The organism is Pseudomonas sp. MB-090624, assembly GCF_003205245.1.
Lineage (GTDB): Bacteria > Pseudomonadota > Gammaproteobacteria > Pseudomonadales > Pseudomonadaceae > Aquipseudomonas > Aquipseudomonas juntendi.
Map to the genome: position 1 here is coordinate 111600 of NZ_QJRK01000002.1, position 96672 is coordinate 208271.

Genomic DNA, 96672 nt, shown 5'->3' on the forward strand with positions numbered 1-96672 from the left:
GATCAAGGGTTATCTCGACAGCCTGGAACCGGTCGAGCAAGCACCGCGCGAAAACCACATCGGCTTCCCGTTCAATCAGCGCTGGGGCATGGTTTTCTGGAATTTGCTGTTCCTTAACGATGAGCCATTTCAGGCGGACAGCCAGCGCTCTGCTGAGTGGAATCGCGGCAAATACCTCGTCGAAGGGCCGGGTCACTGCGGCGAATGCCATTCACCGCGCAACCTGTTCCAGGCTGTCAGCAGCGAGCGCTCGCTGGCCGGTAATCTGATCCGGGGTTGGAACGCCTACAACATCAGTGCCGACCCCGTGCACGGCATTGGTGCCTGGCCCACGGACGTGCTAGCTGGCTATTTGAAGGATGGCGCAGCGCCAGGCCTGGGTTCGTCTTCAGGGCCCATGGCGGAGGTGGTGGAAAGCAGCTTGCTCCACCTGACCGACGCTGACCGTCAGGCGATTGCAGTGTTCCTCAAGGACTCGCCACCGCCCAGTGAAGGCGTGCCTCGCCCGCAGCAGGTCACGCTTGCAGAACCGGGCAGCGGCAATGCACTCGGCAACAAGCTGTTCGCCGAAGCCTGCGCCAGTTGCCACCGCTGGGACGGCACGGGCAACCAGAGCCAGACGGCCATGCTGCTGGCCTTGAAGACGGTCAACGATCCGGCCGCCAGCAACTTGCTCGGCATTCTGTTGAGTGGCCACGGTGCCGCCGAGGCCACAGTGAATCGGCGTATGCCATCGTTCGGCAGCATTTATACCGATCAAGAGTTGGCCGCGTTGAGCAGCTTTATGTTGCAGCGTTTCGGCGAGAGTGGTGCGCAGGTTTCGGTGCCGGCTGTGGCTAAGCGCCGGACCGAGCCCCTGCATTGAGCGGAGGTTCTGCAGGTCGGGCCTGAACACATTGCTGGATGCGCTCCTGGCCGAGCGCGAGGCTGGCCGCGAAGCGGTGCTTGCGACTGTTGTCAAGGTCGAAGGTTCGGCGTATCGGCGGCCCGGTGCGCGCATGCTGGTGTCGCGCTTCGGCCGGCCCGAGGGCACCATCAGTGGCGGCTGCCTGGAGGCGGAAGTGGCGAAAAAGGCTTGGTAGCTGACCGAAGCCGGGCCGGCGCTGCGCAGTTACAGCATCGCAGAGGCGGATGACGCCAGCGAGGAAGCGCTGAGCTTCGGCCTGGGCTGTAACGGCAAGGTTCACGTGCTGTTCGAGCGCCTGCCGGCCGGCCCTTGCGCCTTGGTCGATGCTTTGGTCAGCGTGCGCGACCGCCAGCAGCCTGCGGCCATCGCCACGGTAATCGCAAGCTCGGGCGCGGCTGCGCCACGCTCAGGCGAGCGTTTGTGCTTGATGCCTGGGCAGGAGGCCGCGGGCGAGTTGCTGCGCTCGGTGCTGGTGGAGCAAATCAGCGCCAACCTGCAGCAGACCTTGCTGCGCGGCAAGTCATCCCGTGGTCTCTACCCGAATGGTCTCGGCGAAGTGGAAGTGCTTCTGGAGTACCTGCCGCCGGTGCGGCGTCTGGTGATATTCGGCGCGGGCCATGATGCCCAGCCGCTGGTGCGCATGGCCAAGCTGTTGGGTTGGCATGTGACGGTGATCGACGGCCGGGCGCACTTTGCCCGGGCCGAGCGTTTTGCCGAGGCTGACCAGGTGCTGGTCGGCGATGTTGAGCAGCCTTTCGATTACCACGAGCTGGTGCGCGGGGCTGCGGTAGCGGTGATGACCCACAGCCTGGTGCAAGACGCGCATTGGCTACAGGGTGTGTTGTACAGTGAACCCTGCTATGTCGGTCAGTTGGGACCGCGTGAGCGCACCGAGCGCTTGTTGGCCGGCATCCACGAACAATTGGCTAAACCGCAGGACGAGCTGCCGGGGCTGGAATGTTTGCATTATCCGATCGGCCTGGACCTGGGTGGCGACACCCCGGAAAGCGTGGCCATGGCGGTGCTGGCGGAAATTCAGGCAGTGCTCAACGGCCGCAATGACGGCAGCCTGCGCTTCAGATCTGCGAGCATCCATGACAGCGACCCTGTACTGATGGCTGGCCGGGATCAAACGGATGTTGCGGCAGAAGGTTGTCGGCTGGTGGCCGTGCAGCGGTAACAATTTATCAACCGAGGAACCCATCAGCATGAGTCAAGCCATACGCGTTGTAGCGATACTGATAGCCAAAGCTGGCAAAGAGTCGCAGGTCGAGCAGATTCTGCGCGCCTGTGTGCAACCATCGCGCGCCGAAGACGACTGCCTGTCTTACGTCCTGAATCGCTGTATTGAACAGGCCGGGCGTTTTTTCTTCGTCGAGCGCTGGGCCAGCCATGAGGCGATAGCGCGCCATCGGCAGATGCCACATTACACGGCCATGGCCAATGCCTTGGGCGAGCTGCTAAGCGATCGTCAGGTTTATGTGCTTGAAGCGCTGGCGGAGGATATCGAACCCGTCATTGATCCCCGTACGGGCGTTGTCGGGTGATAGTTGATCGACATGGTCGGCGTTTTCGCAAACTTCGTCTGAGCCTGACTGCCGCATGCAATTACGCCTGCACCTACTGTGTGTCCGATGGCCGTCGCTTGGTGGCCGCACGCGATGAGCTGACGGCCGCGTCGATGCTGCGTGCCGTCGAGTTGCTCAGGGATGTTGCCGGGGTTGAGGAACTGCGCATTACCGGCGGCGAGCCGCTGCTGAGTGACCGGCTGGAGCCCTTTCTGCAGGGCATAGGTAAGCTGGCGTTGCAGGACATTAGCGTGACCACCAATGGCCAGTTGCTGGCCAGCAAACTGCCGTTATTGCGCAGCGCCGGCATCCAGCGGCTCAATGTGTCCCTCGATACGCTCGACCCGAGTGCCTTCCGCACGATCGCCAAGGGCGGCGACCTGCAGACGGTGCTCAACGGCATTGAGCAGGCGCGCCGAGCCGGCATGAGCATCAAGATCAACATGGTGCCGATGCGTGGTAGCAACCTCGATCAAGTTTTGCCCATGTTGGCGTTCTGCCTTCAGCAGGGCTACGAATTGCGTTTTATCGAACTTATGCGCATGGGCCATCTGGCCCAGAATGCAGAGGCTTTTCGTACCCAGTTCGTCGGCCAGCGCGAGCTGCTGGAGCTTATCGGCGAGCGTTATGCCTTCACCCAGGCTGAGGCGCCGGTAGACTCCACTGCGCTGCGTTATAGCGTTGGCGAGCGCGGGGCGTTCGGCATCATTGCCAACGAAAGCGCGCCCTTTTGCCGGAGCTGCAGCCGTCTGCGCCTGTCGTCTACCGGCAGTTTATACGGATGTCTGTCATCCAATCGCGGGCACTTTATGGGCACGCTGTTGGATCTGCCGACTGAGCAGGCACAGCCGCAGCTCACCGCGTTGCTCGGCCGTGCGCTGGCGGACAAGCAGGACGCTACGTTTACCGGCAGCGCGCTGATTATGAAATCGGTGGGTGGCTGAGGTCGTCCGGCCTATCGACGTCCCGCAGAATGCCGTGGTCATCGAGCGTCACGGCAATCACCTGTTGCGCATGGCTGGCGATCAAGCCCCTGGCCCCATTGTCGCCTTGCAGTTGCATCAGCTCCGGCCAGAAGCGCCGGCCGAACAACACCGGGTGGCCGCGCTGACCCTCGCAGTAAGCCACGACGATATGTTCTGCGTCGGCCTGCGCTCGCAGTTGCCGCAGGGTGGCGGCAGAAATCCACGGCATATCTCCAAGCAGCACCGCCGCCGCAGTGGCCTGCGAGTGTGCCAGGCTCTGGATGCCGGCAGCCAGGCTTGAGCCCATGCCCTGTTTGGCGTGGGCCGCACGTACCAGCTGAACGCCAGGCGGTATAGCCAGGGCCTGGGCATCGTCCTCGGCTTTTAGCACGACTCGAACATCACTGAAGGCTTCTTGCGTGCGCAGCACTGTTGCGCGTAGCAGGCTGTTGCCGTCGGCCAGCTTGGCGCAGCGTTTGTCGCTGCCGAAGCGCTGCCCGGTGCCGGCGGCGAGTACCAGGCCAATACACTCAGGGTTGCGGCGCGGTTCTGTCATGTTGAAAATCTATGTTGCCCCCTAAAGAAGGTTGGCCGTAGAAGAGCACTTGAAGGGCTTCGCGTCCCTCTCTGGACTGTGCTGTCTTTTGCGTGTATGGCCCCTGATTTCAGCGTTGTCAAGTGGCAGTTTTGCTATAGGAGCGTTTTTTCCGCGCACCGCATCACTGGTAATGCTGTTCGATCACTCGAAGCTTCGGATGATCTGATCGTTATTTGGTCAGATTGCTGTTTTTGACATCGGCAAAGACTGAAATCAGTCAGAAATACAAGGGTGTGCAGCCCTAGATTCTTTCTTGCAGCGCCTTGAAGAAGGCATCGATATTCTCATCGTGGCGTTTGTAGTAGGTCCAGGGGCCGATCCGCTGCGATGTCACCAATTGCGCGCGCTGTAGAGCTGCGAGATAAAGCGATGTCGTTGACTGCGAGAGGCCCGTGCGCTCTTGGATGATACTGACGCACACGCCTACCGTTTCTGGGTCGACCTCCTGCTCAGGAAAGACTGTCCTGGGATCCTTGAGCCAATTGAGGATGGCAAGACGCATCGGGTTCGCCAATGCTTTCAGGGCTTCGTTGACGTCAATAGTCATAAATTTTGTGATACCTGTTTTTTACGATATCTAGATATTTTCCTGGTTCGCGCATCAAATTGGAAGGCTTCGCCGTGTTCTCTGCGCGCCTGCCCGTCGCAATGACTGGCTGGTTTGGACTGGAACCCTATTGTCCTGTCAGGTAGAACTATCGGGCACCTGTGCGCCGAATTGCGGGACGATATGCTTGCCAATTTCCTCGATAACCTCTGCTGTGGGGCGTTTACCATACTTGAGGTTCAGGATGACGTGATCTACACCTATTTCCTGAAGTGTATCCAGCAAGGCCCGGAGGTGGTTACGTCCTAGTCGGAATCCTAGATGGATATGCGAGGGCGGCGTGGATGGATGTTTGTCCAGGTCGATATAAAGCGATTGCAAGAACGGCTTGTAGATAGTGCCACACTGTTTAATTATTTCCTGTCGCCAATCCTCCACGATCAGTCGCTGTATTTTTGGCGGACGTGGATAGTTAATCCATCCATGGCTTTCACGTGCGATCCAATCGAGCGGCTGGCGGCTGTGTCCGGTTACGAACAGCGGTATTTCCCGAGTCGTAGGTTTGGGAACGAGGTCGGCCCCCAGTAACTCGCCGTGACTCCAGCGAATCGGCTCGAAGTGTGTTCGATGGGCTTGGCGTATCACATTGAAGTTTTCTTGAAAGGTCTCGCCACGCTTTTCTGGATCAATGCTGAATGCGGGAAACTCCACGGGACGATCGCCAGAGGCTACTCCCAGGAGCAAGCGACCTCCGCTCAACTGATCAATGCTCGCTGCGGCCTTTGCCGTGTGCAAGGGATTACGCAAAGTAAGGGCGATGGAGGCGGTACCTAGTGCTATTTTTTTTGTATGGGCTGCCATGTAGCCCAGATACACCCAAGGGTCGAAAACCTGGCCGACATCGCCGAAGTTTGGGTCCCTGAGTGGGACGTCGCGAAACCAGAGCGCCGAAAAACCAAGTTCCTCTGCACGTTTGGCCAGCGCGACCTGACCTAGCATGCTCGGTGTATCACCTTCGAAAGCCTCTAGGGGAAAGAACAGCCCCAGGCTTAGATGACCCTGCCTGAAGGTTCGTTTGAATCCCCTATGCTCTTGGTAGGGGATCGTGCTCGGTTGGTACATGTTTAACTTCCTCGGTCAGCAAATGCTGAGCCACGCCCCTGAGTTATGGGGCGTGGCATTGAGCGTTTAGAATTTGTAAATCGGGTAGTCGGTGTAGCCCTTATCGGTACCGCCGTACATGCTGCTTGGATCCACTGGGTTAAGCGGCCAGTTGTGGGCGATACGAGCCGGCAGGTCGGGGTTCGCAATGAAGGGGCGACCAAAAGCGATCAGGTCGCCCCAGCCAGCTTTTATCACGCGATTTCCTCGTTCAGCGGTGTACTTGCCGGCATAGAGAATCTTGCCGCTGAAGGTCTTACGAACATCTTCCCGGAACGTCTCAGGCAACTCGGGTGCGTTTTCCCAATCGGCTTCGGCGAGCGACAGGTAGGCAATGCCCACTTCCTCGAGGATCTTCACTGCCTCGATGTAGGTTTGGTGAGGATCTTCTTCGACCAGGCCAAGGTATACGCGGTCTTCGTCTGTGGTCGCGAACAGCGGGGCGAAGCGAACGCCCATGCGCTCCTTGCCGACGACACCAGCAACGGCGACGGTGATTTCGCGCAGGAAGCGAAGACGGTTCTGCAGCGAACCGCCATATTCATCATCACGCTGGTTGGTATGGGCCGAAATGAACTGGTTTACCAGGTACCCGTTCGCGCAGTGAAGCTCCACCCCGTCAAAACCTGCGTCCAACGCATTTCGGGCTGCTTGGGCGTAGAGCTCAACCAGTTCCTTTACCTCCTTGGTGGACAGGGCTCGTGGGGTCGATGGGTCGGCCAGTACACCCGTGCCGGGGCCAGTTTCGATGAACACCTTGACGTTGTCCGCGCGGATGGCTGATGGCGCGACGGGCGCTTCACCACCGGGTTGCAGCGATGTGTGCGACACGCGGCCTACATGCCAAAGTTGAGCAAAGATCACCCCCCCTTCGGCGTGAACAGCGTCGGTGACCTTACGCCAGCCTTGTATCTGTTCTGGGCTATGAATGCCGGGCGTCCAGGCATAACCCTGTCCTCGGGGTTCGATCTGTGTGCCCTCGGTCACCATGAAGCCAGCACAGCTGCGCTGACGGTAATATGTGGCCATTAGGTCGTTCGCAATATTGCCGGGTTGGGAGCTGCGCGAACGCGTCAGTGGCGGCAGAACGATACGGTTTTTGAGGGTGTATGGGCCCAGCTGAGTGGTTTTGAAAAGTTCTGATTGTGTCATTTCGTTTACCTGCATATCTAAAATATTCGATGTTATAGATCAAAAAAACATGCCTCAACGAGGTCAGAAGAGCCCAAGCGGTGCTTCGTTGAGGTTGACGTAGATGTTCTTCTTCTGGCTGTAGGCTTCCAGCATTGACTTGTGAGTTTCCCGTCCTAGGCCAGATTTCTTATATCCACCAAAGGGAGCATGGGCAGGGATCTCATGGTAGGTATTTACCCACATACGTCCGGTTTCCACCGCGCGAGCCACACGTAACGCCCGGTTGATGTCTTGGGTCCAGACTGCACCGGCTAGGCCGTACTCGGAGTCGTTTGCCATGGCGATGACCTCCGCTTCATCCTTGAAAGCAATGACGCACAGAACAGGGCCGAAAATTTCCTGGTAGGCGACGCGCATATCGTTGCGAACACCGACCAGAATCGTTGGCTGGATGAAGAAGCCGGCATCGTAATTGGCACCTGTGAGACGACTGCCGCCGATCAGTACCTCAGCACCTTCCTGTTTGGCGATATCGACGTAGCCGAGGATCCGTTCCATCTGGGACTTGCTGACCTGTGCACCCATCATGGTGTCCGGGTTCAGTGGGTCACCCACACGCACAGCTTCGAACTTATGCTTGAGCTCAGCTAGGAATCGTTCGTAGATGGATTCGTGAACGAACAGCCGTGCGCCGGATTCGCAGACTTGGCCTTGGTTCCACAGGATGGCGAGGACTTCGCCTTCCACGGCCTTGTCCCAGTTCGCATCGGGGAAAACGATGTTGGCCGACTTGCCGCCCAGTTCAAGGGTGGCGGGAATGATTTTCTTCGCTGCCGCATTGGCGACGAGTTCGCCGACACGCGTCGAGCCGGTGAAGGCAAGCTTGCGCAGGTCCGGATGATCCAGTAACGCCTGTCCAACTGTGGTGCCTAAGCCTGTGACGATGTTGACCACGCCGGCTGGAAGTACCTTAGCGAAGATCTTCGCCAGTTCGAGGATGGTTACCGGGGTCAGCTCGGAGGGTTTGATGACTACGGTGTTACCCGCTGCGATGGCCGGAGCGATCTTCCAGGCGGCCATAAGCAGCGGGAAGTTCCACGGAATCACTTGGCCCACAACGCCGAGGGGTTCACTGAGGGCGATGCTGAGTGTTTGCTCATCCAGCATGACCGCCTCATCTGATTGGCTGCGGATTACGCCGGCGAAGTAACGGAAGTGATCAATTGCCAGCGGGATGTCGACGGAGCGACTTTCACGAATGGGTTTACCTACATCAAGTGTTTCCAGAACGGCGAACCGATCGGCATCGGCTTCCAGCAGGTCGGCGATCTTCAACAACGCATTGGCGCGTTCCGCAGGTGAGGTGGTACGCCAGGTCACGAAGGCGCGCTGTGCGGCCTGCACAGCGCGGTCAACGTCGGCAGCTGTGGCGTTTGGGGTGTTGGTGAGAATTTCTCCGTTAGCGGGGTTGATAATGTCGAGGGTTTCACCGTATTCGTCCGAAACCCACTGGTTGTCAATAAACAGGCCGTATCTGCTGTCGGGAAGGTGATTCGGATGGGTATCGCTGGAATCTTTCATGGGAGGGCTCCTGAGGTTTCTAGCGCGGGTTACGAGTTCAGGCTATTCGCAATATTCATATATGTCAATATTGCGGTATTGGTTCTGGCGCGTATGCATATTTCCACGCCCTTGCAGCTCACCTCTGGATCAGCGGGGAATACGCCGTGCTTTGCGCCAGGGTTGCCTATGCAGCCAGCTCCCTTGATTTTTTGAGTGCGATCCATGAACCCCACCTTCCGTCAGATGGGGCTTCGACTTACCGTGGCATCTCTGGCGAGCAGTTCCACGGCAGCAGCGCCTCGTAGTCCTCTACCGATGAGGTATGCGGCAACCGCTCCTATACGTGGCGCAGCCACGTATAGGGCTCTTGGCCGTTGACCTTCGCGGTCTCGACCAAGCTGTAGATCTGCGCACTGGCCGTCGCACCCTTGGGGGTGTCGCTGAACAACCAGGCCTTGCGCCCGATGACAAATGGCTTTATCGCACGCTCTGCCAGGTTATTGTCGATCGGCAAATGGCCTGCCTCGACGTAGCGCTCCAGCCGGCTCCAGTTGTTCGCCAGATAGTGCACCGCCTTGCCCAGCACGCTTTGCGGCGTGACCTAGGACTCCGTTTTATCCAGCCAGCTGTTCAACTGCCCGAGAATCGGCAGGCTTCGTTCCTGGCGCCCGATGAATGGCTGTTCATCGCTGGCATCCTTGAGATCGTGTTCGATGCCATACAGCTTGTTGATCATCGCCAGCGCCACGTCGGCACGTCCCGTCTTGCCCTTGGGCTGCACTTTCTGCGTTTCGACGAACTTACGCCGGGCATGCGCCATGCACGCCAGCCGTTCAACGCCTGGCTGTAACGCCAGGGCGTGTAATCAGCGTAATCATCGGTCACGACATAACCGCGATAGCCCTCCAGCAGGCGCAGCGGCACCTCCTGCGCGCGGCTGGTGATGTAATCGAACAGCACGACTTGTCGGTCAGGCGGGCCGCTGGCCTGCACCCACATCCAGGATTGACTGGTCGGATCACGATCCGGCTCTTTGAGTACGAACACGCGTGTTTGATCACACGGATCTGCATCGGCACGATGTCGAGTTGTTCGCTGGTTTGCTCGCCAATCACGTGTTTGCGGCAACCACAGGCGCAAGTCAGTTCGTGCTCGGGTAAGTCATGAATGACTTCAATGCGTGGCAGGTCAGCCGACAGTGGTTTACGTTTGCCGCGCTGCTTGGTTGGCGCAACAACTTCTTCATCCGCATCATCAGCGGCAGCTACCCACTGGCTTTCGGGTTCGATGAACAACGCCAGTTGGGGCGTATTGGACTCGACGGTTTGCTCCGACTTACGATTGAACAGGCGGTCGCGCAGCAGCTTGACCTGTTCTTTAAGATCAACGATCTGGTCTTTGTCGACCGTGCGCTCGGCCAACAACTGCGCAAGCAGTTGTTTGAGCGCGGCAGGGTCGTCAGGAGGGTTATCGGGCACTGAAATCATGGCCCGGATTATACCGGGTCAGGCGACGAAACGGGGTGTCAGAACCTGATGCGGACGGTTGCACCAGAGATCGAAACCGTCGAATAGCCAATTCAGTTCCTGGACGGTCAGAACGATGGCTTCGTCGGTGACGTCGGGCGTGGTTTGAAACGCTCGGCCTCGAGGCGCTTGAGCCAAAGGCAGAATCCGTTGCGCTCCCAGTACAACACCTTGATGCGGTTACGGGCTTTATTGAGGAAGACGAAAAGTACCGGGTCGAACACGGCGACCTTGATATCCAGTTCGACCAGGGCAGTGAGGCCGTCGATGGATTTTCGAAAGTCCATGGGCTTGGGGTAAAGGTAGACTAATGAGATGGTCACCCTCACACCCTGCGAAGGCTACACTTTCGTAGGGTGTTTTGTTCTTGGGGACCATCATCATGAGCGAGTTAGCGCTGATCGGGATCGATCTCGGTAAACACAGTTTCCACCTGCACGGTCAAGACAAATTAGGTCGTGAGATATTTCGCAAGAAGCTGTCGCGAGCGCAAATAATGCAGTTTTTCGGCAACTTGCCGGCCTGTACCGTGGTGATGGAAGCCTGCGTCGGTGCGCATTTCTTTGCGCGCAAGCTGAACGCCATGGGACACCAGACTAAACTGATTTCCCCGCAGTTCGTCCGGCCCTTCGTCAAGGGTAACAAGAACGACTTCATCGATGCCGAAGCCATTTGCGAGGCCGCATCACGCCCTTCGATGCGCTTCGTTTCACCGAAGGCTGAGGCGCAACAGACGCTTTCTGTTCTCCACCGCATGCGGGAGTCGCTGGCTCACGACCGCACCAAGACGGCTAACCAGATGCACGCATTTCTCTTGGAATTCGGTATCAGCCTGCCCAAAGGCCTGTCGGTCATGAAACGCTTGGCGAGCGTTCTCGGAGAACACGAGCTGCCCGTCCAGCTCACTAATTATTTGCAACGACTGCATGATCACTTCGTTTATCTGGACGAGCATATCAAGAAGCTGGACAAAGACCTGGTTGGCCAGCTAGCTGCCGATGATCTCGGTAGTCGTTTGCTGAGCATGCCCTGCGTCGGGCCGATCACCGCCAGCCTGCTAGCTGTAGAGATGGATGATGGCCAGCAGTTCAAACGAGGGTGAGACTTCGCAGCTTCCGTGGGGCTGATGCCAAGGCAATACAGTACTGGCGGTAAAGTGAGCCTGCTGGGCATCAGCAAGCGCGGTGACAAGCATCTGCGACAACTGCTGGTGCAATGCGCTCGGGTTTATTTACTACGACTTGAACATCAGAAAGGAGCCTTGGCTGACTGGGTGCGCGCTCTGCTAATACGGCGCCATTCGAACGTAGTGGCCTGCGCCTTGGCTAACAAGCTGGCGCGGATCGCGTGGGCGCTGGCGGCCCACCACACGCAATATGAAACAGGGTCAAGCGCTTTGAACGCCTGACCCTGCGTTTGTAGCAGTACCACGTATCACCCTTCTGGTTTTGCGATCGCTGACAATGGATGACGTGAACGGCCCACTGGCCTGGCAAAGAACCTGTGTCGAAAACCGGCTTTTGAAGCCGATAGACTTTTAAGGTTTGTCAGGCGCGACTCTCATCGTGGCGCGGGGCGTGCCCCAAACAGACGCCGGATAGATTTAAGCAAGCCAACCACTTTCACCCAGTAATCAGTATTGCAAAAATGGGGGTGACCATAGATTTTCGACTTTGCTGTCGGGGTGCATCATGGCAGGCTGGCTCCAGGAAAAAATCGGGAGCACAGCATCGAGAATCAGGTGGACGGTTGGAATGTGGGGATGATGGATCACTTACGATTTTTTCATCAAGGAGGCGGGCTGCAGCAGGTATTGATGTTTGCGTTGATGTGCAGATGAAGTTAGAACTAATCAGCTTGTGATTGCCGAATTCCTTGATGCCCAATCCGATTAGCTCGCGCCCGTAGCCGGAGCGTTTGATACCACCGAAGGGTAGGTTGGCCCTCGAGGTGCTGGGATGGTTGATGAACACCATACAAGTGGAGATGCGTTTGGCCACCTCGGCGCCATGTTTCGCATCGGCGGTGAATACCGAGCCGCCCAGACCGAACGGCGAATCGTTGGCAATACGCACCGCGTCCTCCTCGTCCCTGGCACGGAAGATGATCGATACTGGGATGAACTCATAGTAAAAGAGGTGTTCCGGGCCTTATGTCTTTATTGTAGATATTAATATTTAGGGAATCACGTCAATCGAATTAGTGTGACTCCTACACTGATGGAGCTAAACTCGACTCTGAATCGCTATCAGTCCTGAAAGTTTCCCGAAATCAGCGGTTGGGCGCCTTTAGGGGTTTGATAAAAATCAATCATGCGCAAAATTCATCGCTTCCCCCCCCCCCTAGCTCTTTGTGATCTGACTTCTTCAGTGAGTTCGCTAATTGGCAATGCCTTACTGAATACCCACCCTTGAATAAGTGCATCAGGACAAAAATCAAGAATTGCTTTTTTCTGCGCTTCCGTCTCCACGCCTTCAAAGATTATTTTTGAGTTTAAAACGTTTGCTATTTCATGAATTTTTCGCAGCACTACTGCTGCCGGAGAATCTGTGCCTGCAGCTTGCGAGAACGATTTATCAATTTTTATAATATCGACATTCAGCCTGGCCAGATAAGATAGACTTGAATATCCTGAGCCGAAATCGTCAATTAACACTTTGTAGCCGTACGCTCGAATGGACTCGATCTTGCTTTCAATCTGGCTGATTTCAGCCGTTGTCCCTTCGAGAATTTCAATTGCTATCTGACTCGCTGATATGCCGTGATTTTTCGCCGTCTCTGATATGTGTTGAACTAGGTCGCCATCCAGCAGGTCCTTGGTATTAACGTTAAGGCTCAAATATATATCTGGGTTGCAAGCTAGGCCCCTCGAACACTCATCCAAAGCCCTGCTAACAATCAGCTTGCTCAGCTTATCTTGCAAGCCAAGATCCACCGCTTTTTGGATGAAAATATTTGGAGGGACTGATCCGTATTTCTTATCGTGCCACCGAGCCAAAACCTCGAATCCGGCAGCCTTGCCGGTCTTTCCATAAACAATCGGCTGGTAATAAGTTGATATTAGCTTGCTCTTAATGGCGTATTTCAAACGGTAAGAAAGTGAGTTTCTAACCCTGCGGTATTGGTGGGCAGCATTGAGTGCCAATAAACCCAAAGAACAGCCAATTAATGCGATAAGCAAGAGAAGGATGGGTTTTCTGGTTGTGAATATATTTGCTTGAATGCTAGAGTCAACACAAATGTCGTATTTGTCAGAGCAAACTTTTGCAAGTGCGCTGGTTAGTATATTCCCCTGATGGGGGCGCCGAATGTGCGCATGATTGTGTTGCCATCACGAGACACAACAGATGCACTTAACTCTGCTGGCGGAGATTCAAAAGGTGCGAATGCGGTGGGTGATGTAACCACAAATGATCTGTGTTTTGCTGAAACATCAATTTTTATCGCGCTGGGGAAATAGCTTGGAACTCCGCCCCACAGCTTGACATTGTTTTTCGTAAGTCTGCTATCACCAATCATCCTGAAAGCCGGGATTAAGCCCCACATAGCAGAGCAAGTAATAGTGTTATTTTCTATTCGTCCAGCATCTTTTACAAAACGATACTCATAAGTAACTTTTTTTAGTGTGTCTAGGTCATGTGGTCCGCAAGGCTCGCCAGATGTATTGTTAAGCTCATCAAGTGCAGCTGTAAGGTTTCCTGCGACCGTTTCGGCATGATTCAAAAAAACGTTAGCGTAGGATTCTATCCTGTTGTTGGCACTAGCCAACCATAGAGCCTGTGACACGCCAAACGACAACAGTACTCCAACCGTCATGCATCCAGTTAAATAACACAGGGTGTCTTCTTCGAGTTTATTCATGCCCACGACCCAAGATCTCTACTTCCGTCTTGTGCCATATCTCTGAGGGCTTGCATAGAGCCTTTACAGACTGTGTGAAAGCCTAGCAATCTGCCCGGCCCTTTAAGAGAATGCTCCGTATCGAAAGGTACGGAGCATTTTTCGTTATGGCCTATATACAAGGAGAGTCCCGCAGCCAGACCAGCCTGTTCCCGGTCGCTTTGGAGGAATTGATCCCTGAAGATCACCTCGTACGGGGCATCGACCTATATGCCGCCAAGCTGGATCTGGGCCTGATCGGCTTCGAAAAAGCCCAGCCGAAGGCCGCTGGACGCCCAGCCTATGACCCCGCCGATCACCTGAAACTCTACCTCTATGGTTATTTTCAGCGCATCCGTTCATCGCGGCGCCTGGAAGCCGAGTGCCAGCGCAACATCGAAGTGATGTGGCTGATCAACTGGCTTAAACCTGACTTCAAGACCATCGCCGACTTCCGCAAGAACAGCAAAGCTGCATTCGTCACGAAATGCCGGGCTTTTGTGCAGTTCTGCCGAACTGCCGGTTTGGTTGCCGGTGACCTGGTTGCGATCGACGGCAGTAAGTTTCAGGCAATCGCGTCCCCGGGCGTCATTTGAATCTGACTCAAGCGTCAGGACGAGAAGCTAGATAAGCGGATCGCCCAATATCTGGCTGATCTGGATGCCGCTGACGAGTCTGAGGGCGAGCAACTTGTAGATCGCACTGCGATCAAAGCGGCCCTGGCGAGGCTTGTGGCAAGCAGCAAGCCAACCGCACTTGCCAGGCCTTGATGAAATCGATGGGGCTGGAGCAATTCAACACGCACGAAAGCGATGCCCGAATGATGCGTACCCCAAAAGGAGCGCGTGTCGCCTATAACGTGCAGGCCGCTGTCGATGCAGAATACTGCCCCATCTTGCATCACGAAGTGACGCAAGATGGTGATGACCGCAAGCGGCTTGAACCCTTTGCTAAAGCTACCAAGGCTGAACTGGGGCAGGAAGCGCTGACAGTGACAGCCGACATGGGTTACTCGAATGGCCAGCAGTTCCAAGCATGTGAGGAAGCCTCCATTACCGCGACGTGCCGCCAAACCGAACCTCGAACCCAGGCGGAGAGACATTATTCGAGCGCAAGGACTTTACCTACGAGGCTGAACAGGATCGGTACGATGTGTTTGCTCTTGTTTAGGTAGCGCGTCTTGCTGACCATGTAACGCCAATCGGCGCTGATCAGAGCGACATCCTCCCAGCGCATTTTCACCAGTTCGCCTGGGCTAGCAGCATCACCCGCAGGCGCATTGCGGTGGTCACGGTGCTCACGTCGCGTTCATCCAGACGCAACAAGAACTGCCCCAAATCAGCCGGTCGTTCGATCGCGGGATTGCTGGTGACCACGTAGCGGATTTTGAGATCCTCGGTGTTGCTCAGCGCCACGTTGCGCTCCACCCAGCTCCTGCCCTCAGCGAGGCCGAGTACTGCGCGAATGATGGTGCGAACCCGCTTGGCCATGGCCATCGTTCGAGCACGGCGCAGCGTGCTGATGATCGAAGTGATGTGTTCAAGTCTGATTTCGGTGACAGGTTTTTCGCCTATGACCGGTAAGATGTGGTTGCGCAGTGCACCGCGAAATCCTGCAATGGATTTGTTGACCAAATCCGGAAATTTGAAGTTCATCCACTCTTCGGCCACGTAGGCGAACGTACGCGTCTCGTTGAGCAATTGCGCCTCGATCTTGGCTTTTTTGGCTTTGAATCGGTCGATGTAATTGGTCGCACTATTGCGCGCTGTCCGAGCGAGCTCACGGGCTTCCTTCAAGCCCACATACGGCTACCTGCCGATCACGAACACGTTTTCCTTACCGCGAAGGCGGTAGCTCAGTCGCCAATCCCGGGAGGGTGATCTGCCAGGCTTGAGCGACGCACGCACCTAGAGATAGAGACCCGGTACGTCGCCATCGGCGTACTTGCCTGATATGGTCAGCGAATGTATGAAGGCGTCACTGAGCTTTGGACGGAAAGCAGGCGGTTTTTCGGGCGTCATGGTGTGGTAGCGCAGGCTGGAGCCGCCGCGCTGGCGCGCATCGGCCAGGCCCATGGCCCAGCTCTCGTCGCACATGAAGAACAGTGCGCCGAGGATCTTTTTCAGCGGCAGGTGGCGCAGGTAAGGTGCCAGCGTCGCGCCCATCAGCAGGTGGCGGCTGTTGACCAGCAGGGTCATGGCGACGATCACCAGCACCGCTGGCGGCGAGGTCCACAGCTCGATGGCGGCGAACTCCGAGCCACCGCCGAAGTTGAGCCCGGTCATCAGCGCGACCGCGCCAGCGTTCAGGTCATGCTGGGACGCCTGAGCGCCCAGTACCAGGGCAAAGGGAATGAAACCCAGCAGCACCGGCAGGGCGGCCACGGCACCGCGGCGCAGTTCGCCGGGCGGCGAAAGGGTGGGGGGATTGTTCAGTACGGGTTCAAGGGCAGTCATGGTCACCTCCAGTGGAAGCGAATTATTCCAAGGGTTGGCTGGAATAGGCTTGCGTAGTTGCTAATGAGAACCCATGATTTGGCATCTGCTGCCAATATTTTCCGACCCGGAGCTCTCCATGTCCATCAAGCTCGACGCCATCGACCGCCGTATCCTGCGGGCACTGCAACGGGACGGCCGTTTGCAGAACCAGGAGCTGGCCAAGCAGGTGGGACTGTCGCCGTCCCCCTGCCTGCGGCGGGTGCGGTTGCTGGAGGAGGCGGGGGTGATCGAGCGTTATGTCGCTCTGGTCGACCCAGCCAAGGTGGCGCTGGGTCTGACCCTGTTCGTGCGCGTGTGGCTCAAGCGCCAGGACCAGGACACCACCGATGAATTCGTCGAGGCCGTGCGCCTGCTGCCCGAAGTGGTGGAGTGCCATGTGATGGCCGGTGACTGTGATTTGCTGTTGAGGGTGGTGGCGGCGGACCTGGAAGCCTACCGGCGTTTCCAGATCGCCCACCTGACCAGCCTGAGCGTGGTGCAGAACGTTAAGACCGAAGTTCCGATGGAGAAGATCAAGCTGACGACTGAGCTACCCGTATGAATGGCTGTTAGGCGCACTTGTCGTGCTGACGAACTTTGTCGGCACAATTGTTCATTTCTCGCGTCAGTTGGATTCGCACAACGACCGCTGAAACTCATCTATCAGACCATCTCTACTCCGTTGGGCCATCATGGGCTGCATTCCCCCGTAATTGCTCAAGATAGTCAGCCCATAATTATCGCGACCTCTCGTCGTTGACTCAAAAGCTGGACGCGGGCTTATCGGCGCCGAGGGCACCTGGCATCCGATGTGATAGCGAGAGTTCCAGGACATCGATGCTCAGGTGCTTGTGGGCAATGGTTCAGTAGGTGGCACGAAAGCCGTGGGCCGTGATGTTGTATCCCGGCCAGATGCGTTGGAGGGCCCTGAGCATCGAGGTCGGATTGTTTGGGCGCCCTGGGTATACTGGTGATAGGATCTGTACTTTCCCGACAACTATTCTGCTATTGCATGTTTGGAATTTTTTCGGAGCCGATCGAGGTAGTCCGCCCAATGCTGCGCCGCTTCTCGTCGCTGCGGCAGCAACTGCGCGCGCGCATACACTGCGCCCAGAGCGCCTGGCATACGGTGGGAAAGTGACAACTCCAGCACAATCGGATCGATGCCCAAATGCTCGTGAGCGATAGTACGGTAGGTGGCGCGGAAACCGTGCGCAGTGATGCGGTATTCCGGCCAGATCCGCTGGTAGGCCTTGGCCAGGGATGTGGCGTCAACTGGATAGCCTGGGTAGACCGGCGATACAAAGACCCAGCCATTCCGCGCTTCATCCACCACCCGCCGTTCATGTAGTTCACGCAACAGCACAAGGGCTTGCTCCGGCAGTGGCACGATGTGTTTGCTCTTATCCAGATGGCGGGTTTTCCCTACTACATAGCGCCAGTCGGCGCTGACCAGGTCGACGTCTTCCCAACGCATTTTTACCAGCTCGCCGGGGCGAACCGGCAGCATGACCAGCAAGCGCATCGCAGTGCTCACGCTGCTCGGGCTGAGCTCATCCAGACGAAGCAAAAGGTGACCCAAATCGGCTGGTCGTTCGATCGCTGGATTACTGGTCACCACATGGCGAACCTTGAGCTCTTCGGTGTTGCTCAGGGCCACGTTACGTTCCACCCAGCCACGACCCTCAGCGAAACCGAGCACGGCACGGATGATGGTACGCACGCGCTTGGCCATGGCCAGTGTGCGTGCTCGGCGCAGGTTAGCGATGATCTCGATGATGTGGTCCAGTTTGATCTCGCTGACGGGAATGTTGCCGATCGTGGGCAGGATGTGATTGTTCAAAGCGCCGCGAAAGCCCGCGAGGGATTTGCTCACGAGATCGTGCGACTTGAAGGCCAGCCACTGTTCGGCGACGTAACTGAATGTGCGTTCCTCATTAAGTAGCTGATCGGCGATTTTCTTGCGTTTGGCCTTTAGTGGGGCGACGTGATGAGCTACGTTCTGGCGCGCGGCTCGGGCCAAGTCGCGGGCGTCTTTCAAGCCAATGTCGGGATAACGGCCGATCGCGTACACGTTCTCCTTGCCGTTCAGGCGATACCTCATCCGCCAGTATTTTGCGGCAGGCTTGTTCGACTTCTGCGAGGCCTGAACATGCAGGTAAAGACCGGGTACCTCGCCGTCGGCGTACTTGCCAGGTTCAGCAATGGCACGCAAGAAGGCATCGCTGAGTTTACGCCGCAATGCAGGCGTGGAGAGGGAAGTCGTCATGTGCGGGTACTTTTTTTCGAAACGGAAAAAGTACCCAAAAATATACCCGCAGGTGTATTGGATATGAGCGGAATGCGACGGACGGCCTTGGACGCAGAATCAGGTTAAGATACTGATTTTGTTGGTGTTTGCGGATCTTGATGGAAGTCAGTCACAAGCTATCGGGATCCCCAAAAAACATCTGTATCCGTGACCGCAGCCAGCGCTCCGCCGGGTCGTTATCCTGCGCGCCACGCCAGGCCATGTGCAGCTCGAAACTACGTACCGGTATCGGCAAGTCCTCCGCCCGCAAGCCACCGGCAGCCGTCAGCGCATCGGCGGTGTAGTCCGGTACGGTTGCCACGATATCGGTCCCCGCCAGCAAGCTCCCCAACCCGTTGAATTGCGGTACCGCCAGCACGACGTGGCGCTTGCGACCCAGCTCGTCCAGCGCCTCGTCGATAAAGCCCGACAAGTCCCCGGCAAACGACACCAATGCATGTGGCCGCGCGCAGAAGTCGTCCAGGGTGATGCTGCCAGGCACGCTGTCGGCGCGCAGCAGTTTCGGCGCGCTGCGGCGCAGCACCTTGCGCTTGGCGTTGGCGGGCAGTTCGCTGGTGTAGCTGACGCCCACCGAGATTTCCCCTGAGGCCAGCAGGGTCGGCATCAGCAGGTAGTTCACCCGGCGCACCACCAGCACGATGCCAGGGGCCTCGGCGCGAATGCGCTTGAGCAGTTGCGGCAGCAGGGCGAATTCGGCGTCGTCCGACAGGCCGATGCGGAATACGGCATTGCTGGTGGCAGGGTCGAACTCGGCTGCGCGGCTGACCGCGGTGGAAATCGAATCCAGCGCGGGCGACAACAGCGCGAAGATCTCGTGAGCCCGTGCCGAGGGCTCCATGCTGCGGCCAGTGCGCACGAACAACGGGTCGTCGAACAGGTTGCGCAGGCGCGACAAGGCCGCGCTGATGGCCGGCTGGCCCAGGAACAGTTTTTCCGCTGCTCGGGTCACGCTGCGCTCGTGCATCAGCGTTTCGAACACAATCAGCAAGTTGAGGTCTACACGACGCAGGTCGTTTCGATTCATCGGTGCGCTTCGCCTGAAGGGGGGCAGGGGTGAATATTAAGGCCAAAGGCTGTTACCCTGCACGGCTTTACGGGAGCCAATTGCACGGAAAGCCAGGTGCCCAATCGATGACAGGCATGTCGACTATTAATGACCACTGGTGGTCTAACTGCAAAAGCCCGGATAGAGTCAGTGGTAATTAGAGGTTCACAAAGGCGAGGTTTGCGATGTCCCGCATGATCCGTTTCCACAAGTTCGGCGCTGCCGATGTGCTCCGTTGCGAGGAGCAGGCCGAACCGTCTCCCGCTGCCGACGAAGTGCAAATTCGCGTCGAGGCGGTTGGCGTCAGCTGGTATGACGTGCTCTGGCGGCAGAACCTGGCGCCCTCGCAGGCACGCTTGCCGGCCGGTATCGGCCATGAGATGGCCGGTGTGGTGACGGCGGTCGGTGAAGGGATCGAAGACATTGCCGTGGGTGACCGGGTTGCCAGTTTTCCCGCTACCAGCGCCAATGACCACCCGGTATACGGGGATGTCATCGTCCTGCCACGGACCGCGATCACACGCTATCCGCAGGTGCTTACCCCGATCGAGGCCAGCGTGCACTATACGCCGCTGCTGATTGCCTATTTCGCCTACGTGGACCTGGCACGGGCCAAGGCCGGGCAGACTGCCCTGGTCACCGACGCCAGCCACTGTGCTGGCCCCGCTTTCGTGCAGTTGGGCAAGGCGCTGGGGCTTAAAGTGTTCGCCGCCACCAAGGATGCCGAGCAGCGTGACTACCTGCTGGGCCTGGGCGCCGACAAGGTGATCGTCACCGAAGAGCAGGACCTGTTGATGCAGGTTGGCAAGTACACTGACGGGCGCGGCGTGGACATGGTTCTGGACGGCATGGGCGGGCCGCAGATGTCGTTGCTGGGCGATGTGCTGGCACCGCGGGGCAGCCTGGTACTGTATGGCCTGCAAGGCGGCAACCAGACGCCGTTCCCAGCCTGCGCGGCCTTCCAGAAAAACATCCAGTTCTACGTGCACTGCATCGGTAACTTCACTGGCAAGCCGGAACTGGGTATCAGCCAGGACCAGGTAGCGCTGCAGCGTGCCTTGCGTGACATCAACCAGTTCACCGCCGACCAGTTGCTGACCCCGCAGATCATCAAGGTGTACCCGTTCGAGCAGGTGGTGGAGGCGCATCGCTACATGGACCAGTGCCCCTGCGGTGGGCGCGTGGTGTTGGATATGGCGCAGCATTGACCACTGCAGTTCACGGTGAACCCGGGCCAGCCCCGGGTTTTTTGTGCGCGGAATAAAGTAACGTCATCGTTAAAGTGGGAATATTCCTACAATAAAAGACGAAGCGGACTACATATAATTCATTAATTAAATGCCAATGGAAACATGCCGCCAATCATTTGCGGTTGCATGTGCGTGCTTAGAGGGTCAAGGTGAATTTGGCGCTTTGCTGAATGGTTTTTTTACCGTGATCTGTATCTTCAATTCGCTTCGCATCACTCGATAATGGCGCAATGATACTTTGTGCAAGGAGTAAGGGATGCGTACGGCTAGGCCTGAATCAGAGCATTGCAGGGGTGAATTCTTCTCCATGGCCTGGCGACAGTGAAGGCTCACGTCACTTTATTCAATTGTAGGAAGTTTCTTCTGTAAAAGCCTGGCGCAGTGTAAGCCTGAACAACTTGCTTGGGCGTGCGCCGGCGACTTGAAGTGGTGAGGTGATCCGTGACTGCTATTCACGACCAGGCAATGCATTATATCTACCAGCAAGTACTCGAACGCTTGCTCGCCCACATGTCACAGGCGCAACGGGCCTCCTTGCAGTTGTTGATACAACGTTTATTGGTAGCCGCAGGCGGGCCTGAATATATCGGCACCTTTCGCCTGCAGGTATTGCAAGGCAGTGACCGCCAGGGTGCGCGGCTGCTGGCGATGTTGCGTGCTGCGCAGTTGAGCATCGCCATGCGTGCACCGGTTACTTTTCAACTGCGCGTGCTGGTGGTGAGCTTGCCGGTGGCCGGCAGCCCTACGCTGCAAGGGCTCGATCGAGGCTTCAGTGCGCTGTTCATGCAGGATGACCCGCGGGTGCAACTGCAAATGATCGAGGGGCGCGAAGTGGTGCCGTTCAGTTGCCGCCCCCGTGTGGCGTCCGAGCGCTGGTTGCCGACCAGGGAAGCGCTGCTGATGTTTGGCCACCTGATCGATGCCAGGCCAGAAGCGTTGCTGGGTAGCCGCCTGCACCTGGAACTGGCGGCGGCCGTAAGCTTCGCGCTGCAGGCTCAGGCGCCCGCCGACGCAATGGTCACCGCCTTGCCCGCAGGGCAGCGCCGCCGCTACCTGGCGTGGGCGCTGCGTAGCCAGCGCCTGGCGGGGCAACGTGGCCCTTACCTGGCGCACCATTGCCTGTCGACGCTGGCCGAGGGCCTGGCGCGCTTGCAAGGGGCCACGGGGCTGGCGCCCGGCAACCCGGCGGATCAGCCTGCGGGGGCCGCGCTCAAGGGAGGGCCGGTGCGGCTGATAGCCATTGATGACCTGCTGCCGCCGTTGCTGGGCGGGCAGCAGTTGGATGCCATGCTGGGCTGGCACTTCGCGGCGGCCGAGACGGCCTGCTCGCCGTTGGCCGCGTTCGTCGACCCACTGGCCTTGGCCCAGTTGCAGGAACTGCGGGCGCGCAGCCTGGAGCCTCAGGCCACCCGGCCGCCCTTGAGGCTGGCGGGGGCGCCGGGCGACAGCAAGCCTGCCGACGAACCTGTGCTGCAGTTTGGCAAGGCCTATGGCCTCAGCCAGGCCCAACTGGACTGCCTGCTGTGCAAACCGTTCGCCAGGCAGGGCAAGAACCTCGAGCGTTTTCTGCGCGCTCGCCATGCCGACATGCTGGTGGCGCTGCCTTACCTGCACCGGGCCATGCAAGGCAAACCTTGCCCCGCGGCGGTCAAAGCCTGGCTGGTGAACACCAGTGGGCTATCACTGGCGCAACTGCGGGCAGTCTACGGCGGTAAGATGCCGCTACCTGCGTGGCGCCTGCTCAGTGCGTTGGCGCGCCGCGACGCGCACTTGCGGCTGTTGCCGCGCCAGGCCGCTGAACGGCGGCACAGCCCCATGAGGCAACCTTGATGGCGCGAACAGCGGCCGGCGAGTTCGCCTATCGGCGGGTCTACCGCTACCTGGAAGCGTTGATTGGCCAGGCGACGGCTGGTGGTCCGAACCGGCTGCCGTCCTTGCGTGAGCTGTCGCGGCGGCTGCGGGTATCGCTGGCAACGGTGCAGAGCGCCTACAGCCTGCTGGAGGAGGAGGGTCGCGTGCACTGCCTGCCACGCTCGGGCTATTTCGTTCGCCTGGCTGACCTGCCGCAAGGTGGCATGCCCCGGCAGGCGCCCCTGCCCGCACAACCGTTGCTGGAGCGCGCCTTGTTCACCCACGAGCGGCGCCTGGCCCGCCAGCGCGAGCGCGGCGCTGGCCCTTGGGAAGTGCAGGGCAGTGCGCGCCTGCGCGACGCGCTGGCGGAGCGTTACACCCGTTGCTCGCGCCAGTACTGGCGGGCCGATGACGTTCAGTTGGCCCCGGATGTGCCGGCGTTGCTGGAAACGCTGCTTGCAGCGCTGGCCCTGCAAAGGGGCACCACGGTGCTGGTACAGTCGCCCTGTTGCGGGCACGTGCTGCGTGCCTTGGCGCGCGCTGGCATGCGGGTGTTGGAGGTGCCACCCGATTCACGTGGCAACCCGGACCTGCAGGCCGTGGCCAGGCTGTTGGGCTGCGAGCCGGTCCGCCTGCTGGTGATGCCGTCCTGCCTTGGCCTGCCGCAAGGGCGGCTGGTCTCCCTGCATTACCAGCAGCAGCTTGGCCTGCTGTTGAGCCAGCACAGCGTGTGGCTACTGGAGAACGACCTGGACAGCGAGCTTTGCTACAGCGGCCCACCCGCGACCCGCCTGCGCGATTGGGTCGATCCGCGCCGGTTGATGATCATGGGGGCGTTCGAGGCTGCAGTAGGGCCCGAAGCGCCGTATGCCTACGTACTGAGCCTGGATACTGCCCTGGCCAAGGCGTTCTGCGAGCGGGCGTTCCGCCTTGCGCCGCTGCGGCTGCTGGCGCTGGCCCACCTGTTGGCCAAGGGCGATATCGAAGCGCAACTGGTGGCGTTGCGCAGCAACCTGCAGCAGCGCACGCAAAACCTCGCCTGCGCGCTGACCGCCCAGTTTGCCCAGCGGGTGGTGCTGGAGCCCCCGCAAGGCGGGCGCATGCTGTGGGTGCGCTTCGAGCAGCCGCTGGCCTGGGATGCCATTGCCACGGCCTTGGCAGGTTGCGCATTGCATGCATTGCCGGGGGAACAGTTCAGCTTGCACGGCCGCTACCGGCAGCACCTGGCGCTGATGTGGCTGGGCGACTGCCCAGGCGACCTGCAACAAGCCGTGCAGCGCCTGGCCCAGGCGCTGGAACTTCGCCGCAGGCGGGTACGGCGGTTCCCCGCTGAATCATAGGGCACTGCATGCCCAAGGGCGCGATCGCGGCCGTTCTTGCAGGGGCGAGCTGACCCACGGCACTTGCCAGGCTCCTGGGTCTGTATGTATAACCAGTGCCTTGTTTCCGCTACCTGACCCAGCCCGTGATTGCCCATTCCGTCGACGACCCGTTCTATTACCTGCACAACTTCCGCCAGGTACTGCTGTGGGTCGAACAGCGCTACCAGGACCTGCTCGATGAACAGGAACTGGCGTTCATCCATGCCTTCGGCCAACTGAGCGCGCCAGCCCAGGCCTTGATGGTGCGCATGGTGATGCGCAAGGGCGAACTGTTTCGCAGCGACCGCCTCGTCTATGAGGAAATAGGCGACACCGAACTCGCCCTGCAGCCACTCAAGGCCCTGGGCTGGGTCCGCGAGCCCGAGCAACTGCACTTGGAGCAACTGTTCGCCTTGCTGCGCAAAGACGAGCTGGCGTGCTGTTTCGCCGCCCAATTGAGCCGCCCGCGTGCCGCCAAGCATGACTTGCTGGCCCAGCTGCAGCCACTGCAACTGGCCGCCCGGTCTCTGGCCGAGTGGTACCCGGGCAGTGAGTTGCGCATCTTGCAGTGGTGCCTGCAACCGCTCTGCGACCGCATGCGGCTGCTGTTCTTCGGCAACCTCTACCAGGACTGGTCAGAGTTCGTGCTTGCCGACCTGGGGCTGCTGCGCTACGAGCAGGTGCCCTTCAGCGCCGATTCGCGTGCCCTGCAGCAACGCGCCGATATCGACCTGGCCATGGTGCTGCATGAGTGTGCCGAGCGCCTGGAGCAGGGCGAACACCCTCAGTCGGTAATCACGGCAATACAGCACCTGCACTGCGACAACCCTTGGCTGGCCCGGCGCCGTGCGCGGTTGCAGTTCGCCCTGGGCCAGCAATGCGAGCGCCTGGGTGACTGGGACCAGGCCATGGCGGTTTATGCGCAGTGCAGCCATGCCCAGGCGCGTATTCGCCAGGTGCGGGTGCTGGAGCGCAGCGAACGTTGGCCGCAGGCCCATGCCCTGGCGTTGCAACTGGCAGCGGCACCGGCCAATGCACTGGAGGTCCAGGCGCTGGAGCGTATGTTGCCACGCCTGGCGCGCAAGCTCGGTGGCCCGCCACAGCGCCGCCAGCGCGTGGCGCCGCTGGCACTGATCGAACTGGAATTGCCCCGTGAGCACGCCGCGCTAGGCGTTGAAGAGGCCGTGCGCCAGCACCTGGCCGCCGAGGGCGGGCAAGCCCATTATGTGGAGAACACGCTGTTCAACAGCCTGTTTGGCCTGCTGTGCTGGGAGGCGATCTTCGCCCCTGTGCCTGGCGCGTTCTTCAACCCGTTCCAGGCCGCGCCGCAGGACCTGCACGACAGCGACTTCCAGCAGCGCCGTAGTGCCCTGTTCGAGCAATGCCTGGCGCGGCTCGACGATGGTAGCCACCAGCAGGCGATCCTGGATTGCTATGCAGCCAAACACGGGCTGCAGTCACCGTTCGTGTTCTGGTCGATGCTCAGCGAGGCGCTGCTGCAGCAGGCCCTGGCCTGCCTGCCGGCTGCGCAGTTGAAGCACTGCTTCGTGCGCCTGCTGCAGGACATTCGCAGCAACCGTGCGGGCATGCCCGACCTTATCCAGTTCTGGCCCGAGCAGGGGCGTTATCGCATGGTCGAGGTCAAAGGCCCCGGTGACCGCCTGCAGGACAACCAGTTGCGCTGGCTGGCATTCTGCCAGGAGCACGGCCTGCCCGTCGCGGTCTGCCATGTGCGTTGGAGTGACGCCGCTTGAGCTACAGCGTGGCGGTGCGTGCCTTGTGCGAGTTCAGTGCCAAGGTCGGCGACCTCGACCTGCGCTTCACGCCGTCGCCCACCGCCCAGGAGGGCATCGAGGGCCACCAGCGGGTAGTGGCCCGGCGTGCGGCCGGCTACGAGTCGGAAATTACCCTGGAGGGCCAGTTTGAAGGCCTTCGGGTGCGGGGGCGTGCCGACGGTTACGACCCTGCCTGCAACCGGCTGGAAGAGATCAAGACCCACCGTGGCGACCTGGCCCGGCAACCGGCCAACCACCGCCAGCTGCACTGGGCGCAGGCCAAGGTGTACGGCTGGCTGATGTGCCAGGCCCGGCAACTGGCGAGCATCGAGGTGGCTTTGGTGTACCTGGACGTCGACAGCGATAGCCAGACCCTGTTCAGTGAGCACTGCACGGCCGCTGAGTTGCAGGCATTCTTCCAGGTCCAGTGCCAGCGCTTTCTGGGCTGGGCCCAGTTCCAGCAGCAGCGCCTTTGCGAACGTGACCACGGCCTTCAGGCGCTGCGCTTTCCCTACCCAGCGTTCCGCCAAGGCCAACGGCAACTGGCAGAAACCCTGTACAAGGCGGTGAGCACGGGCCGTTGCCTGATGGCCCAGGCCAGCACCGGCATCGGCAAGACCTTGGGTACCTTGTTTCCGTTGCTCAAAGCCATGGTGCCCCAGCAACTGGACAAACTGTTCTTTCTAACGGCCAAGACCCCGGGCCGGGCGCTGGCCCTGGATGCCATGCGCCAGATCACCACGGGCGATACCCAGCCTGGGTTACGCACCCTGGAACTGATCGCTCGCGACAAAGCCTGCGAGTACCCGGACAAAGCCTGCCATGGCGAGTCCTGCCCGCTGGCGGCCGGCTTCTACGACCGCTTGCCGGCCGCGCGCACGGCCGCTGCGGCCGTGCCGATGCTGGACCGTACCCAGCTGCGCGAAGTGGCCTTGGCGCATCAGGTGTGCCCGTACTACCTGGGCCAGGAGATGGCCCGCTGGGCCGACGTTCTGGTTGCCGATTACAACTATTACTTCGACGCCCACGCCTTGCTGTTCGGGCTGACACAGCTCAACCAGTGGCGGGTCGCGGTGCTGGTCGACGAGGCTCACAACCTGGTCGAGCGCGGGCGGGGCATGTACAGCGCCAGCCTCGATCAGGGGCAGTTGCTGGCGTTGCGCCAAAGCAAACCCCATGGGCTGGGCAGTGCGCTGGACCGCCTGAACCGCCAGTGGAACGCCCTGTACAAAGAGCAACGGGCACCGTACCAGGCCAGCGAAGCGCTGCCGCATGACCTTTTGCGCGCCCTGCAGCAGTGTATCGGGCTGATCCAGGAGCAGATGAACCAGGCGCCCACGCACATCGACCCGCAGGTGCTGCAGTTCTTCTACCAGGCCTTGCAGTTCAGCCGGGTAGCCGAACTGTTCGACGAGCATTTCCTGTTCGATATCAGCCAGCGCCAAGGGCCGCGCAAGCGCCGGCTGGCGACCTTGTGCCTGCGCAATGTCACCCCGGCACGGCTGCTGGCACCGCGCATGCGCGCGGCGCGCAGTGTCACCCTGTTCTCTGCCACGCTGAGCCCGCGGCAGTTCTACAGCGACCTGCTGGGCATGCCGGCCGATACGGCGTGGCTGGAAGTGGCAGCGCCGTTTCGTGCCGAACAACTGCAGGTGCGCATTGCCAGCCAGGTGTCTACCCGGTACCAGCAGCGCCAGGCTTCGCTGGCGCCGATCGTCGAGTTGATTGCCCGGCAGTATGAGCGCCAGCCGGGTAATTACCTGGCGTTCTTCAGCAGTTTCGAGTACCTGCAGCAGGTCGCCGGGCTGCTGGCCGAGCGCTACGCGCAGATCCCATTGTGGGCCCAGGCCCCGGGCATGGACGAAGCGGCGCGGCAGGCGTTCCTCGACCGCTTTGTCGCCGACGGCCAAGGCATCGGCTTTGCCGTGCTGGGTGGTGCGTTCGGTGAAGGGGTGGACTTGCCGGGCACCCGCCTGATCGGCGCCTTCGTCGCCACGCTCGGGCTGCCCCAGGTCAACCCGGTCAACGAGCAGTTCAAGCAGCGCCTGGGACGGCAATTTGGCGCGGGTTTCGATTATGCCTATCTCTACCCCGGGGTGCGCAAAGTGATCCAGGCAGCGGGGAGGGTGATCCGGGGGGACCAGGACCGTGGCGTACTGGTATTGATCGATGAGCGTTTCGCCGAGCCGAGGGTGCAGCAGATGTTCCCGGGCTGGTGGCCGCAAGGCGAGCAGTGTACCTGACCGCTGCGTTCAGCACCTGGCACTGCGCAGGCATGCCCAAGGTCGTTCAGGGGGCTCGATTGGGGTAAGATCACCTCCATGCCTGATGCAAAGTCCTTGTATATCAAGGTGATGGCACTGTCTTGGGCCAGAATGGCCTGACCGTTAGTTTGTCATGCAGACTCGCTGGCATGCCGTTTTGATCTGCTCCAGCGTCGGCCCGCTGTGCTGCCGGCCAACGCCCCGCTACAGGATTCACGTTTTGTCCGACCTCTCGAAAAATCCGCTGCTGCAGTACATGGCCCGCCTGGCCCCATCCAGCCAGCAAACCATGCGCTACATCCTTCAGGACGCCGCCGACCGCTTGGGGTTCGTCGACTGCAATATCGTCGACGTTCCCTGGCATCGGCTCGAGCCCGGCCATGTGATCGCTCTGGTGGCTGCCCTGCGGGCCGATGGTTACGCGCCCAACAGCTCTTCGCTGTACGTCAACGCCATCCGGGGGGTGATGAACGAGGCCTGGCGCCAGGGCCTGATCGACCACGAGCGGTTGTTACGCATCCGCGAGGTCAAGCCGGCAACCGGCACCCGCCTGCCGCCCGGGCGCAACTTGCGGCGTAGCCTGATTCGCGAACTGATGGACGTGTGCGCTGCCGACCCGCGGCCGCAAGGGGTGCGCGATGCGGCGATCATTGCCTTGCTGTATGGCACAGGCATGCGCAAGTCGGAATCGGTCGACATCGACCTTGCCCAGGTTGATTTCGCCGCGCGCAGCCTGCAAGTGGTTGGCAAGGGCAACCACCAGTTGATCAAGTACGCGCCGCCCTGGGCGTTCGAGAAGCTGCAGGCGTGGCTCGACCTGCGCCGCCAGGACCTGCCGGCCGGTGTCGAAGACGACCCGTTCCTGTTCAACCGCATCCGCCGCGGCAACCACATCACCCGGGCGCGTATCACCAAGCATGCCATCTACTACATCGCCCGCCAGCGCGGGGCGCAGGTGGGGGTCAAGATCATGCCGCACGACTTCCGCCGCGCGTTCATCACCCGGGTGATCGAGGAGCACGACCTGTCGATTGCGCAAAAGCTGGCACACCATGCCAACATCCAGACCACGGCGATCTACGACCGGCGTGACGACAACGAACGCCGCCGTGCGGTAGACCGTTTCGACTACTGAGTGCCGGCCAGCGTGCGCAATGGCAGCACCGAAACAGGGCCTTGGTGCGCCCCTGCTTTGTGCGGCCCCCGCGGCGGTGCCCGATGGCGGAGCGAGCGGTAAAAATAATTCATCTGCCTTCACCTGCGGAGTTGGCCCGCAACCTGCTATATCCAGCCTGCGAATTTGATCGAGTGGTCAGGCCGTGCGCACTAACCGGCGCCCGCCGCTGACCCTCTTACCGGCCAGCAGGCCACGAATTTCAGGGGCCGCAGGATGTCGCTCGCGGAGCAGATCGAACACCACCAAGACGATGCAGGCTGGAGCGCCCACCTGCAATTGCGCTTTGTCCAGCGTGCGGGCATGACCCGCCTTGGTGCATGGAAACATTTCGGACCTCTTTTGGTGCAGCGCCCGTTCTATCCGGAAGGTGCACCCTGCCATGTGTATGTTCTGCACCCGCCGGGTGGCATCGTTGCCGGCGATCGCCTGGAGCTCGACATTCAGCTGGAAGCTGGCAGCCACGCCTTGCTGACCATGCCCGGTGCCAGCAAGTTTTACCGCAGCATCGGCCCGACCGCACGGCTGACCCAGCGCTTCCACCTGGCCGCTGGCAGCACCCTGGAATGGTTGCCCCAGGACAGCATTTTCTTCTCCGGTGCCCGTGCCCGGCTCGCCAGCCACTTCACCCTTGAGCCCGGCGCCCGGTTGCTGGCCTGGGAAACGCTGTGCCTGGGCCGCCCGGTGATGCTCGAACGGTTCGACCAGGGTGCCCTCGACAGCCTGTTGCACATCACCCTGGCCGGCGAAACGGGCCTGCATGAGCGCCTGCGTATAGAAGGCGGCCAGCTTGGCAAGCTCGGTGGCCACCCACTGCTAGCCACCTTCTGTGCCGCGCCGGCCGATCAGGCATTGCTGGAGCAGGTAAGGCCCATGCTCGATGAGCTGGGCACCCCTGCCGGCGCGACGCTGCTCGGTTCGCTGCTGGTGATCCGCCTGCTCGACCATGACAACCAACAATTGCAACGCACCCTGCAACGCCTGTGGCATGTGCTGCGCCCGGCCGTTCTCGGCCTGCCAGCCTGCCCGCCACGTATCTGGGCCACCTGAGAGAGCGCCATGGAGCTGACCCCAAGAGAGAAAGACAAACTGCTGCTGTTCACTGCCGCCTTGTTGGCAGAACGGCGCCTGGCCCGTGGCCTGAAACTCAACTACCCGGAGGCCGTAGCGCTGATCAGCGCCGCCGTGCTGGAAGGGGCCCGTGATGGGCGCACCGTCGCTGAGCTGATGAGCATGGGCCGCGAGGTGTTGAGCCGTGACCAGGTCATGCCTGGCATCGCCGAGATGCTTCACGACGTACAGGTCGAAGCGACCTTTCCGGATGGCACCAAGTTGGTGACCGTGCATGACCCGATCGTCTGAACCTGCCGAGGAACGCCGCATGATCCCAGGTGAAATCCAGGTCGCCGCTGGCGACATCGAATTGAACAGTGGCCGCGCCACGGTCAGTGTCAGCGTAGCCAACCATGGCGACCGCCCGGTGCAGGTCGGCTCGCATTACCACTTCTACGAAGTCAACGAGGCGCTGGTGTTCGAGCGCGGGCCAACCCTGGGCTTTCGCCTGGATATCCCGGCCGGCACTGCCGTGCGCTTTGAGCCGGGCCAGGCCCGTACCGTGCAACTGGTGGCCTACGCTGGCAAGCGCGAAGTCTACGGCTTTCAGGGCAAGGTGATGGGCGCACTGGAGGGCAGGGCATGAGCCGAATTTCCCGCCAGGCCTATGCCGACATGTTCGGCCCTACCGTGGGTGACCGTTTGCGCTTGGCCGACACGGCATTGTGGGTCGAAGTAGAGAAGGACTACACCGTTTACGGCGAAGAAGTGAAGTTCGGCGGCGGCAAGGTCATCCGCGATGGCATGGGGCAGGGCCAGATGCTGGCCGCCGAGGCCATGGACCTGGTGTTGACCAACGCGTTGATCATCGACCACTGGGGTATCGTCAAGGCCGATATCGGCATCAAGCACGGGCGTATTGCCGTGATCGGCAAGGCCGGCAACCCCGACGTGCAACCAGGCGTCAACATACCCGTAGGGCCAGGCACCGAAGTGATCGCCGCCGAGGGCAAGATCGTCACTGCCGGGGGGGTCGACTCGCACATCCATTTCATCTGCCCGCAGCAGGTGGACGAGGCGCTCAACAGCGGTGTAACCACCTTCATCGGTGGCGGCACTGGCCCGGCTACCGGAACCAACGCCACCACCTGCACCCCGGGCCCGTGGTACCTGGCGCGCATGCTGCAGGCTGCCGACAGCCTGCCGATCAACATCGGTTTGCTGGGCAAGGGCAACGCCTCGCGCCCTGAAGCGTTGCGCGAGCAGATCGCTGCCGGGGCGGTCGGGCTCAAGCTGCACGAGGACTGGGGCTCGACACCGGCGGCCATCGACTGTTGCCTGGGCGTAGCCGAAGAAATGGATATCCAGGTGGCGATCCATACCGACACACTCAACGAATCGGGCTGTATCGAAGACACGCTGGCGGCGATCGGTGACCGTACCATCCACACCTTCCACACCGAAGGTGCCGGTGGCGGCCATGCCCCCGACATCATCCGTGCGGCCGGGCAGGCCAACGTGCTGCCGTCCTCGACCAACCCGACACTGCCGTACACCATCAACACGGTGGACGAGCACCTGGACATGCTCATGGTCTGCCACCACCTGGACCCAAGCATTGCCGAGGACGTGGCGTTTGCCGAGTCGCGCATCCGCCGTGAAACCATCGCTGCCGAGGACATCCTCCACGACATGGGCGCTTTCGCCATGACCTCGTCCGACTCCCAGGCCATGGGCCGGGTGGGCGAGGTGGTGCTGCGCACCTGGCAAGTGGCGCACCAGATGAAGCTGCGCCGTGGCCCACTGGCACCGGATACCCACTACAGCGACAACTTCCGGGTCAAGCGCTACATCGCCAAATACACCATCAACCCGGCGCTCACCCATGGCATCGGCCACGAGGTGGGCTCGGTCGAAGTGGGCAAGCTGGCAGACCTGGTGCTGTGGTCGCCGGCATTTTTCGCGGTCAAGCCCGCCTTGGTACTGAAGGGCGGCATGATCGTCACCGCGCCCATGGGCGATATCAACGGGTCCATCCCTACGCCCCAGCCGGTGCATTACCGCCCGATGTTCGGCGCGTTGGGCGCAGCCCGCCATGCCACGCGCATGACCTTCCTGCCCAAGGCCGCCATGGACCGTGGCCTGGTCGAGCAATTGAACCTGCGCAGCCTGATCGGCGTGGTGGACGGGTGCCGCCGGGTGCGCAAGCCGGACATGGTCCACAACACCCTGCAACCGCTGATCGAGGTCGACGCGCAAACCTACCAGGTGCGTGCCGATGGCGAGCTGCTGGTCTGCGAACCGGCCAGTGAACTGCCGCTGGCCCAGCGCTATTTCCTGTTCTGAAGGAGCACCGATGATTGTCTTGACCCAGCGGATTACCGAACCCGGCGCACGTGCTGTCACGGGTACCGTCACCCTCGATGTGGACAGCCGCATCAAGAGCCGCCTGCGGGTGACGCTGGACGATGGTCGCGAAGCCGGCCTGATGCTGGAGCGTGGCCACCTGCTGCGTGGCGGCGAGCTGTTGGCCGATGCCGAGGGCACCCAGCTGATCCGCGTGCTGGCAGCGCCCGAGGCGGTGTCCACCGTGCGCTGTGTCGACCCGCACCTGCTGGCGCGCGCGGCCTACCACCTGGGCAACCGCCATGTCCCGCTGCAGATCGAGCCCGGCCTGTTGCGCTTCCAGCACGACCATGTGCTGGACGAGATGCTGCGTGGCCTGGGCCTGACTGTCGAGGCCGAGCAGGCCCCGTTCGAGCCCGAAGCGGGTGCCTACCAAAGTGCGCCACACAGCCACAGCCACGCTCACGGCCACGATCACCCGTTCGTGCGCTTGCCTGCCCATTCCTGAACTGCCCTGGAGCAACCGATGAAAAAGACTTTCGCCCTGTTTCTGCTGATGCTGGCCGTGCCGGCTTTCGCCCACCCCGGGCATGACAGCAACCCCTTGCATGACGGCCTTCTGCACCCGCTGACCGGGCTCGACCACCTGCTGATGCTGCTGGGCACCGGCGTACTGGCGGCGCTGACCCGGCGTAACCTGACCTTGCCACTGGCGACCCTGGCCGCGATGTTCGGCGGGGCGGTATGTGGGCATCTGTTCGGGGACGTGCTGGGCATGGAAACGCTGATCGCTGTGTCGCTGCTGGTGGCCGCGGGTGCCGTGCTGCTGCCTGGCCGGCAACAGCTGCTGGCCTTGGCGATGCCGGTGTTCGCGCTGTTCCATGGCTGGGCGCATGGCGTCGAGGCCACGCCAAGCGCGTTCTGGCAGTTCAGCGCCGGCTTTGTCACGGTCAGCGGGCTGTTGCTGGCCGCCGGCTTTGCGGTCGGTTGCCTGCTGCGCCGCCATGCTGGCCTGCAAAAAGCTTTCGGCGGTGGCCTGCTGGCCGGCGCCGCGCTGGTACTGGCCGGCTGATGAACAGCGATCTGGCGTTGCTGCGCCTGCTGCAACTGGCCAGCCCAGGGCTGCCGGTAGGTGGCTTCACCTATTCGCAGGGCCTGGAGTGGGCCGTGGAGGCGGGCTGGGTAAGGGATGTGCACGGGTTCACTGCGTGGCAGCGTGAGCAGTTGCACGACACCCTGGTCGGCCTGGACTGGCCGGTGCTCGCCCGCTTGTACCAGGCCTGCCAGGCCGAGGATGCGCAGGCCTTCGCTCATTGGAGCCGCTTTTTGCTGGCCAACCGTGAAACCGCCGAGCTGCGCCTGGAAGAACAACAGCGCGGGGCGGCCCTGGCACGGCTACTCGACGGCTGGCAGCTGGGCCAGGCGTCGGCGTGGCGTACCAGCCTCGAGCTGACCCAGTTGGGCGGCATGGCCTGGTTGGCTGTGCACTGGGCCATCCCCTTGCGCCAATTGGCCCTGGGGCATGGCTTTGCCTGGCTGGAGGGCGCGGTCATGGCCGGTGTCAAGTTGGTGCCGTTCGGCCAGCAGGCGGCCCAGACCCTGCTGCGTGACCTGGCCACCGATTTGCCCGCAGCCATCGACCAGGCCCTGACCCTGGGCGACGACCAGCTCGGGGGTGGCCTGCCGTTGCTGGCCATTGCCTCATCGCGTCACGAAACCCAATACACCCGTTTGTTCCGTTCCTGAGGACTGCCTGCATGCATAGCTATCAACAACCCCTGCGCGTCGGTGTCGGCGGCCCGGTCGGCTCCGGCAAGACCGCACTGCTCGAAGCCCTGTGCAAAGCCATGCGCGATCACTACCAGATTGCCGTGGTCACCAACGACATCTACACCAAGGAAGACCAGCGCATCCTCACCGAAGCCGGCGCGCTGGAGCCGGAGCGCATCGTCGGGGTGGAAACCGGCGGCTGCCCGCACACGGCGATTCGCGAAGACGCCTCCATGAACCTGGCGGCGGTCGAGGCGCTGGCGCGCAAGTTCGGCAACCTCGAAGTCATTTTCGTGGAAAGCGGCGGTGACAACCTCAGCGCCACATTCAGCCCGGAGCTGGCCGACCTGACCATCTACGTGATCGACGTAGCCGAGGGCGAGAAGATTCCGCGCAAGGGTGGCCCGGGCATCACCAAGTCCGACTTCCTGGTGATCAACAAGACCGACCTGGCACCGTATGTGGGGGCTTCGCTGGAGGTGATGGAGCGCGATACCCAGCGCATGCGCCCACAGCGCCCATGGACCTTCAGCAACCTGAAGAAAGGCGAGGGGCTACAGGCAGTGATCGATTTCATTGTCGAACGCGGAATGCTGGGTGTGCGCGGTTAAACCGCCGCGCACACCGGCGTAGGCGGTGCCAAGCACCGCTGAGCTGTCGCCTGTTCAGCCAGAATGGGCGATAGGCTCGTCACCCAGTTCCTCGGCTGCCTCTTCATCGCCAGGCAGCGCGGTTATCACGCTGAAGTCGCTGACTTCCACCTGGCCGCCGCCATAACCCAGCAAGTGGAAGGAAAACGCCTTGCGATCGGTCGGGTTGTCGAAGCGGAAGTCCATCTCCAGTGGCTGATCGGTGGTGACTTGCACCTCGGCAGGCAGGCCCAGTGGTACGTCCTGTTCCAGTTGCTTGGCCTTGAGCTGGATATAGGCCACGTGCCTCGGGTCCAGCGAGCGGACCTTGATGCGTACCCGGGTACGCGAGCCCCCTGGCATTTCCAGGTACTGGGCACCGATCAGGTTGTCGGCCCAATCATCCTGAATGTGCTTGCGCAGCCTGATCGGCGCAGGGCCGCCGAACTGGTAGCGCAGGTTCAGCGGCGTCTGCAGCAGCGACTGGTCGAGCACGCCGGCCAGGGCACCGATCTGCTGCCCGAGCAGGTTATCGCCGCTGCCAAGGTAGCGGGCCTGCCCGGCGATGAAGCCCTCACTGGCGTAACGCCGGCACCGTTGTTGAAAATCGCACTCGGTAAACACCCCTTGGCCGTTGTGGTAGCGCAGCATGCCGTTGGTGTAGGCGATCATTTCGCGGCCGGTGTCGTAGTCGCGGTACAGCGAGCGACCGCCCAGGGCCATGGGGATCGGCAGCGAGAAGTAGTCGAGCAGTGAAGCGGCAAGGTCGATGTGGCCATAAGTCCCTTGCTTGAGCCGTGGCAATTGGGCCTGCTCCGGGGCCAGGGTCAGGTTGAAGCCCCAGGAGGACGCCAGGCGCACACCGTCGATGCCATGCGACTCGTCGGAGGTCAGCACCACCAGCGTGTCCTTGAGTACCCCCTGGCGTTCGAGGCTGTCGAGGAACGCCGCAACCGCGTCGTCCAGGTAGGCCACTGCCGCCTGTTTCGGCGTGTCGAACCGTTCGAGGTACTCCGCCGGCGCGGAATAGGGCTGGTGGGTACCGACGGTCAGCAACGTAAGCATCCAGGGTTTGTCCTGCTGCTGCAAATGGCCCACGTAGCTCAATGCGCCCTCGAAGAACGCGCGGTCGTCCTTGCCCCAGGGGAAGTCCAGGTAGTTCTTGTTGGCAAACCACTCCAGGCCATGTACAGCCTCGAAACCGACATGCGGCATGATGCGGTCCTTGGCCATGAAGCGCAGGCCCGCACCTTGGAGGTAATGGGTGGTGAACCCGGCCTGGCGCAACTGCGCCGGCAGGCAGGCCTGGTTACGTTCGTTCTGGGTCAGCAGCTCAACGCCCTTGGGGGTGCCGTTGGCCAGCTTGTCGTAGTCGCCACACAGCATGGCGTACAGCCCACGAATGGTCTGGTGGGTGTGCAGTACGTAGTCCGGGGTATTCATGCCGCGCTCGGCCCACCTGCTGAGCTTGGGCATGAGCTCTTCGTCGAAGGGGCTGTTCAACGCCTGACGGTTGGGCCGCAGGTAAGCGCCGGGGATGCCTTCCAGGGTGATCACCAGCAAATTACGCGCACGGCCCGGGCCGTTCAGCAGGCGTTGCCCGTGCAGGTCGGATTGCGTCAGGCCGGTGCTGGGCAGGGGGGTGAAGGGCTTGGATGTGCCCAGCCACTCATCGGCCTGGCGCTGTACCTGGCCCACCCCGGCAGACAGCAACTGATGGCCCAGGTTGTATTGCCGCCACTGGTCGGCATCGGAAGGGGCCAATTGCTGGCTGCCCCAGTGGGCGCCGAACAGCACGACCGGGATGGCCCAGGCCTTGCGCGGCAGCGCCAGGCCGCGCTGCGCACGGCCGCGCCAGGCAAGCACCAGCCAGGCCAGCAGGCCGCCACCCATCAGCCAGGGCAGCCAGGCATGGGCCAGGCCGCCGCCGGTGGAGTTTTCCATGAACTGCGGGTCGGCCAGGTAGGCCAGGTCGGCGCTGGTTGGCAAGCGGCCCACCGCGCTGACCAGTTCGGCCGAGGCGACCCACAGGGCCAACCAGGCCAGCAACACCGGCAGCGCCAGCCACCACGGGCGGCGCTGCAGCAGTAACAGCAGCAGGCTGCCGAGGGCGAGGTCTGACAGGTAGCCCAGTGGGTTGGTCCAACCCAGCATGGCGCGCGCACCCAGTGGGATCACCAACAGCAGGCCTGCCAGAGCGGCAAACCGGGCCTGTGGGTGGTCGGACAGGTTCTTCACAAAAACTTCCCTTTTGCCATTGAATCGTCATGAAACTGTGCTGAATGATAACAGGCGAGCGGGCGGGAAGGCGGGCGCTACAAGGGTGGTTACCAAAAGCCGGGCCCGTAGTCGCGGGCCTGGCTGATGGCGAGGTTCAGAAGTAGTAGGGGAATTTCAGGCTGAAGGAAAAGTCCGGGGCGTCGTCGGTCAGTCCAATGGACAAGTTGGGCACGATGGTGAGGTTGTTGCTGGCGGCGAAGGTCAGGCCGATGTTGAAGTTGGCGGCGTTGTAGTCACTGTTGGAAATCGACTGCCAGTCACCGCCATCCGGTTTGATCTTGCTCTTGCGGGCAAACTGGTCCGACACCGAGAACGACATGCTCATCTTCTCGTTGAGCGCGAACGCGATGCCCCCGCCGATTTGCCAGGAGTCGCCAAGCTTGACGTCGCCCGGCACCTTGCTGTTGACCTGCGGGCTGATGTCGCTGAACGAGTCCTGCATGTTGTAGGTGTAGGACAGGCTGCCGAACAGCACGGCCGGGTCAAAGGTCTTGACCAGCGAGATGCCTGGGGTGATCGACCACACGCCGTTGCCCGTCGGCAGGCTGTCCGGTACCGCCAGGTTGTTGTTGCCGTCCACCTCGCGCAGCTTGATGCCATAGGGGTCCTTGCCGGTCGGCGCCTTGACCCGCAGGGTGGCCACGGCATCCGGCCAGGTTTCGTCTTCGTCGAGGAACTTGTAGGCCACGCCAACGTTGATATCGCCGATTTCCGGGTCACGCGTGACGGTGGCATCGGAGGTGGCCGCGCCCGAGCCGCCGGCACCGCCGGACGAGTAGGTGGATTCGCGGTACACCACCGGCACGTTGATGTCGAACTGCCAACGTTGCGCCAGGTTGTAGCGCGCGGTCATGTCCAAGGTCCAGTTGTCGGCCTTGATGCGGTCGAGGTTGATGCTGCCCAGGAAAATCGAGTCCAGCGCCAGGAACCCGTTGAGGGTCAGTGCACGGGTGTCGTAGTGGGTATAGGTCAGGCCGGTCTCGAAGCTGAACTTGCCGCCACCGAAGAAGCCGCTGGCCTCGTCATACAGGTTGGACACGCTCTGCGCCGGCTCCGAGTCGGCAGTCAGGGCCTGGCCATAGGAACTGCCGGTGGTGCCAGGGGCGCCGGCCGCTACCGTCTGGCCACCCTTCACGCCTTCGGCAGGCGACTTGACCAGGCGTTTGGGTGGGGCCGCCGCCGGAGCTTCTTCAACCTGGCGCACGCGTTGTTCCAGCACCATCAACGCTTGCTGCTGGGCCTCATACCGGCGCTTGAGTTCGGTCAGTTCCTGCTTCAATGCCTCGACCTGCGGGTCGGCAGCGGCATACAGCAATGTGGCCGGGGCCAGGGTAGTCAGACAAACAAAAGCCTTGAGCGTAAAAGATCGGTGCATGGAGTTGCCGTCCCTTCCAACTACTTTTGATGAGACTGAGCGTAGATCAGTATCCGAAAGTGCGAAGGCCTTTGAGCTGATCGAGGCTGCCATTGAGCGAAGCCGCTGTCGGCACGCTCTCGCGCATGACCACATTGAGGGAGGTGACATTGCTGACCAGGTTGCCGTTGCCCAGCAGCGTGGTGTTCTGCATCAGGCCGCCCTGGGCCAGGCGTTGCATGCTGCTGCCCTGGTTGTTGCTGGCGTTGATGTTCAGCTGCACGCCCACGCCGCTGGCCGATACGCTCAGCGAACCGGCGCCGTTTTCTGCATTTACGGTCTGGCCTGCGGCCAGCGCCTGGCCCTGCTGTTGCACCACCGGTGCCTGGTTGGCCTTGGTGACGTTGATGTCGACGTTGTTGTATGCGCCGTTGTTATCACCGGCGGCGCGCACTACCTGGGTGACGCCCTCGCTGGTGGCCAGCCCGGCACCGCCGGTCACGCTGCCGGTCCCGGGCGCAGCGGCCGCCCCAGCCGCGCTGCCGGTGCCTTTTTCATTGATCGTCGACACGTAGAATTGTGGCTTGATTGTCGACGCTTGCACCTGCAGGCTGCTGCTGGCGCCAATCACGTCGCCTTTGGCATTTTGCCAGGTGCTGCTCATGACGATGCCGAAGCTCACGATGCGCCCCGGCATCACGTAGCGACCACGCAAAGTTGCCAGTTCCTGGTCCTTCAATTCGATGGGTTTGAACGTTTCTGCATGAACCGGCAGGCTGGCAGCCAGGCAGGCCAATGCCAGCAGGAAGGGGTTGTTCATGGCGGGCTCCCGGGAGCGTCATGCTCCTTATCATTGGACGTATCGTTAGAAGAAGTCGCTTTTGATGAAGCCAAAGTCCAGCAGCTCTGCGTCCTGCACCGGGGTGAAGTTGTTCACTCGACCCTTGGCGGTCAGCGGCAGAGGCGGGTCGAGCAAGACATTGTTCTTGTCATAACCCTGGCCGATCACGGCGAAGATGATGCCGTTCCAGCCCTTGAGGAAGTCGTCTACCTTGTAGCGCCTGTGGCCCAGCACTGGGTCACCGACATACACCCAGCCCTTGTCGACTTTCTGCATGACCACGAAGTGCTTGTAGCCACGCACATCCATCAACACCACCACCGGAATGCGCACGCTGTGCAGGGTATCGGGCGCTACACGGTAGCCGCGGGCACGCATGCCCAGGCTTTCCACGTAGCGCTTCATGTCGAGCATCGAAAAGCCCTGGGTGCGCACCAGGTCCTGGTCGGCGTGGGCCAGCATGCCTTCGATGATCTGGTGTTCGTCCACATCCAGCCAGTAGGCCTGGCGCAGGATGGTCGCCAAGGCAGCAGCACCGCAGCTGAAGTCGGTTTTCTGTTGCACCAGGTCGGCGAACTTGCGCTCGCGCACGCTTTGCAGGGGTTTGAACACCACGGCGCCGCCCGGCAATACCGCCAGCGGCATTTGTGCAGCTTCGCTCACGCTGGCCAGGCACAGCAAAAACGCCAAGGCGATAATGCGCATGATCGGATGCCTTCTTGTTCTGTTGAAGAAAGGCCCCCCGAAGGGGGCCTTGGTTGCAGCGTTAGAACGAGGTGTTGGAGATGGCCAGCGAGTTGCTCTGCTGGTTGCCTACACCGGCGGCCACGTTCACGCCCAGGTTGCCGCTGCCACCGTTGACCGAACCGCTAAGGGTTGCAGTGTTGGTAACAGGGTTGGCCCAGCCGGTCGGGGTCAGCACTTGGAAGGACACGGTATTGCTCAAGTCGTAAGCACTGCTTTCGCTGTAGCTCTTGGCGACGTCGTTGGAGGACTGATGCGATTGCTCGCCAGACTTGGAGAAGTCAGAGGCGGAAGCATTTTCGTACGAGGACTCATGAGACTTGGTGTACGAAGAATCGCGCGACTTGTCGTAGGAGGACTGGTGCGACTTGTCGTAGTTCGAGTCGAATGCCTTCTCGAAGGACGAGTCATAGGCACTTTCGTGCGACTTGTCGATCGAGGCGTTCAGCGAGGCGTTCAGCGAACCATCGAAGCTGCTGGTGCGCGAGCGTTCGCGGCGGCCGTCGTCGGTGGTGACCGTGCGGGTCGCGTCGGCTGCTGCAGCCAGGCTGGCGTTCAGGCTGGCACTGCTGGACGAGCTGTTGGAACCGCTGGCCGAACCGTTCATGCCCCAGCTGTTGGAACCGCTGGCGCTGGCACTGTTGGAGCCACTGGCGTTGGCGCTGCTCGAACCACTGGAGTTCCAGCCGCTGGAGCCGCTGTTGCTGGCGCTTTGCGAGCCGGCCACGCTGAAGCTCGACGACGCGCTGCGGTCGTCGCTCGAGTTGAAGGTGCCATCACGCGAGCTCGAGCCGCTGGCCGAAGTGGTGAAGGTCAGCGTGTCTACCCGGTAGGTGCGGTCGGCGCTGTTGTTCACCGTCAGGCCTGGGCCGGACTGGTTGGCGGAGGCGGTCGCCGTGGCGTTGCCCAATGGGGCGCCGGTGTTGGCGATGGCCATGGTGTTTTTCTGCTGGTTGAGGTCGCCACCGGCCACGTTGATGCCGATGTTGCCTTCAGCCCCGCTGGCCGAGCCGCTCATCAGCGCCGACGATTGCGTCGAGTAGTTGTCTACCCGGTTGCTGCGGCTGGTTTGCACCACGTCGGCCGTGGCGTTGGCCATGCCGAACACGAAGCTGTTGTCCAGGCTCGATTCGGAGCCGGCGTTGGCGATGGCTGCAGCGTTGTCCTGCTGGTTGCCGTTACCGGCCGCGACGTTGATGCCGACGTTGCCGCTGGAGCCGGTGCCCGAGTCGCTCATCTCGGCTTCGTTGATGGTGCCTTGGTTGGTGATGCGGTTGTTGGTACTGGTTTGAGTGTCCCAGGCATTGGCGGTTGCATACACCGGGATCTTGGTGGCAGGAGGCGTGTGCTGGCCATTATTGTTGCCATTATGGTAGTCACCGCGCCGGTCGTTTTGCCCAGCTTGTACAGCAACAGCCATGACCGCAGCAATTGCGAAAACCAGAGGCTTGATTGCCATCGAGGGTTTCATGGTGATTCTCCGTACTCTAGTAGGTTAAGTGTCGTTCTTAACTGAAAGGGTCAGTCCGCGACCCGGATGCTCAAGGTGTTGGCCATGCGGTTTCCCACCCCGGCACTCTGGTTCAACTGGATCACCCCACGGCTACCGGTGAAGGCCTGGTCACTGGTGGTGACCTGGCGATAGCCGGCTGGGATATCCGTTGCTCCGGAGTTGTTGAGCAGCGTCACGTTCTGTTGCATGAGGACGCTGTCGTCGATGCTTTGCGGTTGTGCGCCAATGCTGATGCGCATGGCATTGGCTTGCTGGGTGTTGGCGCCTGCGCTCTGATTCACCCCCAGGGCGCCGCTGCCATTACTGAAAGCGTTGCCCTGAATGGTCGCGCGGGCGTCCATCCTCGGGTCGGCGGGGGTGTTGAGCTGTTGGCGGATCTGGGTACTGGCGTTGGCCTCGGGGCCAACGGCGATGGCGCGGGCATTGGCCTGCTGCTGCTGGTCCCCGGCGGCCTGATTGACGCTGAGGTTGCCTTGGTAGCGGCTGCCGGAACTGTCGATGTCAGCGTTGTTGATGACCGGAACGGGGGACTGGGCAAAGGCGGGCGCACTGCACACCGCAGCCAGCATCAGCAGCATGTACTTCATCTCACTTGCCCCCGCCGGTCAGGATTTGCAGCGGCGCCAGGCCACGTTGCACGCTGGAGTTGACCATGTTGGCGATGCCGTTACCGGAACCACCGGTACCGCGGCCGCCGGCCAGGTTGGGCAACTGGTTCTGGTTGCCGAGGTTGCCGCCCAGGTTGTTGGTCTGCTGGGTGATCATGTTGCTGATGCCAGCGCCGCTGCTGATGGCGGCGAAGTCGCCGTCGCTCAGCTCGTTGGTCTGCTTGAGCACATAGGCAGAGGGGTTGGCGTTGACCGTGGTCGGATTGGGATCGGGCCGCAGGGGGGGCACGGTTGCGTTGCGCACCTGCACGTCGCGGGTGATGGTGATAATCCCCTTGTCGGCCTGCGCCGTCAGGCTCAGTGACCCCAGTACGCAGCCCATCAGCAAGGCGTGATAAAGGTGGTTGGCTGTTTTCCTCACGACGGCACTTCCTTCTTTGAGCGCTGGGCCTGATCAGCGATGCGAAGGACAGAGCAGAAGGTGTGCCGCTTTTTGAATTGGTATGAAAATCAGGCGCTTGGCGATGACAGCTAAGACGCAGGTGGGGTGTGGTGTGTCAGCCGTGAAACAGTTGCACACCGGCATGGCCGGGCGGGCCTGCTGTGGCGTCGCCGGAAGGGGGATTTCGCAGCGGTGTTTCACCCGCTTGACACTCACCCTGCTAGTGGGAGCAGCCGCCTGGTTTCGGGGGTTGTACCGCAGGGGGCTGTGTCAGTGGCTTAACACTCGGCAGGGCAGGCTGGCTTATCGCTATCAAGGAGCCTAGCCACCGCTTCCAGGGCCAACAACTGACGCTGTGGCCAACTCCCTTCAATTATCTGGTGGGGCTGGCCATGCTGCTGCAACCAGGCCCGGCTGTCTTCGAAAAAGCGTTGCCGATCGCGCACGTCCGGCTGGCTGCGCTGGCCGTCGGCGACCCATTCCACGCCCTGTGGGCTTAGCAAAAGATGCAGGTCGTAATGCCGGGCGAGCAGGGCCTGTTCCAGCCAGGCCGGGCAGTCGCCGAACAGGGCATGGCTCCAGAGCATGTTGCTGAGCAGGTGGGTGTCGAGGATCAGCAAGGGGGGCGCCTGCTCGCGGGCCTGGTCTTCCCATGCCAGCTGGCCACGGGCAATGCTGGGGATATCGGCGTAGCAGGTATCGCGGCGCTCCTGCTCGATGAAGTGACGCACGTATTCGGCCACCACCAAACCGCCAAAATGCGCCTGGATCACCCCGCTGAGCCAGCTTTTGCCGCTGGACTCGGGGCCGCACAGCACCAGTACTTTCGTGCTCATGGCTGCACCAATGCCGGGTCTCGCCGCCATTCCAGCCAGCCGCGTACGGCTATGAGGGTCAAAACGGCGAACAAGCCTGCTGTGAAATACAGCTGCTGGTGCAGGTACAGGCCGACATAGAGGGTGTCGACCACCACCCAGAGGGCCCAGCATTGCAGGCGCTTTTGCGCCATCCACAGTTGTGCCACCAGGCTGAAGCCGGTCAGGGTCGCGTCCAGCCACGGCATGGCGGCGTCGGTCCAGTGGGCCATGGCCGCGCCCAGGGCGGCACTCAGCAGCACCCCGACGGCCAGGCCGGCAAATAGCGCCGGGCCTTGCAAGCGCGAGACCTGGCGGGCGTCTTCAGCGCGGTCGGGGCGTTGCCATTGCCACCAGCCGTACAGTTGCAGGAGGGCGTAGGCCAGTTGCAGCAACATGCCCGAATACAGCTTCACCCCATAGAACAGCCAGCCATAGATCAGCACCATGACCAGGCCGATCGGCCAGCACCAGGCGTTCTGCTTGACCGTGAGCCAGACAGCGATGACGCCGAGGACGGCGGCGATGAGTTCAAGGCCGGACATCGGCGATCCTTGGAGGCTGCGGGGAAGGGGCGCGATTGTAGCTGTTCGGCGGGCGAAGGTGTAGCCGCGCCCGCCGGCAGCCCGTACTACACGCGGAACTGGCGCAGTAAATGCTCCAGTTCTTCGCTCAACTGGCCCAAGGCCACCCCCGCATCGCTGGACTGGCGCGCCGCATCGGCGGTTTGCTGGGACAGCCCGGCAGTGTCCAGTACGTTGCGGTTGATCTCTTCGACCACATGCGCCTGCTGCAGGGTGGCACTGGCAATGGACGCATTCAAGGCGGTGAGGTTGTTCAGCGCCTGGTTGATGGCGTCCAGGCTGGCGCCGGCCTCGCGGGCCTGTTCGACGGTCTGGCGCGAGGCCTCGCTGCTGGTGTCGATTGCCCGCACAGCGGCGTCCGACTGGCTTTGCAGGTGCTCGATCATGGTATGGATCTCGGCCGTGGACTGCGCGGTGCGCTGTGCCAGCAGGCGCACCTCGTCGGCGACCACGGCAAAGCCGCGGCCTTGCTCCCCGGCCCGGGCCGCCTCGATGGCGGCGTTCAGCGCCAGCAGGTTGGTTTGCTCGGCAATCGAACGGATCACGTCGAGCACGCCGCCGATGCGCGTGCTGTGCCCGGCCAGGTCGCGGATCACTTGCACAGCCTGGTCGATGGTCAGGGACAGCCGGTCGATCTGCGCCAGGCTGCCGTGGATGGCTTGCTGGCCCTGTGTGACCTGCAGTTGGGCGCTGTGCATTTCCCCGGCAGCCTGTTCGGCCGTCTTGGCCACGTCCTGCACGGCGTAGGTCACTTCGTTCACGGCGGTAGCCACCTGGTCCATCTGCAGCGACTGCTGGGCACTGCGCTGCTCGGCGGCCCCGGCATTGTCACCCACGTGCCCGGCCGACTGGGCCAGCGCATGGGCGGCCCCTTGCAATTGGCCGACCACGCCCTGCAGCTTGCCATTGAAGCGGTTGAAGTGTTCACCAAGGCGGGTGATTTCGTCGCGACCATGGGTGTCCAGGCGCCGGGTCAGGTCACTTTCACCACTGGCGATGTTGCCCATGGCCTGCACCGCTTCCTGAAGGGGGCGGGCAATGCTGCGGGCGATCAGCATCACCACCAGCGCCATCAGCAAGGCAATGCCCAGGCCTACCAGCGAGGCATCGCGCAACTGGCGGGCGAATTCGGCCTGCACGTCATCGACGTACACGCCCGACCCGATGATCCAGCCCCATGGCTTGAACAGCTGTATGTAGGAGGTCTTGGCCACCGGCTCGCTCGCCCCGGGCTTGGGCCAGCGGTAGTTGACCGGGCCCGCGTCGTGCTGGCGCGCCAGGGCGACCATCTCATTGAACACGGCAAAGCCGTCGGGGTCGCGGATGGCTGACAGGTCCTGGCCGTCGAGCTTGGGGTTGGTCGGATGCATGATCATCTTCGGCCCCAAGTCGTTGATCCAGAAATAATCGTCGTGGTCGTAGCGCAGCCCCCGGACAACTTGCAGCGCTTGCTGCTGGGCGGCTTCACGGCTGAGCGTGCCGGCTGCTTCCAGCCCTTGGTAATAGGCCAGTACCCCTGCAGCGGTTTCCACCACATGGCGGGTCTTTTCGGCCTTGGCCTGGTACAGGTCGCCGTGGATCTGGCGCAGCATCAGCAGCCCCAGCACCACCAGCATGGCCACCGCCACCACCAGGATCAGCCACAGGCGTTGGCTGATCGACATTGATCTCAAAGTGTTCATCCAGCCGCTCCCCCATTGTTCTTTTTATTCAGCTGCATCCAAGCACGGTTTGCAGCCACGCCCCACTCGACTAATGGCTAAGTGCTATCTTTGTCACAGTCTGCAGAAGGTTGCGTAACGGATTTGCAAAGGTGCTCTGACAGGATTTCGGCCGCGCAAGATGAAACCTTTAGCCGCCGTGAACTTTTCCACTGGCGCTGGTCCCAACAGTCGCTGTAAAAAGCCGGTCCGCGTGCGGCAATCGTCAATAGATCAAGAACAAGGAGCCTGCTGCGAGCAGCGCTCCACCGGGGGAATGATGGATTTTTGGACTGCCTTCCAGGCAATCATCTTGGGCGTAGTAGAGGGGCTGACGGAGTTCCTGCCGATTTCCAGTACCGGCCACCAGATCATCGTCGCCGACGTGATCGGTTTTGGCGGTGAACGGGCCATGGCTTTCAACATCATCATCCAGCTGGCTGCGATCCTGGCCGTGATGTGGGAGTTTCGCAGCAGGATCTGCGAAGTGGTTTTCGGCTTGCGCAGCCAACCCAAGGCACGGCGCTTTACCGGTAACCTGTTTTTGGCATTCCTGCCTGCGGTTGTACTGGGCGTACTGTTCGCCGACCTGATCCACGAGTACCTGTTCAACCCGGTCACCGTGGCGGCAGCGCTGGTGGTGGGTGGGGTGATCATGTTGTGGGCCGAGCGGCGCACGCATCGGGTAGAAGTTGACCATGTCGACGACATGCGTTGGAGCCATGCGCTGAAAATAGGCTTCGTGCAGTGCCTGGCGATGATCCCCGGCACATCGCGTTCGGGCTCGACCATCATCGGCGGGCTGCTGTTCGGTCTGTCGCGCAAAGCGGCCACCGAGTTCTCGTTCTTTCTCGCCATGCCGACCATGGTCGGCGCGGCCGTGTATTCGGGCTACAAGTACCGCCACCTGTTCCAACCGGATGACTTGCCGGTGTTCGCCATCGGTTTCGTCACGTCGTTCATTTTCGCCATGATCGCCGTGCGTGCGCTGCTCAAGTTCATTGCCAACCACAGCTATGCCGCGTTTGCCTGGTATCGCATCGTGTTCGGCCTGTTCATCCTGGCTACCTGGCAGTTCGGCTGGGTCAACTGGACCTCGGTTCATGGCTGAGCTGCGGCGTGCCGCGCCGCTGGACGGGGTACGCAACCTGCGCCTGAAACTGCTGGTGCTGGCCGTGTTGTGCGTGCTGCCAGGGCTGGGCGCGGCTCGCATGGCCTGGCTCGACCAGGCCTGGTGGCCATTGGCGCTGTACCCGGCGATGAGCCTGGTCAGCGTCATGCTGTACTGGCAGGACAAACACCAGGCACGTCAGCAGGCCTGGCGCACGCCCGAGAAAGTGCTGCATGCCAGCGAGCTGCTGGGTGGCTGGCCGGGTGCGTTGCTGGCGCAGCAGCTGTTCCGGCATAAGACGCGCAAGTTTTCGTACCAACTGCTGTTCTGGGCGATTGTGCTGTTGCACCAGGTGTTCTGGGCCGACTGGCTGTTTTTCGGTGGGCGCTTTCTGCCTTTAGGGTGAAGTGCGGTACCGAAGCGGGGGGGCAGGCGGTATTACAGCAGCAAACCCACCTGTAACCGCTTCGGTAACCGTCGCACCACCAGCTGGTGCGAACGCTGTAGCAAGTCACGCAATTCGTCCCGGCCCATGGGGTAGGGCGGCGCCATGCTGATCCAGCGTGCCCGTGCCAGGTAAGGCGCAGGTCGCACTCCAGGGCGGTCGCAATAGCCGAGAAACAAATCGTCGGCCACCTTGAACGACAGCCCTGCGCCGGCCAGGTCGAGTACCGCGAACATCTTGTTGCCGGCCACCGAGAACACCCGGATACCGCCCCACTTGTAGTCTTCCTGGGCACCCGGCAGCTCCAGGCAGAATGCCGCTACTTCGGCTTCGCTCATGTTCGCGTTCATACGTATCGCTCCCCACACGCCTCGAACGAAGCTGCCAGGTGGTCGATCCATACCCGTACAGCCGGCAACAGGCCGCGCCGGTGCGGGTACACCGCCTGCAGGTAGCCACCTGGCAGCGACCACTCAGGCAGCAGGCGTACCAGCTCGCCGCGTTCCAGCTCCGCCTCGCAAAACATGCTGGGTAATGCAGTAAAGCCCAGGCCAGCCCGTACAGCGGCATTACGTACTACGAAATCGTCGATCGCCAGGCGCGGCTCCAGGGCCAGCTCCTGTTGCTTGCCGTTGGGGCCCAGCAGGCGAAAGTGCACCAGCCGGTCTGCCTCGGCGGCGCCCAGTACCGGCAACGTCGCCAGTTCGGCAGGGTCGCGGATGTGGTCGGCGAAGCCTGGGGCGGCAACCAGCTGCATTTGCGCCTGGCGCAGGCGGCGGGTGACCAAGGCCGGGTCTTCATCGCCCAGGTCGCGCACGCGCAGGGCAACGTCGATACCTTCGGAAATCAGGTCCACCCGGCGGTTGAGCAGTACCATGTCCAACTGCACCAGCGGGTACTGCTCGAGAAAGCGGCTGATCACCTGCGGCAGAAACGCGTGGGCCAGCGCCACGGGGCAGGACACACGCAAGCGCCCGCGCGGTTCGCTGCTCATGCTGGCCACCGTTTCATCGGCGGCTTCGGCCTCCAGCAGCATGGCTTGGCAGTGATGCAGGTAGCGCTCGCCCACTGCGGTGAGTTTCAACTGCCGGGTAGTGCGCTGCAGCAGGCGGGTGCCCAGGCGCTCTTCGAGCTCGGCGATGCGCCGGGACAAGCGTGACTTGGGAATGCCCAGCTGGCGCCCCGCTGCAGCAAAACCGCCGGCTTCCACTACGCGGGCGAAATAGAAAAGGTCATTGAGGTCTTGCATGAACAGGTCTCATTGTTCCACTCATGAGACAAACTAACGCATTTTCTGCGGCTTATCAGTCATTAATCACTCCGGTAGGATTCTGCCCATCGTGATCGCCAAGAGATGCGGTCTTCATTCACAGGAGAGTCCCATGAAACTGTTGCACATCGATTCGAGCATCCTGGGTGACAATTCCGCATCCCGCCAGTTGAGCCGCGAGGTGGTCGAAGCCTGGAAAGCCGCAGACCCGAGCGTTGAAGTGGTGTACCGCGACCTGGCTGCCGATGCCATTGCACACTTCTCTGCTGCCACGCTGGTAGCCGCTGGCACCCCGCAAGACGTACGCGACGCCGCCCAGGCATTCGAGGCCAAGCTCAGCGCCGAGACCTTGGAAGAATTCCTGGCCGCCGACGCCGTGGTGATAGGCGCGCCGATGTACAACTTCAGCGTGCCGACCCAGCTCAAGGCCTGGATCGACCGCGTGGCCGTGGCCGGCAAGACCTTCCGCTACACCGAGGCGGGCCCCGAGGGGCTTTGCGGTAACAAGAAGGTAGTGCTGGTTTCCACCGCGGGTGGCCTGCACGCTGGCCAGCCAACGGGTGCTGGGCATGAAGACTTCCTCAAGGTGTTCCTGGGCTTCATTGGTGTCACCGACCTGGAAATCGTGCGCGCTCACGGCTTGGCCTACGGCCCGGAGCAGCGTACGCAGGCGCTTGACGCCGCACAGGCGCAGATCGCCAATGAGCTGTTTGCAGCGGCCTGATGCACAGCGATAAGGCTTGCAAGGCTCAGGTGCCGGCAAGTCCGCGCTGCTGATCGTGCCCTGCTCAAGGGCACTGGAAACCCGCGAATACGCAGTGTTCGCGGGTTTTCTGCGTTATGCATCAACGTTACAGGTTGACGCAACAGTCGGACTGTTGCGCCAGCCTAGGCCACAACTGTGCTGGTCCTCTTCAGAGTTATAGCCTTATGCTGTAACGAAATATGTCTAGAACGCCTGAAGAAGGAAGCTGCCGTGCCGCTCAAGGACCTGCTCATCGCCCTGGTGGTGATTGTTGCCTGGGGAGTCAACTTTGTAGTCATCAAGGTTGGCCTCGACGGCTTGCCGCCGATGCTGTTGGGGGCACTGCGCTTTTTGCTGGTGGCGTTTCCCGCGGTGTTGCTGGTCAGGCGCCCCAAATTGCCCTGGCGCTGGCTCATCGCCTACGGCGCAACTATTTCTCTGGGCCAGTTCGCCTTTCTCTTCCAGGCCATGTACAGCGGCATGCCACCAGGGCTGGCTTCGCTGATTCTGCAATCGCAGGCATTCTTCACGCTCGGCTTCGCGGCGTTGTTCCTCGGTGAACGGCTGCGCCTGGCCAGTGTGCTGGGGCTACTGGTGGCGGCCAGTGGCCTGGCCCTGATCGGCAGCGAAGACGGTGGCCACGTGCCGATGGTGGCGCTGCTGCTGACATTGTGTGGCGGGGCCATGTGGGGGCTGGGCAACATCATTACCCGGCGCTTTGGCTCGGTTGACCTGGTGGCGCTGGTGATCTGGGGTGGGTTGATCCCGCCGTTGCCGTTCCTGGCGTTGTCCTGGTGGCTGGAAGGCCCAGAGCGTATTGGCCATGCGCTTGCCAACATCAGCCTCAGCTCGGTGCTGGCGCTGGCATACCTGGCTTTTGTCGCCACCATGATCGGCTACAGCCTGTGGAGCAAGCTGTTGTCGCGCCACCCGGCCGGTAAGGTCGCGCCTTTTTCGCTGCTGGTGCCGGTGATCGGCTTGAGTTCGTCGGCATTGCTGCTGGGCGAACGGCTGACCGCAGTTCAGGGCTGGGGCGCCGTGTTGGTGATGGCCGGGCTGCTGGTGAACGTATTCGGCGCGCGGATCGGCCAGCGCTTGCGTGCGGCCAGCGCCTGACAGGAGGGTAGTGGGGGGCGTGGTGACGGCTGAAGCGTTGACCGGGTGGTAAGGCCCCATTGCCGGTTGCTCAGGTGCGGCTCTGTTAGACTCGGCCTCATTGTTCGAGACCAGGCCAACGGAGCGTTTGCATGATCATTTCCACTACCAGTCAACTTGAAGGCCGCCCGATTGCCGAATACCTCGGCGTGGTCAGCGCCGAATCGGTCCAGGGCATCAATTTCGTCCGCGATTTCTTTACCCGTGTTCGCGACGTGCTGGGTGGTCGCTCGCAGACCCTGGAAAGCGCACTGCGCGAGGCCCGCGAGCAGGCCACCGAAGAGCTGAAGGCGCGCGCCCAGCAGTTGCGAGCCGACGCGGTAGTCGGTGTGGATTACGAGATCAGCATGCCTTCGGTACAAGGCGGCATGGTCGTCGTGTTTGTCACCGGCACCGCAGTACGTCTGCGCTGAAGGCCGGTTTGCCACTGGTCGGCTGCCTGGGGTTTGCCCGACTGGTCTGTAAATGACCGGCTAGTCTCACATTTACAGGCCGCGTCACTTGGCAACTTTTCTGGTTGCCGGCGCGTTGCCGCTGAAGGGAGACAGGGCATGAGCGAATCTTTTTTCGAAGACCTTAACGATGCGTTTCCGATCAACAGCCAGGTGCGTTGCGGCCAGGCGGCATTCCGGCTGGGGTTCGCCCACATGACCCTGGATGATTCCGAGCAGCTGCAGCCTGCCCATCTGCAGCGCAGCAAAAAGGGCCGCTTCATGCCGCGGGTGCCGCTGAAGAAGTAACCCCGCGCTGCCCGACGGCGGACTTTTTATGGCCATTCGTTGACCCGCCTCATGAAATGATTGGGTAACACTCGCCGGATCGCCAAGCCTGTGCTTTGCTGACGCCACATTCGAGCAACGGAGGACTGGATGCTCATGCGCGTCAGGGAAGAGACTTATTGGCACTGGGCGGACGCCCAACTACACAGCCGCAGCCACGACGAAGCGCTCAGCGATGGCACCACATTGGATGTGCAGGTGCGCTTGTCGCGCCTGGGCGCAACGCAATTGTTCCTGGGGTTGTATGCCGGGGATGGGCGGGCGCTGGTGGAGGAGTACTACCCCGCGCGGCCGGGCGAGACCATGACCCGTGCCATGGTTTGGGGTGTCGACCGCGCCAGGGCCATGGCGACAGGGGCATTGCCGTTGCCGCCCGCCCGCCGCCAGCGGCGCCAGGCATGAAAAAGCCCGGCCTGTTCAGGCCGGGCTTTGCTAACGGTGGCAACCTCAATTGAGCGGTTCGATCACCTTGACTGCCTGCTGCTCACGGGCAGCGGGCCATTCCTGTTGCAGGGTCTGCAGCACACGGCCAACGAACTCGGTGTCGGCGGCGGCCTTCTTGCCAACGTAGCCTTGGCCACGACGGTAGACCTTGAAGCGGGCACGCATGCTGGGCAGGTGCTCTTCAAATTCAGCTTCGACGGTATTCGGTGGCAGGCGATCGAGGCGCACTTCACCGGTTTGGCTGACCCACAGCAGGTGGTCGTCGAGGCTGTCTTTGCGGCCGGCGAACAGCTGGGCCAATTGGTCGATGGTCGGATTGTTGTTCAAGTTCATCATAAAGCCCCCATTACCCATTCGTAGGTGATTTTCACAGTTGGCGCTACCACGGTGTAGCGCACTACCAACGCTGCTACAGCAGCATCGCAACAGGGGCTTTCTCACGCTGCCTTTTGGACAGTTTCCCGCTCCACGAACGGCCCGCGTTACCGCGCAGACCGTCTGGAATACCCTTGCCACCGCCCCCGATCAGGGGGACGGCTTCATCATGCACAAGGGCGATGAACGGCGTCAACCATTTTGTAGTGAATATTTTTTTTCACTACATAGTGTCGATTTGTTCGACAATCCGCGGCCTTTCTACAGGCCGGAAAGGATCGCAAAGGCGGCACGGACCCGGGCCTCATTGGGGTAATTGCGGTTGGCCAGCAACACCACCGCCAGCTGTTCGGCGGGCACGAACGCAGCGTAGGCACCAAAGCCATTGGTGGAGCCGGTCTTGTTGTACCAGGCCGCAGGCAGCGCCGGCTGGGCTGGCTGCAAGCGCGTGACTGGCTGTGGTTCACGGATCAGCCTTGGGCTGTTGCCATCGACCAGCGTGTCCAGTGCGACCGGGTAGGGGTAGCGCTCCCAACCCAGGCCCTGGGTCATGGCGCCGACCTGAAAGTAGCCTTGGCGGGTAATGCTCAAGGCTTGCTGCAGCGCCGGTGGCAGGCCCTGCGGTTGCAGGTGCAGGCGCACGTAGCGCAGCAGGTCGCGGGCGCTGGTCTTGATCCCGTAGGCTTCGTCGGCATAGGGGCCGGGGCCGACGCGTACCGGCTTGTCGGCGGCATCGTAACCTTGTGCGTACAGGCCCTGGGTGCTGGCGGGCACCTGCAGATAGGTGGCGCGCAGGCCCATCGGTGCCAACAGCCCTTCGCGCATCAGTGTCGAAAACGATTGCTGTTGTGCGCGGGCGGCCAGGTCGCCGAACAGGCCCAGGCTAGGGTTGGAGTAGCAGCGCTGGGTGCCGGGTTTGGCGCGTGGTTGCCAGTGCCGGAAGAAATCGACGACCTGCTGCGGCGTCTGGACGTCATCCGGGAACTGCAGTGGTAGGCAGTCCGCGCTGTAGGCACCGAGGTCGCGAACGGACGCCTCGCCAATAGGGGCGCCTGCCAACGCCGGGTGGTAACGCTTGGCCGGCGCCGACAGGTCCAGCTTGCCCTGCGCGCTGGCCAGCGCGGCCAAGGTGGCGGTATAGGTCTTGCTCAACGAGCCGATTTCGAACAGCGTGTCGCGGCTTACCGGCACGTTGTCGGCCTTGCTGGCCACGCCGTAACTGAAATAGTGCGCATGGCCGTGGGCATAAATGGCCACGGCCATGCCGCTGATGCCTTGCTCCTGCATCAGCGGGCGGACGACCTGGTCGACCTTGGCCTGCAGCGGGTCGTGAGCCTGGGCGGTGGTATGGCCCAAGGCAAGCGTGATGGTGGTGGCAATCAAAGCCTTGCGCAAGCGCGGCATGAGCGGTTCCTTGTGTGCTTGGTGTCCGTTGAGCGATACCCCAGGGGGTTCCGGCGTTAGCGCTAAAAAGCCGGAAACCTTATCGTCTGCCCTTGCACAATGACAAGACGGGAGCCGTGATGAAGTATTTGCGCATGCTGTTCGACAATTTCACCCTGGCCTTGCTCGGGGTGGTCTGCATTGCCACCGTATTGCCTTGTTCGGGCGACGGCGCGGTGTACTTCGGCTGGCTGACCAACCTTGCCATCGGCCTGCTGTTCTTCCTGCACGGTGCCAAGCTGTCGCGTGAGGCGATCATCGCAGGCGCCGGGCATTGGCGCCTGCACCTGCTGGTGTTCTCCTGCACGTTCGTGCTGTTCCCGCTGCTGGGGTTGGCGTTCAAGCCGCTGTTCGTGCCACTTGTAGGCACTGAGCTGTACCTGGGTGTGCTGTACCTGTGCGCCTTGCCCGCAACCGTGCAGTCGGCCATTGCCTTCACTTCGCTGGCCCGCGGCAACGTGCCGGCGGCCATCTGCAGTGCGGCGGCGTCCAGCCTGCTGGGTATCTTCCTCACCCCATTGCTGGTGGTGATGTTGCTGGGCGCCAGTGGCGATACTGGCTCCGGCCTGGATGCGGTACTCAAGATCACCTTGCAACTGCTGGTGCCATTCGTGGCCGGGCAGATCGCGCGGCGCTGGATTGGCGCCTGGGTCAAGCGCAATGCCCGCTGGCTCAAGGTGGTCGACCAGGGGTCGATTCTGCTGGTGGTGTATACCGCCTTCAGCGAGGCAGTGGTGACCGGCCTGTGGCACACGGTTTCGTCGCAGCACCTGGCCGGGTTGTTCGCGGTATGCGGCATTCTGCTGGCGGTGGTGTTGTTCGCTACCCGCCTGTTGGGCAAGGCGCTGGGCTTCGACCTCGAGGACCGTATCACCATCCTGTTCGCCGGCTCGAAGAAAAGCCTGGCCACCGGTGTACCCATGGCGCAGGTGCTGTTCGTGGGCAGTGGCATTGGCGCGATGATCCTGCCGCTGATGCTGTTCCACCAGATCCAGTTGATGGTGTGCGCGGTGCTGGCGCAGCGTTATGCCAGCCGTGAGCAAGGTTTGCCAGAGGCTCTGGCAGGCGCTGAACGTGCTGCGGCGGGCACTCGCCAACCCCCAGCCAACCCGTGATCAGTCGCCGTCCAGCGCGCGTTCGACAAACGCGCGGCTGGCGCCAAGCACCTGGCCTTGCACGCTTTCGCTGACCAGCATGCGGCCAACCAGCAGCGCGCCCACGCACTGACTGATCAATACCCAGGCCAACTGCTCATCCTCCAGGGTGGCGCTCCAGGCCTGGTGCAGCTGCAGTAACCAGTGCTCGGCCACTTCCCGCACAGGGGCGTCAGCGCGGGCTATCTCCACCCCTAGCGGCGGCAACGGGCAACCCTGCTCGGCGTTGTGCAGGTGTGCCAGGCTAAGGTATTGCTGCAGGCAGCGGGCCAGCCGCTCGCGGCTGGCACCTTGGTTGGCCAGCCGGGCGAGTGGGCTGTTGCAGAGTTCCTGCCGGACTACCTCGGTGAACAGGTCATCCTTGGACGGAAAGTGGTTGTAGAACGCCCCCCCGGTCAGGCCAATGGCTTTCATCAAGCCGGCAACGCCCGTGCTGGCAAAGCCCCCGCGCTTGGCCAGTGCGCCGCTGCTGGCGAGCAAGCGCTCACGGGTTTGCTGCTTGTGTTCGTTCGAGTAGCGCATGGGCGTGCCTCTGCAAGACGGCTTGACGAAAGCCGGCATCGTAGCATAGCGTTCGTTTACTAAACGATCATTCATCAATGGGTGCAGGCATGTCAGAACAACAAAAAGTCGTGCTGGTGATTGGTGCGGGGGATGCCACCGGCGGCGAGATTGCCAAGCGTTTTGCCCGCGAGGGCTATATCGCCTGTGTCACCCGGCGCCAGGCTGACAAGCTGCAGCCGTTGCTGGAAGAAATACGTGCTGCCGGTGGCCAGGCCTACGGGTTCGGCTCTGATGCGCGCAAGGAAGACGACGTGGCGGAACTGGTCGAAACCATCGAGCGCGATATCGGCCCGATCGAAGCCTTTGTGTTCAACATTGGCGCCAATGTGCCATGCAGCATTCTGGACGAAACCCCACGCAAGTATTTCAAGATCTGGGAAATGGCTTGCTTCGCCGGCTTTCTGACTGCCCAGGCGGTAGCGCGGCGTATGGTCCGGCGCGAGCGCGGCACGCTGCTGTTCACTGGCGCCACCGCCGCAACTCGTGGCGCGGCCGGTTTTGCCGCCTTCGCCGGCGCCAAGCATGGGTTGCGCGCATTGGCCCAGAGCATGGCCCGCGAGTTGGGGCCGCGCAATATTCATGTCGCCCATGTGGTGGTGGACGGGGCCATCGACACTGCCTTCATTCGCGACAGCTTCCCCGAGCGCTACGCCCTCAAGGGTGAGGGTGGCATCCTGAACCCTGCACACATCGCCGACAGCTATTGGTTCCTGCACGCCCAGCCCCGCGACGCCTGGACCTTCGAGCTGGACCTGCGGCCCTGGATGGAAGGCTGGTAAACCCTTTTCCCTGCAAGGACATGACCATGCACAAGCACGTCGATTTCTACTTTGACCTGGGTAGCCCAGCCAGTTACCTGGCCTGGACCCAGCTGCCGGCGCTATGCGCCCGCCACGGGGCAACGCTGCACTACCGGCCAATGCTCCTGGGCGGCGTATTCCAGGCCACGGGCAACGCTTCGCCAGCGATGATCCCCGCCAAGGGGCGCTATATGTTCACCGACCTGGCGCGCTTTGCCGCCCGCTACCGGGTGCCGTTTGGGCTGCCGCCGGCTTTTCCGGTCAATACGCTGCACTTGATGCGAGGCGTCATGGGTACGCAGTTACGCGCGCCGGAGCGTTTCGAGGGGCTGCTGGCGGTGTTGTTCAAGGGTTTGTTTGCCCAGCAGCGCAACCTGAGCGATGTGGCGGTACTGGACGCCACCCTGGGTGAAGACGGCTTTGACCCACACGCGTTTCACGCACTGGCAGCAGATGACGAAATCAAGGCAGCACTGCGGCAGGCGACCGAGGTAGCGGTGCAGCGGGGGGTATTTGGTGCGCCGACGTGCTTTGTCGGCGAAGAGATGTTCTTCGGTCAGGACCGCCTGGACTTCGTCGAGGCAGCGCTGCAGCAGGGGGCGAGCAGCCTTTCCAGCTGAGTGCGTTCCCACTGGCTGAGCAGATCGCAGGGGTTGCTGCCATACCGTTGCCAGGCATCAAGCCCGGCCTGCGCCCCGCACGGGGCCGTGCAGTGGATGCACTGGGCAAGGCCCTCGCTGTCCAGCGCGAGGGTCAGTTGCCAGCCGTCGATGATCACGTCCACCAGGGCGTGGTCATGGCGCTGGGCTATCGACAGGGTATGGATACCGAGCGCTGCGTCACGCAGGCGTTGATAGACCACCCGGCTGTTCATGCCGTCAGAAGTTCGCCGGGGTATTGGCGCTGATGATCTCGGCCTCGTCCGGGCCGATGTTCTTGAAGCTGTGCGGCAGGGTGGTGGGGATGTAGTAGCCATCACCCGAGTTGAGCACGCTGACCTGGCCGTCGACCCACAGCTCCACAGTCCCCCGCGTGACCAGCCCGCATTCTTCGCCTTCGGCATGCACGATCGGTTCGCCGGAGTCTGCGCCCGGCGCGTACAGCTCACGCAACATGCGCATCTGCCGGCCTTCGACACTGGCACCGACCAACAGCATGCGCAGGCCGTTACGGCCCAGGTCTGGCTGTTCGCCGCCGCGGAACACGTAGCGCTCTTCACGTACCGGCTCGTCGAAGCTGAAAAACTCCGCCAGGCTCATGGGAATGCCTTCGAGGAGCTTTTTCAAGGAGCTGACCGAAGGGCTCACGCGGTTCTGTTCGATCTGCGAGATCGTCGAGTTGGTCAGCCCGCTACGGCGGGCCAATTCCCGTTGGGAGAGGTTGTTGCGTTCCCGCACCAGTTTGAGTCGCGTCCCCGTGTCCATAGCCGCCTTGTAATCAGAGGTGTTTAAAATAACGAGCGATGCGCATTAAAACATACTCTGCCGCGTTGCGCGCTGTGCTTCTCAACGCCTTTGTTCACGCGGGATTGGCCACAGCCCGACCAGCAACAAAAGCGTTGCCACGGCCAGGAATGGCAAGCGCGGGTCCACGGCATAGACCAAGGTCCCGGCCAGCGGGCCGATGACCGCGCCCATGCCCTGGGCTGCACCTATGGAGCCGGCCGTGGCGCCTTGCTCGCCGGCCTGCATGGCATTGGCGGCCAGGGCCGAAAACGCCGGGAATACAAAACCCATGCCCGCCGCCGCCACAAAGTAGCAGGCCCATAGCCAAGGGGCCGTGGTCGCCAGCGCGCCGCTGGCAAAGCCCAGCGCCGAAACCGTGGCACCGACCCGGATCATTTTCAGCGGTGGCCACTGCAGCTGGCGCAGCAGGACCTGGGCCAGCATCAGCGCCACACCCACTGTGGTGAGGGCAATGCCGGCAGCCTGGGCGGCCTGGGCTGGCCCTAGGTGCAGGCGGTCAAGGGCGAAGAAGCCGACGGTGATCTGCGACACGGTCACACTCAGCATGGCGCTGAATGCCACCAGCAACGGCCGGCGCAGGCGGGGGTCGTTGAGCCTGACCGGGGTGGGCGCGTGGCTGTGTGCAAGCGCCTGTGGCTTCAGGGCCAACAGCAGCACCACGAAGGCACTGGCAGGGAGCAGCGACATGACCAGAAACGGCAGGCTCAGGCTATGCCGCGCCAACAGCGCTGCCAGGGCTGGGCCGACCACCAGGCCCACGGCGTTGGCGGCCCCCAGCGAAGCCATGGCCCGTGCCCGCTGCTGCGGCCCGACATGGTCGGCGATCAGGGCGTTGCAGCCGACCGGAATGGCGGCATAGAAGGCGCCGATGCAACCGCGTGCGACCATCAGGCCGATGAAGGCCATTGTTGCACCTGGCATCCAGCGCAGTGCACCTTCGACAAACAGGCACAACAGCCAGTAGGCCAAGGTGAAACCCGCGCTACCCAGCAGCAATACGCGCCGACGGCCAAGGCGGTCAGCTGCGCGGCCCCAAGGGCGGGCCAGCAATACCCAGACCACGCCGGCCACGGTAATGGCGGCGCCGGCTTGCCAGGTGGCCATGCCCAACTGGCGGGCGATCGGGCCGATCAAGGCGACGAAGGCCATCATCGACATCGTACAGGCCATGTTGGCCAGCAGCAGCGGGCGTAGATCGAGGGTGCTGGCTGGGCTGAGCGTTGCAGGATCCTTTGCGAGGGTCATGGGGTTTCCAGGGCAGTAGGGCCGGTGACAGCCGGTCATTGATGGGGGTCGACCGCCCTGGGCTGCCTCAGGTCATTGATTGCGGCGCAGGGGGCCAGGCCACATGCTACGCAACACGCCGTCGCGGCGCACCCAGGCATGCATCAGCGCCGCACCGACATGCACCAATACGGTGGCGAACAGCAAGTAGCCCGCCCAACCATGGGCCTGGCGCAGCACGGCATACAGCTGCAGGTTGTGCGGCGCGATCGCGGGCAGGCCCAGTGGGCGCGGGTAGTCGCCGGCAGACAGCATGGCCCAGCCCAGCAGCGGCATCGCCAGCATCAGGCCATAAAGCGCCAGGTGCGATGCGCCGGCAGCCCAGCGCTGCACGGTTGGCAGGTCTGCAGGCAGCGGCGGGTGGGGTACGGCCAGGCGCACGCCAATACGCAGCACGACCAGCACCAGCAACGCCAGGCCGGTGGCCTTGTGCAGGCTGATCAGTACAGGGTGGCGCAACGACAGGTCGGCAACCATGGTCACGCCGATGAACAGCATGGCCAGGATCAGCACGGCCATCAACCAATGCAGCGCGCGGGCAAGGGGGTGGAAGGCTTCGGGCTTCATGGGCGGGCTCCGGTGCCGAGCGATTCACGGCTGCGGCGGTTGAAAGATTCCGAATAGGCGGCGGAACGGGCGGCGAGGATCGGGTCGTTGGAGGCTTCGATACCTTGCGGCAGGATCAGGGGGTCGAAGTTGATGTCGCGGCAGGCCCCTTGTTCGGGCCCATCGACCTGCTCCAGCACCAGGGTGCCGGCGTCTACGCTGCGCCGCTCGGCAGGCCAGGGCTGGGCCGGGTCATCCACCGCATCGCCCGGTTCCGCCAGCACCAGGCGCAGGGTCCAGCGCAACGGGCCTTGGGCCAGGCGCTGCTGCAAGTCGTGCTGGAGGAACAACTTGTCGTCGACCTGCCCAGGCAACGCGGCGAACGGCGTCTGTGGCTCCAGCTGCCAGCGTACCGGGTGGGCCGCGCCGGCTGCGTCGATCAGGCGGAAGGCGTTGATGCTGTGGTACTGCGTGCTGGCGAAGCTGTCACTGGGCTTGTAACTGGCCGCCCATTGACGAAACGCTGCGCTTTCCGGGTGCGCGGCGAAGAACGCCTGCAGCTTGGCCGGGTCGGGTTTGCCGGTGGCATTGACCGGTGCGCTGGCCAGCACCTGCTCGTAGAACCCTTGGGGGTTGCTGACGGCAAGCACCGGCGGGTTGTTCATGCCGGTGCGCCAGACCTGGCCGTCATCGGTGCTCAACTCAATTGCCAGGCTGCGGACCGGTATGCTGGTGTCCGGGGCGAACGGGTTGGCCCCGCCGATGGCGAAACGGCCAATGACCGGCACCCGTGGCTGGCTGAATGCGCGTGCCGTGGACAGGCTGGCTGCCTGGCCGCTGGGCTGGAAGTAACCACTGACGCACAGCCCCTTGGCGTGGTTCTTGCGGTAGCCGGGGTAGTGCCCGGCTTGGGCTTCGAAGGTGTCGATGATGCGTTGCGGGGTCAACTGCGGTTGGCCCAGCCAGCCAGCGGCATACGCGAAGCCGGCACCTGCGGCCAGCATCACGGCGCCGATGGCGGCCAGGCGCAGGGCCTTGGCCGGGCCGTGCAAAGGTGAGTTCATGGTGTGCGTCCGGTTCAGTGAAGGTGCCAGTACGACGGGGTAGCGCGCTATTTATTCCCACGGGGGAATAAAATAGGCCTGCACGCGTCTGCCCCTTACACTGACTGCCCCATAGGCCGGACCTGACCATGCACGACCTGGACAACCAGCAGTGGCGCGAACTGCTCGCCCGCTTGCGCCGCTTTGCCGTATGGCTGACCCGTGAACCGGGCAGCGCCGACGACCTGGTGCAGGCTACCGTCGAGCGCGCGCTGAGCCGACGAGACCAGCAACGCGACGCGCAGGCGCTGCGTGCCTGGCTGTTCACCATCCTTTATCGCTTGTACCTGGACGGCAAACGCCGCGAGCGCCTGCATGCGCGCTGGCTGTCCTGGTTCGGCCGTGCCGAGCGCGATGACGAACCCGTTGGTGACAACCTCGAAGCGATCATCCTGGCCCAGGCCGACTTGCAAGCGTTTTCCCGGCTGAGTGCCGAGCAGCGTGCCTTGCTGCTGCTGGTCAGCGTCGAGGGTCTGAGCTACAAGGAGGCCGCCCAGGCCTTGGGCATTCCTATCGGCACGGTAATGTCGCGCCTGTCGCGGGCGCGCAATGCCTTGCGTGAACTGACCGAAGGCTCACCCCAGCCACCGGCCTTGCGGAGATTGAAATGACGCGCCTTATCCCCACCGAAGATGAACTGCACGCTTACGTCGACGAGCGCCTGGAGCCGGCGCGGCGCGCCGAGGTGCAGGCCTGGCTGGCGGCCAACCCGCAGGCGGCGGCACGTGTGGAAGGCTGGCGCGCCGATGCCCGGCGGCTGCGCACGGCGCTGGCCGGGCTTGGCGAGCCAGCCGGTGCCCCCGCGCTCGAGCTGGGCCAGCTGCGGCGGCAACTGCGCCAACGCCGGCAGCGGCGCTGGGCGGCGGCAGCGGCCATGGTGCTGGCCCTGGGTGTAGGGGGCTTGGGCGGCTGGCAGGCCCGCGATGCCACCCTGGCCAATGCCGAGCTGCCGATGGCCGATGCCGTGCAGGCGCACAAGTTGTTCGCCGCCAGCCAGGCGCTGGATATTCAGGCCAGCGACCCGGCCCAGTTGCGCGATTGGCTGGGCCGGCACTTCAACCGTGTCGGGCAGTTGCCAGACCTGGCGGGCTATGGCTTCAGGCCGGTGGGGGCGCGGTTGCTCAGCAACGAGCAGGGGCCCGCAGCCTTGCTGGTGTTCGAGGACGGCAAGGGCCAGCGTATCAGCCTGTTCATGCGTTCACCCAGCGAAGGCTTTCAGCGCATGCCGAACGGGCAACGGGTCGATGGCCAGTTGGAGGCGCGGTACTGGTCGCATGGGGCGTACAACTTTGCCTTGGTCAGCGCGGCGGACGATGTGCGTGGGGCGGGGGTAGGCGAGGTGCTGCGCCTGGGCTTGTAACCCAGGCTTTGCCGGCGCGGCCTTGTGTCGCGATCGAGCCGCCCCGGCAGGCATGTTGCGCTCACACGGTCAGCTCAACTCAAGCCAGATCGGTGCATGATCGGACGGCTTTTCCATCCCGCGCAGTTCATAATCCACGCCTGCTGCCTTGATCCGCGGCACCAGCGCGTGCGAGGCCATGATCAGGTCGATGCGCAGGCCGCGCTTGGGCTCGTCTTCAAAGCCGCGGCTGCGGTAATCGAACCAGCTGAAACGGTCGTTCACGTCCGGGTACAGGTGGCGGAAACTGTCTACCAGGCCCCAGCCTTTCAAGCGCTCCATCCATTCGCGCTCTTCCGGCAGGAAACTGCACTTGCCGGTCTTCAGCCAGCGCTTGGCATTGTCCGGGCCAATGCCGATGTCGCAGTCCTGCGGCGAGATGTTCATGTCGCCCATCACCAGCACTGGCTGGTCGTTGCGGAACTGGCCTTCCAGCAGTGCCTGCAGGTCGCTGTAGAAGCGCTGCTTGGCCGGAAACTTGGTGGGGTGGTCGCGGCTTTCGCCTTGGGGGAAGTAGCCGTTCATGATGGTGATCGGGTTGCCCTGGGCGTCGGCGAAGGTGCCCCAGATGAAGCGGCGCTGGGCGTCTTCTTCATCGCCGGCAAAGCCTTTGTGCAGGCTGAGCGGCGCCTGGCGCGAGAGCAGGGCGACGCCGTAGTGGCCCTTCTGCCCGTGGTAGTGCACGTGGTAACCCAGCGCCTGCACGTCGGCCAACGGGAACTGCTCGTCGCTGACCTTGGTTTCCTGCAGGCCGATCACGTCTGGTTGGTGCTTTTCGATCAGCGCTGCCAGCTGGTGCGGGCGGGCTCGCAGGCCGTTGATGTTGAAACAGACGATCTTCATGGAAAGACAATCCCGGTAAAAGGCGCGATGCTAGCGGACATCGCCGGCGATCACCAGCGTGGCGGGGCAGGAGGGCTGCTGCTAACGTGCTGTAAGGGTGGAACGAAGCGCGGAGCGCAACCTCCAAGGCTCTGAACGCCCATTCCAGGAGGTCTGCCCGCAATGCCCGAAACCACAGCCGCTCCGGCCCGTGTCTGCCTGCTCGATGATGGTTACAGCCGCGAGGTACGTTCCCTGCTGTACAACGCCTACCGGCACGAACCCACTTTTGCCTATATCTTCGAAGCCCAGCGCCCAGGCTATGAACGGCGCCTGCGGGTGATGGTGCGTGAATGGGTACGCCAGCACTTCTACCTGCAACTGCCTGCGATCGGCTTGCTGGTGGACGATCGCCTGGTGGCCGTGGCCCTGATCGTGCCGCCGCTGCGCCGCTTGGGTGTGGCGGACAGTTGGGCCTGGCGCCTGCGCATGATGCTCGGCACCGGCCTGCGCTGCACGCGGCGCTACATGGACTACCAGGCCGCTTTGTCGACCTGCCTGCCCAGTGATCAGGTGCATGTGCTGCCACTGCTGGGGGTGCACCCGCAGTTTCAAGGCAAGCAGTACGGCGAACAATTGTTACAAGCTGTGCATGACTGGTGCGCCGACGACCCCGGCACCCAAGGCGTGGTGCTGGACACGGGCAATGAGCACTATCTGGCGTTTTACCAGCGCCAGGGTTACGAGGAAATTGGTGAGGTGGCCATAGGGCCGATCCGGGAACGGGTATTCTTTCACCCAAACCCGGTGGCTTCGACATCCGCTTTAGCCTGAACAGGCCGCAAGGCGGCTCCCTTGAGCGTTCGGGTCTGGTAGCATTCGCCGCATGACGTATTCAGGAAGATTGACCTGGGGCTTGGTTATCTGGGCCGCCAGTTTTGCAGCATGGGGCCAGAGCGAGTTGCTGGTGCAGGTGAAACCGGCCAACAAGGCGCTCAAGGCCAATGTCGAAGGCTATATAGGCTCACTGGGTGACCGCGATGAAGAAGCACTGTTGCGCTTCAGTCGTGGTGCAGAGGAGCAGGCGCGCAAAGCCGCGCAGGCACTTGGCTACTATCAGGCGCAGATCGACAGCGAGGTCAAGCCTGCCAGCGATGCCGAGCACTCTGCGCAGTTGATCCTCAGCATCAACCCGGGCGAGCCGATTCGGCTGCGCAACGTCACGGTGCGCATCGAGGGCCCGGCCAGTGACATGAAGGCCTTTCGGGTACCCGACAGCCGGGCGCTGCGCCCGGGTGAACAGCTCAACCACGGTACCTACGAGGATGCCAAGCGCCTGATCCAGAACCAGGCGTCGCGTTACGGCTTCTTCAGCGGGCGCTTCAGCCGCCAGCGCCTGGCGGTGGACCCGCAGGCCGGGGTGGCCGATATCGAACTGGTCTACCAGAGTGGCCCGCGCTACCGCCTTGGCGCAGTCACCTTTGGCGGCGACACGCCGCTGGACGAAGACCTGCTGCAGCGCATGGTGCCGTTCAAGCCAGGTACCCCGTACGACTCGGAGCTGATCGCCGAACTGAACAACGATCTGCAGTCGAGCGGTTATTTCGAAGGGGTACGGGTGGATGCGGCGCCCACCGCCGCGGTGGGTGAAGAGATACCGGTGGACGTGCGCCTGGAAACCCGCAAACCCCGCACCATGGGGCTGGGCCTGGGGTACTCCACCGATGTCGGGCCGCGCGGCAAGGCCAACTGGACCCGCCACTGGGTCAACCCCCAAGGTCACAGCTATGGCTGGGAAACCGAGCTGTCGGCGCCGCGGCAGAACGTCGGTTTGTGGTACGACATTCCCCTCGATCCGCCGTTGACCGACAAATTGCGCTTTGCCGGCGGCTATCAGAATGAAGAGCTTGCCGGTACCGACACCCTCAGCAAGCTGCTGACGGTGGGCCCCGAATGGCACAGCAAGCTGCCCAGCGGTTGGCAACGGGTCATCTCGCTGAAATACCAACGCGAAGAGTACCGCCTGGGCGACGACAGCGGATTGAGCAACCTGCTGATGCCCGGCGTTAGCTACTCGTTCCTGCGCAGTGACAACCGCATCGACCCGCACAATGGCTACCGCCTGCAATTCGATGTGCAGGTGGCCAAGGAAGGGCTGGTGTCGGACACCAACCTGCTGCACGGCAACGTGCTGCTCAAGGGCCTGACCACCCTGGGCCACAACCACCGCTTGCTTGGCCGCGTGCAGTTCGGCGGCAGCGCGACCAACGGTTTCAAGAACAATATCCCGCCGTCGCTGCGCTTCTTCGCCGGCGGCGACCAGAGCGTGCGCGGTTATGACTACCAGACCCTGTCGCCCGAAAACAGCGACGGTGACCGTATTGGCGGGCGTTACCTGGTGGCCGGCAGTGTCGAGTACCAGTACTCGCTGACCGAGAAGTGGCGGCTTGCCACATTCGTCGACCAAGGCAACTCGTTCAACGACCTGGAATTGCCCAGCCTGAAAACCGGGGTCGGTTTTGGTGTGCGCTGGGTGTCGCCAGTGGGGCCGCTGCGCCTGGACCTGGCCAAGGCGCTGGATGACGACGGTGGCATTCGCCTGCACTTTTCCATGGGGCCCGAGTTGTGAAACGCGTAATCAGATATACCCTGCTGGGCCTGGCTGGACTGCTGGCGGGCCTGGGCCTGGCCCTCGGCTTGCTGCTGGGTACCGAGGCCGGCAGCCGCTGGGCGCTGGGCAAGGTTCCCGGTTTGCAGGTCACCGACTTCCAGGGCCGCCTGGGGGGCAGCTGGCAAGCCAGCCGGGTAAGCTGGGCCGACGCCGGCAGCAAGGTCGAGCTGCAGGCCCCGCAGTTGGCCTGGTCGCCTGCCTGCCTGCTGCGCGCCACCCTGTGCATCGACCGCTTGCAGGCACAGCGCATCGACATGGCCTTTGCCCCAAGCACCGAGCCGGCCGACAGCGGCCCCCTGCAATTGCCGGCACTGCGCCTGCCGGTGGCCATCGAACTGGGCGAGGTGAAGGTCGGGCAGCTGCGCCTGGACGGCAGTGACCTGCTGGGCGACGTGCAGCTTGCAGCGCACTGGACCCGCGGCGGGATGCAGATCGACAGCCTGCACCTGCAGCGCGACGACCTGCTGCTGAACCTGCAAGGCCATATTCAGCCCGAAGGCGACTGGCCGACAACGCTGCAGGCGCAACTGCAGCTGCCGGCTGTAGGTGGCAAACCCTGGCAGCTGGTGCTGAACGCCGAGGGTGAACTGCAAAAGACCTTGAACCTCACGGGAGCCAGCAGCGGCTACCTGGACGCCACGTTGAGCGGCACGCTGCAGGCCCTGGCCGAGCACCTGCCTGCGACGCTGCAGATCCGTTCCGAAGCGTTCAAGCCGACCGCTTCCTTGCCTGACACCTTGCAGTTGAACCAGCTCGACCTGGCAGCCAAGGGCGACCTGCTCAAGGGCTACCAGCTGTCGGGTACCGCCAACCTGCCCGCAGAACAATCGCCGATCGCCCTGGCGTTGTCCGGCCTGGTCGACAGCAAGGGGGCCAGGCTCGATGCCCTCGACCTTACCGCCAGCGACACCCAGCGCGTCAAGCTGCAAGCCACGGCAGACTGGCAGCAAGGCCTGACCGCCGATGCTCAGCTGGACTGGCAGGATTTTCCCTGGCTGCGCCTGTATCCGCTGGAAACGCCGCCACAGGTTACCCTCAAACGCTTCAATACCCGTGTGCATTACCGTGATGGCAAGTATCAGGGGACCTTTGCCGGTGATCTTGACGGCCCGGCGGGGGCGTTCACCCTGGCCAGCCCTTTCGAAGGCGACCTGGATCAGGTCAGGCTGCCACAACTGGCGCTCACCGCCGGCCAGGGCAAGGCTGCCGGCAGTGTTGCAGTGCGCTTTGCCGATACCCTGGCGTGGGATGTCGACTTGCAACTGTCTGCACTCGACCCGGCCTACTGGCTGGCCGAGCTGCCTGGCACCCTGGCGGGGCCATTGCGTACCAAAGGCGAGCTGAAGGATGACGTGCTGAGCCTGGATGCCCAGCTTGACCTCAAGGGGCGCTTGCGCGGCCAGCCGGCTGTGTTCAAGGCCGAGGCACAAGGGGCCGGGCAGCGCTGGACACTGGGTGCGTTGGCGATCCAGCTGGGGGACAACCGGATCAATGGCAGTGGCAGTCTGCAGCAGCGCCTGGCCGGGCGCATCGACCTCGACTTGCCCCGCCTGGGCCAGCTGTGGCCCCGGCTGCAAGGCCAGGTCAAGGGGCGCGTGGATGTCGCCGGCACGCTGCAGGCGCCGCAAGGCACCCTGACGTTGCAGGGCCAGCGCCTGGCACAGGCTGAGAACCGCCTGCAACAACTGAACCTGGATGCCAAGCTCGACAGCGCCCAGCGTGGGGTGGTCGAGCTCAAGGCCACCGGCATTCACCTGGGTGACACGGCACTGGGCACGCTGCAGGCCAGCGGCAAGGGTGACATTCGCCAGCAGGCCCTGAACCTGGCCCTGGACGGCCCGCAGCTCAAGCTTGACCTGGGGCTGGATGGCCAGTTGAGCAAGGGCGACTGGCGTGGGCGACTGGCCAGTGGCCGAGTCCAGGCCGGTGGCCAGGACTGGCAGTTGCAGGCCCCGGCGCGGTTGCAGCGGCTGGCCAACGGCCAGCTCGATTTCGGTGCCCACTGCTGGCGCTCTGGCCAGGCAAGCCTGTGTGGCGATGACCAACGCCTGGCGCCGGAGCCGCGCTTGCGCTACCACCTCAAGCAGTTCCCGCTGGGCAGCCTGGCGCAGTGGCTGCCCAAGGACTTCGCCTGGCAGGGGCTGCTGAACGCCGACATCAGCCTGGATATACCGGCCAGTGGCCCCAAGGGTAGCGTGGTGGTCGATGCCAGTGGCGGCACCCTGCGCGTGCGCGACAAAGGCCGCTGGATCGACTTCCCGTATCAGGCCCTGCGCCTGGACAGTACCCTGGCACCGCGGCGTATCGACACGCGCCTGGTATTCCGTGGCGAGCGGCTGGGTGAGCTGAACGTCAACACCCGGCTCGACCCGCTGGGCAAGAACAAGCCGCTGTCGGGTGATTTCCGCCTGGCGGGCCTGGACCTCTCGGTGGCCCGGCCCTTCGTGCCGATGGTCGAGCGGTTGGCCGGCCAGCTCAATGGCAGCGGCCAGCTCTCGGGTACCTTGCTGGCACCGCAGGTCAACGGCAACTTGGCGCTCAGTGGCGGCGAAGTCAGCGGCGCGGAGCTGCCAGCCAGCCTGCAGGCACTGTCTGTGCAGGCGCAGATCGCCGGTGAGCAGGTGCGCCTGGAAGGCAATTGGCGCAGTGGCGAAGCAGGGCGCGGGCAGTTGAGCGGCAACCTCACCTGGGGCCAGGCGCTGGGCATGGACGTGCGCTTGCAAGGCCAGCAACTGCCGATCACGGTGGAGCCCTACGCCACGCTGGAGGTCGCCCCGGACCTGACCTTGCGTTTGATCGACGACAAACTGGCGGTCACCGGCAAAGTGCTGGTGCCCAAAGGCAAGATCACCGTGCGCGAATTACCGCCCTCTACTGTCAAGGTCTCGGACGATACCGTCATCGTTGGCCGCCAGACCGAGGAGGGCAAGCCACCCATGGCGATGGCCATGGACATTGACGTCGAAGTGGGCCAGGACAAGCTGTCGTTCACCGGCTTTGGCCTTACCGCCAACCTGCTTGGCCATGTGCACATCGGTGACAACCTCGACACCCGCGGTGAGTTGAGCCTGGCAGACGGTCGCTACCGCGCCTACGGCCAGCGCCTGACCATCCGCCGCGCGCGCCTGCTGTTCGCCGGGCCGATCGACCAGCCTTACCTGGACATCGAAGCCATCCGCAAGGTAGACGATGTGATTGCCGGTATTCGCTTGAGTGGCAGTGCCGAACAGCCGACCAGCCAGGTGTTTTCGGAGCCGGCCATGAGCCAGGAGCAGGCCTTGTCCTATCTGGTGCTGGGGCGGCCATTGGGCACCTCCGGCGAGGACAACAACATGCTCGCCGAAGCGGCACTGGGCCTCGGCCTGGCAGGCAGCGCCGGTATCACCGGTAGCCTGGCCTCCAGCCTGGGCATCGACGACTTCCAGCTGGATACCGAAGGCTCGGGCAATACCACCAGCGTGGTCGCCAGTGGCAACCTCACCGAGAAGCTGAGCCTTCGTTACGGGGTAGGGGTGTTCGAGCCAGCGAACACCATCGCTTTGCGTTACAAGTTGAGCAAGAAGGTCTACCTGGAGGCGGCCAGCGGTTTGGCCAGCTCCCTGGATATCTTCTACAAGCGCGACTTCTAGGTTGAACGCGGCGGCGCCGTCAACGGACGGTGGCCGCGTCGATGAACTCATTGCTGTCGTGTGAGGGTGGCGGGGTGGGGGCGCGTACCGGGGTGATCAGGCTGGTGTACTCCTCGATCAGCCGGTTCAGCGCTTCAGGCGGCTCACTGGCCTGGAACTGCATGCGGATCTGCACTTCGTCAGGGTCTCGGCTGTCGCCTTGGCGACCCTGGCCACCGATGGTGACCTTGAAGCTGGCAGCCTTGTTCTCGCTGGTGGGTAGTAAAGCCGGCTGTGCCTCGGTGCCTTTGACACGCACCGACAGGTCAACCTGCATGCGCTCCAGCGCCAGGCCTTTGGGCGACACCAGGGCGAACAGCGGTACACGCATGATGTGCTGGCCGTCCATGGCCACTTCCACCATCTTGGCTTTCATGGGGGCGCCCAACGCTTCGCTGTCACACTCGAAGAACTGGTCGAACAGGTTGATGTACTGCTGCGCGATCAGGCTGTTGGTGGCACTGGCGGCTTCTTGCAGGCCGCGAGTGATCTCGCGCAGGTCGATTGAAGTCATGGGCGCGGGGGCCTTGTCCATTGCGTGGGTTCCTCAGGCCAGAATGGCCCCTTGTTGCTCATCAAGGGGCCAAGCGGAAGTGAGCGAAAAACATCAAGGTTTGGTTCAACCTTTTTTGTCAGCTTTGTCCGTGGGTTTGTTTGCAGCGCCGGGTGCTTTGTCGTTTTCCACCTTGAGCCCCGGTGTGTCGGCTGCCGGGTTCTTGAGGGTATCGCGCTGCGAGATCTGGTCTGGGCTTTCCAGGGCGGCGTTTTTGACCACCGTAGGTTTGGTCGCAGCGTCGGTGAGGAACTCGATCAAGCGCATGACTGCTTCCGGCGGCTCCTGGCGTTTGAGTGTGGTATTGAATGCATAACGGGCGCGGGTATCGGTCTTGCGGGTTTGCGTGGATTTGTGGCTGACGCTGCCCCTGACGTTGAGCTTGAACGGCCCCCAGCCGAGCGAGCCGCTGGCGGTGGCGTTCATGTCCTTGCTGGTCACGTCCTCCGACATCTGGTTGATGACCAGCTCGAACTCGACATTACCCTCCTCGATGGTAATGTTCGGGTGGGTGATGGCCGCCAGCAGCGGCACCTTCATGGTCTTGCTGACCACACCTTTGTATTCGCCCTGTTCGTCGACGATGGTTTCGTCATAGTCGAACTGGATGGCTACGGCCTTGCCGTTCTGGATGCAGACCTGCATCAGGAAGTCGGCGTACGATTTACTCGCGGTAACCTGCGCCTGGACCATGGCTTGCAGGGGGCCGGCGATCATGCGATCCATGGGCAGGGCATTGATGACCGAGCCAATGAGGCTGTTGTCTATCGACATAGTGGGATGCTCTTTCTAGTGGGTTGGGGCCGCCGAGGGTGCTCTGGGCGGCAGGGGGTTCAGCGGGCGCACGCCTCCTGGCGGCGGATGTTGCCGATTTGGCGCAGGCTCAGGCCGTACTTGTTGGCCAGCAGGCTGCGGGACAGGCCATTGGCGCTTTCTTTCTGGATTTGCTGGTTACGCAGTTGGCGCAGGAAGTGGTCCGCCTTGGGGATCTCCAGGGCTACCCCGGCAAAGCGCTTGATCAGCGCATCGAGCGCTTCGGGCGGGAGTACGTCGGCGAGCTTGGTGCGCTCGCGGTGCTTGGGGATGTATTTGGGCCTGCCGCCGAACGCGCAGGTCAGCTGGTAGGCGTTGTCGATGCCGATGCAGGTGATCAGTGCCTGCAACGAGTGGGGCAATTGGCTGATATCGATCTGGCTCAAGTCTGGCGTTTGCATGTGGCGCTCCTTCGGGATAAGGGATTTGCGACCCGATCACCCGTGGCGTTATGTCGGAGGGTGTGAGCAAATTCTGTGCGACAGCCGAGGCGTGTCGCTAGGCGGCATATGGGTTGGCGGCTGTAGCTTCGGTGAACAGGTTTTGCAGGCAGCAATATCCGCGCATGTAGGAAATGGCGTTGCTGATAGGCTGCATAGGGTGATTTCTCGCTCGCTCACTGCCGTTCTCAACGAAAGGGTGCTGAACCCTTAGTCGCAGGGGAAACTGCTCAGCAAGCTGGCGCTGTGCAGGTAGGCTTGGGGCGCCGTTCGCATGCTTGCAGGCAACGTTCGCCAATCCACCAGCAGGCACAGGGTGTACAGGGGCTGCCCATCGCGCTGGCCGATCACCTGCCCGTCAAAGCTGCGCCGGTACAAGGCCTGGGTCTGGTGTACGGCTTGCACCTGGTCGGCCTGGGCCAAGGTTTCCCGGGCCAGGTGGGGGAGGCGGGTGGTGGGCACGGTGAAGTTCAGCGGCCTGTTGTCCCCGCCCAGGTAGCCGGCCTGGCGTACCCGTTGCCACAGTTGCTGCCACTGGCTGGTGCCGGCGTGGGTCGCGAGCTCGCGGCCCAGCTCCAGCAGGTGCTCGGCGGGTACCTGCTGGGTATCCAGGGCGTGAACGTAGACGGGGGAGAAAAACAGCGAAGTGAGGAGCAAGGGTTTGTACACGGTGCCTCCGGCATGGGTGCTTGGAGGTTTCATGCTTTCAGGCTGTCACCGCCTGACCCAGCAGGAAATGCAGCGCCGGGGCCGGTGCCCGTTGTATCATTGCCGCGGCTCATTGCGAGCCATTTGCCCCTGATGTTGCAAGGAACCTTCGATGACACACGTGCAGCGCCTCAAATATTCACTTCTGATCATACTGGTCGTACTGGGCCTGATGCTGGGCCTGTCCCACCTGCAGAAGCAGGGCACTATCAGTGAACAGACGTTCCAGATGCTGGCCATCGCCATTGCCGTGGTGGTGGTGGTGATCAATGGCATCCTGCGGCGCAAGGTCAAGCCTTGACCTGCGCGGGCCGGCCAAGCCTGGCCGGCCAGGCGCTCAGCGCGCGGGCGCTTGTTCCAGTATGGCGCGCGCCTGCGGGGCAAGGCTGTAGCACTTGTCGCTGCCCAGCTGGATCACCCCCTCGCTGCACAGGCGCTTGAGCACTTCGCGCACGCTGAGGAACGACAGCGGAATATCCAGTTGCTCCAGTTGCGCGTGCACGCCACGCACGCCAATGCTGCGGCCATTGCGGTCGGCGGCGTGCAGAGCGTCGATCACCTTCAGGCGGATCAAGCTGGTGCGCAGGCCGAAGGTGCGCAGCAATTCGCGGATCTGCTCGTTGCCGGTGCGCTCGTCAGCAAATGCGTCCTGTCCCTTGGGCGCCTTGCCTGGGGCGCGCCCAGCCAGTAATGAGGGTTGCGGGTTGTACATGTGAATGCTCCTTTTCGTGGACGAACCCGAAATGTGGTTGCCTCACTTACTAGGACGAATGAGATCGCAAAAACTGCAACGCACGCGTTAAAAAAATGGCTGTTTTTCATCAAGACGTTCCATCGCCCTGTAAAACGTAAAATTTTCATCTGGCCATTCGTCTGAACGGGATAACCCGCGAACCCGAGGAATGCCCGTGTTTTCACTGTCCCGTCCCATGACCTGCGCCAGCCTGGCGGCCGCCCTGGTGGCCTGGAGTGCCACTGCGCCGGCGCAACCTGCAGCAGCCGACGCCAGCGCCCAGATCCGCCGCACCAGCTTCGGCGTGCCGCACATCGTGGCCAGGGACGAGCGCGGCCTGGGCTACGGTGTCGGCTATGCCTACGCCCAGGACAACCTGTGCCTGCTGGCCAACGAAGTGTTGACCGTCAATGGCGAGCGCTCCCGGTACTTCGGCGCCACGGGCAAGACCTTGGAGCAACGCGACAACCTCAGCAGCGACCTGTTCTTCACCTGGCTCAACAGCCCGGCCGCTGTCGACGCGTTTCTCCAGGCGCAGCCGGCGCCGGTACAGGCACTGCTGGCCGGTTATGCCAGTGGCTATAACCGCGCGCTGGCCGAGCGCCGCCGCCAGGGCTTGCCTGCCGAGTGCGGAACGGGTGAGTGGGTGCGGCCGATCAGCAGCCAGGACCTGGTCAAGCTGACCCGCCGCTTGCTGGCCGAAGGCGGGGTTGGGCAGTTCATGGAGGCACTGGCGGGGGCGCAACCGCCAGGGGCCGGCAGCCAGCTCGCGGCCGCTGGCTATGCCACCGCCCTGGCCCGGCAGGCGCGGTTTGCCACGGAGCGTGGCAGCAATGCCGTGGCGGTGGGTGCCCAGCGCTCGGCCAATGGCCATGGCCTGTTGCTGGCCAACCCGCATTTCCCGTGGATGGGTGGTATGCGCTTCTACCAGATGCACTTGACCATCCCCGGCCAGCTGAATGTCATGGGCGCGGCGCTGCCAGGCCTGCCGCTGATCAATATCGGTTTCAACCAGCACCTGGCGTGGACCCATACCGTCGATACCTCCACGCACTTCACCCTGTATCGCCTGCAGCTCGATCCCAAGGACCCGACCCGTTACCTGCTCGACGGCAAGTCATTGCCGCTGGCCCGGCAAACCGTCAGCGTGGCAGTCAAAGGTGAGGATGGGCAACTGAGCCAGGTACAGCGTGAGGTGTACAGCTCGCAGTTCGGTCCGGTGGTGCAATGGCCTGGCCGCCTGGACTGGGACACGCATGCGGCCTACAGCCTGCGTGACGCCAACCTGGACAATACCCGCGTGCTGCAGCAGTGGAACCAGATCAACCGCGCTGAAAGCCTGGCGGCCCTGCGCGGCTCGGTCGAGCAATTGCAGGGTATCCCGTGGGTCAACACCATTGCGGTGGACCAGGCGGGCAGGGCCTTGTACCTGAACCAGTCAGTGGTGCCTTATGTGGACCAGCAGATGCTCGACACTTGCAGCAACCCGCAAGCGCCGGGCAGCCTGGTGGTGTTGGACGGCTCACGCAGCGCCTGCCAGTGGAAGGTCGATGCCCAGGCGGCGCAACCGGGTATTTTCCCGGCAAGGCTGCTGCCAAGCCTTGAGCGCGAGGATTACGTGCAAAACTCCAACGACCCGGCCTGGCTGGCCAACCCGGCGCAGCCCCTGACCGGGTTTTCGCCGCTGGTCAGCCGCAGTGACCAGCCGCTGGGCATGCGCGGCCGCTTTGCCCTGCAGCGTTTGCAGGGCAAAGCGCGGTTGGGTGTCGATGACCTGCAGCGCATGGTCACCGACGACGAAGTCTACCTGGCCAGCCTGGTGCTGCCCGACTTGCTGCAATGGTGCCAGGGCGCCAGTGCAGACGTGCAGGCCCTATGCACCAGCCTGGCGAACTGGGATGGCAAGGCCGACCTCGAGAGCGGCGTGGGCCTGGTGCATTTCCACAACCTGCTCACCGCCTTGGCTGAGCACCCGGACAGCTGGCGGGTTGCGTTCGACCCGACCGATCCGCAACACACTCCGCGCGGGCTGGCCGTGGAGCAGGCGGCCGTGCGCAAACAGTTGCACGAGGCGGCACTGGCCTCACTGCAGCAGGTGGCCGGGAGCGGTATGGCGCCACAGGTGAAGTGGGGGCAGGTGCAGCAGGCACTCGATGGCACGCCGGTGCCGGGCGGCCCGCAGGCCTTGGGCGTGTACAACGCGATGTACAGTGTGCCGCACGGGCAGGGCAAGCGCCTGGTGGTCAGTGGTACCAGTTATCTGCAATTGGTCAGTTTCACCGACAAGGGGCCAGAGGCCCGCGGGTTACTGGCGTTTTCGCAGTCCAGCGAGGCGGCATCGGCACACGCCAGCGATCAGACCAAGGCCTTCGCGGCCAAGCAGCTGGCGGTAATTCCCTTTACCGAGGCGCAGATCAAGGCTGACCCGCAGTACCGCGAAGTGGTGATCAGTGAAGCCGACAAGGGCGCAGTGGCACAGCACTAAGGCAGTTTGGCTCGATTGCCGGCGAGCCAGCGCCCACAAGCTCCCCACCGTATTGAAGGCCTGGTGGGAATTGGGGGCCGGCTCGCCGGCGACGTTGCCTTCAGGAAAAGTCGAACGGCGCCAGCTGAAACCCTTGCTCGTCAACCTGCAAGGCCCAGCCCCGGCGGTCCCAGTCGCCCAGCACGATGCGCCGGGCCGGTTGGCCGTCCACGACCAGCTTGTGAATCGCTGGCCGATGGGTATGGCCATGCACCAGGGTACGCACGCCATGCGCCGCCATTACCTTGGGCACTTCCTCTGGCGTGACGTCGACGATTTCAGTGGATTTCATCCGCCCCTGGGTGCGGCTTTCGCTGCGCAGCTTGCGTGCCAGTCTGTAGCGAGCCGACAGCGGCAGGTGGCGCAGAAACCACAGGCTCAGCGGGTTGCGCAGCAGGCGGCGCATTTTCATGTAGCCCACGTCGCGGGTGCACAAGGTGTCGCCGTGCATCAGCAATACCTGCTCACCGCCCAGCTCGATCACGCAGGGGTCGTCGAGCAACGTGCAGCCGGCCGCCTCGCAGAAGCGCTGGCCAAGCAGGAAGTCACGGTTGCCATGCATCAGGTAGATGGCCGTGCCGCTGTCGCCCAGCTGCCGCAGGGCACGGCAGATCGACTGCTGGAACGGCGTCATGGCATCGTCGCCTATCCAGGCCTCGAAGAAATCGCCAAGAATGTACAGCGCCTGGGCGTGGCGCGCGCGGCCATCGAGCAGATCAAGAAACGCCCGGGTAATGTCCGGGCGTTCTTCTTGCAGGTGCAGATCAGAGATCAGCAGAATCACTCAATGATCTCGGCTTTCTCGATGACCACGTCGTCTTTCGGCACGTCCTGGTGGCCGGCTTTGGAACCGGTGGCGACTTTCTCGATGGCATCGACCACTTCACGGCCTTCGATCACTTCACCGAACACCGCGTAGCCCCAGCCCTGCACGTTCTTGCCGCTGTGGTTGAGGAAGTCGTTGTCGGCAGCGTTGATGAAGAACTGGGCCGAGGCAGAGTGCGGCTCCATGGTACGGGCCATGGCGATGCTGTACTTGGTGTTCTTCAGGCCGTTGTCAGCTTCGTTCTGGATGCTGGCGCGGGTTTTCTTCTGGGTCATGCCAGGCTCGAAGCCGCCGCCCTGGATCATGAAACCTTTGATTACACGGTGGAACACGGTGTTGTCGAAATGGCCGTCTTTGACGTATTGAACGAAGTTCTCAACAGTTTGCGGAGCTTTTTCGGCGTTCAGTTGCAGGACGATATCGCCGTGGTTGGTGCTCAGTTTGACTTTGGACATGCTGAAATTCGCTCTTTCAAGGCATACGGGAATGAGGGCGCGCAGGGCGCGTGCTTACACCTGACGCAGACTCGGGCGCTCGCGACACATGGTGCGCACCGGCCATTTTGCCACGCCGCGGCAAAAAGCCGTGATAAATCACGCCAGTTTATCCGGGCCCGACTGTCGGCAGCTTGACTGCTTCGGCTATGATAGGCCCTTTGATTCAATCGGCCTACCCAGGCCGGACACGTGCATTCAAGGATCCTATGAGCAAGCCCACTGCCGACAACGCGCCCAACGCCGCTGCCAAAGGCGCCCCCGCTGTCCCTGCGAACTTCCTGCGGCCGATCATCCAGGCCGACCTGGATTCGGGCAAGCACAGCAGCATCGTCACCCGCTTCCCGCCGGAGCCCAATGGCTACCTGCACATTGGTCACGCCAAGTCGATCTGCGTCAACTTTGGCCTGGCCAAGGAATTCGGTGGCGCCTGTCACTTGCGTTTCGACGACACCAACCCGGCCAAGGAAGACCAGGAGTACATCGACGCCATCCAGCGCGACGTGAAATGGCTGGGTTTCGACTGGGCCGGTGATGTGCGGTATGCCTCCGACTACTTCGACCAGTTGCACGACTGGGCGGTCGAGCTGATCAAGCGCGGCAAGGCCTATGTCTGCGACCTCACCCCCGAGCAGGCCAAGGAATACCGCGGCAACCTCAAGGAACCAGGCAAGAACAGCCCGTTCCGCGACCGCAGCGTGGAAGAAAACCTCGACCTGTTCGCCCGTATGAAAGCCGGTGAATTCCAGGACGGTGAGCGCGTGCTGCGGGCCAAGATCGACATGGCCTCGCCGAACATGAACCTGCGCGACCCGATCCTGTACCGCATCCGCCATGCCCACCATCACCAGACCGGTGACAAGTGGTGCATCTACCCCAACTACGACTTCACCCATGGCCAGTCGGACGCCATCGAGGGCATCACCCACTCGATCTGCACCCTGGAGTTCGAAGGCCACCGCCCGCTGTACGACTGGTTCCTCGATAACCTGCCCGTGCCGGCACACCCGCGCCAGTACGAGTTCAGCCGGCTGAACCTCAACTACACCATCACCTCCAAGCGCAAGCTCAAGCAGTTGGTGGACGAAAAGCACGTCGACGCCTGGGACGATCCGCGCATGTCGACCTTGTCCGGCTTCCGCCGCCGTGGCTACACCCCGGCCTCGATCCGCAACTTCTGCGAAATGATCGGCACCAACCGGTCCGACGGCGTGGTCGACATGTCGATGCTCGAGTTCAGCATCCGTGACGACCTGGACCGCACCGCACCGCGTGCCATGTGCGTGCTGCGCCCGCTGAAGGTGGTCATTACCAACTACCCGCAGGGCCAGGTCGAGCAACTGGAGCTGCCACGCCACCCGAAGGAAGACATGGGCGTGCGTGTGCTGCCGTTCTCCCGCGAGCTGTACATCGACCGCGACGACTTCATGGAAACCCCGCCCAAGGGCTACAAGCGCCTCGAGCCAGCCGGTGAGGTGCGCCTGCGGGGCAGCTACGTGATCCGTGCCGACGAAGCCATCAAGGACGCCGACGGCAACATCGTCGAGCTGCATTGCTCGTACGACCCGGACACCCTGGGCAAGAACCCGGAAGGCCGCAAGGTCAAAGGCGTGATCCACTGGGTGCCGGCCGAAGGCAGCGTCGAGTGCGAAGTGCGCCTGTACGATCGCCTGTTCCGCTCGGCCAACCCGGAAAAGACCGAAGAGGGCGGCAGCTTCCTCGACAACATCAACCCCGACTCGCTGCAAGTGCTCAGCGGTTGCCGTGCCGAGCCGTCGTTGGCCCAGGCGCAGCCCGAGGACCGCTTCCAGTTCGAGCGCGAAGGCTACTTCTGCGCCGACCTGAAAGACAGCCAGCCGGGCCGCCCGGTGTTCAACCGCACCGTCACCCTGCGTGACTCCTGGGGCAGCTGAGGAACCGCCGTGCTAACCATCTACAACACCCTGACCAAAGCCAAGGAAACCTTCAAGCCGCTGGATGGCAACAAGGTGCGCATGTACGTTTGCGGCATGACCGTGTACGACTACTGCCACCTGGGCCACGGCCGCAGCATGGTGGCGTTCGACCTGGTCACCCGCTGGCTGCGCAAGAGCGGTTACGAACTGACCTACGTGCGCAATATCACCGACATCGATGACAAGATCATCAACCGGGCCAACGAGAACGGCGAAAGCTTCGACGCCCTCACGGCGCGCATGATCGACGCGATGCACGAAGACGAGCGCCGCCTGAACATCCTGCCGCCAGACCAGGAACCGCGTGCCACCGACCATATCGCCGGCATGCACGCGATGATCCAGACCCTGATCGACAAGGGGTATGCCTACGCGCCGGGCAATGGCGACGTGTACTACCGCGTCGGCAAGTTCGTGGGCTACGGCAAGCTGTCGCGCAAGAAGATCGAAGACCTGCGCATCGGCGCCCGCATCGAGGTCGACGAGGCCAAGCAAGACCCGCTCGATTTCGTGCTGTGGAAGGGCGTCAAGCCGGGCGAGCCAAGCTGGGAGTCGCCATGGGGCCCGGGCCGTCCGGGCTGGCACATCGAGTGCTCGGTGATGTCCACCTGCTGCCTGGGTGAGAGCTTCGACATTCATGGTGGCGGCAGCGACCTGGAGTTCCCGCACCACGAGAACGAGATTGCCCAGAGCGAGGCGGCCACCGGCAAGCAGTACGCCAACGCCTGGATGCACTGCGGCATGATCCGTATCAATGGCGAGAAGATGTCGAAGTCGTTGAACAACTTCTTCACCATCCGTGATGTGCTCGAGAAGTACCACCCGGAGGTGGTTCGCTACCTGCTGGTGGCCAGCCACTACCGCAGTGCCATCAACTACTCGGAAGACAGCCTGCGCGACGCCAAGGGCGCCCTGGAGCGCTTCTACCATGCCTTGCGCGGCCTGCCGCGCGTGGCGGCCACGGGCGGCGAGGCCTTTGTCGAGCGCTTCAGCGTGGCGATGAATGACGACTTTGGCACCCCCGAGGCCTGCGCTGTGCTGTTCGACCTGGTGCGTGAGATCAACCGCCTGCGCGACAGTGATGTAGACGCTGCTGCCGGCCTGGCCGGTCGCCTGCGGGAGCTGGGTGATGTGCTGGGTGTGCTGCAGCTGGACGCCGATGACTTCCTGCGTGCGGGCGCCGAAGGCAAGGTCGATGCGGCCGAGGTCGAGGGCTTGATCCAGGCGCGCCTGCAGGCGCGGGCAGACAAGAACTGGGCCGAGTCCGACCGCATTCGCGACCAGCTGACCGCCATGGGCGTCGTGTTGGAAGACAGCAAGGGTGCCACTACCTGGCGCCTGGCTGACTGATCGATGCAATGGGGGCCGCTTTGCGGCCCATCGCGACACAAGGCCGCAATGCAGGACTCGAAGACTACACGGTTCTTGTGGGAGCGGGCGTGCCCGCGAACACCGGCGCAGCCGGTGCCAGGCACCGCGTCGCCTGCTTCGCGGGCATGCCCGCTCCCACAATGAATCTCGCAGGCTTTTCAAATTTTGAGAATGAATCTCGCAGGCTTTTCAAATTTTGAGAAAGACAGTTGCTCCTGCAAGTACGGCGGCAACTCCAAGCCAGCGCAGACCCCCTGTGGGAGCGGGCGTGCCCGCGAACACCGGCAAAGCCGGTGCCAGACACCGCGTCGCCTGCTTCGCGGGCTTGTCCGCTCCCACAGGTGAATCGCGCAGGCTTTTCAAATTTTTGAGAAAGACAGTTGCTTCTGCAGGTACGGCGGCAACTCCAAGCCAGCGCAGACCCCCTGTGAGCGGGCGTGCCCGCGAACACCGGCAAAGCCGGTGCCAGACACCGCGTCGCCTGCTTCGCGGGCTTGCCCGCTCCCACAGGTGAATCGCGCAGGCTTTTCAAATTTTGAGAAAGACAGTTGCTCCTGCAGGTACGGCGGCAACTCCAAGCCAGCGCAGACCCCCTGTGGGAGCGGGCGTGCCCGCGAACACCGGCAAAGCCGGTGCCAGATACCGCGTCGCCTGCTTCGCGAGCTTGCCCGCTCCCACAAGGTGAATCGCGCAGGCTTTTCAAATTTTGAGAAAGACAGTTGCTCCTGCAAGTACGGCGGCAACTCCAAGCCAGCGCAGACCCCCTGTGGGAGCGGGCATGCCCGCGAACACCGGCGCAGCCGGTGCCAGATTCCGCGTCGACTGCTTCGCGGGCTTGCCCGCTCCCACAGGTGAATCGCGCAGGCTTTTCAAATTTTGAGAAAGACAGTTGCTCCTGCAAGTACGGCGGCAACTCCAAGCCAGCGCAGGCCCTGTAGGAGCGGGCTTGCCCGCGAACACCGGCGCAGCCGGTGCCAGACACCGCGTCGCCTGCTTCGCGGGCAAGCCCGCTCCCGCAATGAATCGCGCAGGCTTTTCAAATTTTTGAGAAAGACAGTTGCTCTTACAGCGCGGCCTTGTGTCGCGATGGGCTGCAAAGCAGCCCCGATGGTTATTTGGCCAGCCCGGCCAATGGGCAATGCAGTACCAGCTTGGCCCCACCCAAAGGGCTCTCGCCAATTTCCAGGCCGAACCCATGCAGGTCGACGATCGCCGCAACGATTGATAGCCCCAGGCCGAACCCGGCGTGGCGGTGGCCTTCATCACTGCGGTAGAACCGCTTCAGTACCGCCGTGCGTTCTTCTGCCGGAATACCCGGCCCGCTGTCTTCGATGGCCACGTGGACGCCGGTATCGTCCTGGGTGGCGGCCACGCGCACCTGCCCACCTTCCGGGGTGAACTTGATCGCGTTACCTACCAGGTTGGCCAGCGCCTCGAACAACAGCTCGCGGTCGCCGTGCAACGCCGGCAAACGCCCCGGCTGGTGCAGCTCCAGGTGAATGCCGCCATCTTCGGCCAACGGCAGGTAGAAGTCGTGCAGCTCTACCAGCAAATCATGCGGGTCAAGCTGCACGAAGCCGGCACGGCGTTGGCGGTCTTCCAGTTCGCTGATGCGCAACAACCCACGAAAACGCGCCATGAGGGTGTCGGTTTCGCCGATGGCCTGGTCCAGTGCCTCGGCTTGCGCGGAATCGTTGTCGCTTTGCTGGCGTATGCGGTACAGCTGGGCGCGCAGGCGGGTCAGTGGGGTGCGCAGGTCGTGGGCAATGTTGTCGCACACGCCCTTGACCTCGTGCATCAGCCGCTCGATGCGGTCAAGCATGGCATTGACGATGGCGGCCAGCATGTCCAGTTCGTCGCGCCGGGCCGACAGCGGTAGGCGGTGCGTGAGGTCGCCGGCGACAATCAGCTCGGCCTGGGCCTGAATGGCCCGGATGCGTTTCAGGGGGCGGCGGCGCAGCAGGTACCAGCCGGCGAACCCGGGGATCAGGGTGAACGAGATACCCCAGAGCAAGGCATCGAGAATGATCCGTGTGACGACGAACAATGAGCCGTTATCGCGGAACAGCACCAGCCAGCGCCCATCCTGCACCTTGATGGCCACTGCATCGCAGCTGTCGCGGGGCATGCGCGGATCATCGGCGTCCAGGCAGCGCTTCAGCTCATGGATCTTGCCGTCCAGCCGCAGCCCAGGGGGCAGGGCACGAACACTGCCGCCCAGCGGGTTGAGTTGTGCATCGAACAGGCCATAGGCATCGAAGCTGCGTTCCTCGAAAGCCTGGCTGGCGATCAGGGCGTCGTCCAGCTGCTTGCCGCTCATGTGCGCGAACAGGTGCTGACGCTGCAGCATGGAATGGCGGGTGAGCTTGTTCAGGTAGCTGGAAACCTCGAAGTACAGCACCCCCATGAGGATGCTGCTCCAGGCCACGAACAGAAAACTGTACAGTGCCAGCAGCCGGCTGGTGGACGAACTCCAGCCTTTAGACGGGTTCAGCAATGGCATAGCCGGAGCCCCGCACCGTACGGATCAGCGGCGACTGGCCGGGTGAGTCGATTTTCTTGCGCAGGCGGCCGATATGCACGTCGATCAGGTTGGTACCCGGGTCGAAGTGGTAACCCCACACTTCCTCGAAAATCATCATCCGCGTAATGACCTGGCCGCTGTGGCGCATCAGGTACTCCAGCAGTTTGTACTCGGTGGGCAGCAGGTTGAGGGTGTTGTCGCCGCGGCGCGCTTCGTGGCTGATCAGGTCCAGTTGCAGGTCGGCGACCTGCAGGCGGGTCTGGGTCATCGGCACGCTGTTGCGGCGCAGCAGCACCTCGACCCGGGCGGCCATTTCGTCGGAGGCGAACGGCTTGGTCAGGTAGTCGTCACCGCCGGCGCGCAGGCCGCGCACCCGCTCATCGACGTCGGAGAGGGCGCTGATCATCAGGATCGGCGTGGCGATCTTGAGGTTGCGCAGGGTCGTGACGATGGTCAGGCCATCGACCTCGGGCAGCATGCGGTCCAGGGTGATCAGGTCGTAACCGCCGGCAATGGCCTTGGCCAGGCCTTCACGACCATTGTCGGCCCACTCCACCTCAAGGCCATGGCTGGTAAGTTCGGCGACGATTTCCTGGCCGGTGACGGCGTCGTCTTCGATGGTCAGTACGCGAGGCATGCTGGTTCCTGGGCATCTAATGGAGACTCGATTGTGCCAAAGAATAGACAACCGGCGATTTAAGAAAAATTCATCTTGCCACAACCCACCTGGGTTCACCCATTGCGAAGACAGACGAGCATGTCGCAGCAGGCTGTGAGAGGATGTCCGTCAACACAGCCAGGACCCCGAACGCAGCCTGATGAAGACACCCAAAAGAATCGAACCCCTGATCGAAGACGGCCTCGTCGACGAAGTACTGCGGCCGTTGATGAGTGGCAAGGAAGCCGCCGTGTACGTGGTGCGTTGCGGTAGCCAGGTGCGCTGCGCCAAGGTCTATAAAGAAGCCAACAAGCGCAGTTTCCGCCAGGCCGCCGAATACCAGGAAGGCCGCAAGGTGCGCAATAGCCGCCAGGCCCGGGCCATGGCCAAGGGCAGCAAGTACGGCCGCAAAGAGGCCGAGGACGCCTGGCAGAACGCCGAAGTGGCGGCACTGTTCCGCCTGGCCGGCGCCGGGGTCCGGGTGCCCAAGCCCTATGACTTCCAGGACGGCGTGTTGCTGATGGAGCTGGTGACCGACGCCGATGGCGATGCCGCCCCCCGGCTCAACGACGTGCACCTGGAGGCCGAGGAGGCGCGGGTGTTCCATGCCTTCGTCATTCGCCAGATCGTGCTGATGCTGTGTGCCGGGCTGGTCCATGGCGACCTGTCCGAATTCAATGTGCTGCTCGGCCCGGACGGGCCGGTGATCATCGACCTGCCGCAGGCAGTGGACGCCGCCGCCAACAACCACGCATTCAGCATGCTGCAGCGTGACGTGGACAACATGGCCCACTACTTCGGGCGCTTTGCCCCAGAGCTGAAGAGCACGCGCTATGCCCAGGAAATGTGGGCGTTGTACGAGGCTGGCAAGTTGCTGCCTGATACCGTGTTGACCGGGGTATTCCAGGACGACGAGCATGAGGCCGACGTTGGCGGGGTGATGCGGGAAATCGACGCCGCCCGCTTGGACGAGGCCCGGCGCCGGGCAGCGCGTGCCGAGGCGGATAACGGCCCGGCCAAGGCCGAGGAGCCGACACCGCCCTGGCTGCAATGATGTGCTGCCGGTGCAGCCCGCTTCGCAGGTTCCCCCCCGAAGCGGGCAACACCGGCTCAGCCAGTGCCCTGCGCGGCCATTACCTTTGATGCAGGACAATATCTCGTCATCCGGCCTTTTCACTGGCCCCTGACAGGCATAAGGTATACGCCGTTCAAATTCCCTGGAGCAGTCATGTCCAACCAATTCCCCTCCGTTCGTCCTCGCCGCCTGCGCCAGAACGAGTCCCTGCGCACCGTATTCCAGGAAACCGAATTCCGCCTTGAAGACCTGATCCTGCCGATCTTCGTGGAAGAAGGCATCGACGACTTCGTGCCCATCAGCAGCATGCCCGGCGTGAACCGCATCCCTGAGAAGCGGCTGGCCCAGGAAATCGAGCGCTATGCCCGCGCCGGTATCAAATCGGTGATGACCTTCGGTGTGTCTCACCACCTGGATGCGGTTGGCAGCGACACCTGGAACGAAAACGGCCTGGTGGCGCGCATGTCGCGTATCTGCAAGGACACCGTGCCGGAAATGGTGGTGATGTCCGATACCTGTTTCTGCGAATACACCAGCCACGGGCACTGCGGCGTGCTGCATGACCACGGCGTGGACAACGACGCCACCTTGGTCAACCTGGGCAAGCAGGCGGTGATCGCCGCCGCTGCCGGTGCCGACTTCATCGCACCTTCGGCGGCGATGGACGGCCAGGTCCAGGCCATTCGTAGCGCGCTGGACGGTGCAGGCTTCCACGACACTGCGATCATGGCCTATTCGACCAAGTTCGCCTCGTCGCTGTACGGCCCGTTCCGCGAAGCAGGCGGCACTGCGCTCAAAGGTGACCGCAAGAGCTACCAGATGAACCCGATGAACCGCCGCGAGGCCGTGCGTGAATCGCTGCTTGACGAGCAGGAAGGTGCAGACGTGCTGATGGTCAAGCCGGCCGGTGCCTACCTTGACGTGATCGCCGACATTCGTGCGGCCTCGCGCCTGCCGCTGGCGGCGTACCAGGTCAGCGGTGAGTACGCGATGATCAAGTTCGGTGGCCTTGCCGGTGCCATCGACGAAGGCCGCGTGGTGCGCGAAAGCATTGGCGCTATCAAGCGCGCCGGTGCCGACCTGATCCTGACCTACTTCGCCATGGACCTGGCCCGCGAAGGCATTTGAGCAGCAAAGCAGCTCCCCTGGCCTGGGGGCGGGCTTACCCGCCCCCAGCGCAATTCCCTACAAAAATTCATTAAGCGCTGAATTATTTTGTGTCCCGTTGTATCAGATGCCATAGAGCATTGATCGACAGGGATACAGGCATGAAATCTCGCAGGAAAAGCGTCAAACCTATTGGCCTCAAGGACATCACGATCGTCGACGATGCCAAGATGAAGAAGGCGATCACCGCCGCTGCACTGGGTAACGCCATGGAGTGGTTCGACTTCGGTGTCTATGGCTTCGTCGCCTATGCATTGGGCAAGGTGTTCTTCCCCAACGCCGACCCCAGTGTGCAAATGATCGCGGCGTTGGCCACCTTTTCGGTGCCATTCCTCATTCGCCCCCTGGGCGGGCTGTTCTTCGGCGCCCTCGGCGACAAGTTCGGCCGGCAGAAAATCCTTGCCGCCACCATCGTCATCATGTCCCTTAGCACCTTTGCCATTGGCTTGATACCGTCCTATGCCAGTATCGGCATATGGGCGCCGATACTGCTGTTGCTGGCGAAAATGGCCCAGGGCTTCTCGGTGGGCGGCGAGTACACCGGCGCCTCGATCTTCGTGGCCGAGTATGCGCCTGACCGCAAGCGCGGCTTCCTTGGCAGCTGGCTGGACTTCGGCTCGATCGCCGGCTTCGTGCTGGGCGCCGGGGTAGTGGTGCTGATTTCCACGGTGCTTGGCGAAGAAAGGTTCCTTGAGTGGGGCTGGCGCCTGCCGTTCTTCCTGGCCTTGCCGCTGGGCATCATCGGCCTCTACCTGCGTAACGCCCTGGAGGAAACCCCCGCGTTCCAGCAGCACGTCGACAAGATGGAGCAGGGTGACCGCGAGGGCCTGGCGTCGGGGCCCAAGGTGTCGTTCAAGGAAGTGGCGACCAAGCACTGGCGTAGCCTGGTGACCTGCATTGGCGTGGTGATCGCCACCAACGTCACCTACTACATGCTGTTGACCTACATGCCCAGCTACCTCTCGCACAACCTGCACTACAGCGAGGACCATGGCGTACTGATCATCATCGCGATCATGGTCGGCATGCTGTTCGTGCAGCCCATCATCGGCCTGCTGAGCGACAAGTTCGGCCGTCGCCCGTTTATCGTGGTCGGCAGTATCGGGCTGTTCGCCCTGGCCATTCCGGCGTTCATGCTGATCAACAGTGGTGTGCTGGGGTTGATCTTCTCGGGGCTGCTGATCATTGCGGTGCTGCTGAACTTCTTCATCGGTGTCATGGCGTCGACGTTGCCGGCGATGTTCCCCACTCACATCCGCTACAGCGCACTGGCCAGTGCCTTCAACATTTCCGTGCTGATCGCCGGCCTGACCCCCACCATCGCCGCCTGGCTGGTGGAAAGCAGCGGCAACCTGTACATGCCCGCCTACTACCTGATGGTGATCGCCGCGGTGGGCCTGGTGACCGGCCTGACCATGAAGGAAACCGCCAACAAACCGCTGCGCGGTGCCGCACCGGCGGCATCGGACATCGACGAGGCGCGCGAGCTGCTGCAGGAACACCACGACAACATCGAGCAGAAGATCGAGGACATCGACGAGCAGATCGCCGAGCTCGAGGCCAAGCGCAAGTTGTTGGTCCAGCAGCACCCGCGCATCGATTGATCAGCGCGGCATGTAGCCACGCTGCCAGGCACGTGGAATGAACCGCGACACCAGGGCCAGCAGGCACGCCAGCACGCAACTGCCGGCCAGTGCCTGCAGGCCCAGGTGGTGTTGCAGCCAGGCGCCCAGCGCGGCGCCCAGCAGCATCCCTGCCCACGGCACCAGTTGCACCCGCCAGCCGTGGCGCCGCTCGCCCAGCAACCAGCGCCCGAGGCCGCGGCCGAAGCGTGACAGTGCACCGGTGACGTAGGTCAGGCCGATGGGCAGGCCGTTCACTTGCTCGACGACTGCGTTGATCATGCCCATGGCCAGGGTCGCGGCCAGCAATGCCGGGAAGGTGGCCGCCAGTGGCCACGCTGCGGCGCAAGCCAGCAACGCCGCCACGACCACCAGCACGGGCCAGGCCCGGCGACGGAAGCCGCGCGCCAGCACTACCCCCAACGTGTTACCCGCGACAAAGCCCAGCAAAGCGCCGCTCAGGCGCAGCACCAGGGCCATGTCAGCCTGGCTGATCGCCACCGCCAGGCGCGTGGTATTACCGCTCATGAACGATACGAAGTCGCCCAGGGCCAGCAGGCCAATGGCGTCGGTCATGCCTGCCAGCACCGAAAGCCCGGCCACCAGGCCAAGGCCGACACGGCCACGCAGCACCTGCAGGCGCAAGCGCCTGGCCGTACGGGTAGTAAGGGGATGGGGTAGCACGGGCAGGCCTCAGGGCAACAGGTTTTCGCGGGCCAGGGTGCCTTTGATGGTGCGCTCGACCACATCCACCAGCACCATGGTCTGGTGATCGACCTCGATGTTCAGCAAGTCGCCGGCAGCGTAGCTGGCGAACGTGGTCTGGCGCAGGGTTTCCGGGATCAGGTTGATGGTGACCAGGTTGTCTTCCACGTCGGCCACGGTCAGGCTGCAGCCGTTGACCCCGATGAAGCCCCGCGGGAACACGTACTTGCCCCATGGCGGCGGCATGCGGAAACGGATGAAGGCGCCGGTCTGCTCGATCGACAGTTCGACTATTTCTGCGGTCGTGGCAATGTGGCCAGCCATGAGGTGGCCGCCGACTTCGGCGTTCATCTTCGCCGAACGCTCGATGTTAACCCCCTGGCCGGCCTTGAAATTGCGCAGGTTGGTGCGTTCCAGGGTGGCCGTCATTGCATCGAACCTGACGTGGCTGCCGTCGATCTCGGTGACAGACAAGCACGTGCCCTCGACGCTGACGCTGGCGCCGATCTTCAACTCATCGAGCAGTTCCGGGGTGAGGTCGATGGTGAACTGGTTGTGGCCCGGGTAGCTGGTCACATCAAGCAGTGGGCGGACGGCCTGGACGATGCCGGTGTACATGGTGTTGCTCCTGGGCGCGAAAAGAAAACACCCGAACGCTATGCCTGTACGGCCTCAAAAGCAAGGCGCCAGCGCCCTGGTGCTGCCCAGGCATGCGGGCGGGCACACCCAGGGCGCTGGCCGGCTCACACATGCCCGGTGCTGTTGACGATCCGCAGGCACAGCGCTTCGTACGGGTCCAGGTTCACCAGCAAACGGCCATCCTCGGTCAGGTCGCCTTCTACCGTTTCGTTGATCATGTCCACCACCGGCCCTGGCGTGAAGCCCGTGAGCAGTAGCTCCTCGGCGATCACCTCCTGGCTGAAGTTCAACGCACTGATCTGGATGCCGCGCCCGGCCGGTAGCTCATGCACCATGACCAGCAACCCAGGGCTGCTGACCTCCGGCACCAGCACCTGGCGGCTGGTGGCAATGCCGTAGGCCTGGCGCACCGCGAGCAGTTTTTTCACCTTGCAGGCGAACGAGTCAGGGTTGTCCAATTGGCTGTCGAGGCTGCCATACAGCGCCCGCGCCCGCGGCATGCCGCGTACAGAGGTATCCGCTTGCGGGTCGAGCCCGGCCAGGTCGTAGCCGCCGCGGTGAATCCAGCGGGTATCGCCATCGAGCATGCGCTCGGCCACGGCTTCGCCAGGCAAGGGCAGGGCGCCGACCATGTCCCAGCCCGACAGCGCCACCACACCTGGCTGCATGGCGTTGTACATGACCAGCAGCAGGTGCAGTTTCTGGATCTGCTCGATGTCCGCCGGGCCTATCTGGTCGAGGTCGCGGATGCCCAGTGCCGCAGTGATGAGGCTGGCGGTGGTGCAGGCGATACCATTGGTGACGAAGCGCAGGTTGTAGGGCGCATGCTCGCCCGACAGGCGTTCGTAGATTTCTTCGCGGATGTGCTCGCGCAGGATGTTGCCGGGTAATGTCTGGCCCTTGTACAGGTACATGTCATGGGCATGCAGGGTCCAGAAGTGCACCAGCTCCACGGTCAATTCGTCGTGGTTCTGCAGGGCATGGATCAGTGAGGCCGGGTCGATGCCGAAGGCGTGCATTTCCTTGAGCATCAGGCGCAGGAACTCGGTGTCGCCGGTCAGCAAGGCATGTTGGTAGGCGGGCCGGGTGACGAAGTCGTAGGACAGGTCGGCACCGCCCTTGGACATTTGCGCAATGTCATCGAGGGTCAGGTTCAGCTCCTGGAAACTGAAACCGCCGGCCTTGCGGATCATGCCACCGATCAATTGGTTGCCGACCAGCGACAGCGGGTGGCTTTCCGACCAGGCGGTGCCGCTGGCGCGGGTTTCCACCCCGAGAAAACCGTTGGCATCCAGGCGCAGGCCACGTGCACCCAGGCAATCCAGGGCATGCAGGGCGTCGCCGATGATCATCTGCTGGGCGGCAAAGGTGGGGTCCAGCCAGTTCAGCGACGGCTGGCCTTCCTTGAAGTAGTGCAGGTAGACCCAACGCCGGGTCTTGCCGTCGACACCGGTGACCGGTGGGGTGGCGCTCCAGTCGGTTTCCTTGACCCCCGGCTCGAAGAAAATCACCCGCTGCAACTGCCCGACGATGTAATGGCGTGCCTTGAGCTCGTCGCACTGTGCGGGCAGCAGGTTGGCCGAGTCACGTCCGGGTGGCACCTCGGGCAGCAAGTGCCAGTCTTCCTCGCGTATCTCCACCATGTGGTACAGGCCCGGGTAGGCGCCGTAGGCCATTTCCGCCAGGCGGAAGTCGGCGCCCTTGCCGGTGTGCGAAGGGATCAGGTCGTCGATGGTCACCGCATTGTGCGCGGCGGCCATGCGGCTCATCTGGATCAGCTCCGGCTCGCTGCCATAGAGCGGGTCGATATCGAAGCTGATGCGGTCGAAGTTGCCGTCCACGCTGGGTGTGAGCTCGCGGTCGAGAATACCGCCAGACAGCTTGATCGGCCCGGTGTGCAGGCCTTGAATGCCGATTTCCGACAGGCGCTTCCACAAGGCTTCATGGGCCAGGGCACCGAGCACCGAGCAGCCCTCTGGGGCGATGATGGCATCGGGGTAAACGGTCAGCCAGACCGAGGCGATTTCAGTGGCCCGGCGGGGCTGAGCCTCGGCGTAGGGTTGTTGCCACAGGCGCGACTGGCCTGAATAAAGGCTGGCGCGCTCCTGGGAAGCCTTGAGCATGGCGCGCGCTTCGAGCCATTTCACGTATGCAGGGTCGGGCTGGGTCATTTCGCGTCCTCTTTGCGTGTCGGCACCGGCTCAGGTTATGACGGCAGAGCGGTCGGATCGTTCGGCCGGGAGCCAGGCCCTGCGCGAAATGCCTGGCACAGCGTGTTCAGCGCCGTGCAGCCCACTGCTGCGGTGCCAGGAAGGCACCGTGGAAGTAATTGCGCAAAGCCTGCATCGCCGGGCTGAACGCCCGCTCGCGGTGCCAGGCCAGCCCCACGCTCATGGGCGCTACCGGGTCGCTGATGGTCACTGTTTCGATGCGCTTGCCCTCCAGCGACCATGGCCGGTGCACCAGGTCTGACAGAATCGCTACGCCACTGCCATTGGCGACCATGCTGCGCACCGCCTCCACCGAACTGGTGCGCACGCGCACGCTGGGCCGTTGCCCGGCCTGCTGCCAATAGCGCATGGCGCTTTGCTCGGCTTCGTCCACGGTCAACAAAATGAACGGCTCTGTGGCGACATCGGCCAGGCTCACGGCCGAGCGTTCGCACAGGGGGTGGTGCGCGGGCAGCCATAGGCGGCGCTCGGAGTTGAACAGCGTTTCTGAAACGATAGCCGGGTGGGTCAGGTTGGCGGTCAGCACCACCGCCATGTCGAAACGCCCCTCCAGCAGCCCTTGCTCGATGGCACTGCGCTCTTGTTCGTAAAGTTCCAGGGTCACGTCGGGGTGCCAGTGTTCCAGGCGCTGCAAGTGGTGCGGCAGGAAGTAGCCGATCACCGTGTAGCTGGCTGCCAGGCGCAACAGGCCGCTGGCACGTATGTCCGGCAAAGGGCTGTTCAGCGCATCGTCGACGCTGCGCAGGATGACGTAGGCGCGGTTGAGGAAGTGCCGGCCGGCTTCGGTCAGGTTCATGCCCTGGGCGGAGCGCTGGAACAGCAGCACGCCGAGCATGGCCTCCAGCTCTTTGATTGCCGTGGTGACCGCCGACTGGGAAATATTGAGGTGGATGGCGGCCTGGGAGATCTGGCCGATTTCGGCAGTGGCGACAAAGTAGCGCACCTGGCGCAAGGTAAGTGACACGGCAGGCTCCCGGGGTATCTGTTTTTCCGAAGACACCCATTCTGTTTATAGATCTTCCCAAGGGGTAGGGGAGAATCTAACGTGGCTTGCATGCAGCCACAAGCGCCAGGGAGATACGGTCATGCAAGCAGTGGATTTCAACTCGGACATGGGCGAGGGCTTTGGCCCGTGGACCATTGGCGACGGCGTGGATAACGAGCTGATGGGTTACATCAGCAGCGCCAATATCGCCACCGGTTTTCATGCCGGCGACCCCGGCACCATGCGCCGTACGGTGGAGCGGGCCAAGGCCCTGGGGGTTGCCGTGGGGGCACACCCGGGGTTCCGCGACCTGGTCGGTTTCGGTCGCCGGCACATCAACGCATCGGCGCAGGAACTGGTCGACGACATGCTTTACCAGCTCGGGGCGCTGCGTGAAATCGCCCGGGCCCAGGGCGTGAGCCTGCAGCACATCAAACCCCACGGGGCGCTTTACATGCACCTGGCCCGTGACGAGCAAGCTGCACGCTTGCTGGTGGAAAACCTGCGGCTGATCGAACCGCAGTTATTGCTGTTCTGCATGCCTGGCTCGGTGATCTGCCGCATTGCCCAGGAGCTTGGCCAGCCGGTGGTGCGCGAGTTCTATGCCGACCGCGAGTACGACCTGAGCGGCTCGATCGTGTTCACCCGTAACGTAAGGGGCTACCAGCCTTTGGCGGTCGCCGAGCGCGTACTGCGGGCTTGTCGGCAAGGTGTGGTGCGCACCGTCGAGGGCCAGGACCTGGCCATCGAGTTCGATTCCATTTGCCTGCACAGTGACACGCCAGGCGCCCTCGACCTGGTCGAGGCCACGCGCAAGGCGCTGGACCAGGCTGGCATCGTGGTGCGTGCACCGCGCTGACGCTGGCATCCGGCAGCCACAGGCCGGAGCCTGATCATGTTGTTTTCGCCTGCCTTTCTATAAAGATTTCAAGAAAAGGAACAGTCATGGCCGAATCGCTTGCTACAACGCCTATCCGCTACAGCTTCGGCGCCGACGAGCACCTGTTTGCCGAGGTCAGCGAGAGCATGTCGCTGGAAGCCTTCTTCAAAGGTATGGCCGTCACCCGTGCGGTAGAGCGCCTGGCGCTGGACGGCGTGCTGGATGTGTGCTTGGCCAACGCGTCGTTCCAGGTGCGTTTCGACCCCGACCGCATCGCCCCCGATGCCCTGCTGGCAGCGGTGCGCGGTGCCGAAGCGCAGGCGGTGGCCGAGCGTTCGTTGCATACCCGCATCATTGAGATTCCGGTGCTGTACAACGACCCCTGGACCCACGAAACCTTGATGCGCTTTCGGGACCGCCACCAGGACCCGGCCAGCACCGACCTGGAGTACGCGGCCCGCATCAACGGCCTGGCCGATGTCGACGCGTTCATTGCCGCGCACAGCGGTGCACCGTGGTTCGTTTCCATGGTCGGCTTCGTCGCTGGCCTGCCGTTCATGTTCCAGATGGTCGAGCGCCAGCGCCAGTTGCAAGTGCCCAAGTACCTGCGGCCGCGTACCGACACGCCCCGCCTGACCCTGGGCCATGGCGGTTGTTTCGGTTGCATCTATTCGGTGCGCGGCGCGGGCGGTTACCAGATGTTCGGCGTCACCCCGGCACCGATCTACGACCCGCAACAGACCTTGAGCTACCTGAAGGAGCACATGGTGTTCTTCCGCCCAGGTGACATCGTGCAATTCAAACCCATCGACCGCCGCGCGTATGACCAGGCAGTGGCTGAGGTGGAGGAGGGCCGTTTCGACCTGCGCATTCGCCCGGTGGTGTTTTCCCTGGACGCATTCCTTGCCGACCCGGTCGGCTACCCGAAATCGCTGCAGGAGGTGCTGGCATGATCAAGGTACTCAAACCGGGCCTGGCGACCTCCGTGCAGGACCTGGGCCGCGAAGGCTATTACCACCTGGGCATTCCGCCATCTGGCGCGCTCGACCAGTATGCCCTGAGCGCAGCCAATTACCTGGTGGGCAACCCGCCGGGCGCTGCCGGCCTGGAATGTGCGCTGGTCGGCCCTGAACTTGAGTTCCAGGCAGATGCGCTGGTGGCAGTGTGCGGTGCGCAGATGCCCGCCTTGCTCGATGGCCGCGAGCAGCGGCCTGACACGGCATTTGCCGTGCGCGCCGGGCAGGTGCTGCGTTTCAGCTTCCCGACGGCGGGGGCGCGGGCCTACCTGGCAGTGGCGGGGGGGATTGATGTGGCCGAGGTGCTGGGTAGCCGATCGACCTACGCGCTTGGGGCCTTGGGTGGCTTCCAGGGGCGCAAGTTGTTGGCCGGTGACCTGTTGCCGGTCGGCACGCCCACCGGCACCGGCCGCGCCGGCGCAAGCCTGCCGATGGCACTGCGCCAGGCCCTGGGCGGCGAAGTGGTGCTGCGGGTGGTGCCGGGGTTGTATTTTCACCGGCTGACCGAAGCTGCTGCGCAAAGCTTCTTCACCGAAGCCTGGACGGTAGGCTCCGAGGCGGATCGCATCGGTTACCGCTACAAAGGCGGCAGTGCCTTGAGTTTCCAGCCACGGGAGCAACCGTTCGGTGCTGGTTCGGACCCTTCCAACATCGTCGACAGCTGCTACCCCATCGGCTCGATCCAGGTTCCGGCCGGGCTGGAGCCGATCATCCTGCACCGGGATGCCGTATCGGGCGGTGGCTACGCCATGATTGGCACGGTGATCAGCGCCGACCTCGACCTGATCGGGCAGATGCAGCCGAATCAGCAGGCACGCTTTCTGAAAGTCAGCCTGGAGCAGGCGCTGGAGGCACGCCGCTCTTACAAGAAGAAGCTGGCGTGCCTGGGCCGGTTGTTCAGCTGAACGGAGGACAACTGGCCGATGCGGGGGGACAAGGGCCGCCAACCCCGCCCGGCCATTTACGCGGGTTGCTGGGCCAAACCGTTACTGACGTTGCGCCCCAGCACCAGCACGGTGACGAAGCCACAGCCCACCAGGGCCGTGGCCAGGCTCAAGAGCACTGCGGTGCCCATGTGGTCCACCACTTGGCCGCCAAAGAACGAGCCTACGGCAATGATCACCTGGAACAAGGCCACGAACAGCGGCATGCCCCGCTCGACATCCTTGGGCGCGACCACGAACATCCAGATATTGGCGCAGGCCGGGAACGCGCCGAAGGCGAACCCCCACAGCGCAATCAGCATCGCCGCGCCGGTCAGGCCGGTGGCGAAGTACGGAAACAGCGCTGTGCTGGCGGCGATCAGCAGTGCCACCAGCATCAGCGAATGGCGCACACTGCGGTTGGCTGCGAAGCCGGCGAAGATATTGCCCATGAACCCGGCCACGCCATACAGCAGCAACAATGAGCCGATGGTCGGGCCGTCGAAGCCGGCGTTCTGTTTGAAGAACGGCGCTACATAGGTGTAGGCGGCAAAATGCGCCAGGCCAATCAACAGCACGGCGATCAGGCCCACACGCGCTTGCGGGTTGATGAACAGCGCCGGCAGGTCGCGCACACCAATGGCTTTTTCGGGCAAAAGCCGCGGCAGCAGCAACACCTGCGCCAGGAGCACGGGCACGCCCACCAGTGCAGTCACCAGGAAGGTCATTCGCCAGCCCAGCAGGCCGCTTAGCCAGGTGCCTACCGGCACGCCCACCACCGTCGCCAGGGTCACCCCGGCCATGATGATCGAGTTGGCCTTGGCCACGCCAACGCCCTCAGGGGCCAGGCGCCCGCTGAGGGCGATGGCCGTGGCCCAGAAGCCGCCGATGCTGACACCCAGCAGCACCCGGCCGAGCAATAGCAGGCTGAAGTCGCCCGCATAGGCGACGATGCTGTTGGCGATGATCATGATCAGCGTCAGGCCGATCAGCAGGTAGCGCCGGTCCAGCGCGCCAACGCCCACGGAAATGGCCGGGGCGGCCAGCGCGGCCATGATGCCGGGCAAGGTGACCATCAGGCCGGCGAAGCCTGCACTGATACCCAAGTCGCTGGCGACATCGTTGAGAACGCCCACCGGCAGAAATTCGCTGGTGACCAGGGCGAAGGCACCAATGGCGACCGAGAGGATCGCCAGCCACTGCTGGGTCACGCTCTGTTGATTATGTTCAGGACGGCCCCGTGGGGCCTGGCTGGCACTTGGCATGGTGGTGACTTCCAAGGAGGGATGACGCCTGTAGCAGGCGCGGGAGGGGGGATCGGCCGGGGATTATAGGGGTGGGTGTGGGCGGCCGACAGGCGAACGGCGTGATAGTGAACATCAGTGCCATCGATGAAACGCCGGGCGCAGAGCGGTTGCTGGCGAATGACGCCTCGGCGTGCAGACCGCTGACCCAAAATATTGCATGAGTCTTCTTGATGCTTTCACCTAGCAGTACTAATACTAAATCACGGCCGCAGAGGGATGATCATGCAAACACGCTTCGTTGTGGTTCCCGCAGTGCCGCTGAAAAAAGAGGTTCAGCCTCGGCGGCTTGGCTTTCCCGCTGCATTGAGCGAGGGTTACGACCTCTACGATACGCAAGACAAGGTGCGGTTGAGCCTGAACTTTGCCACCCGAGCCCAGGCGGAATTCGAGTGTGACTGTCGCAACCGCTGCCCGGATGCCGACGCTGCGGAGATCGCCGGCATGGTCTAGTCACGTACGGTGGGCCTCACCAAGGGGTGGGGGTAGCGATCAGCCGTGCTTGCGCAGGGCGGCGACCAGTTCGGCCTTGATCATGCTGGAGCGGCCTTTTATGGCTTTGCTGCGGGCTTCCTTCAGCAGGCTTTCCTTTGTCTGGCTTTCCAGTGAGCTGCTGGATGCGCGCGCGTGTCCGTGGCGGGTGTGTGCTGCCCGCCTGGCCGAATCGGCGCGGGCGGTTTTCTTCTCGCTGGCAGAGGTGCTGTTCCCTGAACCGCCTTGCTTTTCACCGCCGCCGGATTGCTTGTTGACCGTGGCCCAGGCGCGCGCTTCGGCTTCCTCTTTGGCCAGGCCTTTATCCTCGTAGGCGTGCTCGATGTGCTCGGCCTTGCGCTTCTGTTTTTCGGTGTACTTGCCTTTGTCGCCGCGTGGCATGGTGTTCACTCCTGCAGTTGTACCTGAACGGTTGAAACGCTCCCCGCCAGAGAGTGCCGGTCACTGGACGAGCGGCACCGCGGGGGCGCATCGACGACAACAGCCCCTGTGGGAGATTCTCTGGTTTCGGGCAAGGGTAGCCGCAGTATCTTCAGCGCCTGTGAGATCGAGCGCCGCCCGCGCGGCGCATCGCGAGCTGCGCTCGCTCCTACGTTTGTTTCGGGCCAATTATGCCTGGGGGATTTGCGCGCGAACCCTTTGGCGCATGCCTCAATATCGCGTCGTATGAACCAGGCGGTCGCGCGCGCCTCTCACAGGCCTCACTGGCCCGAAAC

At 62.7% G+C, this 96672-nt stretch carries 89 protein-coding genes and 9 pseudogenes (1 of these 98 cut by a window edge); 47 read left to right on the forward strand and 51 right to left on the reverse strand.

Features of this window, described 5'->3' with window-relative positions:
• The 4 genes and pseudogenes from DMX12_RS01735 to DMX12_RS01750 all read left to right on the forward strand — a co-directional run.
• Positions 1–865, forward strand: a pseudogene (locus DMX12_RS01735) (cytochrome c) (it extends 331 nt beyond the left edge of the window).
• Positions 861–2087 (forward strand): annotated as a pseudogene (locus tag DMX12_RS01740) (XdhC family protein). The pseudogenes DMX12_RS01735 and DMX12_RS01740 overlap by 5 nt, the downstream one beginning before the upstream one ends.
• A 28-nt stretch (positions 2088–2115) precedes the next feature.
• Positions 2116–2454 carry a putative quinol monooxygenase gene (locus DMX12_RS01745; RefSeq protein WP_110675904.1) on the forward strand — a complete coding sequence of 113 codons (339 nt, stop codon included), beginning with the start codon at positions 2116–2118 and terminating at the stop codon, positions 2452–2454.
• Positions 2451–3419 (forward strand): GTP 3',8-cyclase MoaA, encoded by a 969-nt coding sequence (locus DMX12_RS01750; protein WP_110675906.1) that lies wholly within the window; start codon positions 2451–2453, stop codon positions 3417–3419. Before DMX12_RS01745 ends, DMX12_RS01750 begins: the two co-directional genes overlap by 4 nt.
• On the opposite strand, the gene DMX12_RS01755 is transcribed toward DMX12_RS01750, so the two are convergent.
• From DMX12_RS01755 to tnpB, 7 genes and pseudogenes are all read right to left on the reverse strand, one after another.
• Complete coding sequence (locus DMX12_RS01755) at positions 3397–3996, reverse strand: NTP transferase domain-containing protein (RefSeq protein ID WP_110675907.1); 600 nt, start codon at positions 3994–3996, stop codon at positions 3397–3399. The two genes, DMX12_RS01750 and DMX12_RS01755, sit on opposite strands and share 23 nt — an antisense overlap.
• 283 nt (positions 3997–4279) lie before the next feature.
• Positions 4280–4585, reverse strand: coding sequence for a helix-turn-helix transcriptional regulator (locus DMX12_RS01760; RefSeq protein WP_015275824.1), 306 nt, complete (start codon positions 4583–4585; stop codon positions 4280–4282).
• 138 nt (positions 4586–4723) lie between these two features.
• Complete coding sequence (locus DMX12_RS01765; RefSeq protein ID WP_110675909.1) at positions 4724–5707, reverse strand: LLM class oxidoreductase; 984 nt, start codon at positions 5705–5707, stop codon at positions 4724–4726.
• A 66-nt stretch (positions 5708–5773) separates the two neighbouring features.
• The gene (locus tag DMX12_RS01770) at positions 5774–6898 is read right to left on the reverse strand and encodes an alkene reductase (RefSeq protein ID WP_110676001.1); all 1125 of its coding nucleotides are present in this window, start codon (positions 6896–6898) and stop codon (positions 5774–5776) included.
• Positions 6899–6961: 63 nt separating this feature from the next.
• A complete protein-coding gene (locus tag DMX12_RS01775; protein WP_110675911.1) occupies positions 6962–8461 on the reverse strand; it encodes an aldehyde dehydrogenase family protein in 1500 nt (499 codons plus the stop codon).
• A 238-nt stretch (positions 8462–8699) separates the two neighbouring features.
• Positions 8700–9930 (reverse strand): annotated as a pseudogene (locus DMX12_RS01780) (IS66 family transposase).
• 107 nt (positions 9931–10037) lie between these two features.
• Positions 10038–10292, reverse strand: a complete 255-nt coding sequence (gene tnpB / locus DMX12_RS01785; RefSeq protein ID WP_256598379.1) for an IS66 family insertion sequence element accessory protein TnpB — start codon at positions 10290–10292, stop codon at positions 10038–10040.
• A 59-nt stretch (positions 10293–10351) separates the two neighbouring features.
• Here tnpB and DMX12_RS01790 point away from each other — a divergent pair.
• Positions 10352–11377: pseudogene (locus DMX12_RS01790) on the forward strand (IS110 family transposase).
• Positions 11378–11816: 439 nt separating this feature from the next.
• Here the strand turns inward: DMX12_RS01790 and DMX12_RS30210 are convergent.
• The 3 genes and pseudogenes from DMX12_RS30210 to DMX12_RS01805 form a co-directional block, all read right to left on the reverse strand.
• A pseudogene (locus DMX12_RS30210) lies at positions 11817–12101 on the reverse strand (aldehyde dehydrogenase family protein); the annotation flags it as partial.
• Between the two features lie 191 nt (positions 12102–12292).
• Positions 12293–13150, reverse strand: a complete 858-nt coding sequence (locus tag DMX12_RS01800) for an EAL domain-containing protein (protein WP_177411215.1) — start codon at positions 13148–13150, stop codon at positions 12293–12295.
• Positions 13151–13248: 98 nt separating this feature from the next.
• Positions 13249–13830 carry a CSS-motif domain-containing protein gene (locus DMX12_RS01805; RefSeq protein ID WP_110675915.1) on the reverse strand — a complete coding sequence of 194 codons (582 nt, stop codon included), beginning with the start codon at positions 13828–13830 and terminating at the stop codon, positions 13249–13251.
• 146 nt (positions 13831–13976) lie between these two features.
• On the opposite strand from DMX12_RS01805, the pseudogene DMX12_RS01810 reads away from it, so the two are divergent.
• Positions 13977–14997, forward strand: a pseudogene (locus DMX12_RS01810) (transposase); the annotation flags it as partial.
• On the opposite strand, the pseudogene DMX12_RS01815 reads toward DMX12_RS01810, so the two are convergent.
• Together DMX12_RS01815 and DMX12_RS01820 are read right to left on the reverse strand one after the other, a co-directional pair.
• Positions 14989–15869: pseudogene (locus DMX12_RS01815) on the reverse strand (tyrosine-type recombinase/integrase); the annotation flags it as partial. The pseudogenes DMX12_RS01810 and DMX12_RS01815 overlap by 9 nt on opposite strands.
• Before the next feature lie 51 nt (positions 15870–15920).
• Positions 15921–16304, reverse strand: a pseudogene (locus DMX12_RS01820) (AzlC family ABC transporter permease); the annotation flags it as partial.
• Positions 16305–16422: 118 nt separating this feature from the next.
• Here DMX12_RS01820 and DMX12_RS01825 point away from each other — a divergent pair.
• Entirely contained in the window at positions 16423–16887 is a 465-nt protein-coding gene (locus DMX12_RS01825) for an Lrp/AsnC family transcriptional regulator (RefSeq protein WP_080641099.1), read from the forward strand.
• Between the two features lie 112 nt (positions 16888–16999).
• Here the strand turns inward: DMX12_RS01825 and DMX12_RS29725 are convergent.
• The 3 genes and pseudogenes from DMX12_RS29725 to DMX12_RS01840 all read right to left on the reverse strand — a co-directional run.
• Positions 17000–17221, reverse strand: a pseudogene (locus DMX12_RS29725) (integrase); the annotation flags it as partial.
• A gap of 101 nt (positions 17222–17322) precedes the next feature.
• Complete coding sequence (locus DMX12_RS01835; protein ID WP_110675917.1) at positions 17323–18594, reverse strand: integrase arm-type DNA-binding domain-containing protein; 1272 nt, start codon at positions 18592–18594, stop codon at positions 17323–17325.
• Positions 18595–18745: 151 nt separating this feature from the next.
• Positions 18746–19660: a LysR family transcriptional regulator gene (locus tag DMX12_RS01840; RefSeq protein ID WP_029884809.1), complete on the reverse strand. Its 915-nt coding sequence runs from the start codon at positions 19658–19660 to the stop codon at positions 18746–18748.
• A gap of 206 nt (positions 19661–19866) precedes the next feature.
• Here DMX12_RS01840 and DMX12_RS01845 point away from each other — a divergent pair, with 206 nt between their 5' ends.
• The 14 genes from DMX12_RS01845 to ureG all read left to right on the forward strand — a co-directional run bounded on the left by DMX12_RS01845 (position 19867) and on the right by ureG (position 35136).
• Complete coding sequence (locus tag DMX12_RS01845) at positions 19867–20889, forward strand: zinc-dependent alcohol dehydrogenase family protein (RefSeq protein ID WP_054881113.1); 1023 nt, start codon at positions 19867–19869, stop codon at positions 20887–20889.
• 483 nt (positions 20890–21372) lie between these two features.
• A complete protein-coding gene (locus DMX12_RS01850; protein WP_110675919.1) occupies positions 21373–22761 on the forward strand; it encodes a hypothetical protein in 1389 nt (462 codons plus the stop codon).
• On the forward strand, positions 22761–24122 hold the full coding sequence (locus DMX12_RS01855) for an aminotransferase class I/II-fold pyridoxal phosphate-dependent enzyme (RefSeq protein ID WP_110675921.1): 1362 nt from the start codon (positions 22761–22763) through the stop codon (positions 24120–24122). Before DMX12_RS01850 ends, DMX12_RS01855 begins: the two co-directional genes overlap by 1 nt.
• Before the next feature lie 125 nt (positions 24123–24247).
• Positions 24248–25897, forward strand: a complete 1650-nt coding sequence (locus tag DMX12_RS01860; protein ID WP_110676003.1) for a VRR-NUC domain-containing protein — start codon at positions 24248–24250, stop codon at positions 25895–25897.
• Positions 25894–28161, forward strand: a complete 2268-nt coding sequence (locus DMX12_RS01865; protein ID WP_110675923.1) for an ATP-dependent DNA helicase — start codon at positions 25894–25896, stop codon at positions 28159–28161. Before DMX12_RS01860 ends, DMX12_RS01865 begins: the two co-directional genes overlap by 4 nt.
• A gap of 241 nt (positions 28162–28402) precedes the next feature.
• Positions 28403–29317, forward strand: coding sequence for a tyrosine recombinase XerC (gene xerC, locus DMX12_RS01870; RefSeq protein ID WP_110675925.1), 915 nt, complete (start codon positions 28403–28405; stop codon positions 29315–29317).
• A 255-nt stretch (positions 29318–29572) separates the two neighbouring features.
• The gene (locus DMX12_RS01875; protein WP_110675927.1) at positions 29573–30406 is read left to right on the forward strand and encodes an urease accessory protein UreD; all 834 of its coding nucleotides are present in this window, start codon (positions 29573–29575) and stop codon (positions 30404–30406) included.
• Between the two features lie 9 nt (positions 30407–30415).
• Entirely contained in the window at positions 30416–30718 is a 303-nt protein-coding gene (locus DMX12_RS01880) for an urease subunit gamma (RefSeq protein ID WP_009685463.1), read from the forward strand.
• A 19-nt stretch (positions 30719–30737) separates the two neighbouring features.
• Positions 30738–31055, forward strand: coding sequence for an urease subunit beta (locus DMX12_RS01885; RefSeq protein WP_009685462.1), 318 nt, complete (start codon positions 30738–30740; stop codon positions 31053–31055).
• Complete coding sequence (gene ureC / locus DMX12_RS01890; RefSeq protein ID WP_110675929.1) at positions 31052–32755, forward strand: urease subunit alpha; 1704 nt, start codon at positions 31052–31054, stop codon at positions 32753–32755. Before DMX12_RS01885 ends, ureC begins: the two co-directional genes overlap by 4 nt.
• Positions 32756–32765: 10 nt before the next feature.
• Positions 32766–33263, forward strand: a complete 498-nt coding sequence (gene ureE / locus DMX12_RS01895; RefSeq protein ID WP_110675931.1) for an urease accessory protein UreE — start codon at positions 32766–32768, stop codon at positions 33261–33263.
• Positions 33264–33281: 18 nt separating this feature from the next.
• A complete protein-coding gene (locus DMX12_RS01900; RefSeq protein ID WP_009685459.1) occupies positions 33282–33827 on the forward strand; it encodes a HupE/UreJ family protein in 546 nt (181 codons plus the stop codon).
• On the forward strand, positions 33827–34501 hold the full coding sequence (locus DMX12_RS01905) for an urease accessory protein UreF (RefSeq protein WP_110675933.1): 675 nt from the start codon (positions 33827–33829) through the stop codon (positions 34499–34501). Before DMX12_RS01900 ends, DMX12_RS01905 begins: the two co-directional genes overlap by 1 nt.
• An 11-nt stretch (positions 34502–34512) precedes the next feature.
• Entirely contained in the window at positions 34513–35136 is a 624-nt protein-coding gene (ureG, locus tag DMX12_RS01910; protein WP_009685457.1) for an urease accessory protein UreG, read from the forward strand.
• Between the two features lie 54 nt (positions 35137–35190).
• Here the strand turns inward: ureG and DMX12_RS01915 are convergent, their stop codons facing one another.
• From DMX12_RS01915 to mcpP, 10 genes are all read right to left on the reverse strand, one after another.
• Positions 35191–37392 (reverse strand): LTA synthase family protein, encoded by a 2202-nt coding sequence (locus DMX12_RS01915; RefSeq protein WP_110675935.1) that lies wholly within the window; start codon positions 37390–37392, stop codon positions 35191–35193.
• Between the two features lie 136 nt (positions 37393–37528).
• Positions 37529–38809, reverse strand: coding sequence for a hypothetical protein (locus DMX12_RS01920; RefSeq protein ID WP_110675937.1), 1281 nt, complete (start codon positions 38807–38809; stop codon positions 37529–37531).
• 46 nt (positions 38810–38855) lie between these two features.
• The gene (locus DMX12_RS01925; RefSeq protein WP_009685454.1) at positions 38856–39608 is read right to left on the reverse strand and encodes a hypothetical protein; all 753 of its coding nucleotides are present in this window, start codon (positions 39606–39608) and stop codon (positions 38856–38858) included.
• Between the two features lie 45 nt (positions 39609–39653).
• Positions 39654–40334 carry a C39 family peptidase gene (locus tag DMX12_RS01930; RefSeq protein WP_009685453.1) on the reverse strand — a complete coding sequence of 227 codons (681 nt, stop codon included), beginning with the start codon at positions 40332–40334 and terminating at the stop codon, positions 39654–39656.
• A 61-nt stretch (positions 40335–40395) separates the two neighbouring features.
• Positions 40396–41844 carry a hypothetical protein gene (locus DMX12_RS01935; protein ID WP_029884822.1) on the reverse strand — a complete coding sequence of 483 codons (1449 nt, stop codon included), beginning with the start codon at positions 41842–41844 and terminating at the stop codon, positions 40396–40398.
• Between the two features lie 50 nt (positions 41845–41894).
• The gene (locus DMX12_RS01940; protein WP_110675939.1) at positions 41895–42473 is read right to left on the reverse strand and encodes an adhesin; all 579 of its coding nucleotides are present in this window, start codon (positions 42471–42473) and stop codon (positions 41895–41897) included.
• A gap of 1 nt (position 42474) precedes the next feature.
• Positions 42475–42876: a hypothetical protein gene (locus tag DMX12_RS01945; RefSeq protein WP_104148483.1), complete on the reverse strand. Its 402-nt coding sequence runs from the start codon at positions 42874–42876 to the stop codon at positions 42475–42477.
• Between the two features lie 338 nt (positions 42877–43214).
• The gene (locus DMX12_RS01950) at positions 43215–43772 is read right to left on the reverse strand and encodes an AAA family ATPase (RefSeq protein WP_110675941.1); all 558 of its coding nucleotides are present in this window, start codon (positions 43770–43772) and stop codon (positions 43215–43217) included.
• Positions 43769–44335, reverse strand: coding sequence for a nicotinamide riboside transporter PnuC (gene pnuC / locus DMX12_RS01955; protein WP_110675943.1), 567 nt, complete (start codon positions 44333–44335; stop codon positions 43769–43771). Before pnuC ends, DMX12_RS01950 begins: the two co-directional genes overlap by 4 nt.
• Before the next feature lie 86 nt (positions 44336–44421).
• Entirely contained in the window at positions 44422–46056 is a 1635-nt protein-coding gene (mcpP, locus tag DMX12_RS01960) for a methyl-accepting chemotaxis protein McpP (protein WP_110675945.1), read from the reverse strand.
• A gap of 298 nt (positions 46057–46354) precedes the next feature.
• On the opposite strand from mcpP, the gene DMX12_RS01965 reads away from it, so the two are divergent.
• Together DMX12_RS01965 and DMX12_RS01970 are read left to right on the forward strand one after the other, a co-directional pair.
• Positions 46355–47185, forward strand: coding sequence for an undecaprenyl-diphosphate phosphatase (locus tag DMX12_RS01965; RefSeq protein WP_110676005.1), 831 nt, complete (start codon positions 46355–46357; stop codon positions 47183–47185).
• Positions 47178–47591, forward strand: a complete 414-nt coding sequence (locus DMX12_RS01970; RefSeq protein WP_110675946.1) for a DUF1294 domain-containing protein — start codon at positions 47178–47180, stop codon at positions 47589–47591. Before DMX12_RS01965 ends, DMX12_RS01970 begins: the two co-directional genes overlap by 8 nt.
• 32 nt (positions 47592–47623) lie before the next feature.
• On the opposite strand, the gene DMX12_RS01975 is transcribed toward DMX12_RS01970, so the two are convergent.
• Entirely contained in the window at positions 47624–47968 is a 345-nt protein-coding gene (locus tag DMX12_RS01975) for an MmcQ/YjbR family DNA-binding protein (RefSeq protein ID WP_009685444.1), read from the reverse strand.
• 8 nt (positions 47969–47976) lie between these two features.
• A complete protein-coding gene (locus DMX12_RS01980) occupies positions 47977–48879 on the reverse strand; it encodes a LysR substrate-binding domain-containing protein (protein ID WP_110675948.1) in 903 nt (300 codons plus the stop codon).
• Positions 48880–49012: 133 nt separating this feature from the next.
• On the opposite strand from DMX12_RS01980, the gene DMX12_RS01990 reads away from it, so the two are divergent.
• The 5 genes from DMX12_RS01990 (at position 49013) to DMX12_RS02010 (ending at position 51981) form a co-directional block, all read left to right on the forward strand.
• Positions 49013–49624, forward strand: coding sequence for an FMN-dependent NADH-azoreductase (locus tag DMX12_RS01990; protein ID WP_110675950.1), 612 nt, complete (start codon positions 49013–49015; stop codon positions 49622–49624).
• Positions 49625–49876: 252 nt separating this feature from the next.
• On the forward strand, positions 49877–50761 hold the full coding sequence (locus tag DMX12_RS01995; protein WP_110675952.1) for an EamA family transporter: 885 nt from the start codon (positions 49877–49879) through the stop codon (positions 50759–50761).
• Positions 50762–50892: 131 nt separating this feature from the next.
• Complete coding sequence (locus DMX12_RS02000; protein WP_009685439.1) at positions 50893–51213, forward strand: YbjQ family protein; 321 nt, start codon at positions 50893–50895, stop codon at positions 51211–51213.
• Between the two features lie 138 nt (positions 51214–51351).
• Complete coding sequence (locus DMX12_RS02005; RefSeq protein ID WP_003253897.1) at positions 51352–51540, forward strand: hypothetical protein; 189 nt, start codon at positions 51352–51354, stop codon at positions 51538–51540.
• 129 nt (positions 51541–51669) lie between these two features.
• A complete protein-coding gene (locus DMX12_RS02010; protein ID WP_054904382.1) occupies positions 51670–51981 on the forward strand; it encodes a hypothetical protein in 312 nt (103 codons plus the stop codon).
• Positions 51982–52026: 45 nt separating this feature from the next.
• Here the strand turns inward: DMX12_RS02010 and DMX12_RS02015 are convergent, their stop codons facing one another.
• Both DMX12_RS02015 and ampC read right to left on the reverse strand, forming a co-directional pair.
• Positions 52027–52359 carry a hypothetical protein gene (locus DMX12_RS02015; protein ID WP_029884829.1) on the reverse strand — a complete coding sequence of 111 codons (333 nt, stop codon included), beginning with the start codon at positions 52357–52359 and terminating at the stop codon, positions 52027–52029.
• A 300-nt stretch (positions 52360–52659) separates the two neighbouring features.
• On the reverse strand, positions 52660–53802 hold the full coding sequence (gene ampC, locus DMX12_RS02020) for a class C beta-lactamase (RefSeq protein WP_110675954.1): 1143 nt from the start codon (positions 53800–53802) through the stop codon (positions 52660–52662).
• Between the two features lie 119 nt (positions 53803–53921).
• Between ampC and DMX12_RS02025 the strand changes: the two genes are divergently transcribed.
• Complete coding sequence (locus DMX12_RS02025; RefSeq protein WP_110675956.1) at positions 53922–54956, forward strand: bile acid:sodium symporter family protein; 1035 nt, start codon at positions 53922–53924, stop codon at positions 54954–54956.
• Here the strand turns inward: DMX12_RS02025 and DMX12_RS02030 are convergent, their stop codons facing one another.
• Positions 54957–55517, reverse strand: a complete 561-nt coding sequence (locus DMX12_RS02030) for a TetR/AcrR family transcriptional regulator (protein ID WP_110675958.1) — start codon at positions 55515–55517, stop codon at positions 54957–54959. It lies immediately after the preceding gene.
• An 89-nt stretch (positions 55518–55606) separates the two neighbouring features.
• Between DMX12_RS02030 and DMX12_RS02035 the strand changes: the two genes are divergently transcribed.
• Both DMX12_RS02035 and DMX12_RS02040 read left to right on the forward strand, forming a co-directional pair.
• Entirely contained in the window at positions 55607–56338 is a 732-nt protein-coding gene (locus tag DMX12_RS02035; RefSeq protein WP_029884833.1) for an SDR family NAD(P)-dependent oxidoreductase, read from the forward strand.
• Positions 56339–56364: 26 nt separating this feature from the next.
• On the forward strand, positions 56365–56979 hold the full coding sequence (locus tag DMX12_RS02040; RefSeq protein WP_110676009.1) for a 2-hydroxychromene-2-carboxylate isomerase: 615 nt from the start codon (positions 56365–56367) through the stop codon (positions 56977–56979).
• Here DMX12_RS02040 and DMX12_RS02045 read toward each other — a convergent pair.
• The 5 genes from DMX12_RS02045 to DMX12_RS02065 form a co-directional block, all read right to left on the reverse strand.
• Positions 56916–57233, reverse strand: coding sequence for a hypothetical protein (locus tag DMX12_RS02045; RefSeq protein WP_154211170.1), 318 nt, complete (start codon positions 57231–57233; stop codon positions 56916–56918). The genes DMX12_RS02040 and DMX12_RS02045 overlap by 64 nt on opposite strands.
• A gap of 4 nt (positions 57234–57237) precedes the next feature.
• A complete protein-coding gene (locus DMX12_RS02050; RefSeq protein WP_003248033.1) occupies positions 57238–57783 on the reverse strand; it encodes a cupin domain-containing protein in 546 nt (181 codons plus the stop codon).
• Between the two features lie 81 nt (positions 57784–57864).
• Positions 57865–59070: an MFS transporter gene (locus DMX12_RS02055; protein WP_054904386.1), complete on the reverse strand. Its 1206-nt coding sequence runs from the start codon at positions 59068–59070 to the stop codon at positions 57865–57867.
• A 72-nt stretch (positions 59071–59142) separates the two neighbouring features.
• The gene (locus tag DMX12_RS02060; RefSeq protein ID WP_009685430.1) at positions 59143–59676 is read right to left on the reverse strand and encodes a cytochrome b; all 534 of its coding nucleotides are present in this window, start codon (positions 59674–59676) and stop codon (positions 59143–59145) included.
• Positions 59673–60719, reverse strand: coding sequence for a catalase family peroxidase (locus DMX12_RS02065; RefSeq protein ID WP_110675960.1), 1047 nt, complete (start codon positions 60717–60719; stop codon positions 59673–59675). Before DMX12_RS02065 ends, DMX12_RS02060 begins: the two co-directional genes overlap by 4 nt.
• A gap of 128 nt (positions 60720–60847) precedes the next feature.
• Between DMX12_RS02065 and DMX12_RS02070 the strand changes: the two genes are divergently transcribed.
• Together DMX12_RS02070 and DMX12_RS02075 are read left to right on the forward strand one after the other, a co-directional pair.
• Positions 60848–61369: a sigma-70 family RNA polymerase sigma factor gene (locus DMX12_RS02070; protein ID WP_009685428.1), complete on the forward strand. Its 522-nt coding sequence runs from the start codon at positions 60848–60850 to the stop codon at positions 61367–61369.
• The gene (locus tag DMX12_RS02075; RefSeq protein ID WP_110675962.1) at positions 61366–62118 is read left to right on the forward strand and encodes an anti-sigma factor; all 753 of its coding nucleotides are present in this window, start codon (positions 61366–61368) and stop codon (positions 62116–62118) included. Before DMX12_RS02070 ends, DMX12_RS02075 begins: the two co-directional genes overlap by 4 nt.
• A 69-nt stretch (positions 62119–62187) precedes the next feature.
• Here the strand turns inward: DMX12_RS02075 and xthA are convergent, their stop codons facing one another.
• The gene (gene xthA / locus DMX12_RS02080) at positions 62188–63000 is read right to left on the reverse strand and encodes an exodeoxyribonuclease III (protein WP_110675964.1); all 813 of its coding nucleotides are present in this window, start codon (positions 62998–63000) and stop codon (positions 62188–62190) included.
• Between the two features lie 162 nt (positions 63001–63162).
• On the opposite strand from xthA, the gene DMX12_RS02085 reads away from it, so the two are divergent.
• From DMX12_RS02085 to DMX12_RS02095, 3 genes are read left to right on the forward strand one after another with little or no spacing between them, the layout of a single operon-like run.
• A complete protein-coding gene (locus DMX12_RS02085) occupies positions 63163–63813 on the forward strand; it encodes an N-acetyltransferase (protein ID WP_110675966.1) in 651 nt (216 codons plus the stop codon).
• Between the two features lie 52 nt (positions 63814–63865).
• A complete protein-coding gene (locus DMX12_RS02090; protein WP_110675968.1) occupies positions 63866–65608 on the forward strand; it encodes an autotransporter assembly complex family protein in 1743 nt (580 codons plus the stop codon).
• Entirely contained in the window at positions 65605–69279 is a 3675-nt protein-coding gene (locus DMX12_RS02095; protein ID WP_110675969.1) for a translocation/assembly module TamB domain-containing protein, read from the forward strand. The genes DMX12_RS02090 and DMX12_RS02095 overlap by 4 nt, the downstream gene beginning before the upstream one ends.
• Before the next feature lie 19 nt (positions 69280–69298).
• On the opposite strand, the gene DMX12_RS02100 is transcribed toward DMX12_RS02095, so the two are convergent.
• From DMX12_RS02100 to DMX12_RS02115, 4 genes are all read right to left on the reverse strand, one after another.
• Positions 69299–69853: a DUF2589 domain-containing protein gene (locus DMX12_RS02100; protein ID WP_110675971.1), complete on the reverse strand. Its 555-nt coding sequence runs from the start codon at positions 69851–69853 to the stop codon at positions 69299–69301.
• 84 nt (positions 69854–69937) lie between these two features.
• A complete protein-coding gene (locus DMX12_RS02105; RefSeq protein WP_054913514.1) occupies positions 69938–70645 on the reverse strand; it encodes a DUF2589 domain-containing protein in 708 nt (235 codons plus the stop codon).
• 59 nt (positions 70646–70704) lie between these two features.
• A complete protein-coding gene (locus DMX12_RS02110; RefSeq protein ID WP_029884845.1) occupies positions 70705–71085 on the reverse strand; it encodes a Mor transcription activator family protein in 381 nt (126 codons plus the stop codon).
• A gap of 249 nt (positions 71086–71334) precedes the next feature.
• A complete protein-coding gene (locus DMX12_RS02115) occupies positions 71335–71793 on the reverse strand; it encodes a hypothetical protein (RefSeq protein WP_110675973.1) in 459 nt (152 codons plus the stop codon).
• Between the two features lie 151 nt (positions 71794–71944).
• Here DMX12_RS02115 and DMX12_RS02120 point away from each other — a divergent pair, with 151 nt between their 5' ends.
• Entirely contained in the window at positions 71945–72133 is a 189-nt protein-coding gene (locus DMX12_RS02120; protein WP_003248064.1) for a hypothetical protein, read from the forward strand.
• Positions 72134–72169: 36 nt separating this feature from the next.
• Here DMX12_RS02120 and DMX12_RS02125 read toward each other — a convergent pair whose 3' ends face one another.
• Positions 72170–72544 carry a hypothetical protein gene (locus DMX12_RS02125; RefSeq protein WP_009682163.1) on the reverse strand — a complete coding sequence of 125 codons (375 nt, stop codon included), beginning with the start codon at positions 72542–72544 and terminating at the stop codon, positions 72170–72172.
• 196 nt (positions 72545–72740) lie between these two features.
• Between DMX12_RS02125 and DMX12_RS02130 the strand changes: the two genes are divergently transcribed.
• Positions 72741–75050, forward strand: a complete 2310-nt coding sequence (locus DMX12_RS02130) for an acylase (RefSeq protein WP_110675975.1) — start codon at positions 72741–72743, stop codon at positions 75048–75050.
• 100 nt (positions 75051–75150) lie between these two features.
• On the opposite strand, the gene DMX12_RS02135 is transcribed toward DMX12_RS02130, so the two are convergent.
• Both DMX12_RS02135 and DMX12_RS02140 read right to left on the reverse strand, forming a co-directional pair.
• On the reverse strand, positions 75151–75873 hold the full coding sequence (locus tag DMX12_RS02135) for a UDP-2,3-diacylglucosamine diphosphatase (RefSeq protein WP_110675977.1): 723 nt from the start codon (positions 75871–75873) through the stop codon (positions 75151–75153).
• Entirely contained in the window at positions 75870–76370 is a 501-nt protein-coding gene (locus DMX12_RS02140) for a peptidylprolyl isomerase (protein ID WP_110675979.1), read from the reverse strand. Before DMX12_RS02140 ends, DMX12_RS02135 begins: the two co-directional genes overlap by 4 nt.
• A gap of 248 nt (positions 76371–76618) precedes the next feature.
• Here DMX12_RS02140 and DMX12_RS02145 point away from each other — a divergent pair, with 248 nt between their 5' ends.
• Together DMX12_RS02145 and cysS are read left to right on the forward strand one after the other, a co-directional pair.
• On the forward strand, positions 76619–78322 hold the full coding sequence (locus DMX12_RS02145) for a glutamine--tRNA ligase/YqeY domain fusion protein (RefSeq protein WP_009682158.1): 1704 nt from the start codon (positions 76619–76621) through the stop codon (positions 78320–78322).
• A 9-nt stretch (positions 78323–78331) separates the two neighbouring features.
• A complete protein-coding gene (cysS, locus tag DMX12_RS02150; RefSeq protein WP_110675980.1) occupies positions 78332–79714 on the forward strand; it encodes a cysteine--tRNA ligase in 1383 nt (460 codons plus the stop codon).
• Between the two features lie 1132 nt (positions 79715–80846).
• Here cysS and DMX12_RS02170 read toward each other — a convergent pair.
• Together DMX12_RS02170 and DMX12_RS02175 are read right to left on the reverse strand one after the other, a co-directional pair.
• On the reverse strand, positions 80847–82238 hold the full coding sequence (locus tag DMX12_RS02170) for a HAMP domain-containing sensor histidine kinase (RefSeq protein WP_110675982.1): 1392 nt from the start codon (positions 82236–82238) through the stop codon (positions 80847–80849).
• Positions 82216–82896 (reverse strand): response regulator transcription factor, encoded by a 681-nt coding sequence (locus DMX12_RS02175; protein ID WP_047149773.1) that lies wholly within the window; start codon positions 82894–82896, stop codon positions 82216–82218. The genes DMX12_RS02170 and DMX12_RS02175 overlap by 23 nt, the downstream gene beginning before the upstream one ends.
• A 181-nt stretch (positions 82897–83077) precedes the next feature.
• Here DMX12_RS02175 and DMX12_RS02180 point away from each other — a divergent pair, with 181 nt between their 5' ends.
• The 3 genes from DMX12_RS02180 to proP all read left to right on the forward strand — a co-directional run bounded on the left by DMX12_RS02180 (position 83078) and on the right by proP (position 86763).
• On the forward strand, positions 83078–83971 hold the full coding sequence (locus tag DMX12_RS02180) for a PA4780 family RIO1-like protein kinase (protein ID WP_110675985.1): 894 nt from the start codon (positions 83078–83080) through the stop codon (positions 83969–83971).
• Between the two features lie 174 nt (positions 83972–84145).
• Positions 84146–85120, forward strand: coding sequence for a porphobilinogen synthase (gene hemB / locus DMX12_RS02185; protein ID WP_029887703.1), 975 nt, complete (start codon positions 84146–84148; stop codon positions 85118–85120).
• Between the two features lie 140 nt (positions 85121–85260).
• On the forward strand, positions 85261–86763 hold the full coding sequence (gene proP, locus DMX12_RS02190) for a glycine betaine/L-proline transporter ProP (protein ID WP_009682151.1): 1503 nt from the start codon (positions 85261–85263) through the stop codon (positions 86761–86763).
• Here the strand turns inward: proP and DMX12_RS02195 are convergent, their stop codons facing one another.
• From DMX12_RS02195 to DMX12_RS02210, 4 genes are all read right to left on the reverse strand, one after another.
• Entirely contained in the window at positions 86764–87465 is a 702-nt protein-coding gene (locus DMX12_RS02195; RefSeq protein WP_110675986.1) for a YoaK family protein, read from the reverse strand.
• A gap of 9 nt (positions 87466–87474) precedes the next feature.
• Positions 87475–88104: a riboflavin synthase gene (locus tag DMX12_RS02200; protein ID WP_009682149.1), complete on the reverse strand. Its 630-nt coding sequence runs from the start codon at positions 88102–88104 to the stop codon at positions 87475–87477.
• A gap of 125 nt (positions 88105–88229) precedes the next feature.
• The gene (gene treS / locus DMX12_RS02205) at positions 88230–90296 is read right to left on the reverse strand and encodes a maltose alpha-D-glucosyltransferase (protein WP_110675988.1); all 2067 of its coding nucleotides are present in this window, start codon (positions 90294–90296) and stop codon (positions 88230–88232) included.
• Positions 90297–90402: 106 nt separating this feature from the next.
• The gene (locus DMX12_RS02210; RefSeq protein WP_009682147.1) at positions 90403–91320 is read right to left on the reverse strand and encodes a LysR family transcriptional regulator; all 918 of its coding nucleotides are present in this window, start codon (positions 91318–91320) and stop codon (positions 90403–90405) included.
• Between the two features lie 121 nt (positions 91321–91441).
• On the opposite strand from DMX12_RS02210, the gene DMX12_RS02215 reads away from it, so the two are divergent.
• The 3 genes from DMX12_RS02215 to DMX12_RS02225 all read left to right on the forward strand — a co-directional run bounded on the left by DMX12_RS02215 (position 91442) and on the right by DMX12_RS02225 (position 94142).
• The gene (locus DMX12_RS02215; protein ID WP_009682146.1) at positions 91442–92200 is read left to right on the forward strand and encodes a 5-oxoprolinase subunit PxpA; all 759 of its coding nucleotides are present in this window, start codon (positions 91442–91444) and stop codon (positions 92198–92200) included.
• An 86-nt stretch (positions 92201–92286) separates the two neighbouring features.
• Positions 92287–93174 carry an allophanate hydrolase subunit 1 gene (locus tag DMX12_RS02220; protein WP_054913055.1) on the forward strand — a complete coding sequence of 296 codons (888 nt, stop codon included), beginning with the start codon at positions 92287–92289 and terminating at the stop codon, positions 93172–93174.
• Positions 93171–94142, forward strand: a complete 972-nt coding sequence (locus DMX12_RS02225; RefSeq protein ID WP_110675990.1) for a biotin-dependent carboxyltransferase family protein — start codon at positions 93171–93173, stop codon at positions 94140–94142. Before DMX12_RS02220 ends, DMX12_RS02225 begins: the two co-directional genes overlap by 4 nt.
• A gap of 56 nt (positions 94143–94198) precedes the next feature.
• Here DMX12_RS02225 and DMX12_RS02230 read toward each other — a convergent pair whose 3' ends face one another.
• Positions 94199–95425, reverse strand: coding sequence for an MFS transporter (locus tag DMX12_RS02230; RefSeq protein ID WP_110676015.1), 1227 nt, complete (start codon positions 95423–95425; stop codon positions 94199–94201).
• 258 nt (positions 95426–95683) lie between these two features.
• Here DMX12_RS02230 and DMX12_RS02235 point away from each other — a divergent pair, with 258 nt between their 5' ends.
• Entirely contained in the window at positions 95684–95917 is a 234-nt protein-coding gene (locus tag DMX12_RS02235; protein ID WP_110675992.1) for a hypothetical protein, read from the forward strand.
• 39 nt (positions 95918–95956) lie between these two features.
• Here the strand turns inward: DMX12_RS02235 and DMX12_RS02240 are convergent, their stop codons facing one another.
• On the reverse strand, positions 95957–96337 hold the full coding sequence (locus tag DMX12_RS02240; protein ID WP_110675995.1) for a termination factor Rho: 381 nt from the start codon (positions 96335–96337) through the stop codon (positions 95957–95959).
• Between the last annotated feature and the right edge of the window lie 335 nt (positions 96338–96672).

Bases quoted from the DNA above. Each gene is read 5' to 3' on its own strand.
- DMX12_RS01745 (WP_110675904.1), top strand. From the start codon at position 2,116: ATGAGTCAAGCCATACGCGTTGTAGCGATACTGATAGCCAAAGCTGGC.
- DMX12_RS01755 (WP_110675907.1), bottom strand. From the start codon at position 3,996: ATGACAGAACCGCGCCGCAACCCTGAGTGTATTGGCCTGGTACTCGCC.
- DMX12_RS01760 (WP_015275824.1), bottom strand. From the start codon at position 4,585: ATGACTATTGACGTCAACGAAGCCCTGAAAGCATTGGCGAACCCGATG.
- DMX12_RS01765 (WP_110675909.1), bottom strand. From the start codon at position 5,707: ATGTACCAACCGAGCACGATCCCCTACCAAGAGCATAGGGGATTCAAA.
- DMX12_RS01770 (WP_110676001.1), bottom strand. From the start codon at position 6,898: ATGACACAATCAGAACTTTTCAAAACCACTCAGCTGGGCCCATACACC.
- DMX12_RS01775 (WP_110675911.1), bottom strand. From the start codon at position 8,461: ATGAAAGATTCCAGCGATACCCATCCGAATCACCTTCCCGACAGCAGA.
- DMX12_RS01805 (WP_110675915.1), bottom strand. From the start codon at position 13,830: ATGAATAAACTCGAAGAAGACACCCTGTGTTATTTAACTGGATGCATG.
- DMX12_RS01825 (WP_080641099.1), top strand. From the start codon at position 16,423: ATGTCCATCAAGCTCGACGCCATCGACCGCCGTATCCTGCGGGCACTG.
- DMX12_RS01835 (WP_110675917.1), bottom strand. From the start codon at position 18,594: ATGACGACTTCCCTCTCCACGCCTGCATTGCGGCGTAAACTCAGCGAT.
- DMX12_RS01840 (WP_029884809.1), bottom strand. From the start codon at position 19,660: ATGAATCGAAACGACCTGCGTCGTGTAGACCTCAACTTGCTGATTGTG.
- DMX12_RS01845 (WP_054881113.1), top strand. From the start codon at position 19,867: ATGTCCCGCATGATCCGTTTCCACAAGTTCGGCGCTGCCGATGTGCTC.
- DMX12_RS01855 (WP_110675921.1), top strand. From the start codon at position 22,761: ATGGCGCGAACAGCGGCCGGCGAGTTCGCCTATCGGCGGGTCTACCGC.
- DMX12_RS01875 (WP_110675927.1), top strand. From the start codon at position 29,573: ATGTCGCTCGCGGAGCAGATCGAACACCACCAAGACGATGCAGGCTGG.
- DMX12_RS01880 (WP_009685463.1), top strand. From the start codon at position 30,416: ATGGAGCTGACCCCAAGAGAGAAAGACAAACTGCTGCTGTTCACTGCC.
- DMX12_RS01885 (WP_009685462.1), top strand. From the start codon at position 30,738: ATGATCCCAGGTGAAATCCAGGTCGCCGCTGGCGACATCGAATTGAAC.
- ureC (WP_110675929.1), top strand. From the start codon at position 31,052: ATGAGCCGAATTTCCCGCCAGGCCTATGCCGACATGTTCGGCCCTACC.
- ureE (WP_110675931.1), top strand. From the start codon at position 32,766: ATGATTGTCTTGACCCAGCGGATTACCGAACCCGGCGCACGTGCTGTC.
- DMX12_RS01900 (WP_009685459.1), top strand. From the start codon at position 33,282: ATGAAAAAGACTTTCGCCCTGTTTCTGCTGATGCTGGCCGTGCCGGCT.
- DMX12_RS01905 (WP_110675933.1), top strand. From the start codon at position 33,827: ATGAACAGCGATCTGGCGTTGCTGCGCCTGCTGCAACTGGCCAGCCCA.
- ureG (WP_009685457.1), top strand. From the start codon at position 34,513: ATGCATAGCTATCAACAACCCCTGCGCGTCGGTGTCGGCGGCCCGGTC.
- DMX12_RS01920 (WP_110675937.1), bottom strand. From the start codon at position 38,809: ATGCACCGATCTTTTACGCTCAAGGCTTTTGTTTGTCTGACTACCCTG.
- DMX12_RS01925 (WP_009685454.1), bottom strand. From the start codon at position 39,608: ATGAACAACCCCTTCCTGCTGGCATTGGCCTGCCTGGCTGCCAGCCTG.
- DMX12_RS01930 (WP_009685453.1), bottom strand. From the start codon at position 40,334: ATGCGCATTATCGCCTTGGCGTTTTTGCTGTGCCTGGCCAGCGTGAGC.
- DMX12_RS01935 (WP_029884822.1), bottom strand. From the start codon at position 41,844: ATGAAACCCTCGATGGCAATCAAGCCTCTGGTTTTCGCAATTGCTGCG.
- DMX12_RS01940 (WP_110675939.1), bottom strand. From the start codon at position 42,473: ATGAAGTACATGCTGCTGATGCTGGCTGCGGTGTGCAGTGCGCCCGCC.
- DMX12_RS01945 (WP_104148483.1), bottom strand. From the start codon at position 42,876: ATGGGCTGCGTACTGGGGTCACTGAGCCTGACGGCGCAGGCCGACAAG.
- DMX12_RS01950 (WP_110675941.1), bottom strand. From the start codon at position 43,772: ATGAGCACGAAAGTACTGGTGCTGTGCGGCCCCGAGTCCAGCGGCAAA.
- pnuC (WP_110675943.1), bottom strand. From the start codon at position 44,335: ATGTCCGGCCTTGAACTCATCGCCGCCGTCCTCGGCGTCATCGCTGTC.
- mcpP (WP_110675945.1), bottom strand. From the start codon at position 46,056: ATGAACACTTTGAGATCAATGTCGATCAGCCAACGCCTGTGGCTGATC.
- DMX12_RS01965 (WP_110676005.1), top strand. From the start codon at position 46,355: ATGGATTTTTGGACTGCCTTCCAGGCAATCATCTTGGGCGTAGTAGAG.
- DMX12_RS01970 (WP_110675946.1), top strand. From the start codon at position 47,178: ATGGCTGAGCTGCGGCGTGCCGCGCCGCTGGACGGGGTACGCAACCTG.
- DMX12_RS01975 (WP_009685444.1), bottom strand. From the start codon at position 47,968: ATGAGCGAAGCCGAAGTAGCGGCATTCTGCCTGGAGCTGCCGGGTGCC.
- DMX12_RS01980 (WP_110675948.1), bottom strand. From the start codon at position 48,879: ATGCAAGACCTCAATGACCTTTTCTATTTCGCCCGCGTAGTGGAAGCC.
- DMX12_RS01990 (WP_110675950.1), top strand. From the start codon at position 49,013: ATGAAACTGTTGCACATCGATTCGAGCATCCTGGGTGACAATTCCGCA.
- DMX12_RS02000 (WP_009685439.1), top strand. From the start codon at position 50,893: ATGATCATTTCCACTACCAGTCAACTTGAAGGCCGCCCGATTGCCGAA.
- DMX12_RS02005 (WP_003253897.1), top strand. From the start codon at position 51,352: ATGAGCGAATCTTTTTTCGAAGACCTTAACGATGCGTTTCCGATCAAC.
- DMX12_RS02010 (WP_054904382.1), top strand. From the start codon at position 51,670: ATGCTCATGCGCGTCAGGGAAGAGACTTATTGGCACTGGGCGGACGCC.
- DMX12_RS02015 (WP_029884829.1), bottom strand. From the start codon at position 52,359: ATGATGAACTTGAACAACAATCCGACCATCGACCAATTGGCCCAGCTG.
- ampC (WP_110675954.1), bottom strand. From the start codon at position 53,802: ATGCCGCGCTTGCGCAAGGCTTTGATTGCCACCACCATCACGCTTGCC.
- DMX12_RS02025 (WP_110675956.1), top strand. From the start codon at position 53,922: ATGAAGTATTTGCGCATGCTGTTCGACAATTTCACCCTGGCCTTGCTC.
- DMX12_RS02030 (WP_110675958.1), bottom strand. From the start codon at position 55,517: ATGCGCTACTCGAACGAACACAAGCAGCAAACCCGTGAGCGCTTGCTC.
- DMX12_RS02035 (WP_029884833.1), top strand. From the start codon at position 55,607: ATGTCAGAACAACAAAAAGTCGTGCTGGTGATTGGTGCGGGGGATGCC.
- DMX12_RS02040 (WP_110676009.1), top strand. From the start codon at position 56,365: ATGCACAAGCACGTCGATTTCTACTTTGACCTGGGTAGCCCAGCCAGT.
- DMX12_RS02045 (WP_154211170.1), bottom strand. From the start codon at position 57,233: ATGAACAGCCGGGTGGTCTATCAACGCCTGCGTGACGCAGCGCTCGGT.
- DMX12_RS02050 (WP_003248033.1), bottom strand. From the start codon at position 57,783: ATGGACACGGGGACGCGACTCAAACTGGTGCGGGAACGCAACAACCTC.
- DMX12_RS02055 (WP_054904386.1), bottom strand. From the start codon at position 59,070: ATGACCCTCGCAAAGGATCCTGCAACGCTCAGCCCAGCCAGCACCCTC.
- DMX12_RS02060 (WP_009685430.1), bottom strand. From the start codon at position 59,676: ATGAAGCCCGAAGCCTTCCACCCCCTTGCCCGCGCGCTGCATTGGTTG.
- DMX12_RS02065 (WP_110675960.1), bottom strand. From the start codon at position 60,719: ATGAACTCACCTTTGCACGGCCCGGCCAAGGCCCTGCGCCTGGCCGCC.
- DMX12_RS02070 (WP_009685428.1), top strand. From the start codon at position 60,848: ATGCACGACCTGGACAACCAGCAGTGGCGCGAACTGCTCGCCCGCTTG.
- DMX12_RS02075 (WP_110675962.1), top strand. From the start codon at position 61,366: ATGACGCGCCTTATCCCCACCGAAGATGAACTGCACGCTTACGTCGAC.
- xthA (WP_110675964.1), bottom strand. From the start codon at position 63,000: ATGAAGATCGTCTGTTTCAACATCAACGGCCTGCGAGCCCGCCCGCAC.
- DMX12_RS02085 (WP_110675966.1), top strand. From the start codon at position 63,163: ATGCCCGAAACCACAGCCGCTCCGGCCCGTGTCTGCCTGCTCGATGAT.
- DMX12_RS02090 (WP_110675968.1), top strand. From the start codon at position 63,866: ATGACGTATTCAGGAAGATTGACCTGGGGCTTGGTTATCTGGGCCGCC.
- DMX12_RS02100 (WP_110675971.1), bottom strand. From the start codon at position 69,853: ATGGACAAGGCCCCCGCGCCCATGACTTCAATCGACCTGCGCGAGATC.
- DMX12_RS02105 (WP_054913514.1), bottom strand. From the start codon at position 70,645: ATGTCGATAGACAACAGCCTCATTGGCTCGGTCATCAATGCCCTGCCC.
- DMX12_RS02110 (WP_029884845.1), bottom strand. From the start codon at position 71,085: ATGCAAACGCCAGACTTGAGCCAGATCGATATCAGCCAATTGCCCCAC.
- DMX12_RS02120 (WP_003248064.1), top strand. From the start codon at position 71,945: ATGACACACGTGCAGCGCCTCAAATATTCACTTCTGATCATACTGGTC.
- DMX12_RS02125 (WP_009682163.1), bottom strand. From the start codon at position 72,544: ATGTACAACCCGCAACCCTCATTACTGGCTGGGCGCGCCCCAGGCAAG.
- DMX12_RS02140 (WP_110675979.1), bottom strand. From the start codon at position 76,370: ATGTCCAAAGTCAAACTGAGCACCAACCACGGCGATATCGTCCTGCAA.
- DMX12_RS02145 (WP_009682158.1), top strand. From the start codon at position 76,619: ATGAGCAAGCCCACTGCCGACAACGCGCCCAACGCCGCTGCCAAAGGC.
- DMX12_RS02170 (WP_110675982.1), bottom strand. From the start codon at position 82,238: ATGCCATTGCTGAACCCGTCTAAAGGCTGGAGTTCGTCCACCAGCCGG.
- DMX12_RS02175 (WP_047149773.1), bottom strand. From the start codon at position 82,896: ATGCCTCGCGTACTGACCATCGAAGACGACGCCGTCACCGGCCAGGAA.
- DMX12_RS02180 (WP_110675985.1), top strand. From the start codon at position 83,078: ATGAAGACACCCAAAAGAATCGAACCCCTGATCGAAGACGGCCTCGTC.
- hemB (WP_029887703.1), top strand. From the start codon at position 84,146: ATGTCCAACCAATTCCCCTCCGTTCGTCCTCGCCGCCTGCGCCAGAAC.
- proP (WP_009682151.1), top strand. From the start codon at position 85,261: ATGAAATCTCGCAGGAAAAGCGTCAAACCTATTGGCCTCAAGGACATC.
- DMX12_RS02200 (WP_009682149.1), bottom strand. From the start codon at position 88,104: ATGTACACCGGCATCGTCCAGGCCGTCCGCCCACTGCTTGATGTGACC.
- treS (WP_110675988.1), bottom strand. From the start codon at position 90,296: ATGACCCAGCCCGACCCTGCATACGTGAAATGGCTCGAAGCGCGCGCC.
- DMX12_RS02215 (WP_009682146.1), top strand. From the start codon at position 91,442: ATGCAAGCAGTGGATTTCAACTCGGACATGGGCGAGGGCTTTGGCCCG.
- DMX12_RS02220 (WP_054913055.1), top strand. From the start codon at position 92,287: ATGGCCGAATCGCTTGCTACAACGCCTATCCGCTACAGCTTCGGCGCC.
- DMX12_RS02225 (WP_110675990.1), top strand. From the start codon at position 93,171: ATGATCAAGGTACTCAAACCGGGCCTGGCGACCTCCGTGCAGGACCTG.
- DMX12_RS02230 (WP_110676015.1), bottom strand. From the start codon at position 95,425: ATGCCAAGTGCCAGCCAGGCCCCACGGGGCCGTCCTGAACATAATCAA.
- DMX12_RS02235 (WP_110675992.1), top strand. From the start codon at position 95,684: ATGATCATGCAAACACGCTTCGTTGTGGTTCCCGCAGTGCCGCTGAAA.
- DMX12_RS02240 (WP_110675995.1), bottom strand. From the start codon at position 96,337: ATGCCACGCGGCGACAAAGGCAAGTACACCGAAAAACAGAAGCGCAAG.